The following is a 115343-nucleotide window of genomic DNA, read 5'->3' on the forward strand; positions in this document are numbered from 1 at the left end:
GGCATGGTGGCCAGGGCATCATCCGAGGCCGCCATGCCTGATTCTTTAAATCGCGGCGCGAAGGGCATTCAGAGCCCAGCAAGGCTCAGTAGTAGAACCGCTCTTCGCTGATCTTGCCGTTCTTGACCGTGTAGAGGCCGACCTCGTCCATCTTGACGCGCTCGCCGGTGGATTTGGGTGTCACGTCGAAGCTGAAGCGCAAGGCGAACTGGTCGCCATTGACGTAGGGGCCCTCGATCGAGCCGCCGTGAACCTCGTGGTTGGCTTCCCACCAGGCGCCCTTTTCCTTGACGGCCTCCTTGCCGTTGCAGACGGCCATCGGCCCTTCCATCGCCTCGTAGCTGACGATGTCGTCGGCATTGTACTTCGCGGCAGCGCCGTGGCTGTCGCCCCGCTTGAGGAGCTCGGTAAAATCCTTGGCAATTTCGGCAGTGGTCATGACTTCCTCCCGGTTTGGACAAGACATCAGGTAGGCATCGATCTTTCGCCTGCCACTGACGGCCACCTCCACAGGTGACAAATCGTGTCAGGATGGTGAGGCTTGCGCGCTGATGATAAGGACGATTCGAGATGCTCACATGACAGCATGCACGTCGTCCCGATCGTTCAATTGCCAGCGTCTGATGACCTGGTATCGATTCTGACGCAGGAAACTGTGTATCAACACGAACTCGCGCACCGTCCAACCGATCGGCTCAACTGCCCGCTCCTCAACTTTCGGAACGCGTGCTTTGTCACGCAGCAAAGTAACATGCGGCGCTATTGAATTCGGGACAAAAGGCTGCAACGGGCTATCGAAAAGCGCTGCCGTGAACGCCCGCCAAAAGGCTTCGAATTGTGGAACGCCATCACTTGCCCGCAAGACCAATGCACCACCGCCAAAGGCCGACAGACGGTTGAAAGAGACATCAAAGACCTGGGCTCGTACCAGTGAGCCGGCGTAGCAGGCATCCTCAACCAAAAGCCTCGGCAAGCCGTCGTAATCACCGAGCATGACAAGCGAGATATGGCGATGACTGGGACGAACCAGCTTGCCTCCAAGCCCCAACTCTCGTTGCCAAGCCACAGCACGCGATTCCAGAATACGGGCGATCATCTGTTCGGCAAGAATGGCGAAGAACAATCGATCAGTCGGATCGTGGCTGGCTCGATCCCACCGGAAAAAAGCTTGGTCGTTCCTGCCGATCCCGTACCAGGGTTCTCCATTCATGGCTGATCCTTTCGGATATCCCCCAAAGGATCAGGCTAGAACAAAACAGGAACAAACTACAAGGGAAAATAGCACCGGCGTTCGATCGCAAGCCGCCGCACCAGCGCCAGCACGGCGTCGATGGTCGGCGTCGGTTGGCCGGTGAGGCGGCCGAGTTCCTGCACGGCGCTGACCAGCGCGTCGATCTCCATCGGGCGGCCGCGCTCGAGGTCCTGCAGCATAGAGGTCTTGTGCTCGCCGACATCGCCGGCGCCCTTGATGCGCCGGTCGACGGGGATGAGGAAGCGCACGCCAAGGCGCTCACCGATCGCCTGCGCTTCCAGCATCATGGCGCAGGCGACGGCGCGCGTGGCTTCATCGCCGACGATTGCCGCAAGCGTGGCGCCGGTCAGCGCCGAGATCGGGTTGAAGGAGAGATTGCCCCAGAGCTTCACCCAGATCTCCGAGCGGATGTCCTCGCGCACCGGCGCCTGCAGCCCGGCCTTGACCATTTCGCGGGCAAGCGCAGTTGCCCGCTCGCTCTTCTCGCCGGAAGGCTCGCCCAGCGAAAAGCGCGTGCCCTCGACATGGCGGATCAGGCCCGGCGCATCGACCTCGACAGCGGGATAGACGACGGAGCCGATGACGCGCTCCGGTCCGATGCGCTGCCAGATCGCGCCACCGGGATCGACCGCGTTTAGCCGTGTGCCTTCAAGTGCGCCGCCCACCTTGTGAAAATACCACCAAGGCACGCCGTTCTGCATGGTGACGACGACTGTCCCCTCGCCCAACAGCGGCGCGATTTCGTCCAGCGCTGGGGCTAGCGAATGCGCCTTCAGCGCCAGCACGACATAATCCTGCGCGCCGAGCTCCTCGGCGCGTGCCGCCGCTTTCACCCGCGCCACGGTTTCCTTGCCGTCCTCGATCAGGCGAAGGCCGCCGGCCTTGATCGCTTCCAGATGCGCGCCGCGCGCCACGATCGACAGATCGACAGAACCGGAGATCGCGAGCTTGGCGGCGAGATAGCCGCCAATGGCGCCGGCGCCAAAGACTGTAACGCGCATCAGCCGAGCCCGAGCTTGGCCGCCAGCCCGATGCGCTGCAGCTTGCCCGTCGCGCCCTTCGGGATCTCGTCGAGGATCACCACCTTGCGCGGCACCTTGAAATCGGCGAGCCGGGTCTGTGCAAAGCCGCGGATATCGGCCTCGCTGGCGCTCTCGCCTTCGCGCAGCACGACGGCCGCCGCCACCTCTTCGCCCAGCTTGTCATGCGGCATGGCGAAGGTGACGACCTGCGCCACCGCTGGGTGATCCATCAAGACGCCGTCGACCTCGAGCGGCGATATCTTCTCGCCGCCGCGGTTGATGATCTCCTTCAGCCGGCCGGTGACGCGCAGATAGCTATCCTCGTCGAGCACGCCCTGGTCGCCGGTGTGGAACCAGCCATGGGCGAAGGCGCTGGCATTGGCATCCGGGTTCTTCTCGTAGCCTGCGGTGACGTTCGGTCCGCGAATGACGATCTCGCCGACCTCTCCAGGCTTGAGCAATCGCCCGTCCGGTGCCATGACGGCAATCTCCGGTCCGGCCGACGCGCCGACGCTGCCGGGCTTGCGCAGGCCCGGCGGCAAACGGTTGGACGCCATCTGGTGCGCGGCCTCCGTCATGCCGTAAGCCTCGATCACCGGACAGCCGAAGGTCTTCTCCAACTCGGCCATGACCTGTGCCGGCAGCGAAGCGGACGACGAGCGGATGAAGCGCAGCTTCGCCTCGGCAAGCTGCTCGGGATTGCGGGCGGCGCGCGGCAGGATCGCCTGATGCATGGTGGGCACGGCGGTGTACCAGCTGGGCTTGGCTTCGGAGAGCCACTGGAAGAAACGCAGCGCGTTGAAGCCCGGCGTGCAGAAGACGCTGCCGCCGGCGGCGAGCGAGGACAGCACCGCGGCGATCAGCCCATGGATGTGGAACAGCGGCATGATGTTGAGGCAGCGGTCGGCCGGTGTCAGGCCGAGCGTCGCGCCGATATGTGCCGCCGACGCCGCAAGGTTGACGTGGCTGAGCGGCACCAGTTTCGGACGCGACGTCGTGCCGGAGGTGTGGAGCAGCAGCGCAACATCGCTTTCCGCGGCGAAGCCAGACGAGACCGGCGATCCAACCGGCTCACCCTCGATCGTGAAGGTTCCGGACGGCGCGCCCTCCGGCACCAGCAGCCGCAGCACCGGGATGCCGAGGCGCCCGGCGACTTCGACCGAAGGACCAGCCTCATCTTTGCCGACAAGGATCGCCTTGACGCCGATATCGCTGAGATAAAAATCGAGCTCGTCGGCCCGGTAGGCCGGATTGAGCGGCGCGGTCGACGCGGCGGCGGCCACGGCGATGAAGGCCGTCGCCATCTCCGGGCCGTTCGGCAGCACGATGGCGACGCGATCGCCGCGGCCGATGCCGAGCACGTTGAGCCGAGCAACAGTCTCATGGATCAGTCGCCGCAGCCCGCCATGCGAGAGTGCTGCCCGTTCTGGTGCGGCGATGGCCGGCGCGTCGTCGGCGCCGGGTGCAAGACGATGGGCAAGATCGGTGGCGTTTTCGCGGTTTGTCATGGTTCCAGACTATGTTTCGAACGATCGGCCGCTGTCCATAGCCGCTCAGTATCCGAGCGCCAGGCCGTCCTTGCGCGGATCGGACGCGCCGGTCAGCGTGCCCTTTTCCCAGTCGATCAGCACCGCCTGACCGCCGCCCAGCGGATGGTCGGGCTCCACAACACGATGTCCACGCCGGCGCAGGCCTTCGATGGCATCGGGATGCACGCTTCGCTCGGCCTCGACGACGTCGTGGTTATAGAAGACGCGCGCCGCATCGATCGCCTGCTGCGGTTCCATGCCGAAGTCGATCATGTTGGTCAAAAGATGCACATGGCCGAAGGGCTGATAGCCGCCACCCATGACGCCGAAGGGCATCATAGCGCGGCCGCCCTTCGTCATCATGCCCGGCATGATCGTGTGCATCGGCCGCTTGCCGGGCGCTATCACATTCGGGTGCTTCGGATCGAGGCGGAAGCTCGAGCCACGGTTCTGCAGCACGACTCCGGTGTTCGGACCGACGACGCCGCTGCCGAAGGAATAATAGGTCGAGTTGATGAAGCTCACCGCGTTGCGGTCACGGTCGACGACGCTGATATAGACCGTGTCGCTGCCGGGAAGATCGAGACGCGGCAGATCGGTCATGGCGCGCTCGGGATCGATCGCGGCGCGCAAGCGGTCGGCGTAGGCGCCGGAAAGCAGCGCCTTGACCGGCACATCGACATGATCCTGATCGGCGAAAAACGCATCGCGATCCTGATAGGCGAGCCGGCCCGCCTCGATCTCGAGGTGCAGGCGCGCGGCGCCGTCCGGATCGAGCTTGTTCAGCTCAAAGCCCGACAGCAGGTTCAGCATCAGAAGCGCGGTGAGGCCCTGGTTGTTGGGCGGCATCTGGTGGATGTCGTAGCCGCGATAGGAGGTGCTGACCGGGGTCCGGTAATCGCCCCTGGTGGCGGCGAAATCGTCGAGCGTATGCAGGCCGCCGAGCGCGCGAAGCCGTCCGACCAGATCGTCCGCGACCGCACCTTCGTAGAAACCGGCGCGGCCCTTCTTCGCTATGATGCGCAGCGTCTCCGCCAGCTCGGGCTGGCGATGAACATCGCCGGCCTTCGGCGGCTTGCCACCCGGCAGGAAGATGCGTGTGGCCACCTCGTCGGCCGTCAGGTCGGTCTCGGGATCCCTCCAGTCGAAGGCGACGCGGTCGTGCACGACATAGCCTTCTTCCGCGTAACGGATGGCCGGAGCGAGCGCGTCGGCCAAACCTTTGCGGCCATGATCCTCCAGCAGCCGGCACCAGGCGTCGAGGGCGCCTGGAATGGTGACGGCATGCGGACCCTGCTTCGGAAGCTCGCTGAATCCCTTGTCCAGATACCAGTCGACTGTCGCGGCCTTTGGCGCGCGGCCCGAGCCGTTGAAGGCAAGCACGTTGGCGTCACCCTTCGGACAGTAGAGGACAAAGCAGTCGCCGCCGATGCCGGTCGACTGCGGCTCGACCACGGCCTGCACCGCGGCCGCGCAAACCGCGGCGTCCATGGCATTGCCGCCGGAGCGCAGCATGTTGATGGCCGCAAGCGTAGCGAGCGGATGCGAGGTCGCGACCATCGCCTCGATGGCGCGGACCGGCGAGCGGCCGGGAAACTGGAAATCACGCATGCGGGTCTGGGTATCCTTGTATCAACGTCCGCGGCCGAAAAGCTGGGCAGCGGACAACAAGACGATCGATAGCACGATCAGGCAAGTCGAAATGGCGGCGATCGTCGGATCGATCTGATCGCGCAGCGCATTGAACATGCGCCGCGTCAGCGTCGTGGTCTCGCCGCCGGAGATGAACAGCGACACCACCACCTCGTCGAAGGAGGTGATGAAGGCAAACAGCGCGCCGGAGACGATCGAGAAGCGTATCTGCGGCATCGTCACCTGGAAGAAGGCCGAGAAGCGGCCGGCCCCGAGGCTGCGCGCCACCATCTCCTGGTTCATGTCGTAGGCGCGCAACCCCGAAAGCACGGTCAGCACGACCAGCGGCAGCGCCTGCACCGTATGCGCTATGACCAGGCCGGTCAGCGTGTTGTTGAGGCCGATGCGGGCGTAAAGGAAAAAGGTGCCGATGCCGATCAGGATGACGGGGATGATCAGTGAGGCGGTGAGCAGCGCGTTGATCGCGCCGGTCAGCCGCAGTGTGCGGGCGTTGATGGCGTAGGCTGCGGCGGTGCCGAGCAGCGTTGCGACGATCGCTGTCATAACTGCAACCTTGACCGACACGATGGTGGCGTCGCGCCATTCGACCGAGCCGAAGTAGCTCTCATACCAGCGCAGCGACCATTCCTGCGGCGGGAACTCTAAGAGCGACGAGCCGGAAAAGGACATGATGACGATGATCACCGACGGGGCGATCAGGAACAGCATGACGAGGCCACCGAGCGCGTAGAGCCAGAGGCGTTGCCGATGCGAGATGGGCAGGGCATTTTCCATGCTCATCGCTGGCTCCACACACCGGTGGCGCGGGTGCCGAGCAGCCAGTGGAAGAGGCCAAGCAGCGCCAGCGTGACGGCGAGCAGCACGACGCCAAGGGCAGCGCCCGCACCCCAATTGGAATAGAGGCTGGTGGTCTGCTCCATGCGCATCGCCCACATGATGACCTTGCCGCCGCCCATCAGCGCCGGGGTGACGAAGAAGCCGAGGCACAGCACGAAGACGATAACCACGCCCGAGGCCAGGCCGGGCAGCGACAGTGGGAAGAAGATTTGCCGGAACGTCGCGGCCGGGCTGGCGCCGAGATTCATCCCGGCGCGCAAGCAGTCGACGTCGATGGTCTTCATCGAGGCGTAAAGCGGCAGCACCAGGAAGGGCAGCATGATGTGGGTCATGCCGATCACCACACCAGCGAAATTGTTGGCGAGTGGCAGCGGCTGGCCGATGACGCCGATATCCATCAGCCATGTGTTGACCAGCCCCTTGCGCTGCAGGATGACCAGCCAGGCATAGGTGCGCACCAGCACCGAGGTCCAGAACGGCAGGATGACGAAGATCAGGCAGACCCCGGCGGCGCGGCGCGGCAGTTGCGACAGCATATAGGCCAGCGGATAGCCGAAGAGCACGCAGGCGCCGGTGACGACGAAGGCCACCTTGAAGGTGGTGACGAAGGTCTTGATGTAGGAGGCCTGCTCGAAGAAGCGCGCATAATTGGCGGCGCTGAGCTGTCCGCTTTCGTCGAACAGCGAAAGCCAGAACAGCCAGCCGATCGGTATGATGATGACGGCGAAGACCAGAAGCAGCCCGGGCGACAAAAGCGCGAGCAGGCCACGCGCTTCCCGCCGCGCGTCGGCGCGCAAGGCATCGGTATTGAGCGCCCCATCGGGCCGGCCGGCGTGGTCGAGGCTGGCGGATGCGAGGCTCATTGATCGGCCACCAGCACCACGTCCTGCGCTTCGATGCCGAGCGTTATCGGCTCGCCCGGCGCCGGCAGTCTCGCCAACACGTCGGAGCGGCAATAGTCGCGCAAAATCACCTGCCGGCCGTCCTTGAGCGTCGCATAGCAGACGAAGCTGTCACCCTGGTAGATGACGTCGCCGACCGTCGCCGGCAGCGCATTGATGTCGCCAGTCTGTTCGCCAGCGATCAGGCGCAGCTTCTCCGGCCGCACCACCATCAGGTGCCGGCCCGAGGACGGCATTGGATCCGTCATGCGCAGCTTGTTGCCTTCATGCCAGACGCCGCCATTGCGGCATTCGACCGGAATGAAGCTGGATTCGCCGATGAAGCCGGCAACGAACTTTGTTTTCGGCCTGGCGTAGAGGATCTCGGGCTGATCGATCTGCTCGATGCGTCCGGCATTCATGACGGCGACGCGGTCCGACATGGTGATTGCCTCACGCTGGTCGTGGGTGACGTAGACCGTCGTCATGCCGAGCCGGCGGTGCAGGTTGCGCAGCTCGATCTGCATGTGCTCGCGCAGGCCCTTGTCGAGCGCTGACAGCGGCTCGTCCATCAAGACGATGCGTGGCTCGAAGACAATGGCGCGGGCCAAGGCCACACGCTGGCGCTGGCCGCCGGAGAGCTGGTCGACACGGCGCTCGCCGAGGCCTTTCAGTTGCACAAGGTCCAGCGCCCTCTCGACACGCTCGGCCGTTTCGGCCGTCGACACGCGGCGCTGCTTCAGCGGAAAGGCGATGTTGTGGAAGACGTTCATATGCGGAAACAACGCATAATTCTGGAACACCATGCCGATGTTGCGCTTGTGCGGCGGCATGGTAATGATCTCCTCGCCGCCGACCTTGATGGAGCCGGCATTGGCCCGCACGAAGCCGGCCAGGATCATCAAGAGCGTCGTCTTTCCCGAGCCGGACGGCCCTAGCAGCGTCAGGAATTCGCCCGCCGCCACATCGACGCTGAGATCGCTGAGGATGGAGACAGCACCGAAGCGCTTCTCGATACCGCTGATGCCGATGGGAAGCGCGGACTGCGCAAGAGACAAGAGCATCTCCTTCAACTCCGGATCATTTTTCGCGAAACGATGCGGAGCGGCGTATCAGAAGCCGCTCCGACAGTTTCTTGTTACGCAATTCCGGACGGGAAAACCGCTGCGCACTTTTCCTGGAATTGCTTAACGTTACTGCTGGATCAGGTTGTTGAACTTCTCGGTCGCCTCGACGAGGGTGTCGCGCCAGAATGCCGGATCCTGCAGCACCTGCTTCTTGACGTTCTCGGGCGCGGAATTGATGTCCTTGATCCGCTCCGGCGGGATCTTGCCGGTCTCGAAAGCCTTCTCGTTGGCCGGGCCATTGTCGACATAGAGGGGCAGGTTGGCCTGGAGGTCGGGGCTGACGAACTTGGCCAGCGCCTTCATGGCGATGTCCTTGTTCTTCGAACCCTTCGGGATGACCATGCAGTCGGCGGTGAGCACGCCCTGATCGAAGGAGAAGCTGACCGGCGCGCCTTGCTTCTTCAGCGTACCGGCGCGGCCGTTCCAGATGCTCGCCATGTCGACCTCGCCGTCTTTGACGAGCTGCATGGCCTGCGCGCCGGAGGTCCACCAGGCATCGATATGGCCCTTGACCTTGTCGACGGATTGCAGCGCGCCGTCGATGTCGACCGGATAGACCTTGTCGATCGGAATGCCCTTGGCAAGCGCGGCGACGCTCAGCGTCTCCGTTGCCTGGCTGCCGGAGAGCGCGCGGCGTCCAGGGAATTTCTCGACATTCCAGAAATCGGCCCAGGTCTTGGGGCCCTTGTCGCCGAAAACATCGGTACGATAGATCAAAACCACCGAGGTGTAGGAAATGCCGACCCAATCATCGTGGACAAGCTTCGGGTTGATGCCGCTCTTGTCGATGACGTTGTAGTCGAGCTTCTCGAACAGGCCTTCCTTGGAGCCGCGCGCGCATTCGTCGGCGCCGAGTTCGGTGATGTCCCATTTGACGGCATTGCCGGTGACCTGCAGCCGCACGTCGTCGAGGCCGTTGGTGGTGTCCTGCTTGATGGTGATGCCGAGTTCCTTGGCCGTCGGATCGAAGAAGGCCTTGGTCTGCGCTTCCTGATAAGTACCGCCCCATGAGGCGACGGTGATGGTGTCGGCGGCCGAGGCCGGAACGGCGACCGCGGCCAGCAGGCCGGCGACGGCCAAGCCGCGAATACAGAGTCTCTTCGTCATTTTCGCTTCTCCAACCGGTGTTCCCGTTATCGTTGATTTGGTATGCGAATTTGTATACAATTTTGAGTGTAATTCGCCGGAAGCCGATGTCAACATGGGGCATCGGGTTTTTTGGTGGTGGGAGAAGCAGGACGGTTCGGAGCGGCCGCTCGCCCCGAAACGGTCTGTTCAAGCAGGCGCTAAAAGGCACTAAACTGCGATTCCATGACTGACCGTTGGAGGCGGGAACGCTTGAGCAAGGAGAGAAAGAACACGTTGCGCGACTCGGTGTTCGAGTCGCTGAAGGCGTTGATCATCACCGGCCAAATCCCGCCGGGCGGCAGGGTGACGGAAAACGAAATCGCCGAGCGCCTTAAGGTGAGCCGCACGCCGGTGCGCGAGGCCTTCAACCGTCTGGAGCGCGACGGGCTGGTGATCGGGCGGCCACGCCAGGGCTACGTGGTGGCCGAGTTCAACCTGACCATGTTCCGCGAGGCTTTCGACATCCGCGAATTGCTCGACAGGCGCGCGACCGAGCTGGCGGCGGCAAACGCGACCGCTGCCGACAAGGCGCGGCTGCGCGAGATGCTCGCCGAATGCGAGCGGCTGGCGGCGATCCCAGATCGCAGCACCAGGGAGAAATTCGAGGAGCTCCAGGTCGGCATCGACCTGCACCGGGTGATCGCCGAAATCAGCGGCAATGAGATGCTGCATGGCATGCTTTGCGGCATCCTCGACAAATGCCAGCAATATGTGTGGACCGAGCTTCTGTGGCTGGACGAATGGAAGCTCACCCGCGAGGAACATGCCGGCATCGTCGACGCGATCTGCGCCGGCGATGTCGCCTTGGCCGGCGAGCGCGCCCGCGCGCATGTGCGCGGCTCGCGCGAGAACATCCTGCGCCTGCTGCAGGCCAAGTCCGACTATCAGGGATTCTTCGCCAAGGCGTCTTGAGCCTAGGCCCGTTCCATCAGTTGGAAAGCATGGGGCAGTTGGCGCCGCGCCGCAGGCTGACATGCGACACGTCGCCGACGCTGAATTGAGTACCGTCGGCGCGGCGTGGGGCATCGATGACGATCGAAGTCCCCTGTCCGAGCTCGGCATGCAGGCGCAGCGTGCGGCCATGGAAGACGACGCCGCTGACCCGTGCCGGCGCAGTGCCTTCGCCGGCTTCACCGACAACCAGGAGATCTTCCGGCCGCACGCCGATGGTTCGCGTGTCGCCGGCGGCCGGCGTCTCGCCGCCGTCTGAGATCGCTTCCAGCGGCAGGTCGCCGGCGGCAAAGCGCAGGCGCTCGCCGTCGCGGCCGAGAAAGCGCGACTGCAACAAGTTCATGGTGCCGATGAAGGAGGCGACGAAGCGTGTCGCAGGCCGGTCGTAAAGTGTGGCCGGCGGCGCGATCTGCTCAATGCGGCCCTTGTTCATGACGACGATGCGGTCGGAGATCGACAGCGCCTCGGTCTGGTCGTGCGTGACCATGACGAAGGTGGTGCCCAGCCGCGACTGCAGCCGCTTCAATTCGACCTGCATCTGCTCGCGCAGATGCGCGTCGAGCGCCGAGAGCGGCTCGTCGAGCAGAAGCACGCGTGGCTCGCAGACGATGGCGCGGGCTAAGGCGACGCGCTGGCGCTGGCCGCCGGAGAGTTCGGAGACGCGGGCGCGCAGCTTGTCGGCAAGGCCTACCATGTCGAGCGCCTCGCGGACCCGCTTGGCCTGCTCGGCGCCGGTGAGTTTGCGCAGCGACAGGCCGAAGCCGACATTGGCGGCGACATCCATATGCGGGAACAGCGCGTAGTCCTGGAAGACCGTGTTGACCGGCCGGTCGAAGGGCCGCAGGCCGGTGATGTCGCGGCCGTCGAGCAGCACATCGCCGCTGGTCGGGCTCTCAAAGCCGGCGATGACGCGCAAGCTCGTCGTCTTACCGCAACCGGAAGGGCCGAGAAGGGTCAGGAACTCGCCGGGAGCGATGTCGAGATCGACATTATCAAGCCCGACAATGCCGCCAGGAAACACTTTTGAGATTTTCTGCAGCCGTACGAGCGCGTCAGGCGCCATCGCGCACCTCGGACGGTTTTGTCGTGTTGACCCAGAGGATCTGGCAGCGCTCCGCGCCGGGATTGCGGAAGGCATGCAGAAGGGTGCTCTTGAAGGCGAAGCTGTCGCCGGCCTTGAGCACATAGGTGCTGGCGTCCACCACCAGCTCGACCTCGCCCGCCATGACGAAGCCGAATTCGTGGCCGGCATGGGCGTAGGCTTCCGCCGTGCCGCCGCCGGCCTCGACCGTGACCAGCATGCCGGTCAGCGTCGCGGCGGGCGGCGACAGCAGCGCCTTGGCGATGCCTTCGGATTTCACCGGAATCTGCCGTCGCTTGTCGGCGCGCACGCAATAGAGATCATTGACCGCTTCGCTGCCGTCGGCGATCAACGCCGACGGCTCGATGTCGAGCGCGGCGGCGAGCGGCCAGATCACCTTGACGCGCAGCGAGGACATGCCGCGCTCGATCTGGCTGAGCGCACCGATGGAGATGCCGGCCTTGGCCGCGAGCTCGGCCAGCGACAGCTTGCGCTCGAGCCTGAGCGCCCGCACGCGCCGGCCGACGCGGATATCGGCATCGTCTTTCGGCTTTGCCGCCGCTTCGTCAAGAATGTCCATGCGTTGGTCCTTGTTGTCTTTCCCCGGTGTGGCGCAGCGCCGCCAAGCTCCCCTTCTCCCCTTCTTGTGGGAGAAGGTGAATCGGCGCGATAGCGCCGAGACGGATGAGGGTGTTCCAGCGAAGTGAGACGTCTGTGTTCCCTGGAGCACCCCTCATCCGGCCGCTTCGCGGCCACCTTCTCCCACAGGGGGAGAAGGGGGAGCTAGTCATCCCCCGGCCTTCACCTTCTCGAACATTTTCGCCATATCGTCATTCTGCTTCATCGGCCCGGTGAAGATGGTGCTCTTCAGCATCACGTCCGGATCCGCAGGCAGCTGCAGCTTGTCCAGCTCTTCCTTCGACACCCCGGCAAACGCGGTGCTCAGCGAGCTGCCATAGCCATAGGACTGGATCAGGAATTTGCCGGAGTCGGCGTCGAGGCGGCTGTTGATGAAGTCATAGGCGAGGTCGACGTTCTTGGCGTCCTTGAGCATGACGAAGCCGCAGGCCCAGGTCAGCATGCCTTCCTTCGGCTTCATGAACTCGACCGGCACGCCCTGCTTCTTCAGCGAGGTGGCGGACGCGTTCCAGGTCATGGCGGCAACCAATTGGCCGCTGGCCAGCGCCTGCTCGACCGAGGTCATGTCGGTGGTGTAGCTCGACAGCAGCGGCCGCTGCTCGCGCAGCTTTTCGGCCACCTTGTCCATCTGGTCGGGTGTCATGTCGAAGGGGTTCACGCCCGCCAGCAGCGCCGCGACGATCGGCGTGTCGTGCACGGCGTCGATCGTCGCCATGCGGCCGGCATATTGCTTGTCCCACAGAAGGTTCCAGCTCGCCTCAGGGTTCTTCACCAGATCGGTGCGGTAGAGGATCGAGGTGTTGCCCCAATCCCACGGCACCATCCACACCTTGCCGTCGCCGGCCTGCAGGTCGGGCAGGTTCTTGAACACCGGGAAAATCGAATCCCAGTTCTTGATGCGCTTGGTATCGATCGGCTGCAGCAGGCCTTCCTTGTTCCAGCGCGCCACTTTGTCGTAGCAGGGATGCGCGATGTCCGGGCGGAAGCCGGCCTTGACCTTGGTGAAGGCGTCGTCATCATCGCCGAAGATCGTCGCCTCGACGCCATCGGGATGCGCGGCAAGGAAGCTCTTGTTGAAGTCGGGCAATTCGTAGCCCGACCAGGTGAAATATTGCAGCTTGTCGGCGGCAAGAGCGACTGTCGACGACAGCGCGAGCGCCAGCGCGGCAAGGCCAGCCCGGGCTTTGTGTCCGGCGATCGATTTCAGGTGGACTGTCATTTTCGTTCTCCTCTTCTTTGTTGTGGTTCAGGCTGGATTGCGGTGCGCAGCGCCGAGGCCGCGGTGGCGAAGGATTTCGGCTGTGCCCGCGATGATGAAGGAGACAGTGAGGATCACCGTGCCGAGCGCCATCACGGTCGGCAACGAGCGCGGGAAGCGCAGCTGGCTCCAAATGTAGAGCGGCAGCGTCGGCTCGGTGCCGGCGAGGAAGAAGACGACGATGAACTCGTCGAAGGAAATCAGGAAAGAGAGCATGAAGGCCGACAGTATGGCGGGCAAGCTGAGCGGCAGCATCACGCGCCGGAACGTCGTCCAGTCGGAAGCGCCGAGATCGAGCGCGGCTTCGCGGATCGTCTTCGGGATAGCGGCGAAGCGGCTGCGCATCACCACGACCGTCGTCGGCAGCGCGACGAGGATGTGGCCGAGCACGATGGAAACGCGGGACGGGCCGAGGCCGATCAGATTGACCAGGATCAAAAGCGAGATGCCGACGATGACGCCGGGGATCAGGATCGGCAGGCGAGCGATGGCGCTGATCGTGGCGGCAAGCGGCGAGCGGCCGTAGAGGTCCATATAGGAAACGGTGATGCCGCAGAGCGTCGCGCCGAAGGCGGCGATGACCCCGATGACCAGGCTGTTGGCCAGGGCGCCGGACAGCGCCGGATTGCCGTAGAGCGTCCGGTACCATTCAAGCGTGAAACCCTGCAACGGAAACGCCGCCTGGATCGAGTTGTTGAAGGAAAACAGCGGGATCAAAAGCACCGGCAGATAGAGGAAGACGAGATAGCCAAGCACGTAGAGGCCGAGCCAGCGACCGTCGCTATTGATGTCTGCCCGGGCGCTCATGTGCGGCTGCCGAACCGGCGGTCGGCGCCGCGGGCGACGAGCACCACGCAGAGGATGACCAGCATGACGCAGACCGAGAGCGCGGCGCCGAACGGCCAGTCATTGGCCTTGCCGAATTGCGACTGGATCAGCGTGCCGATCATGGTGCTGGCCGGACCACCGACCATGGCCGGCGTGACATAGTCGCCGACCGTCGGGACGAAGACGACGAGCGCCGCCGCCAGAACGCCCGGCATCGAATTGGGCAGCACGACGCGGCGGAAGCTGGTGAAGGGCCGCGCGCCAAGATCGGAGGCTGCTTCGAGCAGCGATTTGGGGATCGTGTCCAGCGCCACGTAGATCGGCAGGATGGCGAAAGGCGCATAGGCGTGGGCGAGTGTCACCACGACCGCGGCCGGCGTGTTGAGGAAGGCGAGCGTCGGCTCCTTCCAAAGGCCTGTCTCGATGAAGGCCGAGTTCAGAACGCCATTATAGGCAAGCACGATCTTCCAGGCGAAGACGCGCAAAAGGTAGCTGGTCCAGAAGGGCAGCGTGACCAGGAAGAGCAGCAGGTTGCGGCGCCGCCCGGCATGGAAGGCGAGGTAATAGGCGACCGGATAGGCAGTAACGACGGTGGCGAGCGTCACCAAGCCGGCGATGACCAGCGAGCGCAGCGTCACCGTCCAATAGAGCGGATCGGTGGCGACGGTCACGAAATTTTCGACCGTCAGGCCAACCCCGAGCAGCGAGCCGTCATTGCCCCTGAAGGCGAGAAAGACCACCAGGCCAAGCGCGAACAGGATCAGAAAGAAGGTGACCAGCCCACCCGGCAGCAGCATGGCGAAACGGAAGACCGGCGAGATGCGGTTTTCCGGCAAGGGCCGTGTTGCGGCGATGGTCGACATCGAAGGCCTGTTGGCTCCATCGGATTTTTGAAATCGTCTGATGTTTTTTCATATTCATGAAACTGTCAAGCAGATTCGCTTGTGCGCTGCACGCATTCGGCGTCAGCGTTCGAACGCGTCGAGCATGCGGTACCAAGTGATTGCCGCGGCAACCCCGACCTGGCGGAAAGCGTGGAACGGGATCAGCTTGATCGGCGACAGCGGAAACGGCAACTGCCGCACGTCGCCGCTTGCAAGGTAGTTCGCCATGCGCTTGCCGAGCGCGCTCATCAGGCCGATGCCCCTGCCTTGGCAGCCGACAACCGCGAGCAGGCCTTTTTCCGGTTCATGCAGATGCGGCAGGTGATCCGGCGTCAGCGCCACGCGGCCGAACCAACGCTTTTCGATGGCGATGCCGGCAAGCGCCGGATAGAGGCGGGTGAGCGCGCGTTCGCAATGCGCCCAGTCGGCGGCGCTCGAAGGCAGCGCCATGCGGCCGCGACCGCCCAGCACCATCCGGCCATCGGGAGTCCGGCGGTAGTAGACAAGGATGCGACGGGAATCGGAAACGGCCTGACCGCCCGGCAGGATGCTTGCGGCAAGCTCGGCCGGCAGCGGCGCGGTGGCGATCTGGAAGGAATGCAGCGGCACGATCGTCTGGGCAAGACCAGGCAACAGCCCGTCCGTATAGGCGTTGGTGGCGAGCACGACCGACTTGGCTTGCAATTCGGCGCCGCCTTGCGTCGAAACCCGCCAGACACCGGTATCCTTGGCAAGCTTCACCACCCGCTGCTGCTCGGCGATGCGGGCGCCGGCGGCCGCGGCGACGCGGGCGAGCTCGAGCGTGTAGGACAGCGGATCGATGACGCCGGCGCGGCGGTCCAGCCAGCCGCCGAGATAGCCTTTGGCGCCGGTCATCGCCGCGATTCCCGCTTTGTCGAGCAGCTCGACGTCGGCACCCCGCGAGCGCCATTGGCGATCCCGGTTCGCCGCTGCCTTGAGCGCGGTCTCGGTGTGCGCGGCCTGGATCCAGCCATTGCGCGTGAACGGCACCGCCAGCTTCTCGTCGCCGATCACGTCGAACACGGCATCGGCCGTCGAGGCGGCGAACGCGACCAGGGCTTCGCCGCGCTCCCTCCCGAAGTGCTCGATCAGCCACTCCGGATCGTATTTGAGGCCGGGAATGACCTGGCCGCCATTGAGGCCTGAAGCGCCCTGCCCGATCAAGCCGGCATCCAGCACCTGAATGGAAAGGCCCGCGCGCGCCGCATAAAGCGCGGTCGACAGCCCCATGATGCCGCCGCCGACGATGACCGCGTCAAGCACGCCGCCGGCCGAAAGCTCAGACTGGAACGCCGTGGCCGCCTGGGGCTTTCGCCAGATCGGATCGGAAAAGGCTGCGGCCAAGAGGGTCACCTACGCGCTGGAGCTTGGTGAAAATTCTATTGCCGATTTCATAGATTTGAAAGAGCGCTTCGATGGGCCAGTTCGGCCGTGGCTGTGTGACAGCACATGCATGGTCATAAATGTTGCGGCTGGCGGGATAGACGTTTCCGCGAAATCGGGGAAAAGTGCCGCGCGCGAAAAATTGAGAGGAATGATGCCATGACCGATCCGACCCGCCTGCCCGCCGATGGAATTTTCGTCGGCCGCGCCAAGGCCAGCGCCGCTTCCCATCCGCTGGTGGTGACGGTGCGGGACGGCGAGGTGATCGACATCACCTCGAGCGCGGCGCCTACGGTGCGCGATCTTTGCGAATTGAAGGATCCAGCTGACTATCTGCGCTCGGCCAAGGGCAAGGCGATCGGCGCGCTGGAAGAGATCGCGGCGAACAGCTTCGAGGCCAAACGTGACGCCGGGAAGCCCATCCTGCTGTCGCCCGTCGACCTGCAGGCGGTGAAGGCCTCCGGCGTCACCTTCGTCGTCAGCCTGCTCGAGCGCGTCATCGAGGAACAGGCGCGCGGCTCGGCCGAAAAGGCCGACGCCATCCGCGCCGACATCGCCGGACTGATCGGCCACGATCTGTCGAAGCTCAAGCCCGGCTCGCCGGAAGCGATGGAGATCAAGGCCAAGCTGATCTCGCGCGGCGCCTGGTCGCAATATCTCGAAGTGGGCATCGGCCCGGACGCCGAGATCTTCACCAAATGCCAGCCGATGGCTTCCGTCGGCTTCGGCGCCGATGTCGGGCTGCATCCCGTCTCCACCTGGAACAATCCGGAGCCCGAGATCGCCATGATCGCCGACAGCTCGGGTCGCATCGTCGGCGCCACGCTCGGCAACGACGTCAATCTGCGCGATGTCGAAGGACGCTCGGCGCTGCTCCTCGGCAAGGCCAAGGACAACAACGCTTCGGCCTCGCTCGGGCCGTTCATCCGCCTTTTCGACGAAACCTTCTCCATCGCCGACGTGAAGCGCGCCACGGTGCGGCTCAGCGTCGAGGGCGAGGACGGCTTCTCGCTGGAGGGCGCGAGCTCGATGGCGGAAATCAGCCGCTCGCCGGAAGAGCTGGTCAAGGCGGCGATGGGACCGCACCACCAGTATCCGGACGGACTCGCGCTCTATCTCGGCACCATGTTCGTACCCTCGAAGGATCGCGGCGAGAAGGGCAAGGGTTTTACCCACAAGGTCGGCGACATCGTCACCATCTCGTCGGAAAAGCTCGGCGCTCTGGTCAACCGCGTAAGGCTGTCGCCCGACTGCCCGCACTGGACCTACGGCGCCAGCCACCTGATGCGCGACCTGGCCAAGGCGGGTCTGATCTAAAGCCGCACCAGAAGGCGGTTGCTTCGAGGCCAATCCGTGCAGCGGATGGCGATGGCGCCGCTTGCCCAATGAATATCGCCGCTGCTGATGCAATCTGATGGGATTGCTGATGGCGCGCGCGCCTGTGCCAACATCCATTGGCGATGAAGGCTTGCCACTGCCTGAAAAAGAGAATGCTCTAGACGTTCCGGTCGGCGCGGGCAGGAGATGCGGTCCAAGACCGCGTCGCGCCGATCCAGGAGGAGAGTTCAACATGGGAGGAAATCGAATGCTTTCGCGGCTAAGACTGCTCGTGCTTGGCTTGATCGCGGCTATCGCCATTCCGGCGATGGCCGAGGCCAAGACGTTCTACTGGATTTCGCATGGCGGCCCGGCCGATCCGGTCTGGACCTACTTCCTGGCCGGCGCCAAGCAATGGGCGAGCGACACCGGCAACAAGGTGAACACCTCGTTCCACAATGGTGATGTGGCGTCACAGCAGGAGGCCGTCCGTGCCGCCATCTCGGCCAAGGCAGACGGCATCGTCACCACCAGCCCGGATCCGGGCAGCCTTGTCGAGATCGTCAAGGAAGCGCGCGCGGCCAACATCCCGATCATCAACTTCAACACGCCCGATCCGAAGGCCAACTTCAACGCCTATGTCGGCGGCGACAACGTCACCTTCGGCAAGCACTGGGCGCAATATCTGGTCGACAAGGGCCTGGTGAAGAAGGGCGATTTCGTCTGGATGCCGGTCGAGGTTCCCGGCGCCACCTATGGCGTGCAGGAAGAGGAAGGCATCAAGAGCGTGTTCGGACCGGCCGGCATCACCTATGAGGTGACCGAAGCGACGCTCGACCAGGCCGAAGTGATCAACCGCATGGTCGACTATCTCACCGCTCACAAGGGCAAGGTGAAGGCGATCATCGGCCTCGGCGACCTCGTCACCGGCTCGATCAAGCGCGTCTTCGACCAGGCCGGCGTCAAGCCGGGCGAAATCCCAGTCGTCGGCTGGGGCAACTCGCTCGACACCACGCAGGAAGTGCTGAACGGCTACGTCAATGCCGGGCAGTGGCAGGACCCGCAGGCGACCAGCTATGTGGCGCTTTCGCTGGCCAACATGGCCGCCAGCGGCATTCCTCCGGGCTTCAACGTCATCACCGGCGCGCTCTATGAGAAGGACACCGCCGGCGTCTACGACAAGATCCTGTCCGGCAAATAATCCCTGAAATCTAAGGTCGCGGCTTTCGGGCCGCGACCGCTTTCCTGTACCGTCGAGCCCTGTCTGATCGGAGTGGGCTTCAGCCAATCATTCACGCCGCGGGCTCAATGGAAAACCGTTCCTTCATTCAAAGTTTCATCGCTCGAGCGGAATTCGGTCCGCTGGTGCTGCTTATCGTCGAGCTCGTCGTCTTCTGGGGCATCAATCCCGACTTCCTGTCGCCGCAGAATATCTCGAACATCCTGGCCTTCACCGTCGAGCTCGGCCTGATCGCGCTGGCAATGACCTTGCTGATGACATCCGGCGAGTTCGATCTTTCGGTCGGCTCGCTGTTCGGCTTCTCGCCGGTGCTGATGTGGACGCTCTACAACAGCGGCGTCACTTCGCTGGAAATGGGCCTGCTGATCGCGCTGATCGTCGCTGCCCTGATCGGGCTGGTGAATGGCTGGTTCGTTACCCAGCTCAAGATCCCGTCCTTCCTGGTGACGCTCGGCATGCTGCTGGTCGTGCGCGGCTCGGCGCTGTTCATCACCGACGGCTTTCCGCAGCGCACCTGGAGCGCGGAAGGCAGTTGGCTGGCGAACATCCTGGTCGGCGACTTCTATGTCGGACCTTTCCGCATCTACGCCTCGCTGTTCTGGTTCATCGGCGCCGCGATCGTGCTCGGCTATGTGCTGACGCAGAGCCGCACCGGCAACTGGATCCAGGCCGCCGGCGGCAATCCAAACGCAGCCCGCGCGCGCGGCGTCAACGTCAGCCGCGTCAAGGTCGGCCTGTTCATCCTGTCGGCGGTGATGGCCTCGCTCGCCGGCGTGATCTCCTCGCTGCGCACCTCCGCGGCCAACCCCAACAGCGGCACCGGCTACGAGCTCGAGGTCATCGCCATGGTGGTGATCGGCGGCACGGCGCTGACCGGCGGGCGCGGCACCATCATCGGCACGGTGCTTGGCATCCTGATCCTGCGCGTGATGCGCAACGGCATCGTGCTGATCGGCGTGCCGGGGCTCGCCTACAATATCTTCATCGGCGCGATCATTCTCGGGATGATGGCGCTGCATTCATGGCTCGAACGCCGGCACCAGGCGGGAACTTAGGACGATGGCCGAACCGCTCATCCGCATGGAAAATATCCGCAAGTCCTACGGGCGCGTGCAGGCGCTGGTGGACGCCAATTTCCACGTCAATGAAAAGGAGATCGTTGGCCTGCTCGGCGACAACGGCGCCGGCAAGTCGACGCTGATCAAGGTGCTGTCGGGCGCCGTGCCGCTGACCAGCGGCGACATCTTCATCCGCGGCAGGAAGGTCACGCTGCGCAGCACCAGCGATGCCATTGCCCACGGCATCGAGACGATCTATCAGGATTCGGCGCTGGTCACGCAGCTGTCGATCGCGCGCAACCTGTTCCTCGGGCGCGAGCCGATCAAGGCGCCGCGCTTCCTGAACCGCATGGACCAGGACGCAATGAACACGGTAGCGCGCGACCTGCTCAAGCAGGTCGGCATCACCAAGAACATCCCGCCGACAACACCGATCGGCTCGCTGTCGGGCGGCGAGCGCCAAGCGGTGGCGATCGCGCGCGCCATGCATTTCGACAGCGATCTCATCATCCTCGACGAACCGACCAACAATCTCGGCGTCGCCGAGACTCAAGGGGTCTTGAGTTTCGTACGCAGCGCCCGCGATTCCGGCCATTCCTGCATCTTCATCGCGCATAACATCCATCACGTCTTCCAGGTGGTCGACCGCATCGTGGTGATGCGCCGGGGCAAGGTGGTGGCCGACGACATCGATCCGAAGAAGACCACGGTCGCAGAGGTCGAGCGCGTCATCACCGGCATGTCGGACAAGGAAATCCGCGACGCGATTTCCGACGGCCGGCAATCGCATGGCTGACTGCTGACCGGCGGCCGACGGCGGCCGGCAGCCGCTTCACGCCCGCCGCTGGCACAGGATTGCATCAGCGCCTATGACTGGACCCATGAAAGCCACCGTAGCCGATATCGCCCGGAGCTGCGGCCTGTCGACCGCGACCGTCGACCGGGTGCTCAACAACCGCCCGGGTGCAAGCGCTGCCAACCGGCAGCGCGTGCTGGAGGCGGCCAAGCAGCTCGGCTATCTGCCGACGCTCGATCAGGTCGTACTGCCGTCGAAGCCGGCGCATCTCGAATTCTTCCTGCCGATCGGATCCAATGCCTTCATGGCCGATCTCGCCCATCACATCGAGGAGTATGCCGCGCGCCTGCCGCTGGTCGCTTCCTGCCGCATCCATAACCTTCCCGGCATTTCGCCGGGCACGCTGCAGAGTGCCGTGGAGAACCTGTCGCTCAAGGCCAACGGCGTCGGCGTGATCGCCGTCGACCATCCGCGCACGCGCAACATCCTGCGCGAGCTGGTCGATGCCGGGATCAGGCTGGTCACGCTGATCTCGGATGTGCCAGCGGCACCGCGCTCGGCCTATGTCGGCATCGACAACCGGGTGGCGGGCCGCACGGCGGCGCTGCTGATGGGCCGCTTCCTCGGCGGCCGTAGGGGACATCTGGCGATGGTGGTCGGCTCGCGCTCCTATCGCGGCCACGAGGAGCGCGAGATGGGCTTTCGTTCGGTGCTCGCCGAAGAATTTCCCGACCTCACGGTCTCAAGCGCGGCCGAAAGCAACGACGACCCGGACGCCAGCTACCGCGCGACCGTCAAGGCGCTGCACGACGAAACGGATCTGCTCGGCATCTATTGCGTCGGCGCCGGACGCTCCGGCGTGGCCAAGGCGTTGCTCGACGTCAAGCCGCGTTTGAAGCCGGTCTTCATCTGCCACGACCTGACCAGGGAAACGCGCCGCTATCTCGTCGACGATCTTGCCGACGTCGTCATCGACCAGAATGCGCGGCTGATCGCGGAGCAGTCGGTGATCCGCCTGCTCGGCTCCATTGCCTCGTCGGCGCCATACCTGACGAAGAAATTCATCGAGCCGCGGCTGATCTTCAAGGAAAACGTCCCGGCGCAGTAGCGCGGAGCGCGCCGCTCGCTTATTTGTCTGACGATTGATCCCGCAATTCTGCACAGCAGCTATGCAGGTTTCGCAATTGCCGAATCGTTAGGCACCCCGTATTTATCTGGGTGTCGGCCGTCTCCTCCTCCCAGATGTGATGCCGACGCTGAGTGCGGTACACCTCCTCCCGTGCCGTATTCGAAATCGAGCCCGCTGCCACCTCCTCCCGGCAGCGGGCTTTTCTTTGCGTGCCAAAGGCGGAGGCGAAGCTACCTAATGCTGACCAGATACGCGCCTAGCCTTTCGCCGTCACCAGATTGGAGCTGAGTTCGAAAGCGACCCCCGATCCATCCGCATAAGACTGCAGCACGGGCGCGCTCCCGCTCATGATGTCCTCCACGACGTGCTTGCGTTCCTGATCGGCCATTGCCTTGCCGGCGGCGCTCATGCCGACCAGGGCCATCGTGTTCAACCGCAGGAGAGGCGCCCCGTCCTCAAAGCGTATCCTGCGCGATATTGTCCTTGATCGGACGTCGTGGAAGCCGGCGTCCCGGAGCAGCACCTCGATCGGCGCCGCATTCCCAAAGCTGTGGCGCAGGTCCACCACTGGGCCGAGGAGGCGCTCGGCGACGCGGCGGAGATCCCGAAAGAAGGGGATTTCCTCATCGGGGCGCCACGTGGCAACGGCCAGCCGGCCGCCCTGCGCCAGTGCTCGCCGCATCTCCGCTGCCGCAGCGGACTTATCGGGAAAGAACTGCAGCCCTTGTTGACAGACGATCAAATCGAACTGCTCTCCGTCATGGAGGGGCAGTACACCGGCATTGCCTACGCGCCAATCGATGTCCGGCGCCACGGTGCGCGCGACAGCAAGCATATCTGCGTTGATGTCGATGCCGAGGACATATCCGGCGGCACCGAGCCGTTCCCTGGCAACCCGGGCAACTATTCCCGTGCCGCAGGCGATGTCCAACACACGATGGCCTGGAGACAGCTTCAGGTCTTCGAAGGTCACTTCAGCCCAGGGGCGGAAGAGAGGACCCACGAGCCAGCGCTCATACATCTCCGGAAAACTTGCCTGACCCATCGTCTAGCGCCCGTTTCCGGAACAGCATAACAGAATCAGGACGAGGCGAAGAGATCAGCGCGCCCGGAACGAGGCGATCAGGCTTTCGGCCATGCGCACGAATTGCGCGCTCGGACCTTCGGCGCCGACGCTCTGCATCGAGACGCGCGCGCCTTCGAGCAGCAGCGACAGCGTGTCGGCGAGAAGCTCGGCCTGGCCGATGCCGGCATCGCGGCAAAGCGCGACCAGCTTTTCGCGCTGGGCCTCCTTCAGTTCCTTGATGACGCGCCTTGCCGGGTGATCGGTCTCGGTGAGCTCGACGGCGGCATTGGCCATATCGCAGCCGCGGCTGTCGGCGCTCAGCAGTTCCGAAGCCTTTTGCACCCAAGCATGCAGCTGGGCGAGCTTATCGCCGGGATGCTTGGCCTCGAATTCGTCCCAGATCCTCGAAGCCTTCGCCGCCGTCGCGCGCAGGCATTCGACGATCAATTCGTCCTTGGACTCGAAGTGACGGTAAAGCGTCATCTTGTTGGTGCCGGCAGCCTCGGTGATGGCGTCGACGCCCACACCCTTGATGCCGTGCTTGTGGAACATGTCCTGCGCCGTCTCCAGGATTCGGTCCCGGGGACGGGAACGCTCCGCAACGCCGTCAGTCATCATGCTCTCCTTTCGTCGTTTCCAAAAAAACCGTCGCCACCTCTTGACTATGGTGTTACCGGTCTGTAACTTCCAGCATGTTACTTACTGGTAACACCTATATCACTCGCCGTCAAACGACAAGGCCCTCCGATAGCCCTGCCAGAGTGAGATAGGACGCAAAACCTGCCTGTCATGCGGCTTTGGCCGGTGAAGAACGAGAAAAAGCGGTTCGTGATCAAGCGATGCGGACCGAGCAAGGAGCCACTCCTATGCAAAAGCGCAAAGACCTGACGATCGACGAAGCCATCCGGGATCCGATGATCCGGCTGGTGATGAAGGCGGACGGCATCGACCCCAAAGCCTTCGAACGGATGCTGCGCCAGCGCGCGGCTGACCAGGCGCCGGGCAACATCCCGCCATCCTTCCTGCAGGATTCCGGCTCGGGCCGGGCCCGGCGCCTGCGCCATTTCGCAAACCCGTTCGGCGAGGCGTCCGCATCATGGTGAACTTCTTCATCCACCGTCCGATCTTCGCGTCGGCGATCGCCATCATCATGGTGCTCGCCGGCGCGATCGCCTACTTCCTGTTGCCGGTCTCGCAGTTCCCCGACATCACGCCCCCGCAGGTCGTGGTCAGCGCGCACTATCCCGGCGCCAGCGCACAGGTCGTTGCCGATACGGTCACCACGCCGCTCGAGCAGCAGATCAACGGCGTGCAAGGCATGACCTACATGTCGTCGACGAGCTCGAATGACGGCTCTTCGACCATCACCATCACCTTCGATGTCGGCTATCCGCTGAGCACGGCGGCCGTCGACGTGCAGAATCGCGTCAGCCAAGCGGCATCCTCCCTGCCGGCCATCGTCAACCAGGGCGGCGTGACGATCAAGAAGCAGAATCCCAATTTCGTGCTGATCGTCGACCTGACCTCGCCTGACGGTTCGGTCGATCCAGTGGCGCTGAGCAACCTCGCCTATCTGCAGGTGGTCGATCCGCTGAAGCGCCTGCCCGGCGTCGGCGACGTGCAGATCTTCGGCGAGCGCCGCTATTCGATGCGCGTCTGGCTCGATCCGGACAAGCTTGCCAATCTCGGCATCACCGCTGTCGACGTGCAGAACGCCATCACCGAACAGAACGTGCAGGTGGCGGCCGGCAAGATCGGCCAGTCGCCGGCGCCGGCCGGCACCGCCTTCGAGATGCAGGTCAATGCGGTGGGCCGCCTTAGCGATCCGAAGGAATTCGGCGACATCGTCGTGCGCGCCAATTCGCAGAACGGCTCGCTTGTGCGGCTGCGCGACGTCGCCCGCATCGAGCTCGGCGCGCTGCAATATTCTTCCTCCGCCTTCTTCGGCAAGGACCCGACCGTGGTTTTGGCCGTCTACCAGATGCCGGGCTCCAACGCCCTCGACCTGCAGCAGCGGGTCAAGGACAAGATGCAGGAGCTGTCGAAGCGCTTCCCGAAGGGCGTCAGCTACGCCATGCATTACGACACGACGCGTTTCGTGTCGGCCTCGATGCACGACGTACTGATCACGCTCGGCGAAGCGCTGGTGCTGGTGGTCGCGGTGGTGTTCATCTTCCTCCAGAGCTGGCGCACCACCATCATCCCGACCATCGCCATTCCCGTCTCGCTGATCGCGACGCTGGCGGTGATGTACATGCTGGGCTTTTCGCTCAACATGCTCTCGCTGCTCGGCATGGTGCTGGCGATCGGCCTCGTCGTCGACGACGCGATCGTCGTGGTCGAGAATGTCGAACGTCAGCTCGAGGCAGGACTCAAGCCGCTGGCCGCTACGCGCGCGGCGATGGCCGAGGTGACCGGTCCGATCATCGCCACCACGGCGGTGCTGATGGCGGTGTTCGTCCCCGTCGCTTTCATCCCGGGCGTCTCGGGCCGGCTCTATAACCAGTTCGCGTTGACCGTCGCGATCTCGGTCGGCATCTCGGCCTTCAACTCGCTGACGCTGTCGCCTGCGCTGAGCGCTGCGTTCCTGCGCCATCGCGGTGAGACGCAGTTCGTGCTGTTCCGCTGGTTCAACGCCGGCTTCGACTGGCTGTCGCATGCCTATGCGCATGGGGTGCGCATTCTGATCAAGCTGCGCTGGATCATGCTTGGCCTGTTCGCGGCCGGCCTCGTCGCCACCTATTTCGTCTGGCAGAAATTGCCCTCGACCTTCCTGCCGGTCGAGGACCAAGGCTATTTCTTCGTCGTCATCCAGCTGCCCGACGGCGCTTCCCTCGAACGCACCGACGCGGTGGCGCAGAAGGCGCGCGATATCCTGCAGAACACGCCTGGCGTCGACATCGTCGGCTCGATCAGCGGCCTGAACTTCCTGACCAGCGCCGCGCAGTCGAACTCGGCGGTAGAGTTCGCCATCCTGAAGCCCTGGGACGAACGCGGACCCGAGCAAAGCGCGTCGAAACTGGTCGAGCAGGTGCGCGGCAAGCTGTTGCAGATGCCGGATGCGTTCGCGCTCTCATTCGACCCGCCATCGATTCCGGGCATAGGCACCACCGGCGGTTTCGAGTTCCAGGTGGAGGACCTCTCGGGGCGCGGCAGCGCTGCGCTGAACGACGTAACGCAGGCGCTGATCGCCGAGGCGCGCAAGCAGCCGGAACTCAACCCGCAACAGCTGTTCTCGTCCTTCTCGACCTCGACGCCGCAGTTCAACTACGACCTCGACCGCAGCAAAGCGAAGCTGCTCGGCCTCAACCTGCCGGACGTCTTCAACACGCTGCAGATTTATCTCGGCTCGCTCTATGTCAACGACTTCAACTTGTTCGGCCGCACCTTCCGCGTGACCATCCAGGCCGACAAGGATGCGCGCGCCGACGCCACCGACATATCGCGGCTCTATGTGCGCAACGCCTCGGGCGGCATGGTGCCGCTGAGCACGCTGGGCAGGCTGGTGCCGATCGTCGGACCGGAGACCGTACCGCATTACAACAACAACGCGTCTGCACTTATCAATGGCGGTGCTGCCCCCGGCTTCTCGTCCGGACAGGCGGTCGCGGCCATGGAGCGGGCGGCGGCGAATGTGCTGCCGCGCGACTTCGGCTACGAATGGACCGGCATCACTTTCCAGGAGCTCAAGGCCGGATCGATCGCCTCGGTCGTCTTCGGGCTGGCGATCGTCTTCGTCTTCCTCATCCTGGCGGCGCAGTATGAAAGCTGGGCGATGCCCTTCATGGTGCTGCTTGCCGTGCCGCTCGCTCTGTTCGGCGCCTTCATCGTGCTCCTGCTGCGCGGCATGCAGATCGACGTCTATTCGCAGATCGGCTTCGTCATGCTGATCGGCCTGGCGGCGAAGAACGCGATCCTGATCGTCGAGTTCGCCAGACGCCGGCGCGAGGAAGGCTTGACCATCGTCGAAGCGGCGATGGAAGCCGCGAGGCTTAGATTGCGGCCGATCCTGATGACCGCCTTTGCCTTCATCCTCGGCGTGCTGCCGCTGATGTTTGCGACGGGCGCAGGCGCCGCCAGCCGGCAATCGATCGGCACCACCGTCTTCGGCGGCATGGTGGCGGCGACCATCCTGTCGCTGGTCTTCGTGCCTGTCTTCTACGCCGTGATCGAGCAGTTGCGCGAACGCGGCGAAAGGGAGCCTGCCAAGGCGCACGACGATGCGCCTCAGCAGGACGAAATTGAACCGACCGCCGAGCCGGCGCTTCAGCCGCTGGCCCAGGCAGCCGAATAAGATTGGAGATCAATTATGCGTAGATGGAAAATCGCCTTGGGAACGGCCGTCGCGCTGGGCGCGATCTCGGTGGCCAGCGTGCACTTCCTCGACATGGGCAATTTGAGCGGCGGCGCAGCGGGTGCTGCGCCAGCGCCGGCGGCCTTCGTGATGCCGGTGCCGGTGGTGAATGTGGTGAAGAAGACGCTGCCGATCTATCTCGACTATGCCGCGCGGGTGGAGTCGATCCGCAGCATCACGCTGCAGGCGCGCGTACCGGGCTATCTGCAGGAGCAGACGGCGGCCGACGGCAGCGACGTCAAGCAGGGTGACCTGCTTTACCGCATCGCGCCCGACGACTATCAGGCCGCGCTCGACCAGGCGAAGGCGCAGGTGCAGCGCGATAGCGCGACGCTCGAATATGCAAAGTCCAATCTCGGCCGCGGCACCGACCTTGCCAAGGCCGGCTATCTCGACAAGGACAGCTTCGACCAGCGCACCAGCAATCTGCGCACGGCCCAGGCCGCCCTTGCCGTCGACCAGGCGGCGGTGCGGACTGCCGAGCTCAATCTCGGCTATGCCGAGATCAAGGCGCCGTTCTCGGGCCGCATCGGCCGCAACCAGGCTTCGGTCGGCACGCTGGTCAGCGTCGCCGGCACGGTGCTCAACACGCTGGTGCAGCTCGATCCGATCTACGTGACCTTCAATCCGAGCGAGAGCGATCTGGTGCAGATCGAGCAGGCGAAGGCCGCCGGTCCGATCGCCGTCGACGTGCTGTTGCCCGGCGAGACCCAGCCCAGCCAGAAGGGCGAGCTGACCTTCATCGACAACACGATCGACCATTCGACCGGCACGATCACGGCGCGCGCCACCATCGGCAACGCCAAGTTCACGCTGCTGCCTGGACAGTATGTGCGGGTGCGGCTGCATGTGAAGGAACAGCCCAACACACTGATGGTGCCGCAGGTGGCACTGGGTTCCAGCCAGCTCGGCAAATACCTCTATGTCATCGGCAAGGGCAACACCGTCGACCAGAAGCTGGTCTCGCTCGGCCCGACCGACGGCGACCTGATTTCCGTAACCTCCGGCATCTCGGAGACCGACCAGGTGATCACGGGCAATTTGCAGAAGATCGGACCCGGAATGCCGGTTTCTCCCTTGCCGCAACCGAAACCGGCCAGCTGATAACCCCCATCAGTTTCCGGTCCGACGGCGCCCTCGATACCCACGTCGAGGGCGCCGTTTACTATTTGGGGTCAGACAATTCCGACCCCGAAAGGAACAGTCTTCTACGGACGGGTCCCTTGTTGGATTGTCGACAACCTGATTGTGTTACAGTCGGTTCATCAGAATATGACCTGACCCGCAACGGACACAAACGTGAAGATCAAGAGCATCAAGGCCTATCATGTCGTGCAGCCCTTCGTGGACGGACCTTACCGCATGTCCAAGGGGCGGATCGCCGACTGCTTCGACGCGGTGATCGTCGCCATCACGTCGGACAGCGGCGACACCGGCTGGGGCGAGATGGCGCCGCTCGGCAATTTCTACTCGGCCGCGTTTCCCGCAGGCACGCGCGCGGGCGTGCCGGAGATCGCGCCGCATCTCATCGGCCAGGATCCACGCGGCCTTGCCGGCATCGGCCGGCTGATGGACACGGCATTCAAGGGCCACCCCTACATCAAGTCGGCGCTCGACATGGCGTGCTGGGATATTGCTGCCCGCGCCGCCGGCGTGCCGCTGGTGACCATGCTTGGCGGCCGCGAGAGCGACATGGCGGAGACCTACCGGGTCGTCACCCACGGCACGCTCGATCAGATGGCAGCGCTTGCCAAAAGGATCATCGCCGAAGGCTGCCGGCGCCTGCAGGTCAAGGTCGGTGGCAATGTGCGCGACGACATCGAGCGGGTCTCGGCAGTGGCCGCCGCCGTGCCGAAGGGCACGGTGATCTTCTGCGACGCCAATGCCGGCTGGACGCCTTACCAGGCGCGCCAGTTCGCCGACGCCACGCGCGGCATCGACTACACGTTCGAGCAGCCATGCACGACGATCGAGGAGAACATGTCGGTGCGCCGCATGCTCGACAAGCCGATGGTGCTGGACGAATCCGTCACCTCGCTGGGCGAGATGCTGGAGATCCACCGCCGCGGCGCCGCCGACGGGCTGACGCTGAAGATCTCGCGGCTGGGCGGCGTAACGCAGACCCGCCTGATCCGCGACGTCGCCGTCGATCTCGGTTTCATGATCACGGTCGAGGACACCGGCGGCGCCGAGATCGACACCGCCGCCATGGCGCATCTGTCGCTGTCGACGCCGCAGGAGCGCCGGCTGCACGCCATCGCCTTCCACGAATGGGTGACGGTGCGTACGGCCAGGAACGCGCCGCCGGTAACCGGCAGCCACATGGGCGTTCCCGACGGCCCCGGCCTTGGCATCGATGTGGACCCTGGCCTGCTCGGCAAGCCGTTCTTCGAGATTGGCTGAAGATGAAGATCAGGTGGGTCGAGAACATTGGCGCCAGCGCGCCGTGCTACTCGGCCGCCACGCCTTTCACCTCGAGATAGCTTTCCATGGAATCGTCCAGCGCCTGCAGCCAGGGCGTATGATGGACCGGCGACATGGTGCCGGTCATCAGCGAGCGGTAGGCGTTGTCGCGGAAGGTCATGATGTTTTCCATCTTGTGGTGCTCCCACTCCATGAAGGTGCGGTTGACCGCCTCGACGTCGAAGCCCGGATAGTCTGTCTGGTCCATCAACTCCTTGGTGTAGTCGCCCTGGAACCAGATCATCTGCTCGGCGTCCTCCAGCGTCTCCTCGCGCGCCCGCCACTTGGCGCCGTGCTCGGCCATCGCTTCGGCGGATGGCAGCTTTATGCGGCCCATGATGACGTCGCGCGCGTACCAGGCCTGCGCGTCGAACATGTTGAAGGTGTAGAACTGGTCCTGCATGCCGATGTAGAAAAGCTTCGGGTTCTTCTCCCAGACGACGCCTTCGTAGAGATCGAGCGGCCACATCCGGTTGGCGGTCTTGAGCTTGAGGTCGTCGGTGAGGAAGGGGAAGGAATGCAGATAGCCGGTGCACAGGATGATGGCATCAACGTCCTTGGTCGTGCCGTCCTTGAAATGCGCCGTCTTGCCGACGACCTTCTGCAGCAGCGGCACCTCCTTCCAGTTCTCCGGCCATTTGAAGCCCATCGGCTTGGAGCGGTAGCTAGAGGTGATCGATTTGGCGCCGTATTTGTAGCACTGCGAACCGATGTCCTCGGCCGAATAGGAGCGGCCGATGATCAGGATGTCCTTGCCCTTGAATTCCATGGCGTCGCGGAAATCGTGGCTGTGCAGGATGCGGCCGTTGAAGGTGGGGAAGCCCTCGAAGAAGGGCACGTTGGGCACCGAGAAATGGCCCGAGGCGACGACGACGTTGTCGAACTCTTCCGAATAGGTGACGTCGTTGGTGCGGTCATGCGCGGTGACGGTGAATTTCCCGGTCTCGTCGGAGTAGGTCACCATACGCACCGGCGTGTTGAACCGCACCCATTTGCGCACGCCGGATTTCTCGACCCGGCCCTTGATGTAGTCCCACAGCACCGCGCGCGGCGGATAGGAAGCGATCGGCCGGCCGAAATGCTCCTCGAAGGTGTAGTCAGCGAATTCGAGGCATTCCTTTGGGCCGTTCGACCAGAGATAGCGGTACATCGAGCCGTGCACCGGATCGCCATGCTCGTCGAGGCCGGTGCGCCAGGTGTAGTTCCATAGGCCTCCCCAGTCGCTCTGCTTCTCGAAGCAGACGATTTCCGGGATCTCGGCGCCCTTGTCGGCGGCCGACTTGAAGGCCCTTAGCTGGGCCAGGCCTGACGGTCCGGCTCCGATGACGGCGACACGAGATTTCATTGCGGGCCTCCTCCTTTTTGATTTCGACTTTTTTCTTGACGCAATTCCGGGCGGAAAACCGTTCGACACTTTTCCTGGAATTGCTCCCACGAAACAAATTTCACTGACAGTGACAGTAATTGGGTCTTTGGTGCTGTCAACAAACATCTGCGGCGGCGGCGTTTGCGTGAAACGGTTTTTGCGCGCAAAGGCGGCGGCGTCACGTTGAAGCAGGCGCGCCCTGCAACCGCTAGCGGCTTGCTGTCGCGGTTGCGCTCTTGTATCGCCACCGAATATGTTCACCTTGAGTGAAATAAATCCGCGAGAGTCGGGGGCGACATGGCGAACAAGAATTCCGGCACCAGGTCCACCGATGCGGCAGCGAAGGGCAAGGCGCCGCTAAAGCGCGTTTCGGCGGCCGGGCGCACGATACGCGCGCCGTTGACGCAAAATCCGCACGCCATCCGCGACACGCGCGAGAAAGTGCTGGAAGTGGCGATCGGCCATGAGGTGCGCGCGTTCCGCAAGAAGCTCGGCATCACCGTCGCCGATCTCGCCACCGCCACCGACATTTCGCTCGGCATGCTGTCGAAGATCGAAAACGGCATCACCTCGCCGTCGCTGACGACATTGCAGGCGCTGTCGCGGGCGCTGGGCGTTCCGGTGACCGCCTTCTTCCGGCGTTTCGAGGAAGAACACAGCGCCGTCTTCGTCAAGGCCGGCGAAGGCGTCGATGTCGAGCGCCGCGGCACCCGCGCCGGCCATCAGTACAACCTGCTCGGACATATCGGCGCCAACACCAGCGGCGTTGTCGTCGAGCCCTATCTCATCACATTGACCGAGAATTCGGACGTGTTTCCGACCTTCCAGCATGCGGGCATGGAATTCCTCTACATGCTCGAAGGCGAGGTCGTTTACCGGCACGGCAACAACCTCTATCCAATGAAACCGGGCGACAGCCTGTTCTTCGACGCCGACGCGCCGCACGGCCCGGAAGAGTTGACGCGGCTGCCGATGCGCTATCTGTCGATCATCTGCTATCCGCAAAACAGCGCCGGGTGAGACGTTCTGGTTCCTCGCCTCACGAAAGTGGGGAGAGGTGGCTCGGCGAAGCCGAGACGGAGAGGGGAGCGCCCTACGAAGGCCCCCTCTCCGTCCGCTTCGCGGACACCTCTCCCCCGCTTTGCGGGGGCGAGGAACTCAAGTCTTCAATCCGGCCCGAACCCCGGACTGGTCGGGCTGCCGTCGTCGAGCTTGGAGAGCCACTCCACCAGCGTCGGCCTATATCGGGTCAGGCCCTTATAGGTGGCGAGCTCTTCCGGCAGGTCGCGGATGACGCGGTGCAGGCGGCGCGCCCATTTCGGCTGCGTGACCAGCTCGTCCATCTTGATCAGATAGCAACGGATCGGGAAGACGATGGCGTTGGAACGCGGCAGCCGCCAGAAGCTTTGCAATTCGACGCGCAGATGCACCTTGTCGCCGACATTCTCCGGCGTGACCGTGGCGCGGTCCGGGCCCCATTTGTGATAGTTCTCGGGGCTGGTGTCGAGGCGCGGATTGATGGTCATCGTCCAGTTGAGACGCCTTGCCGGCTTGCCCTGCTGGATGTTGGTCAGGAACTTCAGCGCGCGCGTGAAAATGCCCTTCTCATGTGCCAGCGGCACCGGCGCGTGCCATTCGAAGAAGTTCATGCCGATGTCGAAGTCGAGCGACCAGTCGGCCTGGGTGGTGACCATGCCGGCATCCATCCACAGATTGCCGTCGCGCTGGTCGAGGATACAGAAATCGCCCTGGCTCTGGCGGGTGATGTATTCCATCGGCCCGTAGGGCAGCGTCGAGGTGTCGCCGAAGGTGAAGGTGTCGTCGATGCCGAGCGGCCGGTTGATCCAGCGCCAGCGATCGCCGTTTCGCTCCAGTGTGAAGTGCTCGGGATAGCCGAGCGCCTGCTGCTCCATCAGAAGCTCGAGCAGGTCCCAGCCGGCAAGCGTCATATGCGGCAGCGACTGGCAGCGCAGTGGATCCTCGGCCAGCACCAGCGCGCGGTCCTGCATCTCGGCGACATAGTGCTCGTCGACGTCGATCAGGTTCTCGAGCACGCTGCCCTTCGGGCCGACCACATGCGGCTCGATGTTGACCGCGTACATGTAGGAGTCTTCGTTGAATGGGAAGGGAAAGCGCCGGATATGCTCCGGGCTGTTCCTGAAGGTGTAGTCGTCCCGAAACGTTTCCTTGCGAAAGGTGATGCCCATTGACGCCTCCTATCTTTCCAGGACCAGCGACTTGCCCTCGAAGCGCGAGACGCAAGGCATGATCTTGCAGCCGGAACGGTGGTCTTCCTCACTCAGCCAGTGATCATTGTGGATGAACTTGCCGTCGGAGGAGATCACATTGGTCTCGCACTGGCCGCAAACGCCGCCGCGGCAGAGATAAGGCGGGTCGACGCCGGCGGCTTCGATCGCCTCGAGCAGGCTCTGCTGCTCGCCGACGCGAATCGTCTTGCCGCTGACGGCCAAGGTCACGTCGAACGGCGCGCCGGGCTGCGGGGCCGCGAAATGCTCGAAATGCACGGTCTCCGGCGGCCATCCGAGGCTGGCTGCGCGATCGCGCACCCAGTTGATCATGCCGGCCGGGCCGCAGACATAGAGATGCGTGCCGAGCGGCTGCGAGGACAAGAGCCGATCGAGGTCGATGCGCTCCTCGCGGTCGTCGTGATAGAGCCTGACCCGGTTGCCATAGCGCTGCTGCAGCACATCGGCATAGGTGCCCAGCGAAGCGGTGCGGCAGGTGTAATGCAATTCGAAATTGCCGCCGGCGCCTGCCAGCTGCGACGTCTGCGCCATGAAAGGCGTGATGCCGATGCCGCCGGCCAGCATCAGGTGCTTCTTCGCCCGCAGATCCAGCGAGAACAGATTGACCGGATAGCTGATCACCATCTCGAGGCCGGGCTTGACCTGCCGGTGCATGAACAGCGAGCCGCCGCGGCCGGCATCGTCTCGGCGCACCGAGATCGTGTATTCGCGCGTGTCGAGCGGCGAGCCCATCAGCGAATAGGGATTGAGCCTGGTGCGGTCGCCGTCGCGCATCTCGACCACGACATGGGCACCGCCGGAAAAAGTCGGCAGCAGCTCGCCGTCGCGACGGCGGAAATGGAAGCGGGTGACGAGGTCGTTGACGGGAACGACGTCGCTGACAACGACGTCGAGCTTGGTGGTGCCGGTGCTCATGGGAAGGCCTCCTCGATCGGAGGAATCTCGGAGCGATCCTCGGCATTGATGCACACGCCCTGGAAGGCCGCGAGGCGCCGCGAATAGTGATCGCGCACCAGAAGCAGCAGGCCGCAATGCGAGCAGGTAGCCGGCTGCGTCGTTACATTCTCGGTGATGCCCTTGCAGTGCACGCATTGCATGCGCCGCGCCAGCGAGCCGCGATGCTCGGTCGCAATGGAGGTATGGTCGATGCCGGCTTCAAGCGCTACTTGCATTGCCTGGCCGATCAGGCCTTCGGTGCCGGCAAGATAAAGGCGCAGGCCCATATGGGCGTTGGTCAGCGTCTGCTTCAGCCGCGGCAACAGGCTGGCGAAAGACGGCGCGATGTGAAGTTGCATCGGCTTCAGCGCTTCGAGGGCGGCGATGTGCTTCCCCTCGGGCCCCGGAATGAAGACGATCTCGGCGCCGTCGAAGAAGCCAGGCGGCGCCTTGCCGGTCATGTCCGTTATCGCGAGCGCGCCTTCCGCATCGGCGATGAACAGATGATGCTTGCCTGGTTGCGGCGACAGCGTTCCGTAAATGGGCCGGCTGATGATCGTCTTGACTGCCATTCTTTCCTTCGTGCCCCGAAAGCCCTCCCGCTGATGATGCCTCAGCCTTTTGCCGTGCGCTTGGTCTTTTTGGGATCGTCGAACGGCAAGGGCTGCGCCGTTGCTTTGATCGAGCCGCTCCGATTGCGAATCTCAAGCTTGGTGTCCTTGACCGCGCAGTCGACATCGAGGCGCGCGATGCCCATCGATTTCTCGACCAGCGGCGAATACATGGCGCAGGTCACCACGCCGACTTGCCTGCCGTCGCGATAGACGGGCGCGCCCTCATCCGCCGGTTCCTTGCCGTCGAGCAGCACGCCATAGATCTTGAAGCGCTCCTTGCCCTTCAGCCGATAATGCTCCTCGGCGCCGCGGAAGCCGGTCTTGCCGGGGCTGACGGTGAAGTCGAGGCCGAGCTCCCACAGCGTGTCGCCGGGGCCTTCGTTCTCGAACGGATACTTTTGGGAATTGTCGTAAGGGTAGAAGAGCAGATAGCTCTCGACGCGCAGCATGTCGAGCGTGGTGAAGCGGCAGGGAATGATCCCGGCGCTCTTGCCCTCCTCGAGGATCCTGTCCCAGATCGTGCCGGCATCCTGGCCGCGACAGAAGATCTCGTAGCCGCGCTCGCCGGTGTAGCCGGTGCGCGAGATCATCACCGGAAAGCCGAAGAGCTGCGTCTGCATGTGATGAAAATAGTTGAGGTCGCGGATGCCCGGCACATGCTTGGCGAGATAGTCAACCGCGGTCGGGCCTTGCAGCGAAAGGTCGTGCAGATTGTCGTCGAAGCGCAGCGAGACATCGCGGCCCATCGCCGCCCGCTGCAGCTCCTCATGGCCGGTGCCCGAGCCGTGCACGACCATCCACGAGTTCGGGCTGATGCGGTAGAGGATGCAGTCGTCGGTGAATTTGCCGGCCTCGTTCAGCATGCAGGCATAGGCTGACTTGCCGGGATAGATCTTTTCGACGTCGCGCGTCGTGGCGAGGTCGATAAGATGCGAGGCGTGCGGCCCGGTGATGTGGACCTTCTTCAGGCCGGAGACGTCCATCAGCCCGGCCTTGGTGCGGATCGCGACATATTCCTCGTCGGCGTCCTTGTCGTAGGTCCAGGCGGTGCCCATGCCGCTCCAGTCCTCGAGTTTCGAGCCGAGCGCGCGATGGCGATCCGCCAGGGTCGAGAATCTCCAGGATGCCGTCATCCGATCGTCCTCCGTGCGATTTAAGTCGTTGCTGTTCCCTGCTCCTGCTTGGTGGCGGAGCTTGGTCGAATATTGATCGCAAACGGCGAAGCCCTGCAATCCCCCTGAAGCAAATAATTTCATTGTCAGGCAAATTTCTTGCCCGATGACAAACGGTTTACGATGCGTAAATCCGGCTTGACAATTTCGGGAATCGAGCGGAATTTATGAAAAAAATTTCACTCTGTTGAAAGAGTGGACGCCCGGTCTGTTGTGTGGCCGGACGTCGCCAGAAGGGGAAAACCGATGTCCGACATGCAGCAGCGCATCGAAGCGCTGTACCGTTCCGACGTGCGTGGGTCCGTGCTCCTGATCGTGTGCCTGTGGGCAACGATCCTCTTCGTCCTCCTGATGACATGGCCATACATTCCGCATAGCGGCATCAAGCTCGTGGTGGCGGTTGCAGCCGCCGCGGTGCTGATCTTCAACACCGCCGCGATCCTCGCCATGCTCAACCACTACAAGGAAGACAAGGACTTCATCTACGGGCTCGACATCAAGAACGCCGACGCCGCCCGCAACCGCCAATCGTGAAGGAGAAACCATGGCTCGCTATACCCCGCCGGAGCAGAGCAAGGCCGGACAGATCCTCGACATCGCGGTCGTGGTGGTCGCAATCTTCGTGGCGCTCTGGCTGCCGCTGAAACTCGGCTTTGCCGGGGCGGCGAAGTCGATCGACCCGCTCGATGCCAAGACCTGGGACGCGCTCGGCCAGAACGCGACCATGGCCTCGATCTGGGAGAAGCTGGGCTACACGCCGGAGACGGCGCACGACATCATCCAGAACCGCTTCCACTACATCATCGACTGGCCGACGCTGATCATCATGGCGATCGTGCTGATCGCGTATTTCGTCTTCCTGTTCCGCGCCTCCGATAAGGAATATCGCGAGGTCATCAACGAGAAGTTCGACGACAAATAGACTTCGACGACAAAGAGACTTTGACGACAAGAGACCGGGGAAAACATCATGTGGATGGGACTGTCTTACGTTTGCTGGGGCATCTCGGTCGTGCTTGCGGCGTGGATGCTCTACGACTGGTTCAAGGTCGATACGACCTATTCCGAGGAGACTTTGACGTCTTCCCGTGAAGGCGAGCTTGAAGCCGTTTCCGAAAAACACCGGATCTGAGTGGAGACTGACATGACGGCTGCGGTTGAAACGGCACAAACGACGACAATCCACGGCGACAGGGTCTCGCTGCTTCGGGTGCTCGGCCCGGCGCATGTGTGGGCGCTGGGCGTCGGCATCGTGCTGGTCGGCGAGTTCACCGGCTGGAATTTCTCCGCCGACAAGGGAGGCGCGCTCGCCGCGCTGATCGTCTGCTGGGTCGTCGGACTGCTCTACACTTCGGTCGCCATGATCGATTCGGAGGTGACGTCCACCGTCGCCGCCGCCGGCGGCCAATATGCGCAGGCCAAGCATATCGTCGGGCCGCTGATGGCCTTCAACGTCGCGCTGTTCCTGGTGTTCGCCTACACCATGCTGGAAGTGTCGGACGCGATCCTGCTCGGCGACACGATCGTCGCCAAGGCCGGCGTCGAGGGGCTGACGCACAACTCCTTCATCGCCGCCACCATCGTCGTGCTCGCCTGGCTCAACTATCGCGGCGTGCTGATGACGCTCAACGTCAACTTCGTCATCACCGCGATCGCCTATGTCTCGATCGTCATCCTGTTCTTCTCCGTCAGCCCGTGGACGCAAGGCGCGGTGCTGAAGCTCAACGAGCTGGTCACCCCCGCCAATGCGCTGCCCTATGGCTGGATCGGCGTCATTGCCGCCTTCCAGTTCGGCATCTGGTATTATCTCGGCATCGAGGGCACGACCCAGGCGGCCGAGGAAGTGCGCTCGCCGGCGCGCTCGCTGCCTTACGGCACCATGGCCGGCATGATCACGCTGTTGATCGCCGCGGCGATGACCTGGTATGTCTGCGCCTCGCTGATGCCCTGGGAATATCTCGGCATCACCTACTATCCGCTGTGGGACGCCGGCAAACTGACGGGCAGCCCGCTGCTGGAGAACCTGCTCTTCATCGCGACGCTGCTGGCCGCGCTCGCGTCGGCCAATGGCTGCATCAACGACGCGGCGCGCGCTTGGTTCTCGCTCGGCCGCGACCGCTACCTGCCGAGCTGGTTCTCGGCAGTGCATCCGAAGTATCGCACGCCCTATCGCTCGATCCTGTTCCTGCTGCCGATCGCGCTGGCCTTCGCCTTCATCGCCGACCTCAACCAGGCGATCACCTTCTCGATCCTGTCGGGCGTGCTGCAATACACCTTCATGAGCATCAACATCATGATGTTCCGCAAGAAGTGGCCGCTGGGTTCGATCCGCCGCGGCTACACGCACCCCTTCCACCCACTGCCGGCGATCGTGCTCTTCTGCCTGTGCATGGTGACTTTCTTCGCCATCTTCCTCGGCTTCGGCTCGCAGCTGATCGCGATGACCGTCTTCTATTTCCTGATCTCGCTATGGTTCCACTTCTACCGCTACAAGTTCGTGCGGCGCGGCGACCAGTTCTCCATGCCGTGGCCGAAGCCGCAGGGTTATTGAGTGGAGTAAGGGCCCGCCGTTCGATGGCGGGCCGTGGCGTATCGAAATGTCTGAGCTGACGTCAGTATTGCTTACTGGGGCGATCGCACTGGGCGTCGCCGCTCATATTGTCTGGCTGGCGCGCGCCAGCCGCAACAGGGGGAAGGCGGCTTTTGCCGCCGATATGGCGAGCATCCGCAGCGTCGTTGCGGAGGCCGCCGACATTTCCGACGGCACGGCCGGTGTCGTCACCTGGGCCGGTTCCTGGAACGGTCAGCGCGTTCAGCTGCGCACCATCGTCGACACGCTGGCGACGCGAAAGCTGCCGACGCGTTGGCTCAGCGTTTCGATCACCGAGCCGGTCGCTGTGCCGGGCACGTTCGACATGATGATGCGGCCGAATTCGGCGACGACATTCTCCAATTTCGACCATCTGCCGCACACGCTGCCGAAAGTGCTCGGCCTTCCCGCCGACGCGGTGCTCAGGACGGACCGCAGAGGCGTCGCCTTCCCGCAGGATCTGATCGCCGCGCATACAGACATCTTTGCCGAAAGCCGCGCCAAGGAATTGCTGATAACGCCGAAGGGCGTGCGCATCGTCTGGCTGCTGGCCGAGGCCGAGCGCGCTCGCTACGGTGTGTTCCGGCAGGCGGCGTTCGGCGATGCCGGGATCGATCCGGCCTTGATCGAACGGCTGCTCGAGGCAGCCTCGACGCTTCGCCAAGCCATCAACCGGCGCGAAAGGCGGGCCGCATGAGCGACGAAGCCGCCACCCCTGCTCCCGCGAATCCCTATCTCGTGCTCGGCGCCGCGATCGTCTTGCCGGCAAGCGGCCATGTCATGCTCGGCGTGCCGGCGCGCGGGCTGCAATTCCTGTTCTTCATGGTGATCCTTGGCTGGATAACCACCAAGCTGGCGCCGGTCGACGCCGGCTTCATCGGCCGCCATGCCGGGGGTTTCCTGATCTATGCCCTCTCGATCCTCGACGCCTACAGGATCGCGCGCATCCGCCATGCGATCTGGGTTCACAATGCGCGTCCGGGCGGCGATAGTGCCGAAGGCAATGCGCCGTCTAATATGTAATCACAGGAAAATTTTTTTCATACCAATTGAATTCGGCTTACTCATTGGGTACATCATCTGAGAGCCAAAAAACGTTGGAGGCTGGCATGTGCGGAATCGTCGGACTTTTCTTGAAAGACAAGGCGCTGGAGCCGAAGCTCGGCGCCATGCTGTCGGAGATGCTGGTGTCGCTCAGCGACCGCGGCCCGGACAGTGCCGGCATCGCCATCTATGGCGCAGCCACCGGCAATGAAGCCAAGATCACCGTGCAGTCGCCGAAGCCCGATCGCGATTTCCGCGGCCTCGACGCCGAGCTCGCCAAGGCGATCAGCGCGCCGGTCAGCGTCGCGGTCAAGTCCACGCATGCGGTGATCCGGACCACGCCGGACAAGGTCGACGCCGCGCGCGAGGCGCTGCAGACGCTCCGGCCCAACATCCGCATCATGGGCGCCGGCGAGGCGGTGGAGATCTACAAGGAAGTCGGCCTGCCCGAAGCGGTCGTCGACCGTTTCGACGTGCGCGCGATGACCGGCACGCATGGCATCGGCCACACCCGCATGGCAACGGAATCGGCGGTGACGACGATGGGCGCGCATCCTTTCTCGACCGGCGCCGACCAGTGCCTGGTGCATAACGGCTCGCTCTCCAACCACAACAATGTGCGGCGCGAGCTGATCCGCGACGGCATGACCTTCGAGACCGAGAACGACACCGAGGTGGCAGCTGCCTATCTCTCCAACCGGATGGCGCATGGCAAGAATCTCGGCGAGGCGCTGGAAGGCACGCTCTCCGACCTCGACGGCTTCTTCACCTTCGTCGTCGGCACCAAGAACGGCTTCGGCGTGGTGCGCGATCCGATCGCCTGCAAGCCGGCCGTGATGGCCGAGACCGACCAGTATGTCGCCTTCGGCTCCGAATATCGTGCGCTGACCAAGCTTCCCGGCATCGACAATGCGCGGGTCTGGGAGCCCGAGCCCGCAACCGTTTATTTCTGGGAGCATTGAGCTCATGCCGGCAACCCCAATGTCGAAGGCCGAGCGCGAGCCAGGCCATGCCCACAGTCAGGCATCACGCGTCTTTGACCTGTCCGTGCATTCGCTGCGCGAGTTGAACCAGGCGCTGCACCAGCTCACGCCCGGCTCGAACGAGACCGCCTGGGAAGTGCTCAACCCGAAGGGCAGCCATTCGGTGGCGGTCGGCGTCGATCAGCCCGTCAGCATCGATGTGCGCGGCAGCGTCGGCTATTACTGCGCCGGCATGAATGATGGGGCCGCGATCACCGTGCATGGCTCGGCCGGCCCCGGCGTCGGCGAGAACATGATGTCGGGCTCGATCGTCATCAAGGGCGATGCCAGTCAGTATGCCGGCGCCACCGGCCGCGGCGGCTTGCTGGTCATCGAAGGCAATGCCTCGTCGCGCTGCGGCATTTCGATGAAAGGCATCGACATCGTCGTGCACGGCAATATCGGCCACATGTCGGCCTTCATGGCGCAGTCCGGCAACCTCGTGGTGCTGGGCGACGCCGGCGACGCGCTGGGCGATTCCATCTACGAGGCGCGGCTCTTCGTGCGCGGCAAGGTGGAGAGCCTCGGCGCCGACTGCATCGCCAAGGAGATGCGGTCCGAGCATATCGAATTGCTGCAGGCCCTGCTCGACAAGGCCGGCGTGACCGGCGTCAAGGCGTCGGAGTTCAAGCGCTACGGCTCGGCCCGCAAACTCTACAATTTCAACATCGATAACGCCGACGCGTATTGAGGCAAGATGACCTACCGCAACCCGCCGACGACGCCGCGCAAATCCGCGACCTTCGACGATTACACGCTTTCCGAAATCCGCCGCGCGGCCGCGACCGGCATCTATGACATCCGCGGCGCCGGCGCCAAGCGCAAGCTGCCGCATTTCGACGACCTGCTGTTCCTCGGCGCCTCGATCTCGCGCTATCCGCTCGAAGGCTATCGCGAGCGCTGCGACACCTCGGTGGTGCTCGGCTCGCGCCACGCCAGGAAGCCGATCGAGCTGAAGATCCCGATCACAATCGCCGGCATGAGTTTTGGATCGCTCTCCGGCCCGGCCAAGGAGGCGCTCGGACGCGGCGCCACGCTTTCCGGCACCTCGACCACCACCGGTGACGGCGGCATGACCGAGGAAGAACGCGGGCATTCCAAGACGCTGGTCTACCAGTACCTGCCCTCGCGCTACGGCATGAACCCGCGCGACCTGCGCCGCGCCGACGCCATCGAAGTGGTCGTCGGCCAGGGCGCCAAGCCGGGCGGCGGCGGCATGCTGCTCGGACAGAAGATCTCCGACCGCGTCGCCGAGATGCGCACGCTGCCCAAGGGCATCGACCAGCGCTCGGCTTCGCGCCATCCCGACTGGACCGGACCGGACGATCTCGAGATCAAGATCCTCGAGCTGCGCGAGATCACCGACTGGGAAAAGCCGATCTACGTCAAGGTCGGCGGCGCGCGGCCCTATTACGACACCGCGCTCGCGGTGAAGGCGGGCGCCGATGTCGTCGTGGTCGACGGCATGCAGGGTGGCACCGCTGCCACCCAGGAAGTGTTCATCGAGAATGTCGGCCAGCCGACGCTTGCCTGCATCAGGCCGGCGGTGCAGGCGCTGCAGGACCTCGGCATGCACCGCAAGGTGCAGCTCATCGTTTCCGGCGGCATCCGCAACGGCGCCGATGTCGCCAAGGCGCTGGCGCTCGGCGTCGACGCGGTGTCGATCGGCACGGCAGCACTTGTCGCGCTCGGCGACAACGATCCACGCTGGGAGGCGGACTACAACGCGCTCAGCACCACGGCCGGCGCCTATGACGACTGGCACGAAGGCCGCGACCCGGCCGGTATCACCACCCAGGACCCCGAATTGATGAAGCGGGTCGACCCGATCGCGGCCGGACGGCGCCTGGCGAACTACCTCAAGGTGATGACGCTGGAAGCCCAGACCATCGCACGCGCCTGCGGCAAGAACAGCCTGCACAATCTCGAGCCCGAGGATCTCGTCGCGCTCTCGATCGAAGCCGCCGCCATGGCCGGCGTGCCTTTGGCCGGCACCAACTGGATACCCGGCAAGAACGGCTTCTAGGACAAACTTCCAGAGACACGTAAGCGAGGAACTACATAATGGGGAACGATCTCGCCGCATTCGCCAAGGAGAACGGCGTCAAATATTTCATGATCTCCTACACCGACCTGTTCAGCGGGCAGCGCGCCAAGCTGGTGCCGGCGCAGGCGATCGCCGACATGCAGAAGGACGGTGCAGGATTTGCCGGCTTCGCCACATGGCTCGACCTGACGCCGGCGCATCCCGACATGCTGGCCGTGCCGGACCCCGATTCGGTCATCCAATTGCCGTGGAAGAAGGACGTCGCCTGGGTAGCCGCCAACTGCATCATGGACGACAAGGAGGTGAACCAGGCGCCGCGCAACACGCTGAAGCGGCTGATCGACGAAGCCGCCCGCGACGGCATGCATGTCAAGACCGGCGTCGAGGCCGAGTTCTTCCTGATCTCGCCCGATGGCAAGGCGATCTCCGACGAATACGATACAGCCTCGAAACCCTGCTACGACCAGCAGGCTGTGATGCGGCGCTACGACGTCATCGCCGAGATCTGCGATCATATGCTGGCGTTGGGCTGGGGCCCGTACCAGAACGACCATGAGGACGCCAACGGCCAGTTCGAGATGAACTGGACCTTCGATCACGCGCTGGCGACCGCCGACAAGCACTCCTTCTTCAAGTTCATGGTCAAGTCGATCGCCGAAAAGCATGGCCTGCGCGCGACGTTCATGCCCAAGCCCTTCCAGGGCCTGACCGGCAATGGCTGCCATGCGCATATCTCGGTGTGGGACGAGACCGGCAAGACCAATGTCTTTGCCGACAATTCGGAAGAGCTCGGCCTGTCCGCCAAGGGCAGGAACTTCCTCGGCGGCATCATGAAGCATGCCTCGGCGCTTGCCGCGATCACCAACCCGACGGTGAATTCCTACAAGCGCATCAACGCGCCGCGTACCATTTCGGGCGCGACCTGGGCGCCGAACACGGTGACCTGGACCGGCAACAACCGCACCCACATGGTGCGCGTGCCCGGGCCCGGCCGCTTCGAATTGCGCCTGCCGGACGGTGCCGCCAACCCGTATTTGCTGCAGGCCGTCATCATCGCCGCCGGCCTCGACGGTATCCGCTCGAAGGCCGACCCCGGCAAGCGCTACGACATCGACATGTACCAGCTCGGCCACACGGTGACGGATGCGCCGAAACTGCCGCTCAACCTGCTCGACGCGCTGCGCGAGTTCGATAGGGACAAATCGCTCAAGGCGGCGCTGGGTGAGGAATTCTCGTCGGCATATCTAAAGCTGAAGCAGCAGGAATGGAATTCCTATGCTTCCCACTTCACGCAGTGGGAGCGCGACCACACGCTGGATATCTGACCGTCCTGTAGTGGAGCATGATGTCGTCCGAAAACCGCTTCACACTTTTCGGCATCATGCTCTAGCGGTGCGAGCGACCTCGGAATGAACTGATGAAATATTCGATCTTCTCGCTCGCCCGCGCCGCCCTTTCCGGCCACAAGAACTGGCAGCCGACCTGGCGCGATGCTGCGCCCAAGGACCGCTATGACGTGATCATCATCGGCGGCGGCGGCCACGGTCTCGCCACCGCCTGGTTTCTCGCCAGCGAGTTCGGTATCCGCAATGTCGCGGTGCTGGAAAAAGGGTGGATCGGCTCCGGCAATGCCGGCCGCAACACCACCATCATCCGCTCCAATTACGGCCTTCCCGGCAACACCGGCTTCTACGAATTGTCGATGAAGCTGTGGGAGCGGATGGAGCAGGACCTCAACTATAACGCGATGGTCAGCCAGCGCGGCGTGCTCAACCTCTATCACTCCGACGCGCAGCGCGATGCTTTCGCCCGGCGCGGCAACACCATGCGCATCAACGGCATCGATGCGGAACTGCTCGACCAGGCGGCGCTGCGCAAAATGCTGCCGTTCCTGAATTTCGACAATGCGCGTTTCCCCGTGCAAGGCGGACTGCTGCAGCGGCGCGGCGGCACGGCGCGGCATGACGCCGTGGTGTGGGGCTACGCGCATGCGGCGAGCGAACTCGGCGTCGACATCATCCAGAATTGCGAGGTTACCGGCTTCACGCGCGACGCCAACGGCAAGGTGACCGGCGTCGAGACATCGCGCGGCAAGATCGGCGCCGGCAAGGTCGGCATGGCAGTGGCCGGCTCCTCGTCACGGGTCGCGGCTATGGCAGGTCTTCGCCTGCCGATCGAAAGCCATGTGCTGCAGGCCTTCGTCTCCGAAGCGATCAAGCCGCTGATCCCCGGGGTCATGACCTTCGGCGCTGGACACTTCTATGTCAGCCAGTCGGACAAGGGCGGCCTGGTCTTCGGCGGCGATATCGACGGCTACAATTCCTATGCCCAGCGCGGCAATCTGCCGGTCGTGGAGGATGTCTGCGAGGGCGGTATGGCGCTGATCCCGATGATCGGCCGCGTGCGGCTTTTGCGCCAGTGGGGTGGCATCATGGACATGTCGATGGACGGCTCGCCGATCATCGACAAGAGCCCGGTCGACGGCCTCTACATCAACGCCGGCTGGTGCTATGGCGGCTTCAAGGCGACGCCCGGCTCGGGCTTCGTCTTCGCCCACCTCATCGCCCGCGATCAATCGCACAAGGAAGCCGCGCTTTTCCGCCTCGACCGCTTCCAGCGCGGCGCCATGATCGACGAGAAGGGCCAGGGCGCCCAACCGAACCTCCATTAGGGATAGCGCATGATGTTCTCCAAAAACCGCTTCACACTTTTTGGCATCATGCATTGAAGACCCAGTCATGCGCATAGTCTGTCCCTTCTGCGGCGAACGCGAACTCGGCGAGTTCACCTATCTCGGCGACGCCAAGCCACAACGGCCGGCGGCCGATGCCGGCGAGGACGCGGTCTACGACTACGTCTATCTGCGCGACAACATTGCCGGCCCGATGAGCGAGCACTGGTACCATGGCGGCGGCTGCCGGGCCTGGCTGAAGGTCACGCGCAACACGCTGACGCATGAGATTTCGGCCGTCGAGCCGGCGGCGGGCGCAGGCGCCGCCAAGGTTGGTGCGTGATGCGCGGCGATCAGGCAAACCGGCTGAACAATGGCGGTCTCATCGACCGCTCGACCGCGCTCAACTTCCGCTTCGACGGCAAGACCCTCTTCGGCTTCAAGGGCGACACGCTGGCTTCCGCGCTGGTCGCCAATGGCGTCAAGCTCGTCGGCCGCTCGTTCAAATATCATCGCCCGCGCGGTATCCTGACGGCTGGCTCCGAAGAGCCCAACGCGCTGGTCGAATTGCGCAGCGGCGCAAGGCGCGAGCCGAACACCAAGGCGACGACCGCCGAGCTCTATGAAGGGCTCGAAGCCGCCAGCCAAAACCGCTGGCCGTCGCTCAATTTCGACGTCATGTCGGTCAACCAGCTGTTCGCGCCGATCTTCGTCGCCGGTTTCTACTACAAGACCTTCATGTGGCCGGCCAAGTTCTGGGAAGCGATTTATGAGCCTGCGATCCGGCGCGCCGCGGGCCTTGGCCGCGCTGCCCAGGTTTCCGATCCCGACCATTATGACAAGGCCTGGGCGCATTGCGATGTGGTGATCGCGGGTTCCGGCCCGGCAGGTCTGGCGGCGGCTCTTGCCGCCGCGCGCTGCGGCGCGCGCGTCATCCTGTGCGAGGAGGATTTCGTCCTCGGCGGGCGCCTGTTCGCCGATGGCGGCATGATCGACGGATTGCCGGCCGCCGAATGGGTTGCGCGCGCGGTTGCCGAGCTTTCGGCGATGCCCGATGTGCGCATCATGACGCGCACGACTTTGTTCGGTGTCTATGACGGCGGCACCTATGGCGCGATCGAGCGTGTCAACGACCACCTGCCGGTGCCGCCCGAGCATCAGGTGCGCCAGCGGCTATGGCGGATCGTGGCCAAGCGCTGCGTCGTCGCGGCCGGCGCGATCGAACGCCCGATCGTCTTTGCCGGCAACGACACGCCGGGCGTGATGATGGCATCGGCCATGCGCAGCTACATCAACCGCTACGCGGCCACGCCGGCGAGACGCATCGCGCTATTCACCAACAATGAGGATGGCTGGCGCACAGCGGAAACGGCAATCGCGTCGGGTCTTCAAGTGGCCGCCGTGATCGACGCGCGGCCGGACATTTCGCCGGCCCATCGTTCGCTTGCGAGCAAAGGCGGCTTTCCGGTGCTGCACGGCGCTGTCGCCGGCATCGACGGCGGCAAGGGCGGCGTGCGCAAGATTTCCGTCTCGCTGACCGGTGGCGCCCGCGCCGAGGTCGAGGCCGACGGGCTTGCCGTCTCGGGCGGCTGGAACCCGGCGGTCGGCCTCACCTCCTACCATCGCGGTCGGCCGAAATGGCGCGACGACATTGCCGCCTTCGTGCCGGATGGCGCGCCGCCCGGCATGGTGGCAGCGGGCGCGGCCAACGGCACGTTCGGACTTGGCGCCTGCCTGCGCGAGGGGTTCGAAGCCGGCGCTGCCGCGGCCCGCGACGCCGGACGCAGCGGCAATATCGGATCGATGCCGGTCGCCGACGACGAGGCCTTTTCGATCACACCGCTCTGGCATGTCGCCGGCAAGGGCAAGGCCTTCGTCGACCAGCAGCATGACGTCACCGCTTCCGATGTCGAGCTGGCGCAGCGCGAGGGTTTTCAATCGGTCGAGCATCTGAAGCGCTACACGACGCTCGGCATGGCGACCGACCAGGGCAAGACCTCGAATGTCGCCGGCCTCGCCATCATGGCGGCGGTCAGCGGCAAGTCGATCCCGGAGACGGGCACGACGATCTACCGGCCGCCTTATGTGCCGGTCGCCATCGGCGCCTTCGCCGGCCATCACCGCGACGAGAATTTCCATGCGACCCGGCTAACGCCGTCGCATCACTGGGCGGCCGAACAGGGCGCTATCTTCGTTGACACCGGCCTGTGGAAGCGCGCGCAGTGGTACCCGCGCGCGGGCGAGAAGGACTGGCTGGAATCGGTCACCCGCGAGGTCAAGGCGGTGCGCAGCGGCGTCGGCTTCTGCGATGTCTCGACGCTCGGCAAGATCGACGTGCACGGGCCTGATGCCGGAGCCTTCCTTGACCGCGTCTACATCAATGCCTTCTCCAGCCTCGCCGTCGGCAAGGCTCGCTACGGGCTGATGCTGCGCGAGGACGGCATCGTCTATGACGACGGCACGACCTCGCGGCTGGCCGAGGATCATTACTTCCTCACCACCACGACGGCCAAAGCTGGACTGGTGATGCAGCACCTGGAATTCTGCCGCCAGGTTCTGTTCCCTGAGCTCGACGTGCAGCTGACTTCCGTTTCGGATCAGTGGGCGCAGTTCTCGATCGCCGGACCTAAGACCCGCGATCTCTTGAAAGAGATCGTCGATCCGGCCGAGGACCTGTCGAACGAAGGTTTTCCGTTCATGGGCGCGCGCGAGGTCAAGCTGCGCGGCGGCCTGAAGGCAAGGCTGTTCCGCATCTCCTTCTCCGGCGAGATGGCGTTCGAGATTTCGGTGCCGGCGCGCTACGGCGAGGCGATGGCGCGCAATCTGATGATTGCCGGCAAGCCGTTCGGCATCACGCCTTACGGCACCGAAGCGCTTGGCGTCATGCGCATCGAAAAAGGTCATGTCGCCGGGCCGGAACTCAACGGCACCACCACGGCGGGCGATCTCGGCCTCGGCAAGATGATGTCGACCAAGAAGGATTTCATCGGACGCGTCATGGCCGGCCGCGAGGCGCTCGTCGCGCCGAACCGGCAGGTGGTCGTCGGCATCAAGCCGACCGACAAGGCGCGCCGCCTGCGCTCCGGCGCGCACATCATTCCAAAGGGCGAGACCCCCGGCCCCAACAACGACCAGGGCTATGTCACCTCGGTCTGTTTCTCGCCGGTGCTCGACCAGTGGATCGGTCTCGGCCTCGTCGAGCGCGGCCGCGAGCGCATCGGCGAGATCGTGCGCGCGCATGATCCGCTGCGCGGCGAGGACTACGATGTCGAGCTCTGCAATTCCGTCTTCTACGATCCGGATGGAGGGCGCCAGCGTGGCTGAGTTTTCCTGGGACGTCCGCAGCCCGCTCGACCGCGCGCTGATTGCCGGCCCCTATGGCGCGCAAGGCGACGCCGGCGTGGCGCTGACAGAGATCCGCAATTTCGATCTCGTCCAGGTGATGGCGCGGCGCGGCAAGGCCGGCGAGATGGTGAAGGCCGCGCAGGCGCGCTTCGGCATGGCGGCGCCGGAAACGCCAAAGGCGGTCGATACTGCCGACGCGACGCTGATCTGGTCGGGACCGGACCAATTCCTGATGCTGTCCAGAGGCGGCAAGCATACGATCGAGGCGCTTGCGCCGGCCTTCGTCGGTTCGGCCTCGCTTTCCGACCAATCGCATGCGCGGGTGCTGATCAGCGTCTCCGGCGACAAGGCGCGCACGATGCTCGCCAAGCTGTCTTCGATCGACCTGCACCCCGATGTTTTCGGCGTGGGCGCGGCGGTCGCGACGTCGATGGATCACACCAGTGTCACGCTGTGGCGCGGCAAGGATCTGGCGGATGGACAGGCGGTGTTCAACCTGCTGGTGTTCGCGACCTTCGCCGAGAGCCTGTGGCACACGATCTTGGACTCGGCTGCGGAATATGGCGTGACGATCGGCCATTCCGAGGAACTGGCGTAGCGGTGTGCAGGCTCCCCTTCTCCCCTTGTGGGAGAAGGTGGATCGGCGCGGAAGCGCCGAGACGGATGAGGGGTGTTCCAGCGGAGTAAGACGCTGGTTTCCCTGGAGCACCCCTCATCCGGCCGCTTCGCGGCCACCTTCTCCCGCAAGGGGAGAAGGGAGAGCCGGTGCTTGCCAAACGCATTCCCCCTGCTATTCTCTCGGCGAAAATAATTTTACACACAGGCAAACTTGTTTCTCGCTCGGAGGAGGGTTTTAGATGAGCCAGTCGCCCTACCCCGCCGTCCTGTCCGGGCCGCCCAAGCCGAGCCTGATCCTTAGGCCTGGCCAGATCAGCCTGCCGCCGGGGATGGAGCGCTATACCGTCCAGGGCAATGGCGCGGCGCTGATCGACGTCGAGGCCGGCGACAGCGTCAGCGTGAGCAATGTCGAAGGCGGCCAGCCTTGCGAGCTGCTGGCCTGGGACAAATCAGGCGCGACGGATCCCGGCATTTTCGGCGAACGGTCGAACAGCAACGCCGCGGGCATCAAGGCGCTGCTTGCTGAGGGCGACGACAGCCTCTCGGCGCTGCGTCTCAGCCTTGAGCGCCGCAACGTGCAACTCGACCAGCCGAAGGCCGTGCGCGTTTTCGGCGGCGCCACGCCGGCCGGCACCGAGCAGAGCTTTGCCATCCAGCGCGACGGCGCGCTGCTGATCGCAGCTCCCGGCGGGCCGATGCTGGTCGACGGTCACAACACGGCGACGCCGCTCACCGTGATCGTGCGACGAGCGACGATCCGGCTGAAGACTAGAGGCCAGCTTGCCGATCCGCTCGCCGATCCGCTGCTCGATCTCAGGGTGCATTCGGCGACCGCCGAATCCTATTTCGTCAAGGCCGGCGACTATCTGCAGATCATCGATGTCGACGGCCGGCAGTGCACCGACTTCCAGTGCTTTTCGGCGCGCAAGCTGGACAAGGGCCGCGACCTGCCGCTCGACGTGACGACGACCCGCACGCTCATGGGTTCGGCCTATCCGATGCCCGGCTTGCATTCGAAATATTACGACCAGGACATGGAGCCGCTGGTGGAGGTCGTGCAGGACACGTGTGGCCGGCACGACGCCTTCGCGCTCGCCTGCGCCGCCAAATATTACGACGACATCGGCTATCCCGGACACACCAACTGCTCGGAGAATTTCAACAAGGCGCTGTCGGACAAGGGCGTGACGCCCCGCGCCGGCTGGATGGCGATCAATTTCTTCTTCAACACGGCGATCGACGCGCATGGCGTGATGGTGTCGGACGAGCCGTGGTCGCGGCCGGGCGACTATGTGCTCTTGCGCGCCCTTACCGACATCGTCTGCGTCTCCTCGGCCTGCCCGGACGACACCACGCCCGCCAATGGCTGGGACCTCACCGACATCCATGTGCGCGCCTATTCAGGCCAGCACAAATTCTCGCGAGCGATCGCCAGACGCATGAAGCCCGACTCGGAACCGAAGATGACCCGCGAGACAGCCTTTCATTCGAGCTTTGCCAAGCACACGCGCGACTTCGTCGAATATCGCGGCTATTGGCTCGCCAATTCCTTCGCTAAGGAAGGCCCCATCGCCGAATACTGGGCCTGCCGGCAGGCCGCGGTGATCATGGACCTGTCGCCGCTGCGCAAGTTCGAGGTCACCGGTCCGGATGCCGAAGCGCTGCTGCAATACACGCTGACCCGCGACGTCAAGAAGCTCGGCGTCGGCCAGGTCGTCTATACCGCGATGTGTTACGAGCATGGCGGCATGATCGACGACGGGACGTTGCTCAGGCTCGGCAAGGATAATTTTCGCTGGGTCGGCGGCGACGATCTTTCCGGCGAATGGCTGCGCGAGACCGCGAAAAAACTCGGCCTCAACGTGCTGGTGCGCTCCTCCACCGACCAGATGCACAACATCGCCGTCCAAGGGCCGAAGAGCCGCGACATATTGAAGGAAGTGGTCTGGACCTCGCCCGTGCAGCCATCGATCGGCGAGCTCGAATGGTTCCGCTTCGCCGTCGCGCGCATTTGCGGCGGCAATGGCGTGCCCGTCGTCGTCTCACGCACCGGCTACACCGGCGAACTCGGTTACGAAATCTGGTGCCATCCGCGCGACGCCGAAAAAGTGTTCGACGCCGTCTGGGAGGCCGGCCAGCCGCACGGGCTGAAGCCGATGGGCCTGCAGGCGCTCGATATGGTGCGCATCGAGGCGGGACTGATCTTCGCCGGTTACGAATTCTCCGACCAGACCGATCCGTTCGAGGCCGGCATTGGCTCCACCGTGCCACTCAAGACCAAGGCCGACGACTTCATCGGCCGCGACGCGCTGATCCGGCGCAAGGAGCATCCGCAGCACAAGCTCGTCGGTCTCGACATCGATGCCAATGTCGCCGTCGGCCACGGCGACTGCGTCCATGTCGGCCGCGCCCAGATCGGCGTCGTCACCTCCGGCATGCGCTCGCCGGTGCTCGGCAAGACCATCGCGCTGGCACGGCTCGACGTCACTCACGCCGAGATCGGCACGGAGGTCGAGATCGGCAAGCTCGACGGCCACGCCAAGCGGCTGCCGGCGCGGGTTGTCGCCTTCGCCCATTACGATCCGCAGAAGACCAAGCCGCGTTCCTGATAGCGGCAACTCTTGCCTTCTTCCGTTGTGGGAGTAGGTGGCCGAGCGAAGTTCGGTCGGATGAGGGGTATTCCAGAAGACACCAGCCGCTCACTTCGCTGGAACACCCCTCATCCGTCTCGGCGCTACGCGCCGATCCACTCCCACAAAGGGGAGAAGGAAAGAGCATGTTTCGCAAGCGCGATGTGCATGACATCCACAAAACGCTTGACGCGAAAGCGCGTCGGATCAATCTTCACTCTTAAGAAAAAAATACGACTGAGTGGAAACACGACAGGCCGACGTCGATTTGCCGGGGAGCAAGCTTCGCAAGAGTCGAAGCATCGCTGGCGGGGAACAACAAAAAGGGGAAGACACAAGATATGAGCACGATAAGCACGGCCCTCGAGCAGCCTGCAGAAAGCAAGCTGCTCAGGCATATCGACTGGCGTGGCGCCTTCTGGGTGGCAAGCGGCGTTCCAGCGCTGGTCCTGTTCTCGATCGGCGGCATTGCCGGCACGACCGGAACACTGGCCTTCCTGATCTGGACGGTATCCATGATCATGGGTTTCCTGCAATCCTTCACCTATGCCGAGATCGCCGGCCTGTTCCCGAACAAATCCGGCGGTGCCTCCATCTACGGCGCCACGGCATGGCTGCGCTATTCCAAGTTCATCGCGCCGCTATCCGTGTGGTGCAACTGGTTCGCCTGGTCGCCGGTGCTGTCGCTCGGCTGCTCGATCGCCGCCGCCTACATCCTCAACGCGCTGGCGCCGATCCCGGCCTTCACCGAGACATCGCCGGAAGTCGTCGCCTACATCGCTGCGCATGCCGGGACGGCGCCTGCCGACGCCATCGCCGCGGTGGCGGCTGCCGCCACGCCCGCGATCCGCACCTGGTCGCTGTTCAGCCATACGCTGGGTCCAGTGTCCTTCACCTTCAACGCCACCTTCTTCATTGGCGCGGTGCTGATGCTGATCATCTTCGCGATCCAGCATCGCGGCATCCTCGGCACGGCCAATGTGCAGAAATATATCGGCCTTCTGGTGATCATCCCGATGCTGATCGTCGGCGTCGTGCCGATCTTCACCGGCCAGATCGACTGGGCGAACTTCTCGCCGCTGGTGCCGCTGGCGGCCGCCTACGCGCCCGACCCGGGTTCGTGGAACATCGCCGGCTGGACGCTGGTGCTGGGCGGCATGTTCATCGCGGCATGGTCGACCTACGGCTTCGAGACGGCCGTCTGCTACACGTCGGAGTTCAAGAACCCCGGCACCGACACGTTCAAGGCGATCTTCTATTCCGGCCTGCTCTGCATGCTGCTGTTCATCCTGGTGCCCTTCACCTTCCAGGGCGTGCTCGGCCTGAACGGCATGCTGGCGACGCCGATCGTCGACGGCTCGGGCGTCGCCGACGCGCTGGCCGGCATGGTCGGCGGCGGCAAGATCATCCACAGCCTGCTGGTCATGCTGATGATCCTGGCCCTGGTGCTCTGCATCATGACGGCGATGGCCGGCTCCTCGCGCACGCTCTACCAGGGTTCGGTCGACGGCTGGCTGCCGCGCTATCTCAGCCACGTCAACGAGCATGGCGCGCCGACGCGGGCGATGTGGACCGACCTCTGCTTCAACCTGATCGTGCTGGCCATCGCCTCGGCCGACGCGACGAGCTTCTTCTTCATCCTCGCGGTGTCGAATTGCGGCTACATCATTTTCAACTTCCTCAACCTCAACGCGGGCTGGATCCATCGCATCGACAATGGCCACATCAACCGCCCCTGGAAGGCGCCGACCTGGCTGCTCGGCATCGGCGCTATCTTCGCCTATGTGAACGCCATTTTCATGGGCGCCGGCGCCAAGGTATGGAACCCGATGGCGCTGTGGGCCGGCCTGATCACCGCTGCCTTGATCATCCCGGTGTTCTGCTTCCGCCACTACGTCCAGGACAAGGGCAAGTTCCCCGAACACATGCTGGCAGACCTCGGCATGGCGGGGGCCGACCTCTCGGTAAAGAAAGCGGGCATGCTGCCTTACCTGACACTGATTGCCGGCGTGGTGGTGATGCTGATCGCCAACTGGGTGTTCGTCATCTGACGCGGCAGCCTTGAAAACAGACGGGCGCGCCTCGGCGCGCCCGTTCTTTTTTGCCGATCGCCCCGTCCCGGGATCAGCCGGCCTTTCGGACCGCCTCGCTTACAAAGAGCCGATTTTCTGGACGCTTCAGGCCGAGATTCTCGCGCAGCCTCGAACCTTTATGGCGTTGCTGAGAAAGAATTCTGTTTTGCGGAAGCCTTGCCGCAGCGCATTTTTCCGCCCCGCGGATCTTGACGCGGGTCATCCGCCACCGGCTTTCGCCGATGACGGATGATCCAAGGTTGCCACCTTTTATTCCGCAGCCAAGGCCAGCTGCGGTCTTTCGATGCCTTCGACGTTCTCCGGCTCGGGCGCCTGCTCGTCGGTCTTGGCCTTCTTCGGCGCGCGGCCGAAGAACAGGGCGTAGCCGGCCGGCAGCACCAGGATGGTGAGCACGGTGGCGACGAGGATGCCGCCCATCATGGCGTAGGCCAGCGGCCCCCAGAAGACGCCGCGCGAGATCGGGATCAGCGCCAGGACCGCGGTCAGCGCCGTCAGCATGATCGGCCGGAAGCGGCGCACGGCTGCACCCACGATCGCTTCCGATCGCTCCATGCCGGCGGCGATATCTTGGTCTATCTGATCGACCAGGATGATCGAGTTGCGCATGATGATGCCGAGCAGCGCGATGACGCCGAGGATGGCGACGAAGCCGAACGGCGCGCCGCTGATCAGCAGCGCCGCTGCGGCGCCGATGATGCCGAGCGGTCCCGTGGCCAGCACCAGCATCGACTTGCCGAAATGCTGCAGCTGGACCATCAGCAGCACGACGATGACGGCGAGCATGATCGGCGCCTTGGCGGCGATCGAGGCCTGGCTTTCGGCCGAGTCCTCGGCGCCGCCCTGGATCTCGACGTTGTAGCCGGGCGCAAGACCGGCGCGCAGATCCTTCATGTCGTTGTACATCTTGGTGACGACGTCGTTAGACTGCACGCCGTCCGGCAGCGTGGCGCGCACGCTGATCGTCGGCAGGCGGTCGCGCCGCCATTCGACGCCCTGCTCCATCACCGGCACGACCTTGGCCACTTGCGAGAGCGGCACCGAGCCGCCGAAGTCGGTCGGGATATAGACCGAGTCGACCGAAGAGAGCAGGTGACGGGTCGCCTCCGGCTCGCGGGCGACGATCGAGACGGTCTCCTCGCCGTCGCGGAAGTCGTCTAGCGGCGCGCCGGACATGGTGGCCTGCAGCATCTGGCGGATGCGCTGCGAGGTGACTCCGAGGGCTCGGGCACGATCCTGGTCGATCACCAGCTTCATCGCCGGCACCGGTTCCAGCCAGTCGTCGTGGATGGCGCCGAGCAGCGGATTGGCCTGGAATCTCGCCTTCACCTCATCGGCGATACGGCGCACCTCCTTGCGGTCCGGGCCCATGACGCGCATCTGCACCGGCCAGCCGGTCGGCGGACCGAGGAAGAGGCGGTCGACCTTGCCGCGGATCGAGGGGAAGTCCTGCGCCAGGATCTTGCGCATCTTGACGATCAGCCGCTCGCGCGCCGGCTCGTCCTTGGCCATGACCAGCAGCTGGGCGAAGTTCGGGTTGCGCAGCTGCTGGTCGAGCGGCAGGAAGAAGCGCGGCGCGCCTTCGCCGATATAGGTGGCGATGAAGCGCTTGTCCGGATCGTCCGCCATCTTGCCTTCAAACGACTTGGCCTGGTTTTCGACATCCTTGATCGAGGTGCCTTCCGGCAGCCACAGGTCGACCAGGATTTCCGGGCGCGAGGATTGCGGAAAGAAGTTCTGCGGGATGAACTGGAAGGCCCACAGGCTGGTGGCAAAAGTAACCAGCGTCATCACCAAAACGATGATGCGGTGGCGCACGGCCCAGGTGACCGTTGCGCGCAGCCGGCGATAGAAGCCGGTATCGAAGACATCGTGATGAGTGCCCGCATGCTTGCGCTGCTTGAGGATCATGTAGCCCAGCCACGGCGTGAAATAGACGGCGACGAACCACGACACGACCAGCGCGATGCCGACGACGTAGAACAGCGTGCGCACATATTCGCCGGCGGTGGAGGCGGCGAAGCCGACCGGGATGAAGCCGGCCGTGGTGATCAGCGTGCCGGTCAGCATCGGGAAAGCGGTCGAGGTGTAGGCGAAGCTCGCCGCCTCGATCTTGACCAGTCCCTCCTCCAGCTTTCGCTCCATCATCTCGACGACGATCATGGCGTCGTCGACCAAAAGGCCGAGCGCAATGATGAGCGCGCCGAGCGAAATGCGCTGCAGGTCGATGCCGATCTCGTACATGATGGCGAAGGTGGCGGCCAAGACGAGCGGGATGGCGATGGCGATCACCAGGCCCGAGCGCCAACCGATCGACAGCAGCGAGACTGCAAGCACGATCAGCAACGCCTCGCCGAGTGCCTCCATGAACTCGCTCACCGCGTCCTTGACGACCTGAGGCTGGTCGGAGATCTGATCGACCGACACGCCGTAGGGCAGCCCTGCCTCGAAACGCTGATAGGTCGCCTCGACATCCTTGCCGACATCCCTGACGTTAAAACCCTTGGCCATGACGACGCCGAGCTGGACGCTCTGATGGCCGTTGAAGAGGTATTTGTTGTCGTAAGGATCCTGGAGGCCGGAAGAGACGGTGGCGATGTCGCCGAGGCGCGTCACCTGGTTGCCCGAGCGCAGCCTGAGCTCGCGGATATCGGCGGCATTGGTAACGTCGCCCTCGACCGAGATGCGCACCGAGCGCAGGCCGGTGTCGACCGAGCCCGCCGGATCGACGGCGTTCTGCCCTTTCACGGCGTTTTGCAGGTCAAGGATGGTCAGGCCGCGCTCGGCCAACGCCTTGGACGAGACATCGATATAAATCTTCTCAGGCTGGTCGCCGATGATGACGGCCTTCTCGACGCCCGGTGTCGTCAACAGCATGTCGCGCGCCTGGATGGCGAACTTCTTCAGCTCCGGATAGGTGAAGCCGTCGCCGCTGATCGAATGCAGCGTGATGAAGGTGTCGCCGAACTCGTCGTTAAAATAGGGGCCTAGCAGGCCCTGGGGCAATTCACTGGAGATGTCGCCGACCTTCTTGCGCACCTGGTAGAAGGCGTCCTTCACTTCCTCGGTGTTGGTGTCGCCCTTGACCTGCAAGGTGATGATGGCGCTGCCGGCGCGGGTGTAGGAACGGACGAAATCGAGATGCGGCGTTTCCTGCAGCTTGCGCTCGATCTTGTTGACGACCTGATCCTCCATGTCCTGGATCGAGGCGCCGGGCCAGACCGCCTGCACCACCATGACGCGGAAGGTGAAGTCGGGGTCTTCCTTCTGGCCCATGCGCATCAGGCCGAGCGCGCCGGCAAGGATGATCAGCCCGAACAGGAAGCGCGCGATGCTCGGATGTCCGATCGCCCAACGCGAAAGATTGAAGGGCCGCTTTTCAGTGCTGCTGTCGCTGGTGGTCATGGCACACGTCCAGTCCAATTGATCGGCAAGGCACGCCCGCTTGGCATGCCGCTTCCAGTTCGGTGGGCTTCCGGGCGGCGAGACCCTCAAGCGGAGAGAGCTCGCAAATCGCGCTCGACGCGGCACTGCTGCGGGGGAGCCAACATGCCGGCATCTCACGATCGGGCGTTCGCCGCCCGGAACCCATGCTTTCCCCGGCTCGCGGCTTGACGAAGCGAGAGCGGGAAAGGCGTTCGTTACGCCTGACTTCAGGTTTTAGTTCGATGCATGTCGTTGTCCCAAAACCGCTTCGCACTTTTGGGCGACAAGCATCAGTGCAGGCTGCTGGTGGTCGCGACGTCGTCCTCCGCCGAGGCGGATTGCTGGGCGTCGCTTGCAAGCTTGACCTTCAGATTCTCGGTCATGAACTGTGTGCCGGCCGCCACCACAACGTCGCCCTGTTTGAGGCCGTCCGCCACAGCGACACCGTCGGCAGTGAAGTTGGCGACCTTGATCGGGCGCGGATGGACTGTTTCGGAGGCGCGGTCGACCGTCCAGACGATCTGCTTGCCATCCTTCTCGGTCATTGCGGTCAACGGGATCGATACGAGCTGCGCCTTGCTGCCGACGGTTGCCTCGACATTGGCCGTCATGCCGAGCAGCACGCGCGGATCGTTGGGCAGCGAAACCCGGACAGCGAAGGTACGCGACTGCGGATCGGCGCTGCCGGCGACCTCGCGGACCTTGCCGTCAAGCGTCAGCCCTTCGTCCGACCAGAAGCTTGCCTTGACTTCCTTGCCGGGCTTGAACCCTGCAATATCCATCTCCGGCACCGCGATCGAAACTTCCTTCTCGCCGTCCACCGCGACCGTCATGACCGGCGTGCCGGCACCGACCACCTGGCCGACATCGGCGGAGATGGCGGTGACGATGCCGGCCTGGCTGGCCTTGAGATCGGTGTAATGGACCTGGTTCTGCGCCTGGGCCAGCGTCGAGCGGGCGGCATCGCGCGCCGCCACAGCCTGGTCGTAGGCCAGCCGCGCCTGATCGAGCTGCGACTTCGGCGCGAAGTTCTTGGCATAGAGCTGCTCGGCGCGCTTCCTGGCGAGATCGACGGTTTCGACCTGGCGTTCGGCGGCGTCCAGGCTGGCCTGCGCGCTCTTCACCGACAGCTCGTAGTCGGACGGGTCGACGCGGGCGAGCACATCGCCCTCATTCACATGCTGGCCGATATCGACCAGACGCTCGGTGACCTTGCCGGCGATGCGGAAGCCGAGGTTCATCTCGATGCGGGCGCGCACCGAACCGGAATAGTCGAGTTGGCGGGTGGTCCGCGCCTCGCCGATCTCGACCACCTTGACCGGCCGGACGACTTCCTGAACGACCTCGGCCTTTTCCTGGCTGCAGCCGGCAAGGGCAAGCGCGGCGACGACGACGCCGATGGCGGGAAGGCCGGCGGCCGGCAGCCTGCGGAGGATGGAACTGGGCAAAGACACTTTAGCACTCCCGAACTGGAGATGATCTGTCGACCGCACGCGGCGGGCGGCTTCTATTTCAAGGCTCTGATGGCGTAGTCGATAAGTTCGTCGGGCATTGCCCGGTTGGTCTTGGCAAGGCACTGCGCCACCATCTGCGGGTGGCACAGAATGACGGTGGCGGCGCCGAAGCAGCGCGCGGCGGTTTCAGGATCCTGCTGCCTGAACTCGCCTGCCTCGATGCCCTCGCGGATCACCTCGGCGAACAGGTCGTGGATACTGTTGACATGCTTGTCGATGACGGACCAGTCGCGCTCCAGCGCGACGATGACCATCTCATGCACCTTCTGCTCGTCCAGCATGGTCTCGAGCGTCATCTTGTACTGGGCATGAATATAGCGGCTCAGTCGCTCCTCGGCGCTGATCGGGAGGTGCATGATCTCATAGGCCATCTTGTAGCTGGCGCCGAGCATGCGGCCGCAGACGGCCTGGTGGATTTCGACCTTGGAGGCAAAGAAGCGGTAGATGTTGGCGGGCGACATGCCGAGCTCGCGAGCGATGTCGGCAACATTGGTCTTACCGTAGCCATAGTGGCGGAACAGGCGCTCGGCGCAGTCGAGAATGCGGGTCACATTCTCCTGTCTGGCGGGGTCTGCCACGATGTGGGCGGCTTCTGACATAACGCTTTCGTTTTGATGGGTGACGAATTTCAATTTTCATCAGTCGTAAAACGAAAGCGGCGGGGAGTCAACGCGAAATCGACGTACGCGTATAATTTGGTGACAGATGGTGACAGTTGCGAGGGCCGCGGTGAGTACGTTGACGATTAGCCATTGGCGCCTGCGACGTCGTCATCCACGGGCGGAGCAAGGAGCGAAGCGACGCGCGCAGACCCGAGGATCCATTCCGTGACGCCGGTCGAAGAACGAAGCAGATCAAGATGTTACGCCGGTCAGCACTTTCCGTCCGCTGCGGCCATTCTCAACCGCCGGAGCGCGGCCGCAAAGTAGCGGCATGGATCCTAGGGTTTCCGCAACGTCGCTTCGCGACTGCTCCACCCTAGGATGACGACGTCGCGGGCGCTGGCGCAAATTGTCGACGTCAAAGCCATGTTGGGAGGAGCGAACTACACCCCCTTCGCCATCTCCCGTAGCCGGAACTTCTGGATCTTCCCCGTCGAGGTCTTCGGGATTTCGGCAAACACCACCGCCTTCGGCACCTTGAAACGCGCCAGCAGCCCTCGGCAGTGCTCGATGATCTCGGCCTCGGTCGCGCTCTTGCCGGGCTTCAGCTCGACATAGGCGATCGGCACCTCGCCCCATTTCTCATCGGCGCGGGCAACCACACCGCAGGAGGCAACCGACGGATGCCTGTAGAGCGCGTCCTCGACCTCGATGGAGGAGATATTCTCGCCGCCCGAGATGATGATGTCCTTGGAGCGGTCCTTGAGCTGGATGTAGCCGTCGGGATGCATGACGCCGAGATCGCCGGAGTGGAACCAGCCGCCGGCGAAGGCTTCGTCGGTGGCCTTCCTGTTCTTCAGATAGCCTTTCATGACGATGTTGCCGCGGAACATGACCTCGCCAATGGTTTCGCCGTCGGCCGGCGTTTCCATCATCGTCTCCGGGTTCATCACCGTGAGGCCCTCAAGCGCTGCATAGCGCACGCCCTGGCGTGCCTTCTTCTGCGTCCTCGGTCCCTTCTCCAGCGCGTCCCACTCATAGTGCCACTCGTTGACGACCGCCGGGCCGTAGGTCTCGGTCAGGCCGTAGAGATGGGTGACGGCAAAGCCGGCATCGGCCATGCCGGACAGCACGGCCTCCGGCGGGGGCGCTGCGGCGGTGTTGAAGGTGACGGTCTGCGCGAACTGCCGCTTGTCCTCGTCCTTCGCGTTGATCAGCACCGACATGACGATCGGGGCGCCGCACAGATGGGTGACGCCGTGGTCGGCGATGGCGTCGTATATCGGCTTCGCCCGCACCCAGCGCAGGCAGACATGGGTGCCGGCCTGCACGGCCAAGGTCCAGGGGAAGCACCAGCCGTTGCAATGGAACATCGGCAGCGTCCAGAGATAAACCGCGTGCTTGGCCATGCCGGCGTGGATGGTGTTGGTGTAGGCCATCAGCGCCGCGCCGCGATGGTGATAGACGACGCCCTTCGGATTGCCCGTGGTGCCGGAGGTGTAGTTGAGCGAGATGGCGTCCCACTCGTCATCGGGCATCGACCAGACAAAGGTCTCGTCGCCGGCCGCGACGAACTCCTCGTAATCAGCTGAGCCGATCCGTTCGCCCTTCGGATAGGGTGCGTCGGCGGCATAGTCCCGATCGTCATAGTCGATGACCAATGGCTTCACCTTGGCCAAGGCCAGCGCGTCCTTGACGACGCCCGAGAACTCGCGGTCGACGATCAGCACCTTGCTGTCGGCATGGTCGAGCTGGAACGCGATGACGGCGGCGTCGAGGCGGGTGTTCAGCGAATGCAGCACCGCCTTCACCATCGGCACGCCGAAATGGGCTTCCAGCATCGGCGGCGTGTTGGACAACATCACCGTCACCGTATCGCCCTTGCCGACGCCGTGCTTCGCGAGCGCCGAGGCAAGCTTCAGCGACCGGCGCCAGAAATCGCGATAGGTGATGCGCTGGTTGCCATGAATGATGGCGATGTGGTCGGGATAGGTCTTGGCCGCGCGCTCAAGATAGGTGAGCGGCGTCAGCGGCTGGTGGTTGGCAGCGTTCCTGTCGAGATCCTGTTCGTAAGGATTGGCCATCCCGTTCTCCCCGATGTTCTTTTCGAGCTTTCTAACCTTAGGCCGGCCGTCACGCTATCCCCCTTCCACGGCTGAAAATGCTATGCTGCGCCGGCTTGGTGGAATGGCGATCCGGATTGGACCGCGCCGCGAGACGATCGCAGCTCGCGCAGGCAATTTGACTTTTGTCGAGAGCCGTGACTAATGTCAGCCGAGGAGGCGGCATGGCGATCAGACCGGCAGAACAGCTCATCCACAAGGCCGCCTGGCTTTACTATGCGCATGGCCTGCGTCAGGACGAAGTGGCGAGCCAGCTCAACATTTCGCGAGCCTCGGTCGCCATGTATCTGCGCAAGGCACGCGAGACCGGCATCGTCAACATCTCGACCTCGACCCAGCTCTTCACCGACGACGTCATGGCGCGACGGCTGGAAGATGCGTTCGATCTCGACGCCGTCTGGATCGCGCCGGAAAATGCTTACCTTGCCGATCCCTCGACCGATATCGCCGTGCTGGCGGCGAGCGTCTTTCTCGAGCTGGTGAAAAAAGGCGACCGCATCGGCGTCGCCTGGGGCCGCACCGTCTACACCATCGCCGACATCATGTCCTATGCCGACCTGCAGGACGTCACCGTGGTGCAGCTCTGCGGCAATCTCGGCGCGCCCTATTCCTACCGGCCCGACCAGTGCACGATGGAGATCGCGCGACGGCTGAATGCCAAGGGCCTCAACTTCTACGCCCCTCTGGTTCTGTCGACGGAAGGCCTGGCGCAAGGTTTGCGTGCCGAGCCGGTGATCCGCGACCAGTTGGCCGGCATCGCCGATTGCGATCTGGCGCTCTATTCCGTCGGCGCGGTCGACGCCGACAGCCATCTGGTGAAATGCGGCGCGCTGTCGGCGGCCGAGATGGAGACGTTGCGGCGCCAGGGTGCGGCCGGCGTCATCGCCGGACAGATCATCGACGCCATGGGCGAAGTGCTCGACTGCAGCTACAATAGGCGCGTCATCTCCGCCGAGCTCGCCTCGCTGCGCGCCATCGAGAAGCGGCTGATGGTGGTGCAGGAAGACACCAAGTTCGAGCCGCTGCTTGCGGCCATCGCCGGCGGGCTGTGCACGCATCTGGTGGTCGGCGCGCATATGGCCGAGCGCCTGCTTCAGCACGCCGGCGCGGCAACGAAAAAGGCCTCGTAGAAAACCACCCTCGCCGCTTCTGTCATCACGACGTCGCGGCCTTCTGTTCATGAGCAAGAAAAGACGGAATCGGACGTATCGACATGCAGAACCTTTGGAATGACGCCGACGCGGAAAAGATGGTTGCCGACTATGCCAGGAAGGGCGTCGGCCGCGACCTTGCGCTGCGCGTCTACACGACCCGCCTGCTCGGCGGCGAGCCGCGCCTGGTGCTGCATGGCGGCGGCAACACCTCCTGCAAGACCAAAGCCACCGATCTCGTCGGCGACGAATGGGACGTGCTCTGCGTCAAGGGCAGCGGCTGGGACATGGCGGTCATCGAGCCGCAAGGCCTGCCGGCGGTGAAAATGGGCGCGCTGCTCAAGGCGCGCTCCCTGGACAAGCTCTCCGACGAGGACATGGTGGCGCTGCAGCGCTCCAACCTCATCGATCCGTCCTCGCCCAACCCGTCGGTCGAAACGCTGCTTCATGCCTTCCTGCCGCACAAGTTCGTCGACCACACGCATTCGACGGCGATCCTTGCCGTCGTAGACCAGGAAGACAGCAAGGCATTGGTGAAAAAGGTGTTCGGCGACAAGATGGGTTACGTGCCCTACATCAAGCCGGGCTTCGACCTCGCCAAGGCTGCGGCGGAAATCTTCGACGCCGACCGAAAAGTCGAGGGCCTGATCCTCGACAAGCACGGCATCTTCACCTTCGGCGACGATGCCAAACAGGCCTATGACCGCATGATCCACTATGTGACCATGGCCGAGGACTATGTCGCAAAAAACGGCAAGCCGCAGCCGGCCAAGGCAGCATTGCCGGCAAAGCTTGCCAAGCCCAGCGACATCGCGCCGACGCTGCGCGGCGCCGTTGCCGTGGCGCGCGGCGAAGGCCGCTTCGACCGCATGATCAGCGACTTCCGCACCTCGGACGCGATCGTCGACTTCATCAATTCCGCCAAGATCGCCGAGCTGGCCGGGCGCGGGGTATCGACGCCGGACCTGTCGATCCGCATCAAGACCGGACCGATGGCGGTACCGGCGCCCGACATGGACAAGCTCGGCGACTACAAGGCCACCGTCCGCAGCCATGTCGATGCCTTCATCAAGGACTATACCGCCTATTTCGAAACCAATGACGCGCTGGACGACGTCAAGCGCACCATGCTCGACCCGATGCCGCGCCTGACTCTGGTGCCGGGCCTCGGCATGTTCGGCCATGGCCGCACGCTGAAGGATGCCAAGATCGCGTCGGATGTCGGCGAGATGTGGATCGAGGCGGTGCGCGGCGCGGAAGCGATCGGCAATTTCCATCCACTCTCCAAGGCCGACCTCTTCCCGCTCGAATACTGGTCTCTCGAGCAGGCCAAGCTCGCTTCGAACAAGCCGAAGCCGCTGACCGGCCAGGTGGTGCTGATCACCGGCGGCGCCGGCGCCATCGGGGCCGCGACGGCAAAACTGTTCGCGGCCAATGGCGCGCATGCCGTGATCGTCGATCTCGATCCGGCCAAGGCAGCGGAGGCGGCGAAGGCAGCCGGCAACAACTCGATCGGCGTCGGCGCCGACATCACCAAGCCGGCCGAAATGCGCGCTGCCTTCGACAAGGCAGTCTCGGTCTATGGCGGCCTCGACATCCTGGTCTCGAATGCCGGCGCTGCCTGGGAAGGCCGCATCGGCGAGCTCGACGACGCCACTTTGCGCAAAAGCTTCGAACTCAATTTCTTCGCCCACCAGTCGGCGGCGCAGAATGCGGTGCGCATCATGCTGGAACAGGGTACGGGCGGCGTGCTGCTGTTCAACACTTCCAAGCAGGCGATCAATCCCGGCCCGAAATTCGGCGCCTACGGCATCCCGAAAGCCGCGACATTGTTCCTGTCGCGGCAGTATGCGCTTGACTACGGCGCCTATGGCATCCGCTCCAACGCGGTCAACGCCGACCGCATCCGTTCGGGTCTCTTGACCGACGCGATGATCGCCAGCCGTTCCGGCGCGCGCGGCGTGTCCGAAAAAGAATACATGTCCGGCAATCTGCTGGGACAGGAAGTGACGGCCGACGACGTGGCGCAGGCCTTCCTGCACCAGGCGCTGGCCGAGCGCACCACGGCGGATGTGACGACGGTGGACGGCGGCAACATCGCGGCGGCGCTGCGCTGAGGATGTAAAGGCAGGCACTGGAGCGGTTCATTGTTTTCGCGAAACGACGAGCCGCCCAAGTCCCCTTGTCTTGACGCAGTTTGAATCGAAGGCCTTTGACGCTTCTGCTGAAGAACTGCTCGTACCCGTCAAAATCCACACCAATCCTTCGGGTATTGCTCAGCCAGTTTAAGGGCGCCTCGTGTTCGCATGCGGGGCTCCAACCCTGATCATTGGTGGAGCTCCAGATGGCGGCGAAAAAACTTCGTATCGGCGTGCTGTTCGGCGGGCGCTCCGCCGAGCATGAGGTATCGCTGCTTTCGGCAACCAACGTCATGGCTGCTTTGGAGCCCGCGAAATACGACGCCGTGCCGATCTTCGTCACCCGCGAAGGGCAATGGCTGCTGAGCCGTTTCGAGGACGGCGCGCTGGCGGCGCCGTCGGCCGGCACGCAGCTCTGCCTGGTGCCGGGCGGCCATGGACGGATGCTGGCGATCCCCGCCGGCGGCGTGCCTCACGAACTGCTCGCCATCGATATCCTGTTTCCGGTGCTGCACGGCCTGCATGGCGAGGACGGCGCGGTGCAGGGCCTGGCCGAGGTGGCACGCGTGCCGCTCGCCGGTTGCGGCATATTGGGTTCCGCCGCGGCCCTCGACAAGGACGTCGCCAAGCGGCTGCTGAAAGCGGCCGGACTGCCTGTGGCGCGCTCGGTGACGATCGGTGAAGGTGCCGCGCCTTCGCTCGCCGAACTGGAAGACCAACTCGGCCTGCCGCTGTTCATCAAGCCGGCGCGGCAGGGCTCGTCGGTCGGCGTCGCGAAGGTCAATGCCAGCCAAGAATTCGATCGGGCGCTCGAGGAAGCATTCCAGCACGATCGCAAGCTGCTGGCAGAGGAATTCGTCCGTGGCCGCGAGATCGAATACAGCGTCCTGGAGAGTCCCGCGGGCGAACTCTTCGTCTCGCGGCCGGGCGAGATCGTGCCTGCGGAGAGCCACGGTTTCTACAACTACAACGCCAAATATATCGACGAGAATGGCGCGGCCTTGATCGTGCCAGCCGAGCTGCCGCAGGAGGTCGAGGATGCCATGCGCGATGCGGCTGCAAGAGCGTTCAGGGCGCTCGGTTGCGACGGCATGGCCCGCGTCGACTTTTTCCTGATGCCGGACATGAATTTCCTGATCAACGAGCTCAACACGATTCCCGGCTTCACCAACATCAGCATGTATGCCAAGGCTATGGCGGCGAGCGGCGTCAGCTATCCGGAGGTCATCGACCGTCTGGTGGCGCATGGGCTGGCGCGCGCCGGCCGGTGAAAAAGACCTAAGAATACGAAATCCCGGCAGCGGCCAGTTGGCCATGTCGCCACATCACTCCGGCAGGCCGGCCATGCGGAAGCCGTCGACGAAATGCTCGAGCATCGCGTCGTCGCGAAAGGGCTCCGTCTCGACCCAGCGCCGCGTGGAGAAATGCGGATTGCCGACGAGGAACAGCGCGACCTCGGTGCGCGCCTCGTCGAGACGGCCGAGCTGCGCCAGGCTTGCCGCCAGAAAGCGGCGCGAACTCGTGCGGTAAGTCTCGTCGCGACGCAGCGTCTCGACGGCGGCCTCATAGTCACGGGCCGCATATTGCGCCTGGCCGAGCGTCAGATAATACCAGCTCGGCGGAAAGGGGTTGAGCCGGAAGGCCTTGCGGATGTGCTCCAGGCCGTCGCTTATCCGCCCGCCCAGCACGTCGATATCGGACAATGTCGCCCAAATGTCGGCTTCGTTCGGATCGAGCTCGATCGCCTTGGCGAATTCCGCCTCGGACCGTTCGAAATCGCGTTCATAGGCAAGAAGGTTCGCCAGAACCCAGCGGCAACCGGCATCGTTGGGATCGATCGCCACAGCCTTGCGCGCTAGTTCCAGGGCCGTGCTGCGGGCAGGCTCGAACGGCTCGCCCCAATGCACCCAGCCCATCCAATGGTTCATCGCGAGCCAGCGATAGGCTTCGGCGTAGTCCGGATCGAGCGAGACCGCGCGCGTCAGCATCAGATGCGCTTCGCGCGCCATTTGCGGCGACTCGTCGAACAGTTTTCGCGCCCGCACGACGAGATCATAGGCTTCGAGGCTCTTCGGCCGGTTGCGCTCCGGCAATGCGCGCAGCCGCCCGAGCAGCGCCTCGACGATTTTGGCCGTCGCTTCGTCCTGAACGGCGAAAATGTCCTCAAGGCTGCGATCGAAACGCTCCGCCCAGAGATGCTCGCCGCTCAGCGCATCGATCAACTGGGCATTGATGCGCACCCGCCCCGCGGCGCGCCTGGCGCTGCCTTCCAGCAGGTATCGTACGCCGAGCTGCGCGGCGATGGCGCGCACATCCATGGCCTTGCCCTTATAGGCAAAGACCGAGTTGCGCGCGATGACGAAGAGGCCCGGGATTCGGGAGAGATCGGTGATCAGGTCTTCGGTCAGGCCGTCGGCGAAAGAGTCCTGCTCGGGATCGCTGCTCAGATTGACGAAGGGCAGCACGGCAATCGACGGCTTGTCGGGCAGCGGCAAGGGTTTGCGTGGGGCATCGGGCCGTTCGACGGTGCCGGTGAAGCGGTAGCCGACGCGCGGCACCGTGGCGATCCATTCACCGCCACCGGTCGCCGGACCAAGCAGCTTCCTGAGCTGCGCGATCTGGACGGTGAGATTGCCTTCCTCGACGGCGGTGCCCGGCCAGGCCGCATCCATCAGCTCGGCCTTGGCCAGGATCTCGCCCGGACGCGCGACGAGCGCCTCCAGCAGCTTCAGCCCGCGATGGCCGGCTGCGACGGGAACATCGCCCCGGAGCAGCGTTCCCGCGCCCGGATCAAGCACGAACGGTCCGAAAGCGAAGCGCGATCCCTGCATGCGGCGATCTATAGAGCAATTCCAGGAAAATTGTGAAGCGGTTAAGTTCGGCGACTTCGCCGTAACCATCCGTCCGGAATTGCGTAAAAACAAAGGGATAGAGCGGTTCGCCGTTTCCGTGAAACGGTGAAACGCTCTAACCGATTTGGAAGTTTTGAGAACTATTTGGGACGGCTTAATTACGCCGCCGGCCGACTGCGGCACACTGCAATCTCAATCAGGTCGAGGGTTTCAAAACCCTCATTCGATGGAGGTTGCCATGAACGATAGCTTCACGCCCTCTACGTGTCTGGCGGCGGCGCCGGCAATGCGCTCAAGGCGCGGGCGTTTCAGCCTGGCGGCCTTGCGCAGCCTTATCGCCGAGCGGCGCAAGCAGGCCCATTTCCGCTTCGAGCTCAAGCGCATGGCGACGGACAATCCGCATCTGATCGACGACCTCGGGCTGACGAGGAAAGAGGTCGAGGCGGAGATCGCCAAGCTGCCCTTCTGGCAGCGATAAAACCGCCTTGAGCCGGCTGAAAAGGCAGAGAGCGGCCCATTGGACCGCTCTCTTCATTTGCGACCGTCCGAACCTTACTTGGCGTTTGGGTTCGGCATCCAGGCCGGCATCGCAACATCGGCATGGGCGAACTGCGGCAGCTTGGCCGACAGGTCTTCCATGTTCTTGATGTCCTTGTCGATCAGCTCCTTCTGGGTGATCAGCGTCGGCGGCACGATGACGTTGTGGCCGGGATCCTCGCCGGCGAGCAGCTGCGCCAGCGCGCGCACCGAGACCTGGCCGACGACGGCCGGGTTGGTGGCGGCGGTCGCCGCCCAGGCGCTGTCCGGCTCGCGCATAGCGGCGATGTCCGAGGTCGAGATATCGGCCGAATAGATCTTGATGCCCTTGTTCAGGCCCGCCTCGTCGACGGCGATCTTCACGCCCTTGGCGAACTCGTCATAGGGCGCGAACATCACCTTGATGTCGGGATGCGCCTGCAGCACCGAGCGCGCCTGGTTGGCGACGGAGTTGGCGATCGGGTTGTCGAGCGTGCCGAACATGGCGACCTCGTTGATGCCCGAATACTTCTTCTTCACGTCGACCCAGGTCTCGTTGCGGCGGTCGAGCGGAGCGATGCCGGCGACATAGACATAGCCGGCCTTCCAGCTCTCGCCATTGTCCTTGACCGCCTGCTCGAGCGCGAGCTTCGCCAAGTCGCGGTCGGACTGCTCGACCTGCGGGATCTTCGGGTTCTCGACATTGACGTCGAAGGCGACGACCTTGATGCCGGCATCGACAGCGCGCTGGGCGGCGTCCTTCATCGATTCCGTCAGGCCGTGCTGGATGATGATGCCCTGCACGCCGAGCGCGATCGCCTGGTCGACCATATCGGCCTGGAGCGCTGCGTCCTGGCGGCTATCCAGCACGCGCAGGTCGACGCCGAGCGCCTTGGCCTGCGCCTCGACGCCGGAGAGATAGGCCTGGAAGAAGTCGCCGGTCGACAGATAGCGCACCAGCGCGATCTTGACGCCCGGCTTGTCGAACGGCGCCGGACGGTCCGCGGCAAGCGCCGTTCCCTGCATCAGCAGCGCCGCACCGGCGAGGCCGAGTGCCGCCTTCCCCAAAAGTCTTCTTGTGATGCTCACTTCGTTTTCCTCCATTTGTTATGCCCGGTCGAAACTATCTCTTGCCCCTGCCGGAAAGGGCGAAGGTGAAGACAAGGGCGACGACAAGCACCGCGCCCTTGACGAAATCCTGCGTGTAGTAAGGGGCGTTCATCATCGTCAGGCCTTGCAGCAGGACGCCGACGAACACCGCGCCGACAGCCGTGCCGAAGGCGTTGGGCTTGGCGGCGCCAAGCACCGCGTAGCCGATGAGCGCCGCCGCGACTGCGTCGAGCAAGAGATTATTACCCGAGGCGATGTCGCCGCGTCCAAGTCGGGCGGCGAGCAAAATCCCGCCGATCGAGGCAAAAACTCCCGAAATCACATAAGCCCAGATCTTGTATGCCTTGACAGGCGCGCCGGCGAGCTCGGCCGCCCTCTCATTGCTGCCGACGGCATACATCATGCGGCCGAAGCGGGTGTATTCGAGGAAGAACCAGATCAGCGCCGCGAGCACGACGAGCACGACCACCGAAACAGGGATCAGGTTTGGGATGAAGAAGTCGATGCGGTGGCGGCCGAGCGCCAGGAACGCCTCGGAGAACTTGCCGTTGGCGACCGAGCCGTCGGGCATGGTCATGCCGGTGGCGATCGAGCGGCCTTCCGTCGGAATGCGCTGCAGGCCGAGCAGCAGGAACATCATGCCGAGCGTGGCCAGCAGGTCGGGCACGCGCATATAGACGATCAGCCAGCCATTGATCAGGCCGACGATGACGCCGATGACAAGGCAGGCGATGACCGCGACGATCGCGTTCTGCTCAAGCACGACCATGGCGTAGGAGGCCGCCATCATGGCGCTTGTGGCGACCGAGCCGATCGAGAGATCGAAGCCGCCGACGACAAGCGTCGCGGTGACGCCGAGCGCCAGCACGCCGGTGATGGCCACCGACTGGAAGATGAAGACGGCGCTCTGCGGCGACGCAAAACCATCGGCGGCGACCGCGAAATAGGCGATCAACCCGACCAGCAGGACGATGAAGCCGTAGCGGATGGCGTAATCGCGCAATGTCATCGAACGCTCCCGCGCCGTTGCCTTGCCCGCCAAACTGGAACTCATGCCTGCACTCCGAGTCTCATCATCCTGCGATCTCACGCCGCGCTGTGAAGCGGTCCGCCGGCCACTTCCGCCAGCAGCCGGTCGAGATCGATGTCATCGTTGCGGTGCTCGCCGACGATCGTGTGTTCCGACATCACCAGGATGCGGTCGGCGGTCTCCAGCGCCTCGTCGAGCTCGGTAACGAAGATCAGCGTCGCGCGGCCGTCGGCGCTTGCCCTCAGCTTGGCGGCGATGTCGCGACGCGCCGAAATGTCGACACCCTGGAAAGGCTCGTCGAGGATGAAGAGGCGCGAGGCCTGCGACATCCAGCGCGCCACCATTACCTTCTGCTGGTTGCCGCCGGAGAGCGCCGACAGCTCGTCCTTCTCCGAGCGGCAGACGATCCCCAGCTCGTCGATTTGGCGGCGAGCGGCGAGCCGCTCGGCGCGCTTCTTCATGACGCCGAAGCCCGACATGCGCTTGAGGAACGGCAGGCTGATGTTGCGTTCAATGTTGAAGCCGCCGACGATGCCGCTCGCGGCGCGGTCCTTGGCGACCAGGAAGACGCCGGCGGCGATCGCCTCGCGCGCCGAGCCCGGCGCGTAGGGCTTGCCGTCCATGTGCATGGTGCCGGCGAGCGGCCGGCGCACGCCGAACAGCGTTTCCGCCAAAGCCGTCTTGCCGACGCCGACCAGGCCGGTGATCGCCACCACCTCGCCGGCGCCGAGCGTCATCGAGATCGGCCGCGAACCTTGCGCCAGCCGCAGGCCCTCGGCGGTGAACAGGGCTCGGTCCGAGCTTCTTGCAACGACCCTGTCGAGATGGATCTTGCGGCCGAGCATGGCGTTGACCGCGCCCTCATAGTCGAGCGGCTTGTTATCGAAGAGGCCGGAGATGACGCCGTCGCGCATCGACACGATGCGGTCGGCCAGCCGCCTGATGTCGGACATGCGGTGCGAGATATAGAGGATGGCGACGCCCTGGCCGCGCAGCCGGTCGATCAGCGAGAACAACCGATCGGCCTCGGCGCTCGACAGCGAGGAGGTCGGCTCGTCGAGGATCAGCACCTTGGGCTTATGCGCCATGGCGCGGGCGATGGCCACCATCTGCCGATCCGCCAACGACAAGTCGCTGACGCGCGCCTTGAGGTCGAGGGCGAGCCCCATGCGGTCGGCGACCGCCCTCGCCTCAGCCCGGACATTGGCAGGCTTGAACAGCAACGACGCACCTTTGCCGCTCAGCCGATCGAGCGTCAGATTGGTGGCGACATCGAGGTCGGCGACCACACCGTCATTGATGTTCTGGTGCACGGTGACGACACCGGCGCGGATGGCTTCGGCGGGTGTCTGCGGGTCGAAGGCCTTGCCGGCAAGCCGCATCGAGCCTGCGCCGTGCTCGTAGACGCCGCTGATGATCTTGACCAGGGTGGATTTGCCAGCGCCGTTGGCGCCCATGAGCACGGTCACCTCGCCCGCAAAGAGGTCGAGCGAGATGCCGCCAAGCACCTCGTTCTGGCCGAAGGATTTCCTCAGGCCCTCCACATGGAACACGGCATCTGCGCCCATCCATTCCTCCCGGATGGTGACGCTATGGGCTCATCCGGCAATTGTCAACACGATTGACATTTGCCAGATCGCTTCCTAGCTTGGCCCCGCCGCCGTGGCTCCGCTATCGTCGGAAACCACGCGCAGGAGGGAGAGCATGACCGGGAAGTTCGAAGCATTGTCGGTGGAGGCGCTGCCGAAGCGCCTTGGCGAGACCGCGGCGCTTACGACGCGCATCGGCAAGGACACTCGCCGCTGGAAGGTACGCGAGGTTGGCGACGGCAATCTGAACCTCGTCTTCATCGTCGAAGGCGACCAGGGTGCGGCGGTGGTCAAGCAGGCGCTGCCCTATGTGCGGCTGGTCGGCGACAGCTGGCCGCTGCCCTTAAAACGCTCCTTCTTCGAATATCATGCTCTGACCCGGCAGGAGCGCCGTGCGCCCGGCTCGGTGCCGGCGATCTACCATTTTGACGAGAGCCAGGCGCTGATCGTGATGGAGTATCTGGCGCCGCCGCACATCATCCTCAGGCGGGCGCTGATCGACGGCCGCGAATTGCCGAATATCGCACGCGACATCGGCCTGTTCATGGCGCGCACACTGTTCCGCGGCTCCGACCTGTCGATGGCAGCCAAGGAGCGCAAGGCCGATCTCGCGCTGTTCGCCGACAATGTCGAGCTGTGCGACATCACCGAGAACCTGGTGTTCTCCGACCCCTATTTCGACGCCAAGATGAACCGCCATACCTCGCCGCAGCTCGACGGCCTGGTCGCTGAGCTGCGCGCCGACCGCGATCTCAAGGTCGAGGCGCAGCGGCTGAAGCATCTGTTCGCCGCCAATGCCGAGACGCTGCTGCATGGCGACCTGCATTCCGGCTCGATCATGGTGACCGACAGCGAGACCCGGATGATCGATCCGGAATTCGCCTTCTACGGCCCGATCGCCTTCGACGTCGGCATGCTGCTCGCCAATTTCTGGATGGCCTTCTTCTCGCAACGCGGCCACGAGGAGAACGGCAGCCGCGACTCCATGCGCGCCTATCTGCTCGGCGTCACGGCTGAGACCTGGGCGACCTTCCGCGCCGAGTTCTCGCATCTGTGGCGGACCGAGCGCAGCGGCATGCTCTACCAGCGGAGCCTGTTCGAGGATCAGGGCGACCTGCTCGGGTCCGAGCAGGCGCTCGACCACATGCTGCATTCCATCTGGACCGACCTGCTCGGCTTTGCCGGCATCGAGGTGCACCGGCGCATCCTGGGTCTCGCCCACAATGCCGATTTCGAGACCATTGCCGATCAAGACCTGCGCGCCAGATGTGAAGCCAAGGCTTTGCGCTTCGGCCGCCATATCGCCGTCAACCGGCGCCAGATCCACAGCATCGACGAGGTCAATAAGCTGGCCGCGCTGATCGAACAGGAGAAGAGCCTTTGAACGTCGGCGAACGCCACTATCGCACCATCTGGCTCAGCGACGACAAGCGCTCGGTCGAGATCATCGACCAGCGGTGGCTGCCGCATGAGTTCCGCATCGAAAAGATCGGAAGCGTCGCCGGCATCGCCACCGCGATCCGCGACATGTGGGTGCGCGGCGCGCCGCTGATCGGCGTCACCGCCGCCTATGGCGTCGCCATCCAGATGAAAGACGATCCGTCGGACGAAGCGCTCGACGCGGTGTGGGAGACGCTGCACCAGACACGGCCGACGGCCATCAATCTGCGCTGGGCTCTGGACGAGATGCGCCGGCACCTAAAGCCGCTCGCGCCTGCAGAGCGTGCCGAAGCGGCCTACAGGCGGGCCGCCGAGATCGCCGACGAGGATGTCGGGCTGAACCGCGCCATCGGCGAAAACGGGCTTGCGATCATCAAGGAGATTGCGGCACGCAAGCAGCCGGGCGAGAGCGTCAACATTCTCACCCATTGCAATGCCGGCTGGCTGGCGACGGTCGATTACGGCACCGCCACCGCGCCGATCTACCTGGCGACCGAGGCCGGCATTCCGGTGCATGTCTATGTCGACGAGACGAGGCCGCGCAACCAAGGCGCCCAGCTGACCGCCTGGGAGATGGCCGGGCACGGCGTGCCGCACACGCTGATCGTCGACAATGCCGGCGGCCACCTGATGCAGCGCGGCGATATCGACATGGTGATCGTCGGCACCGACCGCACCACGGCCGATGGCGATGTCTGCAACAAGATCGGCACCTATCTCAAGGCGCTCGCGGCCGCCGACAACGACGTGCCCTTCTATGTCGCGCTCCCCTCGCCCACCATCGACTGGACCGTGGCCGACGGGCTCGCCGAAATCCCGATCGAGCAGCGCTCGGGCGACGAGGTATCGCTGGTCTGGGGAAAGACGGCCGACGGAAAGGTCGCGCAGGTGCGTGTCTCACCGGATGCGACACCGGCGGCGAACCCAGCCTTCGACGTGACGCCGGCGCGGCTGGTGACAGGGCTCATTACAGAGCGCGGCGTGGCGAAGGCCTCGCGCGAGGGGCTGAAAGCGATGTTCCCGGAGCGTGGGTGACTAGCTGATCTTTTCCCTCGTGGGCAGATGTCCGGCAGGACAGGTGGGGGCACTGTCCGCCGACGTATCTATGCTTGGGTTCCTCGCCCCGCCAAAGGCGGGGAGAGGTGGCCGCGAAGCGGACGGAGAGGGGCCTTCGTAGGGCGCTCCCCTCTCCGTCTCGGCTTCGCCGAGCCACCTCTCCCCACATTCGTGAGGCGAGGAACCTTGATCCTGTCCCGCCGCGATCTTTCGCGCCCCCTCTGCCCTGCCGGGCATCTCCGCCTCGAGGGGGGAGATTAGCTAGTCGCCAATTGACAGCGCCACCCTGCTCTCTCATAAAACCTGCGTTAATGTTCTCAGGGCGGGGTGAAAGTCCCCACCGGCGGTAAGGGTTTCGACCCAAGCCCGCGAGCGCTTTCCGCGTAAACGGAAAGGTCAGCAGATCCGGTGCGATTCCGGAGCCGACGGTTACAGTCCGGATGGAAGAGAACGTACGCAAGACGGCTCGCTGGCGCGGGCCGGGTTTTTGCGTCGTGCGTCCTGATTCTGGTTCGAAACGGAAGGAAGGACCCATGAATCAGCATTTCCTTAAAGACCATACTGTCCGTCATGTCGCCGTCATCCGGGCGCGCTGGCATGCCGATATCGTCGACCAATGCGTGACGGCGTTCGAGACGGAGCTTGCCGCCCTCGGCGGCTTTGCCGTCGAGGTCTTCGACGTGCCGGGCGCTTACGAGATTCCGCTGCACGCCAAGACGCTTGCCGAGACCGGCCGCTACGCGGCGATCCTCGGCACCGCCTTCGTCGTCAATGGCGGCATCTACCGGCACGACTTCGTGGCGCGCGCGGTCATCGACGGGATGATGAATGTGCAGCTCGCGACCGGCGTGCCGGTGCTGTCGGCCGTGCTGACGCCTCACAACTACCATGACAGCGCCGAGCATCACCGCTTCTTCCATGAGCATTTCACCGTGAAGGGCAAGGAAGCGGCGAAGGCCTGCGTCGAAATCCTCGCCGCGCGCTCACGCATCGCCGCATGAAAGCAAAAACCTAAAGCGTGGAGCCTGAATCCTTTTCAGCGCGACGCGCTTTAGGCCCGGCCGCGGCCGGATTTCAGCCCTGCAACAAGAATTGCGGCCGAAAAGGCTCCGAAAGGTTGCGGTAGCTCCGAAATCCGGCCAGAAGCAATGGACCGCCCGCCCGGGCGGCCTTTTCAAACACGGGCTCGAACCAGATACGGGAGACTATTCGTTGGCTCGCATCACACTGAGACAATTGCTCGACCATGCCGCCGAACATGGCTATGGCGTGCCTGCCTTCAACATGAACAATATGGAACAGGGCCTCGCCATCATGGAGGCGGCGGAGGAGACCAAATCGCCGGTCATTCTGCAGGCCAGCCGCGGCGCGCGCGCCTATGCCAATGACGTGGTGCTGGCCAAGCTGATCGACGCGCTGGTCGAGATCCATCCCGACATCCCGGTCTGCATGCACCTCGACCACGGCAACAACGAAGCGACCTGCGTCACCGCCATCCAGTATGGCTTCACCTCGGTGATGATGGACGGCTCGCTCAAGGAGGACGGCAAGTCGCCGGCTGACTACGCCTACAATTCCGGCATCACGCGCCGCGTCGTCGACATGGCGCATTGGGGTGGCGTCTCGGTGGAAGGCGAGATCGGCGTGCTGGGCTCGCTGGAGAGCGGCGGCGGCGAGCAAGAAGACGGCCACGGCGTCGAGGGTGCGATCAGCCACGACCAGCTCTTGACCGACCCGGTGCAGGCCGAGCAGTTCGTGCGCGACACGCATGTCGACGCGCTGGCCGTCGCCATGGGCACCAGCCACGGCGCCTATAAATTCTCGCGCAAGCCGGACGGCGCGGTGCTGGCGATGAACGTGATCGAGGAGATCCACCGCCGCCTGCCCAACATGCATCTGGTCATGCACGGCTCGTCCTCGGTGCCCGAAGATTTGCAGGAGATCATCAACAAATATGGCGGCCAGATGAAGCCGACCTGGGGCGTGCCGGTGGAAGAGATCCAGCGCGGCATCAAGCATGGCGTGCGCAAGATCAACATCGACACCGACAACCGCATGGCGCTGACCGGCGCGATCCGCAAGGTGCTGACCGAGAACCCGTCGGAGTTCGATCCGCGCAAATATCTGACGCCGGCTATGGCGGCGATGAAGAAGCTCTGCAAGGAGCGCTTCGAGCAGTTCGGCACCGCCGGCAACGCGCCGAAGATCAAGCCGATCCCGCTGGCCGACATGGCCAAGCGCTACAAGTCGGGCAGCCTCGACCCGAAATTCGGCTGAGCCAACTTTCCCGCGGCCGGTTTTCAGCCGGTCGCGGGTAGCCGGCCCTGGCCTCGCCTCAGCATCCGCGTGGCGGAACTTCATGCCGGCCAAAACGGTTCCTGCTCTGACGCCTCCCGTGCCCGCTCACAGGGAAGGAGACAACCATGAGCAAGGACCGCGACAGTGAAGGTCCGGTGTTTTCCGGGCAGGACGCGCGACAGGGCGAAATCATCCTGCGCACGCGCACCCGTCGCATCATCTTCATCGCCGGGCTGGTCGGCATCGTCGTGCTGGCGCTGGTGCTGAGCATCGCCGTCCGGTGAGGGCGATTCGCGCATGATGGAGTAGCGGCCAGGGAACCATCAGCGGCCAAGCCTAGTTGAGCATTCCAGACGCAACGGAGGGCGCGCTTAGGCTGCCCCGACGGACCATGCTCACGCCGCTTTGCTGCGACATGCCGCTTCATCCGACCTGGCCGGACCTCGTCGCGCGGCTGCTGGTCACGGTGCTTGCAGGCTTCCTCATTGGCCTGAACCGCGAGGCCCGCGGTCATTCCGCTGGGTTGCGGACGACCATCCTGGTCGGCCTTGCGGCCTGCGTCGCAATGGTCCAGGCCAACATGCTGCTCGGTGTCTCGGGCAAAGGACCAGATTCCTTCGTGCGCATGGATGTGATGCGTCTTGCGCTCGGCGTGCTCACCGGTGTCGGCTTCATCGGCGGCGGCGCTATCTTGCGGCGCGGCGATCTGGTCACCGGCGTCACCACCGCCGCCACGATGTGGATCATGACCATGATCGGCCTTGCCTTCGGCGGCGGTCAGTACGGCCTCGGCGCGATCGCAACCGTGCTGACGCTGGTGACACTGCAGGCGCTGAAATGGGTCGACCTCAAGATCCGGCGCGACCACAAGGCAATCCTTTCGGTCTCCTGGCCGAAGAACGCGCCGCCCGACCTCGAGGAAATGGTACGGCCGCTTGGCTACAGTGCCCGCTTCGTCGGCATGGAGCACGACGCAGACCGTGAGCGCTTTGTTTATTCCTTCAACATTCTGTGGAAGCAGCCCGACGCTATTCCACCTTCGACCGACGTGCTGACGCTTGTCAGCGAGCATTGCGCGGTCGAGCGCTTCGAGGTGATCAGCGAGAAGCCGTTCTAGTGTCGTAACGGAGGATGCTTGAAATCGTCCCGGACATGAAACTTTCCCGCCCGCAGATGGTTCTGGGCAGATGGTACTTGTCCATGATCGGTAGGCATTGATGGCCGAACTTTCTCTGACACGCGGCCGGATGGTCGATGTCCAGATCGCCCAGCGTGGAATTCATGACCGCCGGGTCCTGGAGGCCATGCGGCAGGTTCCACGCGAGGCCTTTGTCGATCCCGATTTCGAGGAATTCGCCTATGAGGACACCCCTCTGCCGATCGGCAAGGGTCAGACGATCTCGCAACCCTTCATGGTCGCCTACATGATCGAAGCCGCCGAGATCGATCCTGGCGACCGCGTTCTCGAGGTCGGCACGGGTTCGGGTTACGCGGCGGCGGTGATGAGTCGTGTTGCGGCCCGCGTCTACACGATAGAGCGCCATGCGATGCTCGCCGAAATCGCCCGGCAGCGGTTCGAACGCCTCGGTTACGACAATATCGAGGTTCGCGCCGGCGACGGCACCAAGGGATGGAGCGACGCCGCTCCGTTCGATGCCATATTGGTGGCCGCAGCCGGTCCCGGCGCGCCGCTGGCGCTTCAGGAACAGCTCGATGTCGGTGGCCGTCTGGTGATCCCCGTCGGCAAGGAGGTCGACGACCAGCGGCTGCTGAAGGTCACCCGAACCGGCGCAACGACCTACGAGGAGGAAGACCTCGGTGGCGTGCAGTTCGTTCCGCTCATCGGCGAAGAAGGCTGGGCGGAACGGCCTCGATACGGAGACGATCGACCGGCGGTGGTTACGCCGCAACCGCGCGAAAGAAGCCTGCCGGAGATGATCGCGGCCGCCGCCGAGCCGCTGCCGGATTTCGAAGACCCAGCCTTCGGCGATCTGTTCGACCGCTTCGCGGACCGGCGTGTTGTCCTTCTCGGCGAGGCCAGTCACGGCACCTCCGAATTCTACAGGGCGCGCAGCGCGATCACGCGTCGGCTCATCGAAAAGCATGGCTTCAGCATCGTCGCGGTTGAAGCGGACTGGCCGGATGCCGCGGCCATTGACCGCCACGTCCGCCATCGGCCGCCGCGCGCGGCCACAGAGCCGCCATTCCAGCGCTTTCCCACATGGATGTGGCGCAACACCGATGTCGACGCATTCGTCGGCTGGATGCGGGATCACAATGGAGGCCTCGACGATGTTAACCGCCGGGCCGGCTTTTACGGTCTCGATATCTACAATATGAGCGCGTCGATTGCGGCCGTCCTGCGCTATCTCGACCAGGTCGATCCGGAAGCCGCCGCTGCAGCGCGGCAACGCTATGGCTGCCTGACCCCGTGGCAGAAAGAGCCTTCCACATACGGGCGCGCCGTGCTCACCGCCGGCTATCGCAAATGCGAACAAGCCGTGCTGGAGCAATGTCAGGAGCTGCTTGCAAGACAGCTCGACTACGCTCGACGGGACGGCGCCGACTTTCTCGATGCCACGCAGAATGCAAGGCTGATCGCAGCTGCTGAACGCTACTATCGCATCATGTATTACGGCGGGGCGGAATCCTGGAATCTCCGCGACACGCACATGTTCGAGACGCTAGAGCATCTACTCGAGGCGCGCGGCTCGGAGTCAAAGGCCGTCGTCTGGGCCCACAACTCGCATATCGGCGATGCCCGTTTCACCGAGATGGGAACGATCAGGCAGGAGTTGAACATCGGCCAGCTCTGCCGCGAGCGCTTTGGCGACCAAGTGGCGCTGATCGGCTTCGGCACCCATTCCGGAACCGTGGCCGCGGCTTCCGATTGGGACGATCCGATGCAGGTCATGCGGGTGCGCCCTTCGCATGCGGACAGCTACGAACGGCTCTGCCACGACAGCGGGGTGTCGCGGTTCCTGCTCGATATGGACCGCGACGCCGCACTGAGGCATCGCCTACTGGAGCGGCGGCTGGAGCGCTTCATCGGCGTGATCTACAGGCCGGAAACCGAACTGCGCAGCCACTATGCCGATGCCTCGCTGCCAAGGCAGTTCGACGCCTTCGTCTGGTTCGACAAGACGAAAGCGGTGACGCCGCTTGGGCCGGAGCATGCCAGGACCGGTGTACCCGAAACCTATCCGTTCGGACTTTGACGAAGTCGGAGTTTCGAAACGGGGCGGCGGCCAAACGCGCTCGGAACATTCGCTTCGGCCAATCAGTTCCTCATCCAGCAAATCTTGGAAGGAGCCTGCCATGAGCACCAAGCATCTCAAATCGCGCAAACCGAGCGACGCCGATCTGGAAAACAATCCAGGCATCGGAACGTCAAAGGGCAGCATCAAGGAAGGCGATGATCTCGAGCTCGGCGAGAACACGACCGAAGGCGACGTCGAGAACGACACAACGGCCAGCGGCGGCATCAATCCGCGGCAAAAAATGCGCACGAACAAATAGAGTCTAAAGCCAGGCGAGTGCCTCACGCATCCGTTTTTGGCTCTTCCGCGTCGGCGCGAACGAGCTTGATGTCGGCCCCTGCCGCCCAGGCACCGATGTCCTCGCGACGCAGCGACGCCGCCATCATGTCGGGGAAGTGATCCGGCGTGCAGGCAAAGACCGGAATGCCCAGCGCCGCGACCGAGCCGGCCATGGAAGGGTCGTAGCCGGGGCGGCCCTGGTCGGTGAGCGCGAGCAACACGACCACGTTGACGCCCGACCGCACCAGCGTCGCCAGCCTTTGCAGAAGCTCCTTGCCGTTGCCGCCCTCGTAGAGATCGGTGATCAAGATGAAATGCGCCTTGGTCGGCCGCTCGATGCGCTCGGCGCAATAGGCGACGGCTTGGTTGATATCGGTGCCGCCGCCGAGCTGGACGCCGAACAGCACCTCGACCGGATCGCTGAGCTCTTCGGTCAGATCGACGATGGCGGTGTCGAAACATACGAGCTTGGTGCGCACGACCGGCAGTGACGCCATCACGGCGGCAAAAATCGAGGCGTAGATCACTGAGCTTGCCATCGAGCCGGACTGGTCGACGCAGAGCGTCACCTCGTCGAGATCGACCAGCCGCCGCTGGCGGCGCATGAAGCCGACCAGCTTTTCCGGTACGACGGTCTTGTGGTCCGGCTGGTAGTGGCGAAGGTTCGCCGTAATGGTGCGCGGCCAATCGATGTCGCGCTGGCGCGGGCGGTTGGTGCGCCGCGACTTATCGAGCGCGCCACGGATCGCCTCCGCGGTCTTCTGCTCCAGACGCTGCATCAGCTTCGCGACAATATCGGTAATGATCGAGCGCGCGATGTCCTTGGTCTTGTCCGGCATTGCCGAGCGCAGCGAGATCAGGTCGGCGACGAGATTAACGTCGGCCTCGATCGCCTTGAGGAATTCCGGCTCCATCAGCATCTGCTTCAGGTTCAGGCGCTCGAAGGCGTCCTTCTGCACGACCTGCACGACCTGCTCGGGGAAGAAGGAGCGGATGTCGCCCATCCATTGAGCGACGCGCGGCGCCGAGCGGCCAAGCCCGCCACGCCGCTTACGTGGATCGCCGGCGGTGTCGCCGCTGCCGTCGCCATAAAGCGCGTCGAGCGCCGCAGACAGCCGCCGATCCTCGGCCGAGAGCGCCGACGATGTCTCCTCGTCGGCGCCAATCGCCAGCCGCCAGCGACGCTCCCGACTGTCCAGCGTCTGATCGAGCTCCGGCCCAGTCGCTTCGTCAGCCATGGCGGGGCTCCCCTGCGAGCAGCTTTCCAAGAAGGGCAAAATGCCTGCGCCAGGCCTCGCCGCCGTCCGGCGCCGGCGTCAGTCCGGTGGGCAGGCTCGCTCTCTTGCCAAGCACGGCCTCGATCAGGCGCCGGCGCTCCATGCTGTCGAGGTTGGTAAAGACGCGGCGCAGCAGCGGCAGATGCGCCACGAAAGCTTCCTCTTCGAGCGAGGCCAACCAGGCATCGACGGCGCCGCGCAACCCTGCGTCGTAGATCAGCCTCTGGCCGGCGCCGCTGAAAAAGCCTTCGAAGAATGCCGCGGCATCGGCAACGGGCGTTCCCGGCGACAGACGCTTTGCGAGCAGATTGGCGGTTGCTTCGGCGGAGAGCCGGCCGTGCTCGTAGAGCAGATGCGCGGCGCAACCGGCGACGAGCGCCGTCGAGCGCGATGAATCGAGCACGGCAGCCAGACCGTTGCGCCAGGCCTCCAGGACATGCTCGTCCGGTTCGACCAGCCTGATCGCCTCGTCGGCCTTGCGCAACGCGGCCATCAACGCCGCGGCGGCCTGCGCGTCGAGGTCGCGCGCCGCATAAGGCAGCGCGATCGATCCTTCGATGATCAACCGTTCCAAGAGGCCGGCGAGGCGTTCGGTCTCGGTTTTGCGCGCCTCGCCGTAGCGGATGATGTCGGCCAGCGGCGGCACCGAGGCCAGCAGCTCCAGGCACTCGCTGCTGTGCGCCGCCTTTTCCTCCAGCGCCGCGAGCCCGGCGGCGGACGCCTCGCTCAGCCCCGCCGTGATCGCGTTTTGCACGAGTGTGGCAAGCATATCCAGTGTCGCGGCCGCGCCGATCATCTGGATCAGGCGGCCATTGGCGGCCTTCTCGATGGTCGGCCCATAGACCAGGTTCTCGACCAGGCGAACCGCATATTCCGGTTGCCAGGCCAGCATCCAGCGCTCGCGGAACGTGCCGCGACTGCGGCCGACATCCGTCAGCCTGCCCCAGTTGACGCCAAGCACATTCAGCCGGTGCAGCAATGTCGAGCGGAAGAGCCCGCTCTCGCTGCGCAGGTCTACGGAAAGTTCCCGCTCAAGGGCTTCGGGCTTCAGCCGGGCCGCCTTCTGGTTGCGCTGCAGATCATCGATCAGTGGGGCAAGCGGCGTGTCGGGTGGAATCTCGCCGACATCGGCGCCGAGCAGCAGCTCGGCCTCGACCATCTTCCACAGCAAAGCCTCGCCGTTGAAGAGCGCTGAGACCGAGGCGTCGCGCAATTCCTCGAAGCCGGGCTTCGGCCTGTCGCGGATGGCGGCGAGCGCGCGAGCCAAGCGCTCTGCCTCGATCAGAGAGGCCGTGGAAACCATATGGCCCTTACCCCTGAGCACCGCGGCGATCCGCGCCAGCCAAAGGACCGAGGTATCATCGCGCCCGCGCGTCGCCCACAGATGCTTGCACCAGCCGGGAGCGACGACGCCCGCGCCATAGCCATAGCCCAGCGCGAGGCGCGGTCCGGTCCATGGCGCGAAGGTCATCGTGGTCTTGCGTCGGCCGATGCCCTTGAGCAACGCCTGGTCGCTCTTTTGCGTGTGCGCCGCCCGAAGGGCCGGCACGTGCCACGCGCCGCAGACGACGGCCAACGGTCCGTCGAATTCCTTTCGCGCGGCGGCGATCCCGAGACGCATATGCGCCTCGCGCATCGCCTCGAAGCTGCCGATCGCACCCTCGCCGTCGCGCAGCGTCGTCATCGCGTCGGCAATGGCCGCGAAGATCGGGCCGGGTGCAGGATTCTGCTCGATGATATCCGACCACCAGCTCTCGCCGTCCTCGTAGCCGGCGGCGCGCGCCAGGGTGCCGATCGGATCTCGGATGCGTTCGGCCTCCTCGCCCTGCTCTTCCGTCGCCTCCGCTTCGGCCCCATCGGCGTCCGTCGCACTTTCAGCCGCCTTCTCGGCCAGCCGCGCCGCCGACGGCAGGTCGATGAAGCGAAGCGCCGCTTTGTTGGCTACGGCCCACAGCGCCGCCTGGTACTCGGGCGAGAATTCGGCGAAAGGCCAGAACCGGGTTGCCGCGGGATCATCCTCGGGATAGCAGAGCAGCGCCACCGGCGGCTTCATGTCGGGGCTGGCGAGCAGCGGCAGCAGCGGCGTGGCGTCCACCGGCCCCTCGACCAGCACGGCGACGGGCCGCAATTCCTGCAACGCCTTGACCAGGCTCTCGGCGGAGCCCGGCCCGTGATGGCGAATGCCGAAATAGCTGATGCCGCCTTCAGTCATCGCTCAGATGGCCGCGTTGAGCGCCGCGTAATAGCCGGCATAGTCCGGCCGCTTCTTGAGCACCGTCTCCAGATATTCCTCCAGCACCACCTTGTCTTGCACCGGATCCTTGACGATGGCGCCGACAAGGCTCGAGGCAAGGCCCGCGGCGTGAAGCTTGCCGTCGTCGAACCAGGCCGCCTGGCTGAGGCCGCCGACCATCGTGGCGATCGCCTCGGCAGTGGACAGCGAGCCCGACGGCGTCTTCAGCGTCACCTTGCCGTCGGCGGTCGCGCCCGAGCGCAGCTCACGGAAGATGGTGAGCACGCGGGCGATCTCCTCGCCGACATTCTTCGGCACCGGCAGGTCAAGCCCACCGGCCATCTCGCCGACGCGCCGGGAGACGATGGAGACTTCCTCGTTCATGTCCTCAGGCAAGGGCAGCACCACGACATTGAAGCGACGCTTCAGCGCCGAGGAGAGCTCGTTGACGCCCTTGTCGCGGTTGTTGGCCGTGGCGATGATGTTGAAGCCGCGCTGCGCATAAATCGAAGTGTTCAATTCCGGCACCGGCATCATCTTTTCCGAGAGCACGGTGATCAGCGTGTCCTGGACGTCGGAGCCCATGCGCGTCAACTCTTCCAGGCGACAGAGCTTGCCGTCCTGCATGGCGCGGTAGAGCGGGGTCGGCACCAGCGCCTCCTGGCTCGGGCCCTTGGCCAACAGCTGGGCATAGTTCCAGCCATAGCGGATCTGGTTCTCGTCGGTACCGGCGGTGCATTGCACGACCAGCGTCGAGTTTCCCATGATGGCGCCGGCGAGATGTTCCGACACCCAGGATTTCGCCGTCCCGGGAACGCCGAGCAGAAGCAGCGCCCGGTCGGTAGCCAAAGTGGCGACCGCCGTTTCCATCAATTGCCGGCGGCCGACATATTTCGGCGAAATCACCGTGCCGTCGCTGGCCTTGCCGCCCATCAGATAGGTGAGCACTGCTTTGGGCGAGAGGCTCCAGCCGGCAGGCTTCTGACGGTTGTCGCCGCGCGCCAGCGCCTGCAGTTCGGACGCATAGATTTCTTCGACCGGAAGGCGGATGGCTGCATTCATGCGATCGTCTCCAGCTTGATCATCTGTGGGATTGATTCTCGGCAAGCGCCGCGTTGAGCCGCAGCAGACCGAGCGATGGGGATGCGGGCGGCAAGCCTGCGGCAACGACCTCGCCGATCAATTTTTCCGCCGTCGCCGCCGTGGCGAGAAAACCCATGGTTTCGAGATACTGCTCGGCGCTTCGTTTCATGATGTCGTTGTCACCCGAGACGGCGGCACGCAGCGCCGAAAGCGTCTTGCCGCTTGTGAGGTCGCCCCATTCCAGCCAGCCTGCTTCCGCGCCTTCGACTAGGGTGAGCGCGGCCAGATTTTGCGCGTCATTCAGGATCTGCCTGATCAGGAGACGTTTCCTGCCGCCGTCCAAACGCAACATGAGCTGGAGGACGAGAAGCGCCAACCTGCCGCCGGCGGCGACGAGCAGGTCCGCCAAACAAGCCACCGCCGCATCGCCGCCGGACGCCGAGACCATTCGAACGAGAAAGAGGTCGGCATTATCATCGACGCCAAACTGCCATGACCCGATGAAATCGGACTCCGCCTTGCCGAAGCGGGCGACGAGATCGCCGAAATAACAAGACGCGAACAAGTCGGCGCGACGTGCCTGTTGCGCGGGCGACTTGATTTTTATCGGCGCATAGGTGGTGCGGCGCCGGATGAAGCCGGATTTGCCTTCCTCGATGAAAGCGGCGAGCTCGGCTATCGGATTCTCCGGCCCGCCATCAGTTGGATTGCCACGTTCGCCCAACCTTGCCAGGAGCCGGCCGGCCATTTCGCGCACTTTGCCGGAGCGATCGGCAGACAAGCTCTTCAGAAACGGAACGTCATCGGTACCAAGGCCGAAACGCATGAGTTCGACAAGTGGAAGCCTGACCTCCGCCGGTTCGCTTGTCCCTTTGGTCTCGATGAGAGTCCGCGCCAAGGCAGGCCTGGTGCGCCGTAAATCAATCAAGGCAATACGGCGCGCGGCTGGATAGAAGTCGTCCCAGGTTTCCGCCGTCAGTTGCTCGCGGCCGGACCGTTTTTCGCCTTCGGCACCTGCCTGCCAGTCGACCCAAGGCGCATAGACATCAGGGCTTTCCTGATCCGTCACAGCGGGCATCCAGTCCATCGGATGCAGCACGAAGCCTCGGCTGGCGACGAGCGTGGCCACGCGGGTCTTGAGCCGCGCACCGGCTGCATATTTCAGTGCGGCACGCAGCGACGGCCGCAGCCGTTCGGGAAGCATCGGCAAGGCCAGCAATGGCAGTGGCGGACGGCGTTTCAAGGTCTTCGGCGCCGCCGGGCGAAGCGCGACATCCAGCGCCTGCGCGGCAATGGCCAGCAGCCGCCGCTCCTGCTCGTCCGGGTTGGCCGCCGCCGCGACTCCCTTCCATTCGGCGGGAGCAAATTCGAAAGCAGCGCCGCCGGAAATCCAGCCGTCGCGCAGCCTCGCCACCCCTGCCTGATCGAGCTCGTTCACGACAGGTCGAGCCTCCCCATGCTGCTTTGCGAAGCCAGAAGCTCGAGCCTCGCGCCGTTCCAGAGCGCGGCCGTCGCCGCGAGGTCGAGACCGAGCAAGGTTTGATCGACCGAACCCGCGACAGGCAAGGCAATGCCATGCGGATCGTTCGCCGCCTGCCACCAGGCGCCGTCCCTTTCGTCCAGCGCGATCGCGCCGGCCGGCAGGATGAGCGGGCAATCGGACAACCAAGGCGTTTTGTCCTGGAATACGGAATAAGCGGCGAGCGGATCGGTCTCGGCGCCGCCGGCGAACGCCGGCCATGCGCCAGGCGACGCGTCGCCCAGCCGCTCCGCGACCAGCGCCCTGAGCGGATTGCGGGATGGATAGAACACCAGCCTCGCCTTGAAGCGGTCCCCGGGGGCAAAAGCGCCGGAGCGCCGCCCCGCTGATGCCGGGAAGAAATCGAGCAGGAGTGCAAATCGTGGAGTTGGACTCCTGAGATCGAGCAACCAGGTGGCGTGGCTTACAAGGCCGTCGCGCCGCGTCTCGATCTTTTCGCCAAGCACCTCCCAGTCGCTCTCGACCCGGACGGCATCGGGGTTGGCGAGGATCTGGTCGCGCGTCTCCGACGTCGAGACCAGGCGCTTCAATTCGGCATCGTCGGGCGCGGCACGCCAAGCCTTGCCGAGCAGCACCAGCTTGCCGAGCTCGCGGATGGCGGCGTCCGGGCGCTCCTCGCCGCGCAGCGCCATCAGCCGCGCCGGCAACTCGTCGATGCGCCCGGCGAGCGTCGTCGCCTTCAGATCGACAAGACGCGCCGCGATGCGGCGGCAGCGTCCACTGCTGGCGCCGACAAAGCCGGCGAGACCGAGCCGAAGCTGGTCGGCAATCCATTGGTCGAGCTCATCGAGCGCCGCAGAAACCGCGCTGCGCGTGTCCTCGGCCCGCTTGCGCTGCGCGGCCTCGCGGCGTTCGGCGGCAGCAGCGTCCTCAACAGGAGCGGTCTCTTCCGGCCGCGATGCCTCGTCGATGCTTTTGCCCTCCGCGCGCGCGGGCGCCTGCGCCGGCGGCGATCCTGGCTTGCGGCGCCGGCCGAGCCAGTCGTTCACCCAGTCGGGCGTCTGGTCGACACGCGCGAAGCTGTCGGGCGCCGTGGCACCGATCCACGCCAACGCGAGTATGTGCTTGCACGGAAATTTTCGCGACGGACACGTGCATTTATAGCCGTGATCGGAGGTGTCGAATGCGACCCGGTACGGGTTGGATCCTGAGCCCTGGCATTCGCCCCAGATGAGCGGAAGCTGTTCATGTGCTTCAAGCCTGGGCCAGTTCGACCGCTTGGTCAGCTTGGCCGCGGCGCCAAGCGAAGCCTGATCGGGGGCCAATGCCTCGATTGTCTTCAAATCCAGCTGCAAGCCGCGCGCCTCTCACCACCCCGAAGCAATGACGTCGCAACGATTGATAGCCGTTTGCGGCGCGCCGGTGTAGCTCCAGCCGCCGTAAATTTGAGAACCTGTCTAACATTCCGTTGCTCTCCTGACAGCACCGGTCAGGCCATTTGTGAACATCGTTCATTTTTCTCTTGAACGTCGTTCACGATATGCTATAGTGCGTTCGTGAACAACGTTCAAGGCAATGTATCCGGCCTGAAACAGACCGGCGCCGATCCGGCTTAACGCTGAAACGAAAGGATCATATCGATGCTCGCCGACAGCCAAGCCCGCAAACAGTCACGTGCCTGGAAGGCCTGGAGACCGATCGCGGACGACAGATTCCAGGCGCCAAGAACAAGAAACAAATGGATTGGATTGAATCGCAGTAACGAAGTTTAACGGCTTCCCGATAAACAAGGCTCGAACCGCGCAAGTGTCCGCTCCGTCCAATCGGATTGCCAGCCGGACTTGCCCAATGGAAATTGCCATGAACACCCATCTGATGATGTCGCGGCGCTTCGCGCCTCTCTTCTGGACGCAATTCCTCTCAGCCTTCAATGACAATTTCCTGAAGAACACGCTGGTGTTCCTCATTCTCTTCACGCTTGCCAAGGACCAGGCCGCGTCGCTGGTGACGCTGGCGGGGGCTGTCTTCATGGCGCCCTTCCTGCTGCTGTCGGCGCTTGGCGGCGAGATCGCCGACCGCTTCGACAAGGCGCTGATCGCGCGGCGGCTGAAGTTCACCGAGATCGCCGCGGCCGCCGTTGCCGTCGCCGGCATCGCGCTGTCGTCGATCCCGGTGCTGATGACGGCGCTGTTGATGTTCGGCACCATCTCGGCGCTGTTCGGGCCGATCAAATACGGCATCCTGCCGGATCATCTCGAGCGCAAGGAACTGCCAAAGGCCAATGCCTGGATCGAGTCGGCCACGTTCGCAGCGATCCTCGGCGGCACCATCGCCGGCGGCGTCGTCTCCGCCGATGGTATCGGCGTTTGGGTGTTCGGACCGATCATGATGGCGCTGGCCGTCGGCTGCTGGTTCGTCAGCCGCTATATACCGTCCACCGGTTCGGCCGCGCCCAACCTTGCCATCGACAAGAACATCTTCCGCTCGACCTGGCGGCAGGTCGCCGACTTGCGCACCGACACGCGCATCTGGCGTGCCGGCTTGATGACCTCCTGGTTCTGGCTGGTCGGCGCCATCGTGCTGTCGATCCTGCCGACGCTGATCAAGGATTCGCTCGGCGGCAACGAGATCGCGGTCACCGCCTATCTTGCCGTGTTCGCCGTCTCGATTGCCATCGGCTCGGCCATCGCCGCCTGGATGTCGCAAGGGCGCATGGTGCTGCTGCCGGCGCCGGTCGGCACCGCGCTGCTGGCGCTGTTCGGCCTGCATCTGGCCTGGACCATCGGCAGCATGCAGCCCTCGCCCAAGGCCGAGACGCTTGCCGCCTTCTTCGCCGGGCCGAACACCATTCGTGTCGCCATCGACCTCGCCGGCATGGCCATCGCCGCCGCCTTCCTGGTGGTGCCGACCTTCGCCGCCGTGCAGGCCTGGTCGCCGGAAGCGCGACGCGCCCGCGTCGTCGCCGCGGTCAGCATCGTCAATGCGGGCTTCATGACCGTCGGCGGCATTCTCGTCGCGGCCATCCAGGCTGCAGGCGTCTCGATCGCCGGCATCCTGTTCGGCCTTGTCGCGGCCAATGCCCTCGCCGCCTGGCTGATGCTGAAATATCTGCCGACCAACCCCTTCCGCGACTTCGTCTCTATCCTCTTCCGCGCCTTCCTGCGCCTGGAGATCGAGGGCATCGAAAACCTCAAGGCGGCCGGCAAGGCGCCGATCCTGGCGCTCAACCATGTCAGCTTCCTCGACGGTCCGCTGGCCCTGACCCTGACCGACGAGGAACCAGTCTTCGCCATCGACTATACGATCGCACAGGCCTGGTGGATGAAGCCGTTCATGAAGCTTGCTCGCGCGCTGCCGCTCAATCCCGCGAAACCTATGTCGACCCGCACGCTGATCAAGATCGTGCAGGGCGGCGACCCGCTGGTCATCTTCCCGGAAGGCCGCATCACTGTCACCGGCGGCCTGATGAAGGTCTATGACGGCGCGGCCATGGTGGCCGACAAGACCAGCTCGATGGTGGTGCCGGTGCGCATCGAGGGGCTGGAGAAGAGCTACTTCTCGCGACTGACCTCGCAGCATGTGCGCCGCCGCCTGTTCCCGAAGGTCAAGGTGACCATACTGGAGCCGGTGAAGCTCGAAGTCGCGCAGGAACTGAAGGGCCGCCAGCGTCGCGCCGCGGCCGGCTCCGCGCTCTACCAGGTGATGTCGGACCTGGTCTTCCGCACCCAGGAGATCGGCAAGACGGTGCTGGAGAAGATCATCGAGACCGCCAACGAGCGCGGCATGAAGGAGCTCGCCGTGCAGGATCCGGTTACCGGGTCGCTGAGCTACGGCAAGCTGCTGACGGCCGCCGCCGTGCTCGGCGAGAAGTTCGAGCATCTCTATGCCGGCCAGCAGACATTGGGCATCATGCTGCCCAACGCCAACGGCGCCTGCGCGGCACTTCTCGGCGTGATGTCGGCCGGCAAGGTTCCGGCGATGATCAACTTCACCGCCGGTGCAGCGAACATCCTGTCGGCCTGCAAGGCGGCCGAGGTGCGCACCGTGCTCACCTCCCGCGCCTTCGTCGAACAGGCAAAGCTCGGGCCGGTCGTCGAGGAGATCGGCCGCTCGGTCGACATCGTCTGGCTCGACGACCTGCGGGCCACGATTGGCCTCAAGGACAAGCTGCTCGGCCTGTTGCGCAAGACGACGCCGCGGGTGGCGCGCAAGGCGGACGATCCGGCAGCGATCCTGTTCACCTCGGGCTCGGAAGGCACGCCCAAGGGCGTGGTGCTCACCCACCGCAACATCCTGGCCAATGCCGCCCAGGCCGCCTCGCGCATCGACTTCCATTCGGGCGACAAGGTGTTCAACGTGCTGCCGATCTTCCACTCCTTCGGCATGACGGCAGGCACGGTGCTGCCGCTGATCTCCGGCGTGCCGGTCTATTTCTACCCCTCGCCGCTGCACTACCGCATCGTGCCGGAACTGATCTACGGGTCGAACGCGACGATCATCTTCGGCACCGACACGTTCCTCTCCGGCTATGCCCGCACGGCGCACCCTTACGACTTCCGCTCGGTGCGCTACTGCTTCGCGGGCGCCGAGCCGGTCAAGGCCGCCACGCGCACGACCTATATGGAGAAGTTCGGCCTGCGCATCCTGGAGGGCTACGGCGTGACCGAAACCGCGCCGGTGATCGCCATCAACACGCCGATGTACAACAAATCGGGCAGCGTCGGTAAGATCATGCCCGGCATGGAGTACCGTCTCGAGCCGGTGCCCGGCGTCGACGAAGGCGGCCGCCTTTTCGTGCGCGGCCCCAACGTCATGGCCGGCTATCTGCGCGCCGAGAATCCTGGCGTGATCGAGCCGCTGGAAAACGGCTGGCACGACACCGGCGATGTCGTCACCGTCGACGATGCGGGCTTCATCTCGATCCGTGGCCGCGCCAAGCGTTTCGCCAAGATCGGTGGCGAGATGGTTTCGCTTGCCGCGGTGGAGGCGCTGGCGGGCGAATTGTGGAAAGGCTCGCTGTCGGCCGTCGCCACACTGCCGGACGCGCGCAAGGGCGAGAAGCTGATCCTGATCACGGAAGCGCCCGGCGCCACCCGCGCCGAGTTCCTGACCTTCGCCAAGGCGAACGGGGCCATGGACCTGATGGTGCCGGCCGAAGTGCGCGTCGTGGCGAAAGTGCCGGTGCTCGGTTCCGGCAAGCTCGACTTCGCCGGCGTGACCAGGATGGTGCGCGGCGAGGAAGACCTGAAGGTCAAGGCCGCCTGACCCGCGCGTGCGAACAGGCCGGCAACAAGCTCCGGCCTGTTCATTGCCAGTCCCTGACGTTCACTCACATGTTGGCGGCGGTCGGGCGCACGATCACTTCGTTGACGTCGACGCCGTCGGGCTGTTCGAGCGCGAAGCGGATTGCGCGGGCGATGGCGTCCGGCGTCAGCGACTTTTGCCGCCACTCTTTCAAAGCCGCTGCCACCTGCGGGTCGCTGATGTCGTCGCCCAATTCGGTCGCTGTCACGCCGGGGGAGATGATCGTGGCGCGGATGTCGTCGTGCTCCTGCCGCAGGCCTTCGGTGATCGCCCACACCGCGTATTTCGTGCCACAGTAGACCGCCGCGGTGGGCAGCACGAGATGCGCGCCGACGGACGCCACGTTGACGATGTGCCCGTTTTTCTGCGCGACGAAGCGCGGCAGCACCGAAGCGATCCCGTTCAGCACGCCAAAGATGTTGACGTTTATCATGCGCGCCCACTCATCGCGCTTCAGCGCGGCAAGCGGCGATAGCGGCATGACGCCGGCATTGTTGACCAGCGCATCGATCCGGCCGAATTGGGCATGAGCGGCATCGGCGAAAGCCTCGAAGCTCTCGGCATCCGTTACGTCGAGCTCGCGCCAGGCGATGCGTTCGCCGATTTCCTCGGCCAGCGCCTTCAGACGCTCGGCGCGTCGGGCTCCGATGAACAGTCTGGCGCCGGCCGCGGCAAGCTCTCGCACCGTCGCCTCGCCGATGCCGCTCGATGCGCCGGTGATGAGTACAACCTTGTCTTTCAGTCCCGTCATGATCGTTCCTTTTTGGCTTGCGGTGACGGGATGGAAAATGGCGCCGCACAGGCGAAGACCGGTAGCGTGATCGTCCAAAGAATTTGCACAATCCTCCAAACGAGGCGGACAAGCCTTGCAACATTCCGCGTCATGCAGATTTATGCGGCATGGAAAAAATCACCGAACTGGCCGGGCTGATTGCCCGGCATGCCAGGAATCCCGGCATTTCAAGCACCGCGATCCCCCGGCTGACGCTCATTCGTGCCGACCGGCCCAGCGCGCCGGTGCCGGCGGTCTATGAAGCCTCGCTTTGCATAATCGCCCAAGGGTCGAAGCGCGTCTCGCTGGCAGACCAGAGCGTGGTCTATGATGCATCGAGCTATCTTCTTGTTTCGGTCGACCTGCCTCTGGTCGGCCATGTTCTCGAGGCCAGTCCGGCCGCGCCATATCTATGCTGCAAGATCGACTTCGACCTCGCGGCACTTGCCGATCTGCTGGTGACGGAGCGGCGGGCTTCTGGCGAAAAGGACTTGCCTGTGCTTGCTGTCTATCCAAGCGACCCGGACCTGATCGATGCCGCGGGCCGATTGGTGAAGCTGCTCGATCGCCCCGAAACCATCGATGTTCTGGCCCCGCTGATAGAGCGCGAAATCCTCTACCGTCTGCTTACCGGTCCGCATGGCGCAACGCTTCGTCAAATGGGAACCGTGGATAGCCACCTGAACCAAGTGAGCCGTGCGATCGCCACGATTCGGAGCGGATTCCAGGCGCAACTGCGGATCGACGAAATTGCCGCGGCGTCAGGCATGAGCGCGTCGTCGCTTCATGCTCACTTCAAGGCGATCACGCGCATGACCCCGCTGGAATATCAAAAGCAGCTACGCCTGCAGGAAGCGCGAAGGCTGATGCTGGCCGACGGGGCCAACGCCGGCACGGCCGGTTTCGCGGTCGGCTATGACAGCCCGTCCCAGTTCAGCCGCGAATATCGGCGCCTGTTCGGCGCCCCGCCCCGTCAGGACATCGAGCGTCTTCAGGCTATACCCGGCTCGGCCGCGGCCTATTGAGGCTTTGGCCGAACGGGGTGCAGCCTGTCAACAGGCCCTGCATCGCCGGAGACTTTGCGCCGGACCGATCGGCTCAGGCCGCGTATCTTGCCATGACGGGCTGCCTCGACCACTGGGCATACCAGGTGTCGAAGAGCTTGAGCTGCTGCTCGGCATAACCGCGTTGGCTGTCGCTCAGCGCGTCCGTCTCGTTGAAGTGCAACCTGTATTCGGGATTACCCTTCAGCACCATCATGTGCTTGAAATAGAGCACGAGGTCCGGTCCCTCGTCGAAAGAGGACAGCACGGCCAGTGCCGCGTCCAGTTCCTGCGCCAGCCGGCGCGCTTCGGCATCGCCTTGCGCCGCCGCCTGGCTGAGGCCCACCAGATGCAGCACTTCCTTGGGCAGGACATTGCCGATGCCGGTGATGGCGCCCGAAGCGCCGCAATTGACGAAGCCGTGGAAGACGGCGGTGTCGACGCCGATCATCAGCGCAACGTCATCGTCGCGGCTGGTTATGTTTTCGGCCGCATAGCGCAAATCCGCCGGGCCGCCGAATTCCTTGAAGCCGACCAGGTTCGGATGCTCGGCGCGCAGCGCGAAGAAAAGGTCGGCGCGCGTGGCAAAGCCGTAATAGGGACTGTTGTAGATGACGGCCGGCAGGTCGGGCGCGGCGGCAAGGATCGCCTTGAAATGATGACGCTGCGCCGCCACCGACGGCCCGCGCGAGAGAACGCGCGGGATGACCATCAGGCCCCGCGCGCCGACCTTTTGCGCATGGGCGGCATGCGCCACGGCGCTGGCGGTGTTGACCGCGCCGGTGCCGACGATCGCCGGGACGCCGGCCTTCACCAGGCGCTCGACGCCTTCCATGCGCTGCGCGTCGGTCAGCAGCGGCCAGTCGCCCATGGAGCCGCAATAGACGACGGCCGACATGCCGGCGGCGATCAGCTCGCGCCCCTTGCGCACCAGCGCGTCGAAGTCGGGAAGTCGGTCATCGGTGCAAGGCGTCATCAGCGCCGGCATGCAGCCGGAAAAAACATTGGCGGTCATCTTCGAAGTCTCCTTGAGGCAGGCATGCGGAATGACCAGTTTGGCCCGGCGCAGCACCGCTTGCCAAGCGGATAGTCGCTTTTCCGGCTGAAGCGAGCCTCAAACGGTCACCACGATCTTGCCGAACTGTTCGCCTGCTTCCAAAAAACGGTGCGCCTCGGCGATCTTCTCGAACGGAAACGTCCTGGCGATGACCGGCTTCAGCGCGCCTGTGGCGAGGCCGTCGAGGATGAAGGCCTTGGCGGCTTCAAGCCGGGCGGGATCGCCGGTGATCTCGTGGACGAGGTAGCCGCGCAGCGTCAACGTTTTCGTCAGGACATCGAACAGCGGGAACGGCGTCGGCTCGGGGCTGAGGCCGCCATATTCGATGAGAATGCCGCCGCGCGCCATGGCGGCCGTAAGCGGCGTGAAGATCGGGCCGCCGACCGCGTCGAGGACGACGCGAACGCCTTGCGGTGCGATCTTCCTCAGCCTCGCTTCGATATCCTCCTCGGCCAAGGCCACCACATGCGCCGCGCCGGCATCGAGCAGCGCCGTCTTCTTGGCCGATGTTCGGGTGACGGCGATCGGCACCGCGCCAATACTGTTGGCGATTTGGATGGCGGCGAGCCCGACGCTGCTCGACGCGGCGGTGATGACGACAGGCTCGCCAGGGCCGAGACGTGCGATATCGACCAGCGCGCCATAGGCGGTGAGATATTGCATCCATGTCGCGGCGGCGGCCTCGAATGAAAGCGATGGCGGATGTTTCACCACAAGCTCGGCCGGGAAATTCACGAGCTCGCCATAGGCCGGCCAGCGCGCCATCGAGCGCGGCGGGATGATGCTGACCGCATCACCCAGTGCGAAGACTTCCACGCCGGCTCCCACCGCCTCGACCACCCCCGCCGCTTCGAGGCCGAGGCCCGACGGCAGCGTCGGCGTCTCGATGTAAGAGCCGTTGCGCATCAAGGCTTCGGCGCGGTTCAAGCCCAGCGCCCTGACGCGGATCCGCACCTCGCCGGGCCCCGGCGACGGAACATCCATATCTTCGATGCGAAGCACCTCGGGACCGCCGTGACTGTGAAAGCGAACAACCCTTGCCATGCCTGAAACTCCAAACCCAATCGATGGAATGGACTATGCAACGGTATCGAGAACCGATAAATCGGCACACAGGCAGAACAGTCGAAACGATTGGTTTTGAATATGGATCGCCTCGAAAGCATGGAGGTCTTCGTCAAGGCTGCCGATCTCGGCTCGTTCGCGGCCGCCGCGGCGGCGCTCGACCTGTCGGGGCCGATGGTCGGCAAGCATGTCCGCTTCCTCGAAGAGCGGCTCGGCATGCGGCTCATCAACCGCACCACGCGCCGGCAGAGCCTGACCGATCTCGGGCGCGCCTATTACGAGCGCTGCCGCATCGTGCTGGCCGAAGCGCAAGCGGCCGATGCATTGGCAGCCGATCAGTTGTCCGAGCCGCGCGGCACACTGCGCGTGACGATGCCGGCGCATTTCGGTCGCCACTGCGTCACGCCGATCCTAATCGAGCTGGCCCGGCGTTATCCGACGCTGGAATTGGACCTGTCGCTCAGCGATCGCTTCGTCGATCTCGTCGAGGACGGTTTCGACCTGGCGATCCGCACCGGAACGCTGGATGACAGGGCCGGCATCATTGCGCGCCGCGTCGCGCGGCAGCGCATGATCGTCTGCGCGTCGCCGTCCTACATCGAAAGCTTCGGCCGACCGCTTCAGCCCGAAGACATCGCCAGCCATCAGGCGATCGTCTACCGGCGGCTCGGCCACGTGCTGCAGCCATGGCTGTTTACGCGCGACGATGACTCGGTGACGCAGATCGCCCCCGCCGGCCGGCTGCGGCTCGACGACCTCGACGCCATCGCCGACGCGGCAACCGACGGCATGGGACTGGCCTGGCTGCCATACTGGCTGGTGCGACAACGCATCGAGGGCGGCACACTGGTCCGCCTGCTGCCTGAGCAACGGGACTATCTCTATGACTGCCATGCGCTCCGGCTGCAGGCGCCGCATCTACCGCTGAAAGTGCGGCTGGCCGTCGACGCGCTGGCGGTGGGATTGCCGAAGATGATGAGCTAAGTCCACGCCGATTTCAGTCACTGCATCACACCGAGCCACGTCAGCACCTTCCTCGCGAACAGATGATCGTAAGCCCCGAAACCTTCAGCACTGCGGCGGGTTCGACGGTCTATGCGCTGGAAGTCTCATGCCTTTCACACCGTAGAGCGCAGAAGGGCCTGCATGTGTTCTGGCAGGTCGAGCTCGCCGCGCGCCTCGATCTCCAAAAGGTATCGGGCCTTGGCCAGGCGGTCGCCTTGCTTGACCGCCCGATAGGCGCAGATGGCCAGCAGCGCCCTCTCCTCCTCTCGGCCGGCCTCGATGTGGTCACGGCTATGGCTGCCCCTTGTGTGGACGGCCTTGCCGAACGCTGCGTACGCTGCCTTGTGCGCCTCAATCAGGGCGAACAGGTCATTGGATGGTTGCCGGTCACGCCTCGGCGCCTTCGTGCTGTGACCGTTTGCTGCGACGGTCGAGGCGACGACCGCGCAGCCGGAATGAAAAAGCAAGGCGCGGCGGCTGATCCTGGACGTGGCGAACTCTCCTCTTCACTTTACGGCAGGTCCGAGCGGATGCCGTGAACATCACCACACCGTAACACAACGGTTCGCGCATTCATGTCAGGATGGAATAGCCAGGAAAATGCGCTTGAGGTTCGAGCGCGCGAAATATTCGAGCGGCGGCGGCTGACGAGTCGGAGCCGGTGAAGGGATCGACATCCAAATGTAGGCCGAGCGCTTCGCCGGTCTGACCGGAGGATTCCCGACGCAGATAAGAAAAAGGCCGGGCGCGAAAGCGGCCCGGCCAAAGTATGAAGGTCATAACCTTCAGAGGGGAACATCGCCCGGCGCAATGGGAGGAAAACACCGAGCGATGGTTCCTATGTGGGCCTGAAGCGGCATATTTTCCACGAACGGAATTCCAAAAAAGACGGGAAACGCGAAAAAATCTCGCTCAAATCCAACGAAATCGTCAGCCGATGGCCGCTGCTTTTTCCAGAAGGTCGGCATAGTGACGCCGCGCCACGTCGGGATGCGACCGCAGGCGGCTTTTCAGCACATTGGTTCCGACGTTGCGGAAGAGCGGATTGTCGGGATCGCTGGCCGGGCCGCGCGCTTCGGCCGCCAGTTCCTCGGGCAGGTCGAGCAGCGGGATCGTGGCATCGAGCCGGGCGCTGAAGAAGAACGGCACCGAAATCCGTTCGACGCCGGCCGGCGGCGGGCCGACGCGATGCACGGTTGCCCTGAGATAGCCGTTCGAGGCGAGCTCCAGCAACTCGCCGATGTTGACGACGAGCGTTCGCGGGATCGGGTCGACATCGACCCAGCTGCCGTCATATTCGACCTGGAGGCCCTTGTTCTCGTCCTGCAGCAGAAGCGTGAGAAACCCGCCATCCTTGTGCGCGCCGACGCCCTGGTCGTCGCCGGTGGCATTGCGGCCGGGATAGCGCACGATCTTCATGCGATGGTTGGGTTCGCCGCGATAGATCGGATCGAAAGCATCCTCCGGCTGGTCTAGCGACAGCGCGAAGGCTTTCAGCAGCCGGATCGCCACATCGGTCGCCTTGGCCTGCCAGGCAAGCAGCGCGGGCTTCAGATCGGGAAGCGCGGCAGGCCACTGGTTCGGACCCTGCAGCCGCGTCCAGGCCGGCACGCCCGGCCCTTGCACAATCGTCGTGCGCTCGACGCCGATGTCGAGCTGCTCGCGCCAGTCGGCCTTGCCTTTGGTCAGCTCGCCGCCGGCGCGCGTATAGCCGCGAAACTGTGGCGACTTGACCATTTCGATGTCGAGCTTGTCGGCCTCCGGCAAGGCGAAGAAGCGGCGCGCGGCGCCCAGCACTGCATCGATCTCCGGCTGGGTGATGCCGTGGCCGCTCAGATAGAAGAAGCCGACATCGCGCGCGGCGGTACGCAGATCGAACAGAAATGTCCGCAGTTCCGATGCGCCCTGCTCCAGGCGATCGAGATCGAGCACCGGGATTATTCTGGCCATGGACAGGCTCCTCTTGGCGGTAACTCTTTGTTTTTCGCAATTCCGGACGGAAAACTGCTGCGCACTTTTCCTGGAATTGCTCTCTTTAGTTTTGGTGCAATTCCGAACGGAAAACCGCTACGCACTTTTCCTGGAATTGCTCTAGCGACCCCTTGGCACGATTACATGCGCGCCATTGCGGGTGAAGAAACGCACCGCCCAATCTCGTTGCAAACGGAGCAAGCCGGCGCTCAATTCCCGTCTTTTGCGGCAAATTGCGTTCGCGCCGGCGCCCTTGCTCGCCCGGTCAGCGATGATCCAGCCGCGCGACGAGCCGGTCGCCGATCCACTGGATGCCGCAGACCAGCACGATGAGAACGACGACCACGGCGACCATGACGCTGGTCTCGAAGCGTTGGTAGCCGTAGCGGATGGCCAGGTCGCCGAGACCGCCGGCACCGATGGCGCCGGCCATGGCCGAGGCGCCGACCAGCGTCACCAGCGTCACCGTGAAGCCGGCGACAATGCCCGGCAGCGCCTCCGGCACCAGCACCTCGCGGATGATCGTCCAGCGGTTGCCACCCATGGCGCGCGCCGCCTCGATCAGCCCGTGGTCGACCTCGCGCAGCGACACTTCGGCGATGCGGGCGTAGTAGGGCGTGGCGGCGATCGACAACGGCACGATCGCCGCCCAGGTGCCGATCGAGGTGCCGACGATCAGCCGCGTCACCGGGATCAGCGCCACCAGCAAAATGATGAAAGGAACCGACCGGAAGCCGTTGATGACGGCGCCGAGAGTACGGTTGACCCAAAGGCTCTCGGCGATGCCGCCGCGATCGGTGGCGACCAAGGCAAGGCCGAGCGGCAGGCCGAAGACGAGCGATATGATACCGGACGCGCCGGTCATCAGCACCGTTTCCCAGATCGAGCGAAGCAGGAGTTCAAACAGGACCGGCGACATGGCCAAGCACCTCCACCCGCGCGCCGCGGTCCTTCAGGAATGTCGTCACCCGCGCAAGATGCGTGGCTTCAGCGCCGGCAACGGCCAGGAACAGCGTGCCGACAGGCTGACCTTGGACATGATCGACGCCGCCCTGCACCAGGCGGAATTGGCCTGGCACCGCTGCGGCAAGATCGGAAAGCAAAGCACCGCGCGCTGCCTCGCCGGCCACATCGATCCGGAGAATCGTTACCGCGCCTTCGCCCGGAGCCAGCCGGCTGGCGATCTCGGGCGGCAATTGCGGCCGGATGCTGCCGAGCAGGCTGCGGGTGATCTCCGATTTCGGATTGGCGAAGACCTGCCAGACGGCCCCCTCCTCGACGATCCGGCCGGCATCGATCACCGCCACGCGGTCGGCGATCGAACGGATCACCTCCATCTCGTGGGTGATGAGCAGGATTGTGAGACCGAGCCTGGAATTGATGTCCTTAAGCAGCGCCAGGATCGAGCGCGTCGTCTCCGGATCGAGCGCCGAAGTCGCCTCGTCCGACAAGAGCAGCGCCGGCCGCGCGGCGAGCGCCCTGGCGATGCCGACACGCTGCTTCTGTCCGCCCGACAGCGACGCCGGATAGGCCTTGGCTTTCTCCGACAGACCGACGAGCTGCAGCAGTTCCGCCGCGCGGGCCAAGCGCTCGGCGCGCGGGCGGCCCTCGATCTTGAGTGGCAGCGCGACATTCTCCTCGACGGTCTTGGCCGACAGAAGGTTGAAGTGCTGGAAAACCATGCCGATGCGCCGGCGGAGCGGCTGCAGCTCGCGTTCGCTCAGGCGGCCGATTTCGCGGCCCTCGATGAAGACCTCGCCGGAATCGGGCCGCTCCAGCCCGTTCAGACAGCGGATCAGCGTCGACTTGCCGGCGCCGCTGCGGCCGATGATGCCGAGGATCTCGCCCTTCTGAACGGTCAGCGAGACACCGTCCAGCGCCGCCGTCGCGCCGAAGCGGCGCTTCAGGCCGACGAGGCGGACAACGTCTTCCCGCCCGGTCGGCTGGATGTGGATCGGGTCGGCGCGTTCGGCAGTGACATGCTGGTTCATTTCTATGTCCGTTTCTGTGCCGCGCAAACGCGACGGCGGCCCGCTCAGCAGCGGGCCGCCTGTTGTTGCCAGCCAGGCCCCGATCAATAGGCGCTGATCCCGGTGCCCTTGTAGACCTTGTCGAACTCGGCCTTCACCGTTTCGTTCTGGTAGGAAGCGACCAGCGTCTTCACCCACGGCTCGTTCTCGCTGCCCGCTTTGACAGCGATGAAGTTGCGATAGGGATTGTCTGCCACCGGCTCCTGCGCGATGCGGTTTTCCGGGCCGAGGCCGCTCTTCAGCGCCCAGTCGGTGTTGACGACGGCGGCGTCGAGATCGTCCACCGAGCGGCCGACGATGCCGGCGTCGAGTTCCTTGATCTCGACCTTCTTCGGGTTGTCGGCAATGTCAGCGGTCGTCGCCAGGATGCCCGTGCCGTCCTTGAGCTTGATCAGGCCTTCATGCTCCAGGACATGCAGTGCGCGCCCTTCGTTGGACGGGTCGTTCGGCAGGCCGATCACCGCGCCTTCCGGCAGGTCGGCGACCTTGGCATGCTTCTTCGAATAAAGCCCGATCGGCCAGACGCCGGTATAGCCGACCGGCACGATGTGGTAGCCTTGCGTCTTGATCTGGTTGTCGAGATAGGGCTTGTGCTGGAAAGCGTTGGCGTCGATCTCGCCGCGCTCCAGCGCCTCGTTGGGCTGGGTGTAGTCGTTGAAGACGACGGTCTCGATCGTCAGCCCCTTTCTGGCCGCCTCGGCCGTGACGACGCGCCAGACATCCTCATCCTCGCCGCTGATGATGCCGACCTTGATCGACTTCTTGTCCTCGCCGAAGGATGGCGACGGCGCACCAAGGCCGATGACGGCCAATGTCGTGGCGAGAAGCACGCCAAGTCCGGCGCGCCTGGTGACTGACGTTACGAGAGAATTTGAAGCGTCGGACATGATGCGTTCCCTGCAATCCTGAAATCAGTTCGGCCTGGCGGAATGCGAAGCCTTGTTCTCAGGATCATCAATGCTGCCTCATCGGGCAAAGAAGCGCATTTCCTCTGAAGCGGAGCGCGGGAAATATTCTCTCAAAGATTTGATGACTTGGAGCACGCCCGGTGAGCGGATGTTCGATATCGTAAAGGCGGCAGCGCCTATGAAGCGCGCCGGGCAAGGCGCAAGGGCAATCGGTCGCCTCCGGGCAGCGACGAGACGGACGGCAAGCCGCGCGCCTCCTGCGTGGCAAAGCCCAATCGGGTCAGGCAGGCCCGCGCCAGGGCCGCGTTGCTGTCGATGACCAATACTCCGGCCGGATCGTTGAGGCTGGCGGCCACCACGGACAGTTCGGTGCAGCCGAGAAGTGCCACATCGGCGCCGGCCATTTGCGCGAGATGAAGCGCGCGCTCGGTCTCAGCCGCGGCTTCCGCAATCGAACCGGCCTTGACGAGCATGATCGCGCTGTCGACGCGCTCCTGAAATTCGGCGTCCTGCGGAAGGCAGAGGTCGAATCCTGCCGCCGATATCCTGTGCTGATAGAAGCCGGAAACCAGGGTGCCCCGGGTTGCGAGGTTCGCGACCCTGCCCTGGTCCAGGCTGCGGCGGATTTCCGCCACCACCGCGTCGCCGATGTGGATGATCTCGGCGCGCGAGTTCGCCGCCAGTCTGTCGTACCAATGATGGGCGGTGTTGCAGGGCATGGCGATGCAGGAGACGCCGAACGCGTTGAGCGTTGCGACCGCAGCGTGCAGCGGCGCCAGCGGCCCGTCATGGCCAGCCATGATCGCTTCGGTCCTGTCGGGCAGTTGCGGCACGCTGAGGATGACGGAAGGCACATGCTCGTCGTCGCGCAGCGCCTCGGTCATCCGGGTCAGCTTGAAGTAGAAGTCGGCCGATGCGAGCGGCCCGAGACCGCCGATGATGCCGAGCCGCGGACGGATGCCGTCGTCGATCATCGGGCGGGCTCGGCTTCGAGCTCTTGCGCGACGGTTTCAGCGGCCTGCGCAGCTTCCCGATGGCTGGGCGCGATCATTGCCGTGCTTGCGGCCACGGTGGAGACACTGGACAGCGTCATCAGCGTGTCCACGGCCGCGTCCACCGCTACGAACAGGACGAACGCCGCCTCGAAGGGAAGCTTCAGATAGCCACAGACAATGGACATCTGCGACAGGATGAGCAGGCTGCCCATGCCGCCTGTCGTCAGCGCCAGAAGCGCGGAGACGACACCGACAAGCAAGAGGTCCGAGACCGCCAGCGGATGGCCGTAGAGCTGGGCGATGAACAGGACGCCCGAGGTGTAGACCAGCGCCGGGCCGGTCCGCAGCAGCGCAGCCTGCAGCGGCACGAGCAGCTCGACCACCACCAGGTTGAACCTCAGGCGCTCGGTCAAAAGATTGATGACCCAGGGCAGCGAGGCGACCGTGGAGCGCGTTGTGATGGCCACCATCAGAAGCGGCTGAAGGGTCTTGATCGTGGCCCAGTAGCTTCGCCGCGAGCGTATGGCGATGACGGCAAACGCGCCGGCGAGGAATGTCACGCAGGAAAGGCCCATCACCAGCAGGTAGCCGCCCATCAGCATCAGCGGCTTGATGCCGGTCGACGCGGTCTGGTCGGCGATCAGGATGAAGGTCGCGAAGGGCAATCCCCAGACGAACCAGTTGGTCAGCACCGTGCAGGCCTTGTACACCGCGTTGAGGGCCTGAGAGAGGCTGAGCGACGAGGGCTGGGGAATCCTGCCCATTGCAAGCCCGAAAAGCAGGCAGAACAACAGGACCTGGATGGTCTGGCCCGAGGCCAGCGCGTTGAAGACGTTGTTCGGCACCAGATCCAGGAAGATCGAATGTCCGCTGTTCGGATCCCCGGTCGACGGCGGCGGCTGGAAGGGGAATGCGAGATCGGTGGAGACGCTGCCTTGCGAATTGATGAACTCGCCGAGCTCGATACGCGACTGCGGGTTCTCGATCTGGCCGGGCTTGAGGATCAGCGAATATGTGCCGCTGACCAGCACGGCAAGGAACGACACGACCAGTACCGCTATGCCGACCTTGCCGAGATAGCGGACCGATTTCGGGTCCTGGACCATCGCGGTGATGGAGAAGATCACCGACGAGACCAGGTAGGGCAGGACGACCATCTTGAGGAAATTCAGGTAGACCTGCGCGATGGGGCTGATCGCATGGGCGAAGGCCGGGTAATAGAGGCCGCACAGGATCCCAGCCAGGATCATGATGATCGTCGTCGCCGGCGAGCGCAGGATGCGCTTTGCCGCCAGGCGCCAATCGAAAGGCATGGCTGCGGCTACATCCGAGACGGCCATTGTCAGACTTTGCTCCGCTGGCGATAACGCGCGATGATCTCGTCTGTGTTGAGGACCTGCTGGCCTCGCGCGAGATCGAGATAGAGATCGACGAAGGCCGCCAGATGCGGATTGTCCGGACTGATGCCGACGGCGATCGTGTCGACCTTGTCGGTCAGCGTGATCGAGCGTGCGACCACCGTCATCGACGGATCGTCGACCATCAGCTTCTTGATCTCGAAATCGTCGCGATAGGCGAGGTCGATCGTGCCGTTGCGGATTGCATCGATGACCATGTTCCAGCCGGCGAAGCGCTGGATCGTGGCGTGCGGAAACGTGGCGGCCGCGTAGGTGGCGAAGGACGAGCCTTCGATCACGCCGAGATCGCCGGAGAAATCACGGATGATCTGTTCAGCCGGCTTGCCCTGCGTGATGCGCGCCAGGTTGACGCGGTTCGCCAGCAGCCCCTGGTGCAGCATGGCGTAAGGCCGCGAATAGAGGATCGAGCGGCCGCGCCGGAGGGTGCGGCTCAGCTTGCCGATCGCCAGGTCCGCCTGGCCGGACGTCAGCTGCTGCACCATGGCGTCGAAGGTCCCGGCTGATCGGTCGAACACCGGTTCGACGCCGAGTTCCGCGGCTATGCCACGCGCCAAGTCCATATCGATGCCGCTGTCCCCAGAGCCGTCGGCCGGGAAGAAGGGATCGGAAGCGAAAGCCGGCATGGCGATGCGCAGCTTGTTGTCGCTGACGATGGGTTTGGGAGCGTCTTGCGCCTGGGCCGGCGTGGCCAGCGCCTGCGCCTGCGCGAGCAGCAGCCCTCCGCCTCCGGCTGCAAACAGCGTGCGACGTGTAAGCGGCATGCGCATTTCTCTATCGTGCAGGAGAGCCGGACAACAATTCTGACCGATGCGCAGTATGCACGCCGAAGTTAAGTAAAGGTATCTTTTGTTTTTCGCTTTTTTACATTGCAGACGGCCGAAATGGCCTCAGGATACATGCAGACTTTCTAAAATAAACGAGTCCGCGGCGGGCGTGTTGTTGCCCGGTTCGTGCGAGGGATCGTCAGAACGTCTCGACCCAGGGCCTCAGCTCGACCTCGAAGCTCCACGCGCTGCGATGCTGGCGATGGACGGCGAGATAGGTCTCGGCGATCGCATCGGGCGAGAGGCGACGATCCGGCCGGTCGGACTCGGGCGACTGTCCGGCCGGCTCGATCTGGCCGTCGATGATGAAATGCGCGACGTGGATGTTCTTCGGACCGAGCTCGCGTGCCATCGATTGCGCCAGCCCGCGCAGGCCGAATTTCGGCATGGCGAAACCGGCGGAACCGGAGAACCCTTTCAGGCTTGCGCTGGCGCCGGTGAACAGGATCGAGCCGGAACCACGTGCAAGAAGCCGGCGCGCCGCCTGCTGGCCGACAAGGAAGCCGCCATAGGCGCCGACGAGCAGGGCTTGCTTGACCGCTTGCGCGTCGAGTTCGGCGATTGGGCCGCGCGTGCGGCCGCTGGCGTTGAAGACGGCAATTTCGAGGGGACCTGCCTTGTCGGCCGTCTCGAAGAGGCGCTCCACGGAGGCTGCGTCCGATACGTCTGTTTCGAGGGCCTGCGCGCCGGTTTCCTTGACCAGCGCGGCCAGTTTGTCGACGTTGCGGGCGGCAAGGACGACACGGAAATCCTGCTTGGCGAGAAGTCGCGCCAGTGAGGCGCTTAACCCGGAACCGGCGCCCGCGATCACTGCGACATTGGCTGCCATGGCGTTTTCTCCTTGCGATAGTCCATCCGGGCAGTCGCCCGGCCGATGGTCTTGTTCGCAGCCTCGCGCCTTCTTCGCCGAGAGGCAAGAACGGCGTTGCTCCGTTTTCACCATTCGATGCAAAAAGCCGTCGGTCTATGCGCCGCCTGCTCGGGTGTAGCGAGACACTTGCCTGCCGCGCCGATCCGTCCGACACGTGAAGGAAGGGCGATTCGAGGAACGACCATGGAACCAATCTGGGCCGTCGGCCTGATGACCGGCACGGTGCTCGACGGCAATATCGACGTGGCGCTGATCAAGACGGACGGAGAGCGCATCGCCGACACCGGCACCTACACGCTGGCTCCCTATCCGCAATCGATCCGCGCCCTGCTGGAAGAAACGCTGCGCCAGGCGCGCGCCTGGAATTTCGAAGGGCCGGAGCCGGCGATTTTTCGCGAAGCCGAGGAGGCGCTGACGCGCGCGCAATCGGCGGCGGTCAGGGATCTGGTCGAGAGCCAGGGCATGAGCATGGCCGATATCGGCGTCGTCGGCTTCCACGGCCAGACCGTGCTGCATCGCGCCCCGCAGCCGGGACGCATCGGCCGCACCCGCCAGCTCGGCGATGGCGAGCTGATGGCCTCGCTGCTCGGCACCAAGGTCGCCTATGATTTCCGCTCGGCCGATGTCGCGGCCGGTGGGCAAGGCGCGCCTTTGGCCGCCGCCTATCATGCCGCGTTGCTTAAAGAGGCGGACGCCAGCGGCGACACCGCCGTGCTCAATCTCGGCGGCGTCGGCAACATCACATGGTGGGACGGCAAAGACGCAATCGTCGCCTTCGACACCGGTCCGGCCAATGCGCCGGTCAACGATTTCATCAAATCGAAAGGCCTGGGCGAGATGGACCGCGACGGCAGGCTGGCCGCCGCAGGCAAGGTCGACGAGGAACGGCTCGCCAGGCTGCTGCAGCATCCCTACCTGACGAAACCCTATCCGAAATCGCTTGACCGCTTCGACTTCACCGCCGCGATGGCCGAAGGGTTGAGCGCCGAGGATGGCGCAGCATTGCTGACGGCCTTCACCGTGTCGGCCGTCGGCAAGGCGCTCGACCTGTTGCCGCGTCGACCGAAGCGGCTCGCGGTCAGCGGCGGCGGTCGTCACAACCCAACGATGATGGCAATGCTCGAGAGCCGCGCCGGCGTCGAAGTGGTGCAGGCCGAGACGCTCGGATGGAAGGGCGACGCGGTCGAAGCAGAGTGTTTTGCTTTCCTCGCCGTGCGCGTGCTGCGCGGCCTGCCGATCAGCTTTCCGAGCACCACCGGCGCGCCAAAGCCGATGCGCGGCGGAAAACTGGCGGGCTGATCAGGCCGACAGCTTCTTCTGCAGGAAGACACGGCTGCGGCCGATGGGGAAGTCAGGCAGCGTGCCGAACGGTTGATAGCCCTGGCGCCGGTAAACCTTCTCGGCGATCGGATTGAAAGTGTCGATCCAGGCGCCGTGACAGCCGCGCGCGGCAGCCTCCTGTTCGGCCGCGTCGAGCATGCCGGCGGCAATGCCTTTTCCGCGCAGTCTTTCGTCGACCCACAGCCACTGCACGTAGAGCCAGCCCCAGGCGGTGTAGCCGGAAATACCGGCAACGAGGGCCCCGGTTTCCCCGCGCACGAAAACCGCGAGCGACTTTCGGCCTGACGCTCCGACATCGGCATCGTTGAAAGCGGTAAGGCTTCCACCCAGGAAAGCGAGGTCCTGCGGCGAGGGCTCGGCGGTGATCTCGAGACTCGTCTTCATCGGCTGCGACTCCGGTTCGCAAGCCAGCCTTAGAGCAATTCCAGGAAAAGTGCGAAACAGTATTCCGGCCGCAAGCGAAGACTGAGGCCTGTTACCGAGGACCGACTGACCGCCACGCCGCTGCGCCCGCCGCCACCAGCATCAGTGCCGCCGCGATCAGCGCGCAATTGGCGAAGCCGAGGCCGGTGTAGAGCGGGCCGAAGCCTGCCGTGCCGACGGTGACGGCGAGGTAGGTGACCGCGCTGTTCAGGCCCATGATGGTGCCGCGCCGCGCCGGGTCCAGCGCGGTGAGGCGCATGACCAGCACGTTCAGCCCGAAATGGTTGGCAAGGCCCCAGGCCGCGATCGTTGCGATCAGCAGGCCGAAGCCGCCGCTTGCCAGGGCAATCGCGACATAGACGGCGGCGACCAGCAGATAGGCAAAGGGCATGACGCGACGGGCGCCGAGGCGATCGATAACGCCGTCGAGCAAGGCGGCCGCGCCGAAGCCGAGACCATAGGCGACGGCCGCCAGGCCATTGGCGCTGACCGGCTCGCCGAGGGCTTGGTGGAGATGATCGCCGAGATAGCCGTAGACGCCGTAGAAGGCGGTCATGAAGGCGCCACAGGCAATGAGCAGCGGCAGGATGCCGGGAACGGCGAGCGCGCCAAGCGGCGACGGCGCGGGGCCGCTTTTCTTGGTATCGTGCAGCGAACTCATCGCCAAACCGGCAACGGCCGTTCCTGCGAGCATTGCAACGGCCGCGAAGACGGCACGCCAATGGATGAGATCGGCCAGCACCGCCGACAGCGAGACGCCAGCGACCATGGAAAGCGTCCAGCCGGTCAGCACGACCCCGATGGTGCCGCTCTCGCGGCCGGGCGGCGCGATCGCGGCCGAGCTGGCATAGATCGCCGGCATGGCGATACCGGCGGCGATGCCGGCGACGAGCTGGGCGGCCACCAGCATCGCCACTGTCGGCGCCAAGGCGCTGGCGACCAGCGCGATGGCCAGCAGCAGCAACGCGCCCTGCAGCATGCGGCGCGCGCCGATCCGGTCGATGTAGCGGGCAAGGAAGAGCGCGCTGGCCGACGTGCCGAGGCCGAAGGCGGCGGCGGCCGTCATCACCGCCGGCACGCTGGCGCCGAACGATGCCGCGACGGCCGGCGCGATCGGTCCGAGAACAAGCGAATTGGAGCCGATGACGGCGATGCAGCCGGTCAGCAGATAGGCCGTGGCCGGGATCGGCGCGCGCGGCGCCTCAGTCATAATTACTGATTGATTGCTGTTCGACATATCATCATAATGGCCGAATTAAATTCTGCATCAATGGAGAATTTCAATATGGACACAGAAACAGATGACATTCAGCGGAACAAGCATCCGGCCCGGGAGGTCGACCCTATCGACCGAAAGATATTAGGCGTCCTGGTCGAGGACGCGACCATCAGCTATGCCGAGCTCGGCGAACGCGTTGGCCTGTCGCCGCCGGCGGCGCATGAGCGGGTCAAGCGGCTGAAGCGCAGCGGCGCCATCCGCGCCACATCGGCGATCATCGATCCGAGGGCGGTGAAGAAGCCGCTGCTTGCCTTCGTGCATATCGACACCAGGGGCTGGGGCAAGACGCCGGAGCTGATGGCGGTCTCCAAATATCCGGAGGTCGAGGAGATCCACACGGTCGCCGGCGACACCTGCATGCTGCTCAAGGTGCGCACCGAGGACACGCGCGCGCTGGAAGGCCTGCTGGCCCGTCTCTACGACACGCCCGGCGTCACCTCGACGCGCAGCTATGTCGTGCTCTCGACCTATCTCGAGCGGCCGGTGCAGCCCGAGATCACGAACGAATGGCCGGCGCCGAAGCATATGGCGACGCCTATGTACTAGGTCGCCGCCAACTGATGGCGCCTGGAACGCGCCAGCAGATAGAAAGCCGCGACATGCGTGACCATCAAAAGCGGCACGTAGAGGATCGGGATCGCATAGGTCGTGCCCAACTGTCCGGCATGGCCCGGAAGGTCGAGCGCGACGCCGTGATAGTAGTCGCCGACAATGTCCACCACGCCTACGAGGTTAAAGGCGACGACCAGCGGCCAGAAGATCACAGGCCTCGCCACGGTGAATAGCGCCAGCATGGCGAGCAAGCCGGTGGCGAAGTCGCCATAGGCGGCGAAGCTTGCGAAGGCAGGTGCAAGGCCGGGGCCGACCACGCCCGGGATGAGGAAGACGAGCCCGAAGAAGCGGAAGCTGTGCAGCGTTGCGATGGCGCGCTGCGCCTCTATCGGCTCCATCGACCTCAGCCTTGGCCAGATATAGGCGGCGAAGCAAAGCAGCCACGGCACGTAGCCGAGCACGAGATGGATGTTGAAGATCATTGCAGGTGACATCTTCGCCCCCTATCAAGCCTTGGCCGGAATCGCCTCGAACACTGCCGTCAGAATGCCCAGCCGTCCCTCCATGAGATTGCGCCCGAGATTGGTGGCGAAGTCGGCGAAACCCTGGCCCATGACGACCCCGAGATTGAGCGAAGGCGGCGGGCCGGAGGCACGGAGCTCGGCGAACCAGGCCTTGGCGGCAGCCGTGTCGTCGCGGCGGACGAGCGTGCCGAAGCCGGCGGCTTCGATCGCCTCGCAGGTCGCTTCGGCCGTCAGCAGGAAGCTTTCGCCCGGCGTCTTCGCCCAGGGCACCGGATAGAGCGGATCGCCGCCGTTGAGCACGACGTCGAAGGTCGCGAATTTTCCGCCCGGCTTCAAAACGCGCCTGATCTCGCGGTAGAGCAACGGCCGGTCGGCGATGTTCATCGCCACATGCTGCAAGAGCGCGGCATCGAAACGGCTGTTTTCGAAAGGCAGCGCCAGCGCGCTGCCGGCTTCGAACGACACTTTGTCGTCTTGGCCGGTGCGCGTGGTCAGATAGCGCGCGGCTTCGACGAAGGGTTCGCTGAGATCGACGCCGGTCACCGCGCAGCCATAGGTCTCGGCAAGAAACCTGGCCGGCCCGCCGACGCCCGATCCGACGTCGAGCACGAACATGCCGGCGGTGATGGCGGCAAGGTTGGCGAGCTCCGCCGTCGCGGCCAGCCCGCGGGTATGGAACTGGTCGAGGGTCGCCAGCTGTTCGGGCTTCAGCCGCTGTTGCTCAGGCCCAAACACCGCCAGTGCGTTCTTCAATCGATCGGTCAAGCCGGTCGCGCGATAGTGATCGCGCACGCGATCGAGTTCATCGGTCATTGCCACTTCCCTTCAGGCTTCCAAAGTCATGGAAGAAATACGGCCGCTTTCCGCGAACCACTATCCACGATAATGTCGATGGGTCATGAAGCAGAACTTCACAGTCAGGCACGGCGCGCTCGACGGCGTCGAAGCATTCCTGAGCGTCGCAAGGCATCGCAATTTCCGCAAGGCGGCGGCCGAGCTCGCCGTCACGCCGTCAGCGATCAGCCAGGCGATACGAACGCTCGAGGCGCGCATCGGCGCCGCGCTGTTCATCCGCACGACGCGCAGCGTCGGCCTCACCGAAGCCGGCGAGCGTTTTTTCGCGCGCGCCCGGCCGGCTTTCGAGGAACTGATCGCGGCGAGCGAGATCGCGCGCGGGATGGGCCAGCGGCCGGCGGGGCTCTTGCGCCTCTCGGTACCGCCGGCCGTGGTGCCGATGCTGCTGGAGCCGATGGTCGCCTCCTTCTGCCAGACCTATCCCGAGATCGAGCTGGAGATCGTCGCCAGCGGCGAGCTCGCCGATCTCGCCGCCGAGGGATTCGACGCCGGCATCCGGATGGGCGACTTGATCGCGCCCGACATGGTCGCGGTCCGTCTGACGCCCTCCTTTCCGATGGCGGTCGTCGGCAGTCCGGACTACTTGCGCCAGCGCGCTGCGCCCGAGCGCATCGAGGACCTGCGCGACCATGCCTGCCTGCGCCTGCGCCGCTCGAATGGTTCGGTCGCGCCCTGGTCCTTTGTCGACGGCAACAAGTCCGTCGAGGCAATCGTATCGGGACCGCTCATCGCGCACGACTATCCGTCGCTGCTCGGCGCGGCGATCCAAGGCGTCGGGCTGGCGCAAGTGCCGGGCCCGATCGCCGAAGCGCCGATCGCCGACGGGCGACTGCAGGCGCTGCTCGGCCGCTTCGCGGTAACCACGCCGGGCGTTTTTCTTTATTATCCGGAAAGGCACCAGGTGTTGCCCAAGCTGCGCGCTTTCATCGACCACATCAGGCAGCCGGGCGGCGCTGACGCCGCCCCGAAGCGATCAGGCAGGCGGCGGCAAAGCTGACGCTTCGAAGGCCCGTGAAGGCGGTTAAGTCAGGCAATAATCCGCTCGACCGAACAGAGCGGCTTCGGCGATGCCGGCCGCATGCGCCGCGCCTTCATGAGGAGCTTCGGCCAACCACCGCAAGCGATCCGGCGTGCGGAGGCGCGAAGGTAACGCCTTCTAAGCCCTTATCCCTTGTGCCACGCAAGCATTCTGCGGATCTCCTCGCGTTTTTCTTCCGACAGGCCCGAGAGTAAGTCCTCGTCCAGATATCCTTGCCGGATGAGAGTTGCGAAAACGACGGTCAGTTGCGAATAGCGATAGTCGAACGTCCGATCCAAATCGCGACGTTGCTCCTTCAGATATTCCTCGACCTCCCACATCTCGGAGGGTGTGGTCGCGGCGTTTGCCCGTCTTTTGAATTCGGCCATGATGCTGGCCAGTGCCCTCTCAAGGGCCTTGTCATATGCGGCGCGGGCAACTTTCTTTTCGGAGGGCGACCAACTAAGCTCATTTAAGGTCATAGACATCTTCCACGAAGGAGTCGGGCGGTGGATATTATCCTAACCGGGTCGACTTTGTGACCTGTTTTCCGCTTCGCCGCACCTTGGCGGAAAACCGCGCATGACGGCCATCATTCTGCGGCGCGAGCCGCGATCAGTGATCGAATACGTTCCGCATCCGACTGCGTGACGGGATTGTAGACGATCATGCCGAGTTCCGGGCGGCCGTCGACCGCGAAGACCGAGAACTCCAGCTCGATCAGCCCGATTTCGGGATGCCGCAGACGCTTCACGCCCTCGCCATGCGCCGGGACGACGTCATTGTCGCGCCACAGTGCCGCGAACTCGGGGCTCACCCTGGAAAGCTCCTCGACGAGTTCCGTGACCTCCGCGCCGGCGCCGGCCCGAACGGCGTCGGCTCTGAAGGATCCGACCACGAAACGCGCGACGCTCTGCCAGTCGTCCTGCGCGTCACGCACGCGCGGATTGCCGAACATCAGGCGCAGGATGTTGCGCTGCTCGCGCGGCAGCTTGGAATAGTCGGTCAGCATTGCCGCCGCGGCACGGTTCCAGGCAACCACGTCCCAGGTCGCGGTCTTGATGATCGCCGGGCTGGGGTCCAAAGCGTCGAGGACACGCTGGAGGCGCGGCGTCACGCTGTCCACGCTTTTGTAGCGAACTTCCGGAGGCCGCCCGAGACCCAGCATGAACAAATGCTCGCGCTCGGGCTCGGTCAGCATCAGTCCGGTCGCGATGCGGTTCAGCACGTCGGCAGACGGCGCGCCGCCCCGCCCCTGCTCCAGCCAGGTGTACCAAGTCGGGCTGATATTGGCGCGCTGCGCCACCTCTTCGCGGCGCAGCCCTTGCGTGCGCCGCCGCCCCGTGGCGAAACCGAAGGCGGCGGGATCGAGCCGCATGCGGCGATCGCGAAGAAAGGTGCCAAGCCTGTTGGTCGTCTCGACGGGCATTGCGAACCTATTGACCATTATACCATGATAAAGTCACTACTTTAACAGAATGATTTATAGCGCAAATAAGGCCTCCGAACAACCACAGGAGACCCTCCCATGCGTGTATTCCTTACCGGCGCGACCGGCTTCATCGGTTCCAGGATTGTGCCCGAGCTTCTTGCCGCCGGCCATCAGGTGCTTGGCCTGACCCGCTCCGAAACCGGCGTGCGCTCGCTTGTCGCCGCGGGCGCCGAGCCGCATCGCGGCGACCTCGAAGACCTCGACAGCCTGCGCGACGGCGCGGCGAAATCGGATGCGGTGATCCACACCGCCTTCGACCACAATTTCTCGAATTTCGTGGCCAATTGCGAGAAGGACAAGCGCGTCATCGAAGCGCTGGGCGGCACGCTGGCCGGCTCGGACCGGTTGCTCATCATCACGTCCGGTGTGGGCATGGGTTCCGCCGAGCACGGACAGCCGGCGAGAGAAGACGTGTTCAACACCGACCATCCCAATCCGCGTATCCTGTCGGAGCTCACCGGCGCGACGATGGCCGAGAAGGGCGTCAAGGTGTCGGTGGTGCGGTTGCCGCAGGTGCATGACACGGTGAAGCAGGGCCTGATCACACCGCTGATCGCGCAGACGCGCGCCAAGGGCGTGTCGGCCTATCTTGGCGAGGGCCGCAACCGGTGGTCGGCGGCGCATGTGCTGGACGTCGCGAAGCTCTACCGTCTGGCGCTGGACAAGCCGGAAGCCGGCGTGCGCTACAACGCTGTCGCCGAGGAAGGCATCCCGGTGCGGGAGATCGCGGAAGTGATCGGCGCCGGTCTCAACGTGCCGGTGGTCTCGCTCTCGCAGGAAGAGGCTGCGGACCATTTCGGATGGCTTGCCATGTTCGCCGGCCTCGACATGCCGGCGTCGAGCGAATGGACGCGCGCGCATCTCGGCTGGCAGCCGACCGGACCCGGCCTCATCGCCGACCTCCAGCGGATGGACTATTCGCAAGCCGCCGCGGCCTAGCCCAGTCCTCCAGCGGTTCAGCGACCCGGCTGGACCGCTGTTCGCTCTAAGCTCGAAGCAGATCCGCTAGGCTGTCGGACTTCTCAACCTTGTCGGTAAGGTCGAGTCCGGACAGCAGGTCGACCAGATGGCTGTTCATCAGGGCGGCAGCGTCGGCGCTGTCGCCGGCCTCGATGGCGTCGACCAGCGCGTGGTGGGCGTGCTTCTCGCAGGTGGCGTCACGGCGCTTCCAGTAGAGCGCGATGATCAGCGAGGAGTGCGAGACGAGGTCGCGCACGAAATTGGTGAACACCGAATGCGCAGCGATCTCGGCAATGCCGACATGAAAGCGTGCCGACAGCATGATGGCGTCGCTGTCGCGGCCGGCATGCAGCGCCTCGTGCTCCTTCTCCAGGTGTGACCGCAAATGCACGATATCGGACGGCACCGCCGTCCTGGCGGCGAGCGCGGCAACCTTGGGTTCGATCAGCGCCCTCGCCTCGAACACTTCCCGCGCCTCGATCTTCGATGGCTGCGCGACGAAGGCGCCGCGATTTGGCTCCAGCCGTGCCAGCCGGTCATGGGCAAGGGCCTGCAGCGCGGACCGGACCACCGTGCGGCTCACCGAATAGATCGAGGCCAACTCGTCTTCCGGCAATTTGGTACCCGGCGCGAGACGATGGCTGACGATGGCGTCCCTCAGCCCATAATAGATCGGCGACCAGCGCGCAGCCGGCCTGTCGTCTCGATCTTCTTCCTTGAGTACCGTCAACATGCTTTCAATGCGCAGGCCCGAAATGGCCCGATCTGCCCCCCAAATCGCCGGCAGCCCGTCCAATCTAGTATCGCTCGCGCGGCGGTCAATCCCACCTACCCGGGCGCCGGCCGGCCGTCCGCCAGCATGAAGCCGCC

100 protein-coding genes and 1 riboswitch are annotated in these 115343 nt (G+C 64.3%); of the genes, 46 read left to right on the plus strand and 54 right to left on the minus strand.

The features are described from left to right. Nucleotides 1-85: 85 nt before the first annotated feature. The 9 genes from LB552_RS11180 to LB552_RS11220 form a co-directional block, all read right to left on the minus strand. Nucleotides 86-439 (minus strand): nuclear transport factor 2 family protein, encoded by a 354-nt coding sequence (locus LB552_RS11180; protein WP_224605356.1) that lies wholly within the window; start codon nt 437-439, stop codon nt 86-88. A 135-nt stretch (nt 440-574) separates the two neighbouring features. After that, on the minus strand, nt 575-1210 hold the full coding sequence (locus LB552_RS11185; RefSeq protein ID WP_224605359.1) for a 2'-5' RNA ligase family protein: 636 nt from the start codon (nt 1208-1210) through the stop codon (nt 575-577). A 56-nt stretch (nt 1211-1266) separates the two neighbouring features. Beyond that, nucleotides 1267-2253 carry a 2-dehydropantoate 2-reductase gene (locus tag LB552_RS11190; RefSeq protein ID WP_224605362.1) on the minus strand — a complete coding sequence of 329 codons (987 nt, stop codon included), beginning with the start codon at nt 2251-2253 and terminating at the stop codon, nt 1267-1269. After that, nucleotides 2253-3782 (minus strand): acyl--CoA ligase, encoded by a 1530-nt coding sequence (locus LB552_RS11195; RefSeq protein ID WP_224605365.1) that lies wholly within the window; start codon nt 3780-3782, stop codon nt 2253-2255. Before LB552_RS11195 ends, LB552_RS11190 begins: the two co-directional genes overlap by 1 nt. Nucleotides 3783-3827: 45 nt before the next feature. Beyond that, entirely contained in the window at nt 3828-5414 is a 1587-nt protein-coding gene (ggt, locus tag LB552_RS11200; protein ID WP_224605370.1) for a gamma-glutamyltransferase, read from the minus strand. 21 nt (nt 5415-5435) lie between these two features. Further along, nucleotides 5436-6236 carry an ABC transporter permease gene (locus LB552_RS11205; RefSeq protein WP_224605372.1) on the minus strand — a complete coding sequence of 267 codons (801 nt, stop codon included), beginning with the start codon at nt 6234-6236 and terminating at the stop codon, nt 5436-5438. Next, nucleotides 6233-7156: an ABC transporter permease gene (locus LB552_RS11210; protein ID WP_224605375.1), complete on the minus strand. Its 924-nt coding sequence runs from the start codon at nt 7154-7156 to the stop codon at nt 6233-6235. Before LB552_RS11210 ends, LB552_RS11205 begins: the two co-directional genes overlap by 4 nt. Then, complete coding sequence (locus tag LB552_RS11215; RefSeq protein WP_224605958.1) at nt 7153-8232, minus strand: ABC transporter ATP-binding protein; 1080 nt, start codon at nt 8230-8232, stop codon at nt 7153-7155. Before LB552_RS11215 ends, LB552_RS11210 begins: the two co-directional genes overlap by 4 nt. 135 nt (nt 8233-8367) lie before the next feature. Then, the gene (locus LB552_RS11220) at nt 8368-9408 is read right to left on the minus strand and encodes an ABC transporter substrate-binding protein (RefSeq protein ID WP_224605377.1); all 1041 of its coding nucleotides are present in this window, start codon (nt 9406-9408) and stop codon (nt 8368-8370) included. Between the two features lie 231 nt (nt 9409-9639). Here LB552_RS11220 and LB552_RS11225 point away from each other — a divergent pair, with 231 nt between their 5' ends. Continuing rightward, on the plus strand, nt 9640-10341 hold the full coding sequence (locus LB552_RS11225; protein WP_224605379.1) for a GntR family transcriptional regulator: 702 nt from the start codon (nt 9640-9642) through the stop codon (nt 10339-10341). Nucleotides 10342-10357: 16 nt separating this feature from the next. Here the strand turns inward: LB552_RS11225 and LB552_RS11230 are convergent, their stop codons facing one another. The 6 genes from LB552_RS11230 to LB552_RS11255 all read right to left on the minus strand — a co-directional run bounded on the left by LB552_RS11230 (nt 10358) and on the right by LB552_RS11255 (nt 16435). Next, complete coding sequence (locus LB552_RS11230; RefSeq protein WP_224605381.1) at nt 10358-11443, minus strand: ABC transporter ATP-binding protein; 1086 nt, start codon at nt 11441-11443, stop codon at nt 10358-10360. Next, a complete protein-coding gene (locus LB552_RS11235; RefSeq protein ID WP_224601237.1) occupies nt 11433-12041 on the minus strand; it encodes a cupin domain-containing protein in 609 nt (202 codons plus the stop codon). Before LB552_RS11235 ends, LB552_RS11230 begins: the two co-directional genes overlap by 11 nt. Before the next feature lie 207 nt (nt 12042-12248). Beyond that, on the minus strand, nt 12249-13319 hold the full coding sequence (locus LB552_RS11240) for an ABC transporter substrate-binding protein (protein WP_224605383.1): 1071 nt from the start codon (nt 13317-13319) through the stop codon (nt 12249-12251). Nucleotides 13320-13346: 27 nt separating this feature from the next. Further along, on the minus strand, nt 13347-14165 hold the full coding sequence (locus LB552_RS11245; protein WP_224605385.1) for an ABC transporter permease: 819 nt from the start codon (nt 14163-14165) through the stop codon (nt 13347-13349). Further along, entirely contained in the window at nt 14162-15049 is an 888-nt protein-coding gene (locus LB552_RS11250; RefSeq protein WP_140845780.1) for an ABC transporter permease, read from the minus strand. The genes LB552_RS11245 and LB552_RS11250 overlap by 4 nt, the downstream gene beginning before the upstream one ends. A gap of 102 nt (nt 15050-15151) precedes the next feature. Then, entirely contained in the window at nt 15152-16435 is a 1284-nt protein-coding gene (locus LB552_RS11255) for an NAD(P)/FAD-dependent oxidoreductase (protein ID WP_224605387.1), read from the minus strand. Between the two features lie 198 nt (nt 16436-16633). Here LB552_RS11255 and LB552_RS11260 point away from each other — a divergent pair, with 198 nt between their 5' ends. From LB552_RS11260 to LB552_RS11280, 5 genes are all read left to right on the plus strand, one after another. Continuing rightward, a complete protein-coding gene (locus LB552_RS11260; protein ID WP_224605390.1) occupies nt 16634-17791 on the plus strand; it encodes a fumarylacetoacetate hydrolase family protein in 1158 nt (385 codons plus the stop codon). Nucleotides 17792-18059: 268 nt separating this feature from the next. After that, nucleotides 18060-18992, plus strand: a complete 933-nt coding sequence (locus tag LB552_RS11265; protein ID WP_140844574.1) for a substrate-binding domain-containing protein — start codon at nt 18060-18062, stop codon at nt 18990-18992. Nucleotides 18993-19099: 107 nt separating this feature from the next. Then, nucleotides 19100-20086: an ABC transporter permease gene (locus tag LB552_RS11270; protein WP_095768755.1), complete on the plus strand. Its 987-nt coding sequence runs from the start codon at nt 19100-19102 to the stop codon at nt 20084-20086. 4 nt (nt 20087-20090) lie between these two features. Then, nucleotides 20091-20885: an ATP-binding cassette domain-containing protein gene (locus LB552_RS11275; protein WP_095768756.1), complete on the plus strand. Its 795-nt coding sequence runs from the start codon at nt 20091-20093 to the stop codon at nt 20883-20885. A gap of 85 nt (nt 20886-20970) precedes the next feature. Further along, a complete protein-coding gene (locus LB552_RS11280; RefSeq protein WP_224605393.1) occupies nt 20971-21993 on the plus strand; it encodes a LacI family DNA-binding transcriptional regulator in 1023 nt (340 codons plus the stop codon). 277 nt (nt 21994-22270) lie between these two features. Here the strand turns inward: LB552_RS11280 and LB552_RS11285 are convergent, their stop codons facing one another. Together LB552_RS11285 and LB552_RS11290 are read right to left on the minus strand one after the other, a co-directional pair. Then, nucleotides 22271-23059 carry a class I SAM-dependent methyltransferase gene (locus tag LB552_RS11285; protein WP_224605395.1) on the minus strand — a complete coding sequence of 263 codons (789 nt, stop codon included), beginning with the start codon at nt 23057-23059 and terminating at the stop codon, nt 22271-22273. Nucleotides 23060-23113: 54 nt separating this feature from the next. After that, nucleotides 23114-23695 carry a TetR/AcrR family transcriptional regulator gene (locus LB552_RS11290; RefSeq protein ID WP_140544202.1) on the minus strand — a complete coding sequence of 194 codons (582 nt, stop codon included), beginning with the start codon at nt 23693-23695 and terminating at the stop codon, nt 23114-23116. A 251-nt stretch (nt 23696-23946) separates the two neighbouring features. On the opposite strand from LB552_RS11290, the gene LB552_RS11295 reads away from it, so the two are divergent. From LB552_RS11295 to LB552_RS11310, 4 genes are all read left to right on the plus strand, one after another. Beyond that, nucleotides 23947-24183, plus strand: a complete 237-nt coding sequence (locus LB552_RS11295) for a hypothetical protein (RefSeq protein WP_095768759.1) — start codon at nt 23947-23949, stop codon at nt 24181-24183. Beyond that, on the plus strand, nt 24177-27374 hold the full coding sequence (locus LB552_RS11300; protein ID WP_224605398.1) for an efflux RND transporter permease subunit: 3198 nt from the start codon (nt 24177-24179) through the stop codon (nt 27372-27374). The genes LB552_RS11295 and LB552_RS11300 overlap by 7 nt, the downstream gene beginning before the upstream one ends. A gap of 15 nt (nt 27375-27389) precedes the next feature. Beyond that, on the plus strand, nt 27390-28538 hold the full coding sequence (locus tag LB552_RS11305) for an efflux RND transporter periplasmic adaptor subunit (protein ID WP_224605401.1): 1149 nt from the start codon (nt 27390-27392) through the stop codon (nt 28536-28538). A 195-nt stretch (nt 28539-28733) separates the two neighbouring features. After that, on the plus strand, nt 28734-29837 hold the full coding sequence (locus tag LB552_RS11310) for a mandelate racemase/muconate lactonizing enzyme family protein (RefSeq protein ID WP_224605403.1): 1104 nt from the start codon (nt 28734-28736) through the stop codon (nt 29835-29837). A 46-nt stretch (nt 29838-29883) separates the two neighbouring features. Here the strand turns inward: LB552_RS11310 and LB552_RS11315 are convergent, their stop codons facing one another. Further along, entirely contained in the window at nt 29884-31242 is a 1359-nt protein-coding gene (locus tag LB552_RS11315) for an NAD(P)-binding domain-containing protein (RefSeq protein ID WP_224605405.1), read from the minus strand. Between the two features lie 318 nt (nt 31243-31560). Between LB552_RS11315 and LB552_RS11320 the strand changes: the two genes are divergently transcribed. Then, a complete protein-coding gene (locus LB552_RS11320; protein ID WP_095768763.1) occupies nt 31561-32283 on the plus strand; it encodes a helix-turn-helix domain-containing protein in 723 nt (240 codons plus the stop codon). Nucleotides 32284-32429: 146 nt separating this feature from the next. On the opposite strand, the gene LB552_RS11325 is transcribed toward LB552_RS11320, so the two are convergent. From LB552_RS11325 to LB552_RS11340, 4 genes are read right to left on the minus strand one after another with little or no spacing between them, the layout of a single operon-like run. Then, nucleotides 32430-33470: a heme-dependent oxidative N-demethylase family protein gene (locus LB552_RS11325; protein ID WP_224605407.1), complete on the minus strand. Its 1041-nt coding sequence runs from the start codon at nt 33468-33470 to the stop codon at nt 32430-32432. A 9-nt stretch (nt 33471-33479) separates the two neighbouring features. Beyond that, complete coding sequence (locus tag LB552_RS11330; RefSeq protein WP_224515839.1) at nt 33480-34445, minus strand: PDR/VanB family oxidoreductase; 966 nt, start codon at nt 34443-34445, stop codon at nt 33480-33482. Then, nucleotides 34442-35038: a dimethylamine monooxygenase subunit DmmA family protein gene (locus LB552_RS11335; RefSeq protein WP_140844223.1), complete on the minus strand. Its 597-nt coding sequence runs from the start codon at nt 35036-35038 to the stop codon at nt 34442-34444. Before LB552_RS11335 ends, LB552_RS11330 begins: the two co-directional genes overlap by 4 nt. 41 nt (nt 35039-35079) lie before the next feature. Beyond that, nucleotides 35080-36213: an aminomethyltransferase family protein gene (locus tag LB552_RS11340; protein ID WP_224526625.1), complete on the minus strand. Its 1134-nt coding sequence runs from the start codon at nt 36211-36213 to the stop codon at nt 35080-35082. Nucleotides 36214-36498: 285 nt separating this feature from the next. On the opposite strand from LB552_RS11340, the gene LB552_RS11345 reads away from it, so the two are divergent. The 16 genes from LB552_RS11345 (at nt 36499) to LB552_RS11420 (ending at nt 54270) form a co-directional block, all read left to right on the plus strand. Further along, a complete protein-coding gene (locus tag LB552_RS11345; protein ID WP_095768768.1) occupies nt 36499-36786 on the plus strand; it encodes a hypothetical protein in 288 nt (95 codons plus the stop codon). A 10-nt stretch (nt 36787-36796) separates the two neighbouring features. Next, the gene (locus LB552_RS11350; protein ID WP_095768769.1) at nt 36797-37174 is read left to right on the plus strand and encodes a hypothetical protein; all 378 of its coding nucleotides are present in this window, start codon (nt 36797-36799) and stop codon (nt 37172-37174) included. 48 nt (nt 37175-37222) lie between these two features. Continuing rightward, nucleotides 37223-37384, plus strand: coding sequence for a hypothetical protein (locus LB552_RS11355; protein ID WP_095768770.1), 162 nt, complete (start codon nt 37223-37225; stop codon nt 37382-37384). Between the two features lie 12 nt (nt 37385-37396). Then, nucleotides 37397-38803, plus strand: a complete 1407-nt coding sequence (locus LB552_RS11360; RefSeq protein ID WP_140693763.1) for an APC family permease — start codon at nt 37397-37399, stop codon at nt 38801-38803. A gap of 46 nt (nt 38804-38849) precedes the next feature. Then, entirely contained in the window at nt 38850-39539 is a 690-nt protein-coding gene (locus LB552_RS11365; RefSeq protein WP_224605409.1) for a hypothetical protein, read from the plus strand. Then, nucleotides 39536-39865 carry a hypothetical protein gene (locus LB552_RS11370; RefSeq protein ID WP_224601199.1) on the plus strand — a complete coding sequence of 110 codons (330 nt, stop codon included), beginning with the start codon at nt 39536-39538 and terminating at the stop codon, nt 39863-39865. The genes LB552_RS11365 and LB552_RS11370 overlap by 4 nt, the downstream gene beginning before the upstream one ends. Before the next feature lie 86 nt (nt 39866-39951). After that, nucleotides 39952-40848, plus strand: coding sequence for a class II glutamine amidotransferase (locus tag LB552_RS11375; protein ID WP_224605411.1), 897 nt, complete (start codon nt 39952-39954; stop codon nt 40846-40848). Between the two features lie 4 nt (nt 40849-40852). Beyond that, complete coding sequence (locus tag LB552_RS11380; RefSeq protein WP_224605413.1) at nt 40853-41599, plus strand: GXGXG domain-containing protein; 747 nt, start codon at nt 40853-40855, stop codon at nt 41597-41599. Nucleotides 41600-41605: 6 nt separating this feature from the next. Continuing rightward, a complete protein-coding gene (locus LB552_RS11385) occupies nt 41606-42934 on the plus strand; it encodes an FMN-binding glutamate synthase family protein (protein WP_224605416.1) in 1329 nt (442 codons plus the stop codon). A 38-nt stretch (nt 42935-42972) separates the two neighbouring features. Beyond that, the gene (gene glnT / locus LB552_RS11390; protein ID WP_224605418.1) at nt 42973-44280 is read left to right on the plus strand and encodes a type III glutamate--ammonia ligase; all 1308 of its coding nucleotides are present in this window, start codon (nt 42973-42975) and stop codon (nt 44278-44280) included. 92 nt (nt 44281-44372) lie between these two features. Further along, entirely contained in the window at nt 44373-45626 is a 1254-nt protein-coding gene (locus LB552_RS11395; protein ID WP_095768777.1) for a sarcosine oxidase subunit beta family protein, read from the plus strand. A 67-nt stretch (nt 45627-45693) separates the two neighbouring features. Further along, nucleotides 45694-45969: a sarcosine oxidase subunit delta gene (locus LB552_RS11400; RefSeq protein ID WP_140544196.1), complete on the plus strand. Its 276-nt coding sequence runs from the start codon at nt 45694-45696 to the stop codon at nt 45967-45969. Beyond that, entirely contained in the window at nt 45969-48950 is a 2982-nt protein-coding gene (locus tag LB552_RS11405; RefSeq protein ID WP_224605421.1) for a sarcosine oxidase subunit alpha, read from the plus strand. The genes LB552_RS11400 and LB552_RS11405 overlap by 1 nt, the downstream gene beginning before the upstream one ends. Next, complete coding sequence (locus LB552_RS11410; protein WP_224605422.1) at nt 48943-49569, plus strand: sarcosine oxidase subunit gamma; 627 nt, start codon at nt 48943-48945, stop codon at nt 49567-49569. Before LB552_RS11405 ends, LB552_RS11410 begins: the two co-directional genes overlap by 8 nt. A gap of 259 nt (nt 49570-49828) precedes the next feature. Continuing rightward, nucleotides 49829-52198, plus strand: coding sequence for a DUF1989 domain-containing protein (locus LB552_RS11415; protein ID WP_224605424.1), 2370 nt, complete (start codon nt 49829-49831; stop codon nt 52196-52198). Nucleotides 52199-52560: 362 nt separating this feature from the next. Continuing rightward, the gene (locus LB552_RS11420; RefSeq protein WP_224605426.1) at nt 52561-54270 is read left to right on the plus strand and encodes an APC family permease; all 1710 of its coding nucleotides are present in this window, start codon (nt 52561-52563) and stop codon (nt 54268-54270) included. A 291-nt stretch (nt 54271-54561) separates the two neighbouring features. On the opposite strand, the gene LB552_RS11425 is transcribed toward LB552_RS11420, so the two are convergent. The 4 genes from LB552_RS11425 to LB552_RS11440 form a co-directional block, all read right to left on the minus strand. Continuing rightward, entirely contained in the window at nt 54562-57714 is a 3153-nt protein-coding gene (locus LB552_RS11425; RefSeq protein ID WP_224605428.1) for an efflux RND transporter permease subunit, read from the minus strand. 311 nt (nt 57715-58025) lie between these two features. Then, a complete protein-coding gene (locus tag LB552_RS11430) occupies nt 58026-59159 on the minus strand; it encodes an efflux RND transporter periplasmic adaptor subunit (RefSeq protein WP_411965917.1) in 1134 nt (377 codons plus the stop codon). An 83-nt stretch (nt 59160-59242) separates the two neighbouring features. Further along, the gene (locus LB552_RS11435; RefSeq protein WP_224605432.1) at nt 59243-59848 is read right to left on the minus strand and encodes a TetR family transcriptional regulator; all 606 of its coding nucleotides are present in this window, start codon (nt 59846-59848) and stop codon (nt 59243-59245) included. A gap of 446 nt (nt 59849-60294) precedes the next feature. Continuing rightward, nucleotides 60295-61935 (minus strand): acyl-CoA synthetase, encoded by a 1641-nt coding sequence (locus LB552_RS11440; RefSeq protein WP_224605435.1) that lies wholly within the window; start codon nt 61933-61935, stop codon nt 60295-60297. 203 nt (nt 61936-62138) lie between these two features. Between LB552_RS11440 and LB552_RS11445 the strand changes: the two genes are divergently transcribed. The 3 genes from LB552_RS11445 (at nt 62139) to LB552_RS11455 (ending at nt 66534) form a co-directional block, all read left to right on the plus strand. Further along, nucleotides 62139-63104 carry a sugar-binding transcriptional regulator gene (locus LB552_RS11445; protein ID WP_224601179.1) on the plus strand — a complete coding sequence of 322 codons (966 nt, stop codon included), beginning with the start codon at nt 62139-62141 and terminating at the stop codon, nt 63102-63104. Between the two features lie 83 nt (nt 63105-63187). Further along, on the plus strand, nt 63188-65242 hold the full coding sequence (locus LB552_RS11450; protein ID WP_224605438.1) for a bifunctional aldolase/short-chain dehydrogenase: 2055 nt from the start codon (nt 63188-63190) through the stop codon (nt 65240-65242). A gap of 227 nt (nt 65243-65469) precedes the next feature. Beyond that, nucleotides 65470-66534, plus strand: coding sequence for a D-alanine--D-alanine ligase family protein (locus LB552_RS11455; RefSeq protein ID WP_224601175.1), 1065 nt, complete (start codon nt 65470-65472; stop codon nt 66532-66534). Nucleotides 66535-66588: 54 nt separating this feature from the next. Here the strand turns inward: LB552_RS11455 and LB552_RS11460 are convergent, their stop codons facing one another. After that, complete coding sequence (locus LB552_RS11460; protein WP_224605442.1) at nt 66589-68094, minus strand: winged helix-turn-helix domain-containing tetratricopeptide repeat protein; 1506 nt, start codon at nt 68092-68094, stop codon at nt 66589-66591. 259 nt (nt 68095-68353) lie between these two features. Here LB552_RS11460 and LB552_RS11465 point away from each other — a divergent pair, with 259 nt between their 5' ends. Next, entirely contained in the window at nt 68354-68593 is a 240-nt protein-coding gene (locus LB552_RS11465; RefSeq protein WP_318012030.1) for a DUF1127 domain-containing protein, read from the plus strand. A gap of 74 nt (nt 68594-68667) precedes the next feature. Here the strand turns inward: LB552_RS11465 and LB552_RS11470 are convergent, their stop codons facing one another. The 3 genes from LB552_RS11470 to LB552_RS11480 form a co-directional block, all read right to left on the minus strand. Beyond that, a complete protein-coding gene (locus LB552_RS11470) occupies nt 68668-69720 on the minus strand; it encodes a substrate-binding domain-containing protein (protein WP_140844255.1) in 1053 nt (350 codons plus the stop codon). A gap of 34 nt (nt 69721-69754) precedes the next feature. Beyond that, nucleotides 69755-70750: an ABC transporter permease gene (locus tag LB552_RS11475; RefSeq protein ID WP_224517907.1), complete on the minus strand. Its 996-nt coding sequence runs from the start codon at nt 70748-70750 to the stop codon at nt 69755-69757. A gap of 77 nt (nt 70751-70827) precedes the next feature. Further along, nucleotides 70828-72339, minus strand: coding sequence for a sugar ABC transporter ATP-binding protein (locus LB552_RS11480; RefSeq protein WP_224605443.1), 1512 nt, complete (start codon nt 72337-72339; stop codon nt 70828-70830). Between the two features lie 136 nt (nt 72340-72475). On the opposite strand from LB552_RS11480, the gene mtnK reads away from it, so the two are divergent. From mtnK to LB552_RS11520, 8 genes are all read left to right on the plus strand, one after another. Next, on the plus strand, nt 72476-73744 hold the full coding sequence (gene mtnK / locus LB552_RS11485) for an S-methyl-5-thioribose kinase (protein ID WP_224605445.1): 1269 nt from the start codon (nt 72476-72478) through the stop codon (nt 73742-73744). Next, nucleotides 73741-74835, plus strand: coding sequence for an S-methyl-5-thioribose-1-phosphate isomerase (mtnA, locus tag LB552_RS11490; protein ID WP_224605447.1), 1095 nt, complete (start codon nt 73741-73743; stop codon nt 74833-74835). The genes mtnK and mtnA overlap by 4 nt, the downstream gene beginning before the upstream one ends. A gap of 330 nt (nt 74836-75165) precedes the next feature. After that, a riboswitch (FMN riboswitch) is annotated at nt 75166-75312 on the plus strand. A gap of 77 nt (nt 75313-75389) precedes the next feature. Continuing rightward, nucleotides 75390-75857 carry a 6,7-dimethyl-8-ribityllumazine synthase gene (locus tag LB552_RS11495; protein ID WP_224605459.1) on the plus strand — a complete coding sequence of 156 codons (468 nt, stop codon included), beginning with the start codon at nt 75390-75392 and terminating at the stop codon, nt 75855-75857. A gap of 211 nt (nt 75858-76068) precedes the next feature. After that, nucleotides 76069-77133, plus strand: coding sequence for a class II fructose-bisphosphate aldolase (gene fba, locus LB552_RS11500; protein WP_140675387.1), 1065 nt, complete (start codon nt 76069-76071; stop codon nt 77131-77133). 146 nt (nt 77134-77279) lie between these two features. Then, the gene (locus tag LB552_RS11505) at nt 77280-77438 is read left to right on the plus strand and encodes a peptide ABC transporter permease (protein ID WP_140634712.1); all 159 of its coding nucleotides are present in this window, start codon (nt 77280-77282) and stop codon (nt 77436-77438) included. 107 nt (nt 77439-77545) lie between these two features. After that, nucleotides 77546-78271, plus strand: a complete 726-nt coding sequence (locus LB552_RS11510; RefSeq protein ID WP_224605461.1) for an MgtC/SapB family protein — start codon at nt 77546-77548, stop codon at nt 78269-78271. A 100-nt stretch (nt 78272-78371) separates the two neighbouring features. Continuing rightward, a complete protein-coding gene (locus tag LB552_RS11515; protein WP_224605472.1) occupies nt 78372-80372 on the plus strand; it encodes a protein-L-isoaspartate(D-aspartate) O-methyltransferase in 2001 nt (666 codons plus the stop codon). A 100-nt stretch (nt 80373-80472) separates the two neighbouring features. After that, nucleotides 80473-80673, plus strand: a complete 201-nt coding sequence (locus LB552_RS11520; RefSeq protein ID WP_095768799.1) for a hypothetical protein — start codon at nt 80473-80475, stop codon at nt 80671-80673. 22 nt (nt 80674-80695) lie between these two features. Here LB552_RS11520 and LB552_RS11525 read toward each other — a convergent pair whose 3' ends face one another. The 5 genes from LB552_RS11525 to LB552_RS11545 are packed head-to-tail and all read right to left on the minus strand — an operon-like array spanning nt 80696 to nt 88121. Next, a complete protein-coding gene (locus tag LB552_RS11525) occupies nt 80696-81931 on the minus strand; it encodes a VWA domain-containing protein (RefSeq protein ID WP_224605475.1) in 1236 nt (411 codons plus the stop codon). After that, complete coding sequence (locus LB552_RS11530) at nt 81924-84182, minus strand: DUF5682 family protein (protein WP_224605477.1); 2259 nt, start codon at nt 84180-84182, stop codon at nt 81924-81926. Before LB552_RS11530 ends, LB552_RS11525 begins: the two co-directional genes overlap by 8 nt. Before the next feature lie 3 nt (nt 84183-84185). After that, the gene (locus LB552_RS11535) at nt 84186-85265 is read right to left on the minus strand and encodes an ATP-binding protein (protein ID WP_224601151.1); all 1080 of its coding nucleotides are present in this window, start codon (nt 85263-85265) and stop codon (nt 84186-84188) included. Nucleotides 85266-85284: 19 nt separating this feature from the next. After that, a complete protein-coding gene (locus tag LB552_RS11540) occupies nt 85285-86724 on the minus strand; it encodes a DUF5691 domain-containing protein (protein ID WP_224605480.1) in 1440 nt (479 codons plus the stop codon). Beyond that, the gene (locus tag LB552_RS11545) at nt 86721-88121 is read right to left on the minus strand and encodes an SWIM zinc finger family protein (protein ID WP_224605482.1); all 1401 of its coding nucleotides are present in this window, start codon (nt 88119-88121) and stop codon (nt 86721-86723) included. The genes LB552_RS11540 and LB552_RS11545 overlap by 4 nt, the downstream gene beginning before the upstream one ends. Nucleotides 88122-88626: 505 nt before the next feature. On the opposite strand from LB552_RS11545, the gene LB552_RS11550 reads away from it, so the two are divergent. After that, complete coding sequence (locus tag LB552_RS11550) at nt 88627-92031, plus strand: acyl-[ACP]--phospholipid O-acyltransferase (protein ID WP_224605484.1); 3405 nt, start codon at nt 88627-88629, stop codon at nt 92029-92031. A 64-nt stretch (nt 92032-92095) separates the two neighbouring features. Here the strand turns inward: LB552_RS11550 and LB552_RS11555 are convergent, their stop codons facing one another. Then, on the minus strand, nt 92096-92821 hold the full coding sequence (locus LB552_RS11555; RefSeq protein WP_224605486.1) for an SDR family oxidoreductase: 726 nt from the start codon (nt 92819-92821) through the stop codon (nt 92096-92098). Between the two features lie 149 nt (nt 92822-92970). On the opposite strand from LB552_RS11555, the gene LB552_RS11560 reads away from it, so the two are divergent. Then, nucleotides 92971-93867, plus strand: a complete 897-nt coding sequence (locus LB552_RS11560; protein WP_224605488.1) for an AraC family transcriptional regulator — start codon at nt 92971-92973, stop codon at nt 93865-93867. Nucleotides 93868-93940: 73 nt separating this feature from the next. Here LB552_RS11560 and LB552_RS11565 read toward each other — a convergent pair whose 3' ends face one another. Both LB552_RS11565 and LB552_RS11570 read right to left on the minus strand, forming a co-directional pair. Further along, the gene (locus LB552_RS11565; RefSeq protein ID WP_224605490.1) at nt 93941-94900 is read right to left on the minus strand and encodes a dihydrodipicolinate synthase family protein; all 960 of its coding nucleotides are present in this window, start codon (nt 94898-94900) and stop codon (nt 93941-93943) included. Between the two features lie 99 nt (nt 94901-94999). Continuing rightward, nucleotides 95000-95986: a zinc-dependent alcohol dehydrogenase family protein gene (locus LB552_RS11570; RefSeq protein WP_224605492.1), complete on the minus strand. Its 987-nt coding sequence runs from the start codon at nt 95984-95986 to the stop codon at nt 95000-95002. A gap of 102 nt (nt 95987-96088) precedes the next feature. Here LB552_RS11570 and LB552_RS11575 point away from each other — a divergent pair, with 102 nt between their 5' ends. After that, nucleotides 96089-96991 carry a LysR family transcriptional regulator gene (locus LB552_RS11575; protein ID WP_224605494.1) on the plus strand — a complete coding sequence of 301 codons (903 nt, stop codon included), beginning with the start codon at nt 96089-96091 and terminating at the stop codon, nt 96989-96991. Nucleotides 96992-97125: 134 nt separating this feature from the next. Here LB552_RS11575 and LB552_RS11580 read toward each other — a convergent pair whose 3' ends face one another. The 9 genes from LB552_RS11580 to LB552_RS11620 all read right to left on the minus strand — a co-directional run bounded on the left by LB552_RS11580 (nt 97126) and on the right by LB552_RS11620 (nt 105987). Further along, the gene (locus tag LB552_RS11580; RefSeq protein ID WP_224605496.1) at nt 97126-97479 is read right to left on the minus strand and encodes a hypothetical protein; all 354 of its coding nucleotides are present in this window, start codon (nt 97477-97479) and stop codon (nt 97126-97128) included. A gap of 463 nt (nt 97480-97942) precedes the next feature. Beyond that, nucleotides 97943-98962: an isopenicillin N synthase family dioxygenase gene (locus tag LB552_RS11585; RefSeq protein ID WP_224605498.1), complete on the minus strand. Its 1020-nt coding sequence runs from the start codon at nt 98960-98962 to the stop codon at nt 97943-97945. Nucleotides 98963-99248: 286 nt separating this feature from the next. After that, a complete protein-coding gene (locus tag LB552_RS11590) occupies nt 99249-99902 on the minus strand; it encodes a methionine ABC transporter permease (protein WP_140844297.1) in 654 nt (217 codons plus the stop codon). Continuing rightward, the gene (locus LB552_RS11595; RefSeq protein WP_224605501.1) at nt 99883-100974 is read right to left on the minus strand and encodes a methionine ABC transporter ATP-binding protein; all 1092 of its coding nucleotides are present in this window, start codon (nt 100972-100974) and stop codon (nt 99883-99885) included. The genes LB552_RS11590 and LB552_RS11595 overlap by 20 nt, the downstream gene beginning before the upstream one ends. An 83-nt stretch (nt 100975-101057) precedes the next feature. Further along, a complete protein-coding gene (locus LB552_RS11600; RefSeq protein ID WP_224605504.1) occupies nt 101058-101900 on the minus strand; it encodes a MetQ/NlpA family ABC transporter substrate-binding protein in 843 nt (280 codons plus the stop codon). Nucleotides 101901-102097: 197 nt separating this feature from the next. After that, a complete protein-coding gene (locus LB552_RS11605) occupies nt 102098-102895 on the minus strand; it encodes an aspartate/glutamate racemase family protein (protein ID WP_224605507.1) in 798 nt (265 codons plus the stop codon). Next, complete coding sequence (locus LB552_RS11610; protein WP_224605510.1) at nt 102892-104256, minus strand: dicarboxylate/amino acid:cation symporter; 1365 nt, start codon at nt 104254-104256, stop codon at nt 102892-102894. The genes LB552_RS11605 and LB552_RS11610 overlap by 4 nt, the downstream gene beginning before the upstream one ends. A gap of 2 nt (nt 104257-104258) precedes the next feature. Then, nucleotides 104259-105095 carry a substrate-binding periplasmic protein gene (locus LB552_RS11615; protein ID WP_224605513.1) on the minus strand — a complete coding sequence of 279 codons (837 nt, stop codon included), beginning with the start codon at nt 105093-105095 and terminating at the stop codon, nt 104259-104261. Nucleotides 105096-105297: 202 nt separating this feature from the next. Continuing rightward, entirely contained in the window at nt 105298-105987 is a 690-nt protein-coding gene (locus LB552_RS11620) for an SDR family NAD(P)-dependent oxidoreductase (protein WP_224605516.1), read from the minus strand. Between the two features lie 225 nt (nt 105988-106212). On the opposite strand from LB552_RS11620, the gene LB552_RS11625 reads away from it, so the two are divergent. Then, on the plus strand, nt 106213-107328 hold the full coding sequence (locus tag LB552_RS11625; protein ID WP_224605517.1) for an anhydro-N-acetylmuramic acid kinase: 1116 nt from the start codon (nt 106213-106215) through the stop codon (nt 107326-107328). Here the strand turns inward: LB552_RS11625 and LB552_RS11630 are convergent, their stop codons facing one another. Both LB552_RS11630 and LB552_RS11635 read right to left on the minus strand, forming a co-directional pair. Then, nucleotides 107329-107754, minus strand: coding sequence for a GNAT family N-acetyltransferase (locus tag LB552_RS11630; protein ID WP_224544298.1), 426 nt, complete (start codon nt 107752-107754; stop codon nt 107329-107331). A 91-nt stretch (nt 107755-107845) separates the two neighbouring features. Continuing rightward, nucleotides 107846-109030 carry an MFS transporter gene (locus LB552_RS11635; RefSeq protein WP_224605520.1) on the minus strand — a complete coding sequence of 395 codons (1185 nt, stop codon included), beginning with the start codon at nt 109028-109030 and terminating at the stop codon, nt 107846-107848. Between the two features lie 48 nt (nt 109031-109078). Between LB552_RS11635 and LB552_RS11640 the strand changes: the two genes are divergently transcribed. Then, the gene (locus tag LB552_RS11640) at nt 109079-109618 is read left to right on the plus strand and encodes an Lrp/AsnC family transcriptional regulator (RefSeq protein WP_224527806.1); all 540 of its coding nucleotides are present in this window, start codon (nt 109079-109081) and stop codon (nt 109616-109618) included. On the opposite strand, the gene LB552_RS11645 is transcribed toward LB552_RS11640, so the two are convergent. Together LB552_RS11645 and LB552_RS11650 are read right to left on the minus strand one after the other, a co-directional pair. Beyond that, entirely contained in the window at nt 109615-110118 is a 504-nt protein-coding gene (locus LB552_RS11645; protein ID WP_224605522.1) for a hypothetical protein, read from the minus strand. The genes LB552_RS11640 and LB552_RS11645 overlap by 4 nt on opposite strands. A 12-nt stretch (nt 110119-110130) precedes the next feature. Further along, complete coding sequence (locus LB552_RS11650) at nt 110131-110961, minus strand: class I SAM-dependent methyltransferase (protein WP_224605524.1); 831 nt, start codon at nt 110959-110961, stop codon at nt 110131-110133. 85 nt (nt 110962-111046) lie between these two features. Between LB552_RS11650 and LB552_RS11655 the strand changes: the two genes are divergently transcribed. After that, nucleotides 111047-112000: a LysR family transcriptional regulator gene (locus LB552_RS11655; protein WP_224605526.1), complete on the plus strand. Its 954-nt coding sequence runs from the start codon at nt 111047-111049 to the stop codon at nt 111998-112000. A gap of 167 nt (nt 112001-112167) precedes the next feature. On the opposite strand, the gene LB552_RS11665 is transcribed toward LB552_RS11655, so the two are convergent. Together LB552_RS11665 and LB552_RS11670 are read right to left on the minus strand one after the other, a co-directional pair. Then, on the minus strand, nt 112168-112503 hold the full coding sequence (locus LB552_RS11665; RefSeq protein WP_224527793.1) for a hypothetical protein: 336 nt from the start codon (nt 112501-112503) through the stop codon (nt 112168-112170). Nucleotides 112504-112613: 110 nt separating this feature from the next. Then, nucleotides 112614-113468 (minus strand): helix-turn-helix transcriptional regulator, encoded by an 855-nt coding sequence (locus LB552_RS11670; RefSeq protein ID WP_224605528.1) that lies wholly within the window; start codon nt 113466-113468, stop codon nt 112614-112616. A gap of 81 nt (nt 113469-113549) precedes the next feature. On the opposite strand from LB552_RS11670, the gene LB552_RS11675 reads away from it, so the two are divergent. Continuing rightward, nucleotides 113550-114452, plus strand: coding sequence for an SDR family oxidoreductase (locus tag LB552_RS11675; protein WP_224605531.1), 903 nt, complete (start codon nt 113550-113552; stop codon nt 114450-114452). Between the two features lie 46 nt (nt 114453-114498). On the opposite strand, the gene LB552_RS11680 is transcribed toward LB552_RS11675, so the two are convergent. Then, on the minus strand, nt 114499-115206 hold the full coding sequence (locus tag LB552_RS11680; protein ID WP_224605534.1) for a GntR family transcriptional regulator: 708 nt from the start codon (nt 115204-115206) through the stop codon (nt 114499-114501). Nucleotides 115207-115343 lie beyond the last annotated feature (137 nt).

The sequence above is a fragment of the Mesorhizobium sp. CA7 genome, from assembly GCF_020165015.1.
In the GTDB taxonomy this organism is placed as follows: domain Bacteria; phylum Pseudomonadota; class Alphaproteobacteria; order Rhizobiales; family Rhizobiaceae; genus Mesorhizobium.

What these genes read in the sequence shown, in the direction of transcription:
- LB552_RS11355 (WP_095768770.1), top strand. Translation starts at nt 37,223, where the DNA reads ATGTGGATGGGACTGTCTTACGTTTGCTGGGGCATCTCGGTCGTGCTT.
- LB552_RS11280 (WP_224605393.1), top strand. Translation starts at nt 20,971, where the DNA reads ATGAAAGCCACCGTAGCCGATATCGCCCGGAGCTGCGGCCTGTCGACC.
- LB552_RS11345 (WP_095768768.1), top strand. Translation starts at nt 36,499, where the DNA reads ATGTCCGACATGCAGCAGCGCATCGAAGCGCTGTACCGTTCCGACGTG.
- LB552_RS11595 (WP_224605501.1), bottom strand. Translation starts at nt 100,974, where the DNA reads ATGAACCAGCATGTCACTGCCGAACGCGCCGACCCGATCCACATCCAG.
- ggt (WP_224605370.1), bottom strand. Translation starts at nt 5,414, where the DNA reads ATGCGTGATTTCCAGTTTCCCGGCCGCTCGCCGGTCCGCGCCATCGAG.
- LB552_RS11610 (WP_224605510.1), bottom strand. Translation starts at nt 104,256, where the DNA reads ATGGCCGTCTCGGATGTAGCCGCAGCCATGCCTTTCGATTGGCGCCTG.
- LB552_RS11635 (WP_224605520.1), bottom strand. Translation starts at nt 109,030, where the DNA reads ATGTCGAACAGCAATCAATCAGTAATTATGACTGAGGCGCCGCGCGCG.
- LB552_RS11415 (WP_224605424.1), top strand. Translation starts at nt 49,829, where the DNA reads ATGAGCCAGTCGCCCTACCCCGCCGTCCTGTCCGGGCCGCCCAAGCCG.
- LB552_RS11340 (WP_224526625.1), bottom strand. Translation starts at nt 36,213, where the DNA reads ATGACGGCATCCTGGAGATTCTCGACCCTGGCGGATCGCCATCGCGCG.
- LB552_RS11675 (WP_224605531.1), top strand. Translation starts at nt 113,550, where the DNA reads ATGCGTGTATTCCTTACCGGCGCGACCGGCTTCATCGGTTCCAGGATT.
- LB552_RS11385 (WP_224605416.1), top strand. Translation starts at nt 41,606, where the DNA reads ATGACCTACCGCAACCCGCCGACGACGCCGCGCAAATCCGCGACCTTC.
- LB552_RS11195 (WP_224605365.1), bottom strand. Translation starts at nt 3,782, where the DNA reads ATGACAAACCGCGAAAACGCCACCGATCTTGCCCATCGTCTTGCACCC.
- LB552_RS11575 (WP_224605494.1), top strand. Translation starts at nt 96,089, where the DNA reads ATGGATCGCCTCGAAAGCATGGAGGTCTTCGTCAAGGCTGCCGATCTC.
- LB552_RS11640 (WP_224527806.1), top strand. Translation starts at nt 109,079, where the DNA reads ATGGACACAGAAACAGATGACATTCAGCGGAACAAGCATCCGGCCCGG.
- LB552_RS11290 (WP_140544202.1), bottom strand. Translation starts at nt 23,695, where the DNA reads ATGACTGACGGCGTTGCGGAGCGTTCCCGTCCCCGGGACCGAATCCTG.
- LB552_RS11655 (WP_224605526.1), top strand. Translation starts at nt 111,047, where the DNA reads ATGAAGCAGAACTTCACAGTCAGGCACGGCGCGCTCGACGGCGTCGAA.
- LB552_RS11250 (WP_140845780.1), bottom strand. Translation starts at nt 15,049, where the DNA reads ATGTCGACCATCGCCGCAACACGGCCCTTGCCGGAAAACCGCATCTCG.
- LB552_RS11505 (WP_140634712.1), top strand. Translation starts at nt 77,280, where the DNA reads ATGAGCAAGGACCGCGACAGTGAAGGTCCGGTGTTTTCCGGGCAGGAC.
- LB552_RS11645 (WP_224605522.1), bottom strand. Translation starts at nt 110,118, where the DNA reads ATGTCACCTGCAATGATCTTCAACATCCATCTCGTGCTCGGCTACGTG.
- LB552_RS11625 (WP_224605517.1), top strand. Translation starts at nt 106,213, where the DNA reads ATGGAACCAATCTGGGCCGTCGGCCTGATGACCGGCACGGTGCTCGAC.
- LB552_RS11300 (WP_224605398.1), top strand. Translation starts at nt 24,177, where the DNA reads ATGGTGAACTTCTTCATCCACCGTCCGATCTTCGCGTCGGCGATCGCC.
- LB552_RS11405 (WP_224605421.1), top strand. Translation starts at nt 45,969, where the DNA reads ATGCGCGGCGATCAGGCAAACCGGCTGAACAATGGCGGTCTCATCGAC.
- LB552_RS11440 (WP_224605435.1), bottom strand. Translation starts at nt 61,935, where the DNA reads ATGGCCAATCCTTACGAACAGGATCTCGACAGGAACGCTGCCAACCAC.
- LB552_RS11605 (WP_224605507.1), bottom strand. Translation starts at nt 102,895, where the DNA reads ATGATCGACGACGGCATCCGTCCGCGGCTCGGCATCATCGGCGGTCTC.
- LB552_RS11480 (WP_224605443.1), bottom strand. Translation starts at nt 72,339, where the DNA reads ATGGGCGCAGATGCCGTGTTCCATGTGGAGGGCCTGAGGAAATCCTTC.
- LB552_RS11285 (WP_224605395.1), bottom strand. Translation starts at nt 23,059, where the DNA reads ATGGGTCAGGCAAGTTTTCCGGAGATGTATGAGCGCTGGCTCGTGGGT.
- LB552_RS11380 (WP_224605413.1), top strand. Translation starts at nt 40,853, where the DNA reads ATGCCGGCAACCCCAATGTCGAAGGCCGAGCGCGAGCCAGGCCATGCC.
- LB552_RS11230 (WP_224605381.1), bottom strand. Translation starts at nt 11,443, where the DNA reads ATGGCGCCTGACGCGCTCGTACGGCTGCAGAAAATCTCAAAAGTGTTT.
- LB552_RS11190 (WP_224605362.1), bottom strand. Translation starts at nt 2,253, where the DNA reads ATGCGCGTTACAGTCTTTGGCGCCGGCGCCATTGGCGGCTATCTCGCC.
- LB552_RS11260 (WP_224605390.1), top strand. Translation starts at nt 16,634, where the DNA reads ATGACCGATCCGACCCGCCTGCCCGCCGATGGAATTTTCGTCGGCCGC.
- LB552_RS11445 (WP_224601179.1), top strand. Translation starts at nt 62,139, where the DNA reads ATGGCGATCAGACCGGCAGAACAGCTCATCCACAAGGCCGCCTGGCTT.
- LB552_RS11360 (WP_140693763.1), top strand. Translation starts at nt 37,397, where the DNA reads ATGACGGCTGCGGTTGAAACGGCACAAACGACGACAATCCACGGCGAC.
- LB552_RS11670 (WP_224605528.1), bottom strand. Translation starts at nt 113,468, where the DNA reads ATGGTCAATAGGTTCGCAATGCCCGTCGAGACGACCAACAGGCTTGGC.
- LB552_RS11220 (WP_224605377.1), bottom strand. Translation starts at nt 9,408, where the DNA reads ATGACGAAGAGACTCTGTATTCGCGGCTTGGCCGTCGCCGGCCTGCTG.
- LB552_RS11210 (WP_224605375.1), bottom strand. Translation starts at nt 7,156, where the DNA reads ATGAGCCTCGCATCCGCCAGCCTCGACCACGCCGGCCGGCCCGATGGG.
- LB552_RS11435 (WP_224605432.1), bottom strand. Translation starts at nt 59,848, where the DNA reads ATGTCAGAAGCCGCCCACATCGTGGCAGACCCCGCCAGACAGGAGAAT.
- LB552_RS11185 (WP_224605359.1), bottom strand. Translation starts at nt 1,210, where the DNA reads ATGAATGGAGAACCCTGGTACGGGATCGGCAGGAACGACCAAGCTTTT.
- LB552_RS11265 (WP_140844574.1), top strand. Translation starts at nt 18,060, where the DNA reads ATGCTTTCGCGGCTAAGACTGCTCGTGCTTGGCTTGATCGCGGCTATC.
- LB552_RS11630 (WP_224544298.1), bottom strand. Translation starts at nt 107,754, where the DNA reads ATGAAGACGAGTCTCGAGATCACCGCCGAGCCCTCGCCGCAGGACCTC.
- LB552_RS11325 (WP_224605407.1), bottom strand. Translation starts at nt 33,470, where the DNA reads ATGGGCATCACCTTTCGCAAGGAAACGTTTCGGGACGACTACACCTTC.
- LB552_RS11395 (WP_095768777.1), top strand. Translation starts at nt 44,373, where the DNA reads ATGAAATATTCGATCTTCTCGCTCGCCCGCGCCGCCCTTTCCGGCCAC.
- LB552_RS11465 (WP_318012030.1), top strand. Translation starts at nt 68,354, where the DNA reads ATGAACGATAGCTTCACGCCCTCTACGTGTCTGGCGGCGGCGCCGGCA.
- LB552_RS11550 (WP_224605484.1), top strand. Translation starts at nt 88,627, where the DNA reads ATGAACACCCATCTGATGATGTCGCGGCGCTTCGCGCCTCTCTTCTGG.
- LB552_RS11615 (WP_224605513.1), bottom strand. Translation starts at nt 105,095, where the DNA reads ATGCCGCTTACACGTCGCACGCTGTTTGCAGCCGGAGGCGGAGGGCTG.
- LB552_RS11510 (WP_224605461.1), top strand. Translation starts at nt 77,546, where the DNA reads ATGCTCACGCCGCTTTGCTGCGACATGCCGCTTCATCCGACCTGGCCG.
- LB552_RS11375 (WP_224605411.1), top strand. Translation starts at nt 39,952, where the DNA reads ATGTGCGGAATCGTCGGACTTTTCTTGAAAGACAAGGCGCTGGAGCCG.
- mtnK (WP_224605445.1), top strand. Translation starts at nt 72,476, where the DNA reads ATGACCGGGAAGTTCGAAGCATTGTCGGTGGAGGCGCTGCCGAAGCGC.
- LB552_RS11570 (WP_224605492.1), bottom strand. Translation starts at nt 95,986, where the DNA reads ATGGCAAGGGTTGTTCGCTTTCACAGTCACGGCGGTCCCGAGGTGCTT.
- LB552_RS11335 (WP_140844223.1), bottom strand. Translation starts at nt 35,038, where the DNA reads ATGGCAGTCAAGACGATCATCAGCCGGCCCATTTACGGAACGCTGTCG.
- LB552_RS11180 (WP_224605356.1), bottom strand. Translation starts at nt 439, where the DNA reads ATGACCACTGCCGAAATTGCCAAGGATTTTACCGAGCTCCTCAAGCGG.
- LB552_RS11305 (WP_224605401.1), top strand. Translation starts at nt 27,390, where the DNA reads ATGCGTAGATGGAAAATCGCCTTGGGAACGGCCGTCGCGCTGGGCGCG.
- LB552_RS11235 (WP_224601237.1), bottom strand. Translation starts at nt 12,041, where the DNA reads ATGGACATTCTTGACGAAGCGGCGGCAAAGCCGAAAGACGATGCCGAT.
- LB552_RS11650 (WP_224605524.1), bottom strand. Translation starts at nt 110,961, where the DNA reads ATGACCGATGAACTCGATCGCGTGCGCGATCACTATCGCGCGACCGGC.
- LB552_RS11275 (WP_095768756.1), top strand. Translation starts at nt 20,091, where the DNA reads ATGGCCGAACCGCTCATCCGCATGGAAAATATCCGCAAGTCCTACGGG.
- LB552_RS11525 (WP_224605475.1), bottom strand. Translation starts at nt 81,931, where the DNA reads ATGGCTGACGAAGCGACTGGGCCGGAGCTCGATCAGACGCTGGACAGT.
- LB552_RS11455 (WP_224601175.1), top strand. Translation starts at nt 65,470, where the DNA reads ATGGCGGCGAAAAAACTTCGTATCGGCGTGCTGTTCGGCGGGCGCTCC.
- LB552_RS11520 (WP_095768799.1), top strand. Translation starts at nt 80,473, where the DNA reads ATGAGCACCAAGCATCTCAAATCGCGCAAACCGAGCGACGCCGATCTG.
- LB552_RS11370 (WP_224601199.1), top strand. Translation starts at nt 39,536, where the DNA reads ATGAGCGACGAAGCCGCCACCCCTGCTCCCGCGAATCCCTATCTCGTG.
- LB552_RS11270 (WP_095768755.1), top strand. Translation starts at nt 19,100, where the DNA reads ATGGAAAACCGTTCCTTCATTCAAAGTTTCATCGCTCGAGCGGAATTC.
- LB552_RS11680 (WP_224605534.1), bottom strand. Translation starts at nt 115,206, where the DNA reads ATGTTGACGGTACTCAAGGAAGAAGATCGAGACGACAGGCCGGCTGCG.
- LB552_RS11315 (WP_224605405.1), bottom strand. Translation starts at nt 31,242, where the DNA reads ATGAAATCTCGTGTCGCCGTCATCGGAGCCGGACCGTCAGGCCTGGCC.
- LB552_RS11555 (WP_224605486.1), bottom strand. Translation starts at nt 92,821, where the DNA reads ATGACGGGACTGAAAGACAAGGTTGTACTCATCACCGGCGCATCGAGC.
- LB552_RS11535 (WP_224601151.1), bottom strand. Translation starts at nt 85,265, where the DNA reads ATGAATGCAGCCATCCGCCTTCCGGTCGAAGAAATCTATGCGTCCGAA.
- LB552_RS11565 (WP_224605490.1), bottom strand. Translation starts at nt 94,900, where the DNA reads ATGACCGCCAATGTTTTTTCCGGCTGCATGCCGGCGCTGATGACGCCT.
- LB552_RS11495 (WP_224605459.1), top strand. Translation starts at nt 75,390, where the DNA reads ATGAATCAGCATTTCCTTAAAGACCATACTGTCCGTCATGTCGCCGTC.
- LB552_RS11350 (WP_095768769.1), top strand. Translation starts at nt 36,797, where the DNA reads ATGGCTCGCTATACCCCGCCGGAGCAGAGCAAGGCCGGACAGATCCTC.
- LB552_RS11515 (WP_224605472.1), top strand. Translation starts at nt 78,372, where the DNA reads ATGGCCGAACTTTCTCTGACACGCGGCCGGATGGTCGATGTCCAGATC.
- LB552_RS11585 (WP_224605498.1), bottom strand. Translation starts at nt 98,962, where the DNA reads ATGGCCAGAATAATCCCGGTGCTCGATCTCGATCGCCTGGAGCAGGGC.
- LB552_RS11600 (WP_224605504.1), bottom strand. Translation starts at nt 101,900, where the DNA reads ATGTCCGACGCTTCAAATTCTCTCGTAACGTCAGTCACCAGGCGCGCC.
- LB552_RS11205 (WP_224605372.1), bottom strand. Translation starts at nt 6,236, where the DNA reads ATGAGCATGGAAAATGCCCTGCCCATCTCGCATCGGCAACGCCTCTGG.
- LB552_RS11400 (WP_140544196.1), top strand. Translation starts at nt 45,694, where the DNA reads ATGCGCATAGTCTGTCCCTTCTGCGGCGAACGCGAACTCGGCGAGTTC.
- LB552_RS11530 (WP_224605477.1), bottom strand. Translation starts at nt 84,182, where the DNA reads ATGACTGAAGGCGGCATCAGCTATTTCGGCATTCGCCATCACGGGCCG.
- LB552_RS11620 (WP_224605516.1), bottom strand. Translation starts at nt 105,987, where the DNA reads ATGGCAGCCAATGTCGCAGTGATCGCGGGCGCCGGTTCCGGGTTAAGC.
- LB552_RS11475 (WP_224517907.1), bottom strand. Translation starts at nt 70,750, where the DNA reads ATGACATTGCGCGATTACGCCATCCGCTACGGCTTCATCGTCCTGCTG.
- LB552_RS11560 (WP_224605488.1), top strand. Translation starts at nt 92,971, where the DNA reads ATGGAAAAAATCACCGAACTGGCCGGGCTGATTGCCCGGCATGCCAGG.
- LB552_RS11460 (WP_224605442.1), bottom strand. Translation starts at nt 68,094, where the DNA reads ATGCAGGGATCGCGCTTCGCTTTCGGACCGTTCGTGCTTGATCCGGGC.
- glnT (WP_224605418.1), top strand. Translation starts at nt 42,973, where the DNA reads ATGGGGAACGATCTCGCCGCATTCGCCAAGGAGAACGGCGTCAAATAT.
- LB552_RS11240 (WP_224605383.1), bottom strand. Translation starts at nt 13,319, where the DNA reads ATGACAGTCCACCTGAAATCGATCGCCGGACACAAAGCCCGGGCTGGC.
- LB552_RS11590 (WP_140844297.1), bottom strand. Translation starts at nt 99,902, where the DNA reads ATGTCGCCGGTCCTGTTTGAACTCCTGCTTCGCTCGATCTGGGAAACG.
- LB552_RS11245 (WP_224605385.1), bottom strand. Translation starts at nt 14,165, where the DNA reads ATGAGCGCCCGGGCAGACATCAATAGCGACGGTCGCTGGCTCGGCCTC.
- LB552_RS11665 (WP_224527793.1), bottom strand. Translation starts at nt 112,503, where the DNA reads ATGACCTTAAATGAGCTTAGTTGGTCGCCCTCCGAAAAGAAAGTTGCC.
- LB552_RS11425 (WP_224605428.1), bottom strand. Translation starts at nt 57,714, where the DNA reads ATGACCACCAGCGACAGCAGCACTGAAAAGCGGCCCTTCAATCTTTCG.
- LB552_RS11420 (WP_224605426.1), top strand. Translation starts at nt 52,561, where the DNA reads ATGAGCACGATAAGCACGGCCCTCGAGCAGCCTGCAGAAAGCAAGCTG.
- LB552_RS11295 (WP_095768759.1), top strand. Translation starts at nt 23,947, where the DNA reads ATGCAAAAGCGCAAAGACCTGACGATCGACGAAGCCATCCGGGATCCG.
- LB552_RS11330 (WP_224515839.1), bottom strand. Translation starts at nt 34,445, where the DNA reads ATGAGCACCGGCACCACCAAGCTCGACGTCGTTGTCAGCGACGTCGTT.
- LB552_RS11365 (WP_224605409.1), top strand. Translation starts at nt 38,850, where the DNA reads ATGTCTGAGCTGACGTCAGTATTGCTTACTGGGGCGATCGCACTGGGC.
- LB552_RS11320 (WP_095768763.1), top strand. Translation starts at nt 31,561, where the DNA reads ATGGCGAACAAGAATTCCGGCACCAGGTCCACCGATGCGGCAGCGAAG.
- LB552_RS11450 (WP_224605438.1), top strand. Translation starts at nt 63,188, where the DNA reads ATGCAGAACCTTTGGAATGACGCCGACGCGGAAAAGATGGTTGCCGAC.